The sequence below is a fragment of the Halomonas sp. SL18_1 genome (genome assembly GCF_055755715.1).
On sequence record NZ_JBVTRK010000001.1, the window covers coordinates 2,896,201 to 3,009,609 of the forward strand.

A 113,409-nucleotide genomic window follows, 5' to 3' on the forward strand; every position below is an offset into this window, starting at 1 on the left:
CCGGAGTGGCTCGCCCGCGGCGCCCGCTTCTTCCAGCGTTACGGCACCCTGTCGGTGTTCTTCGGGCGCTTCGTCGGCCCGGTGCGACCGGTGATCCCACTGATTGCCGGCATGCTGCAGATGTCGCCGCGCGCCTTCACCTGGGCTAATGTGGCCTCGGCGCTGATCTGGGCGCCGGCCTATGTGCTGCCGGGCTACCTGCTGGGCCAGACCTGGCAGCAGCTGCTCGACCTCCCCCGGGCCTGGAGATGTGGCTGATCGGCCTGGGGCTGCTGGTGGTCGCCCTGGCAGTGGCCTTCTCCTGGCTGCGCCATCAGGTCACCCGGGCCGGCGCCACTTACCGCGGCCTGGCCCGCCTGGCCGGCCGCCACCCCGCCGCTCGGCGCCTGTGGCTAGCGATGACCCGCGGTCCACGCAACGAAGTCCCGCTGGCTTCCTGGCTGCTGCTGATCGTGTCGCTGGCGGCGCTCTCAGGCTGGACCATCGCGGTCATCCGACAGGCCGGCCCCTTCAGCATGGATCTGACGGTGCATGCCCTGTTTGCGGACCTGACCCTCCCCTGGCTGGACGCCGCCGGACAGGGACTGGCGCGCATCGGCGACACCTACGGTATCGTGGCGCTGATTCTGCCGTGGTCGCTGTGGCTGCTGACCAGGCGGCGACGGGATGCCCTGCTGCACCTCGGCGCCGGGCTCGGCGCCATCGCCGCCCTCAACACCCTGGGCAAGGCGCTGATCGGCCGCCCACGCCCCGAGACCCCGGACTACCTGACCGGCTCGCTGGCCTACCCCAGCGCCCACGCTTCCACCGCGGTCGTGCTTTACGGACTGGCCGCCGCCTTCATCGCCCAGGAGCTGCCCCATCGTCTGCGCTTCTGGGCCTACTGGGCGGCCATCGCCCTCGCCGTGCCCATGGCGCTATCGCGCCTGGTGATCGGGGTGCACTGGCTCAGCGATCTCATCGGCGGGGCGCTGCTCGGCCTGGTGGTCTGCGCCCTGGTGCGGCTAGCCTGGTTGCGCCGGGTCCGGCCGACGCTCACTCCCTGCCCCTGGGTGGCGCTGGCCGCCGCCTCGCTGGTGCTGGTGTCGGCGCGTATCGCCTGGCTACCGCCGGTATGAACCGTATGCCGTAAGCCGTAAGCCGTAAGCCGTAAGCCGTAAGCAATGAGGCTGCTCTCCAACCTCGACGCAGAAATGGTTTCACTCACAGCTTAACGCTTATGGCCTTTTATAAGGTTCGTCGCACGTTAGCGTGAACATCTTTGGCAAGCTTCAAGGTAGGAGGCCGGCTCTGCCGGGCGAAGGCGCCGCAGGCGCCCTTTGGGTAGCGCTGCGCGCTACTTCGCGAGCTAAAGCTCCCTCCCACAGGCCAGTTCACGCCAGTCTGCGAAGAGTCTTTTATAGTTCCCGGCGAAGCCGGGTCACCCCAGCGCCAGCCAGAGCCCGACCCCCACCATCAGCGAGCCGGCGATACGGTTGAGCAGACGCAGATTGCCGCTGTCGCCGAGCAGCCGCCGAAGCCCCTGGCCGCCGGCGGCATAGAGCAGCAGGCAGAGGAACTCGATGGCCAGGATCACCCCGACCAGCACCATCAGCTGGCCGGCGAGCGGGCGTGAGGCGTCGAGAAAGGGGGCAGCAGCGCCACGAAGAAGGCCCAGCCCTTGGGATTGGCCACCGCGGTGACGAACCCCTGCAGGGCCAGCTGCCCGCGGGAGGCACGGGGGAGCTCGACGCGCTCGAGGGGAATCGCCATGCGCCCCCGGGAGCGCCACATCATCACCCCGAGATAGCCCAGATAGGCGCCGCCGGCCCACTTGAACAGCGCGAACAGCTCCGGCTGACGCAGCATCAGGGCGGCGACGCCGGCCCCTGCCGCCAGGGCCACCAGCCCCACCCCGATCAGCTCGCCGGCCATCATCCACAGGGTGCGCCGCACCCCCTGCGTCATGCCCAGGACCATCGAGAGGGTCATGCACATGCCGGGGGTCAGCGATACGAACAGGAAGGTCGGCACGAACACCGACAGCAGCGACAGCTTGATCATCCTCAGCACCTCATCCTTTCATCCTTGAGAATCGGCAGGCTAGCCGGGTGGCGTTACTGGCTGATGTCAATAGCGAGCCGCGCTCGTCGCAACGTAGGCCCGCGCGACTCAGCGGCTCGCGCCGGGCTCCCCCAGCGCGGCATCAGGCGGTGCCCGATCCCCAACTGGTTGAGGATGCGTGCCACGATAAAGTCGACCAGGTCCTCGACCCCCCGCGGCCGGTGGTAGAAGCCGGGCGCGGCGGGCAGGATCACCGCCCCGAGGCGACTCAGGGTGAGCATATGCTCAAGGTGAATGGCCGAGAGCGGCGTCTCCCGCGGCACCAGGATCAGCCGGCGACGCTCCTTGAGGGCCACGTCGGCGGCGCGCTCGATCAGGTTGTTGCTGGCACCACAGGCCACCGCCGAGAGGGTGCCGGTGGAGCAGGGACAGATGACCATGGCCGAGGGCGCGCCGGAGCCGGAGGCCACCGGCGCCATCCAGTCCTCGCGCCCGAAGCAGCGGATCTGTCCCGGGGCGGCGCCGCTGCGCTCGGCGAGCGCCTCGGCCAGCCGTTCGGGACGGGCCGGAAGTTCACTATCGGTCTCGGTGGCAATCACCAGGTGCGCGGCCTTGGAGATCATCACCCAGACCTCGTGATCGGCCGCCACCAGCGCCTCGATCAGGCGCAGGCCATACTGGGCACCGGAGGCGCCGGTCAGGGCCACGGTCACCGGTTCCTCGAAGCCCGCCGCCTCTCTCTCGTCAGCCATGAGCCACCTCCAGGGCAGCGATGAGTTTCTCGTGAATGCCGCCGAAGCCGCCGTTGGACATCACCACGATGCGGTCACCGGGACGCGCCTCGGCCACCAGCTCCGCCACCAGGGCCTCCAGGTCCTGGGTCAGGCGTGCCGGCACCGGGCTCTCCTCGACCACCGGCGCCAGCGACCAGTCAAGCCCCGGCGGCTGATACCAGAAGGCCGCATCGGCAGCGGCAACGCTCTCGGCCAGTCGCGCGCTCAGGGTGCCCAGGCGCATGGTGTTGGAGCGCGGCTCGATGACTGCCAGCAGCCGACCCCGGGCGGTGGCCGCACGCAGGCCCGAGAGGATGGCGGCGATGGCCGTTGGGTGATGGGCGAAGTCGTCGATCACCTGGATGCCGGCGATCTCGCCGCGCACCTCCTGGCGTCGCCGGGGGTCTCGAAGCGGGCCGCCGCCGCACAGCCCCGCGCCAGGTCGACGCCGCACAGATGTGCCGCCGCCAGGGCGGCCAGGGCATTGCGGGCGTTGTAGGCGCCGGTGAGCGGCCAGTCGACCACCGCATCCTCGTCGATGCGCCCGGCGCCCTCCCCCTGCTGGTGAATCACCCGGAAGCGGCTGGCGTCCTCGCGCTCCAGCACGAAGCGCCAGGGGCTTTCGGCCTCGCAGCCGAAGCGCACCACCGGCGTCCAGCAGCCCTGCGCGAGCACCCGCTCGAGCGCCGACTCGCCGTCGGCCACCAGCAGCGTCCCCTTGCCGGGCACGGTGCGCACCAGGTGGTGGAACTGGCGCTCGATGGCGGCGAGGTCGGGGAAGATATCGGCATGGTCGAATTCGAGATTGCCAAGCACGGCGATCTCGGGGCGGTAGTGGACGAACTTGGAGCGCTTGTCGAAGAAGGCGGTATCGTACTCGTCGGCCTCCACGACGAAGGGGCTACCCGGCGCGCCGAGGCGGGCCGAAACGCCGAAATTGCGCGGCACGCCGCCGATCAGAAAGCCAGGCGCCAGCCCCGCGGATTCCAGCAGCCAGGCGAGAAGACTCGCCGTGGTGGTCTTGCCGTGGGTACCGGCCACGGCGATCACCCGCCGCCCAGGCAGCACCTGCTCGGCCAGCCACTGGGGCCCGGAGACATAGGGCAGGCCGAGATCGAGCACCGCCTCCACCTCGGGGTTGCCCCGGGAGAGCGCATTGCCGATCACCACCAGGTCCGGGCGCGGGCTCAGATTGTCGGCGGCATAGCCCTCGCAGAGCGCGATACCGGCCTGTTCGAGCTGGGTACTCATGGGCGGATAGACGCCCGCATCCGAGCCGCTGACCGTGAAGCCCCGCTCACGCGCCAGAAGCGCCAGACTGCCCATGAAGGTGCCACAGATACCGAGGATATGGACGTGCATGCGCTCTCCTGACTGCCTACTTGCGCCGCGGCCTCCCACCGCGGCAGGGTGAGGCGAGACTAGCATGGCACCGGGAGCCCCTCCAGCGGCCAGCGAGCAGCAAGATCGTCCACCGGTCTCGCGCAATTGAGAAAACGAGGGCGCTGGGGCAAGCTGAAGAGGAGGTCCGATTCCAGGGGTGAGAAGCACTGCTTCGAACGGGCTGGCCATGGATGGCCAGCACCGGTCCTGCAAGCGGAGCGGGACGCGAGAGCGAAGCAGGGAATCGGTAGCGTACAGGGAAGTATTCACAGCGCCTCCTCGAAGGCTTGTCGCCAGATAAGCACCGAGTGGCCCACTGCCTACAGCGAGAGGGAGGCTGGATGCAGCCTCGGCCGCTTTCGGCTAGACTATCGCGCCGTTTCACCGACCCGTGAAAACCGCCCATCCCCCTGCACGCGACCCGGAGCACGCAAGCCCCATGGCCCAGCATAACGCCTTCTATGCCCAGTCTGGCGGTGTTACCGCCGTGATCAATGCCAGCGCCTGCGGCGTGATCGAGGCCTGCCGCCGGCATTCCGACCGCATTGGCAAGGTCTATGCCGGTCACAACGGCATCATCGGCGCCCTCACCGAGGACCTGATCGACGTCAGCCAGGAGTCCGACGAGGCCATCGCCGCCCTGCGCCATACCCCCGGCGGCGCCTTCGGCTCCTGCCGCTACAAGCTCAAGGACATCGAGACTCACCGCACCCAGTACGAGCGGCTGATCGAGGTCTTTCGCGCTCACGACATCCGCTACTTCTTCTACAACGGCGGCGGCGACAGTGCCGACACCTGCCTCAAGGTCTCCCAGCTCTCCGAGAAGCTGGGCTATCCTCTGACCGCCATCCACGTGCCCAAGACCGTGGACAACGACCTGCCGATCACCGACAACTCCCCGGGCTTCGGCAGCGTGGCCAAGTACATCGCCACCTCGACCCTGGAAACCTCCCTGGACATCGCCTCCATGTGCGCCACCTCCACCAAGGTGTTCGTGCTCGAGGTGATGGGACGCCACGCCGGCTGGATCGCCGCCGCCGGAGCGCTGGCCGGCGAGGGTGAAGGCGAGCCGCCCCACCTGGTAATTTTCCCCGAGGTGGCCTTCGACCGCGAGGCGGTCATGGCGCGGGTCGAGGAGGCGGTGCAGAAGTACGGCTACTGCGTGATCGTGGTCTCCGAGGGCGCCCGCTACGAGGACGGCACCTTCCTCGCCGACTCCGGCAACACCGACGCCTTCGGCCACCGTCAACTAGGCGGCGTGGCCCCGACGCTGGCCGGCATGGTCAAGCAGGACCTGGGCTACAAGTACCACTGGGCAGTGGCCGACTACCTGCAGCGCGCCGCCCGCCACCTGGCCTCGAAGACCGACGTGGAGCAGGCCTACGCCGTGGGAGAGAAAGCGGTGGAGCTGGCCATCGAGGGCAAGAACGCCATGATGCCGGCGATCAAGCGCACCAGCGATAGCCCCTACGAGTGGGCCATCGAGGCCGCCCCCCTGGCCGAGGTTGCCAACCGCGAGAAGTTCATGCCACGCGAGTTCATTCGCGAGGACGGCTTCGGCATCACCGACGCCTGCCGCCAGTACCTCTCGCCGCTGATCCAGGGCGAGGACTTCCCGCCTTTCGAGAACGGCCTGCCCAAGGTCGCCCATCTCAAGCTGGCCAAGGCGGAACGTAAACTGCCCGAGTTCAAGATCTGACAGGAGCGAGGGACTAGGTACGAGGGGCGAGGGGCGAGAAGCGAGGCGCGAGGAACGAGACGCAAGGCCCTCGAACCTCGAACCTCGAACCTGCAAAGGGCGTCATCGAAGCAGCCAGGACAGCACCAGCAGCAGCAGCAGAATACCGGCCACACCCTGCCAGAAGTTGGCCGGCTCTCGCAGCAGCCGAGAGCCGCCGGGCGGGTCGGCCTTCTGGCCATCATGATGGCGCAGCGCATAGAGCAGCTCCGACATGCGCCGGAAACGCAGCGAACGCTGCGGGTCCAGGGCCCGCCGCAGGGTATCATCCAGCGCCGGAGACACTTCGGGATTGCGGGTGCGGGCACTGCGGTAGCTCAGCTGCTCCAGGTCGGTATGGCTGCGCAGCCGGTTGGGTGCCAGGGCATAAGGCAGCTCGCCGGTCAGCAGCCAGTAGATGGTCGAGGCCAGCGAGTACTGGTCGCTGCGCCGCCCCACCGGATCATCCAGCGCATATTCCGGGGCGCTGTGCTCGCTGAGTCCCACCTGGCGCGCCAGCTCCCGGGAGCGACGGTGCCCGTCCACGTCGCGCATGTGGCAGGCGCTGAAGTCGGACAGCACCACCTGGCCATGGGCATCGATCAGCACGTTGTCGGGGTGGATGCGCTGGTGCAGCAGGTCGCGATGGTGCAGCGCCTGCACCGCCTTGCCCAGCTGGACGGCGATATCCAACCGCTGGGCCAGGTTCGCCTGGGGATGGCGGCGCGCCCAGGCGGTGAGGGTCTCCCCCTCGACGTAGACCATCAGGTAGTAGAGGTGGCGGCGTGGCCGCGAGGGCTCCATCACCCGCGCCACGAAGGGCGACTTGACCCGCTCCACGACCCACTGCTGCAGCAGGAAGTGCTCGAGATAGGCGTTGCGATTGGAGAGCTCCGGACTCGGCGCCTTCATGACCATCTCGCGCTCGGTACGCGTATCGCGAACGCGATAGACCCGCGACTGGGCGGTACGCGACAGCACCTCCTGGATCTCCAGCCCGTCGATGCGCTCCCCCGGAGAGAGCTCGGGGGAATCGGCAGGTCGCCATAGATGCGTCCGGGATGATCCTGCTCGGCCTCGGGCAGCTGGTCGATTCGCACCAGCTGAAAGCAGAACTGATCGGCCCCGTAGCCCCGGGACTGAGCGCGCTCCCGTGCCGCCTGGGCCAGGCGCTCGCAGGCCGCGTCCAGGTCGCTGGCATCCTGGCGTATCAGCCGCACATAGTCCGAGGGCATCAGCGTCCCGCGCACCGCCTGAGTGGTGAATAGGAAGATATCGCCCTGCTTGAGGGGCAGACGCAGGTAGTCGATATCGATACTGCCGTCGAGCCCCAGCGCCCGCGAGGGGTAGCGGTAGCCGCCCAGGTCGGTGATGTGGTCGCGGGAGAGCTGTTCGAACTCGGCGCCACGCAGGCGAAACACCAGGGTATCGCCCATATGGAAGAGGTGGGCATCATGGGCGCGGTAGACCATCGCCGACAGCGCCGCGACATAGCTGCCGCCCTCGACGTAGTGACTTTGGCTGTAGCACCAGCCGTTCAGCGCACGCAGCACGCGGGTCGCCGAGGTCTTGACGTCCCAGTGGTCCGGGGTCGAGAAGTAGTCGGCGAGAAAGCCGCGCACGCTGAGATCGCCGGCCTGCTTGGCGATGGCGTTGCGGGAGCTGGTATCGCTGATCAGCGCGCAGGCCCCCTTGGCCGCCAGCTGGCCGCTGTCATCGGGGATACGCACCGACATGGAGCTGCGGTGGCGACGCCGGTCCGGTGCCACGAAGGCTTGTCCAACGCTCAATGCCAGCTGGGAAGATGCCAAGACACGCTCCTTATGATTCCGCGGATTCGTCCGCGCCCGCCGCAGCGCAGCCGGGCGCTCCCTCGCGCGGGCCATGATACACCCTTGGCGCATCACCAGCTTGTCAACCAAAGCCCAAACCGGCTCTCACCTATGTCGCATTGGTAATCCCCAGACGGGCTCCGTATAATCCTGCCAAATTTCCGGCCCATCCCCTTTCGCCAACCGAAGGAAGCGATCATGAACTTCGACAAGATTCCCGCCGGTCAGGATCTGCCCAACGACGTCTATGTGGCGATCGAGATCCCCGCCAACCACTCGCCGATCAAGTACGAGATCGACAAGGACATGGGCGCGCTGCTGGTGGACCGTTTCCTCGCCACGCCGATGTTCTACCCGGCCAACTACGGCTTCATCCCCCACACCCTGGCCGACGACGGCGATCCCCTGGACGCCCTGGTGGTGACACCTTGCCCGGTGCAGGCCGGCGCCATCATCCGCGCCCGCCCGGTGGGCATTCTCAACATGACCGACGAGGCGGGTGAAGACGCCAAGCTGGTCTGCGTCCCGTACGCCAAGCTCTCCAGCCTCTACGACGATGTCAATGAGATCACCGACCTGCCCGAGCTGTTGCGCCAGCAGATCGCCCACTTCTTCGAGAACTACAAGGATCTCGAGAAGGGCAAGTGGGTGAAGGTCGAGTCCTGGGAAGGCGCCGAGGCCGCCCGCAAGGCCATCGAGAAGGCCGTTGCCGCCTACGAGAAAGCCTAAGCCAGCACCACGCCTTACGAGACGGGCCGCCCTCTGGGGCGGCCCGTTGCCGTTGTGGGCGAGGCGCGACAAAGGCGCGCACCCACCTGTGGTCAACAGCCGCTGCCAGGTGGGGTATCCTTGAGGGCAACGTCCTCGTGCGCCCTTCGCCGCTGAACTCGGCCAGTTTCGCCGGGTCTTAGCAGCGCACCGGTTCTGCTTCGAAAAGGATGACCGTCTTGACCGTTCGCCACCTTGCCCGCCTCTGCGCCCTGCTGCTGACCCTGCTGTTGCCGCTGGCCGCCCACGCCCAGTGGTTCTCCTCCTCGTCGAGCAACCAGGGCGACTTCCTGCCGGTGATGGAGGCCTTCCAGCCCAGCGCCTGGCATGACGGCGACACCCTCTATATCGGCTTCGAAAATGCCGAGGGCTACTACCTCTATCGTCACCGGCTCGACGTCGAGGGTGCCGATGGCGCCTTGGCGCTGGGCGAGCCCAGCATTCCATCGGGCGAGTTCAAGTCCGACGAGTTCCTGGGCGATGTCTACGTCTTCTACGACCGGGTGGTCTTCGAGGCGCCCATCGAGAACGGCGCCGAGGGCCCGCTGGCTATCACGGTGAGCTTCCAGGGCTGCGCCGATGCCGGGCTCTGCTATCCGCCCGAACAGGTCGACCTGCAGGCCAACGAGGGGGCCATGCCCGCGGCTTTCGTCGGCTGGCGCGATTCGGGCGATGGGGGGGCCCGAGCACCGCCGCCCCGGCCGCCCCGCTGAGCGAGGATGGCCGTTTCAACGCCCTGATTCGCGAGGCCAGCCTGCCGCTGGCGCTGGGCCTGTTCTTCCTCGCCGGGCTGGGGCTGACCTTCACCCCCTGCGTGCTGCCGATGGTGCCGATCCTCTCCTCGATCATCGTCGGCCAGAATCCCAGCCGGCCCCGCGCCTTCGTGCTCTCGCTCAGCTATGTTGCCGGCATGGCCCTGACCTACGCGGTCGTGGGGGTGCTGATGGGCCTGTTCGGCGCCGGCCTGAACCTGCAGGCCCACCTGCAGTCGCCGCCCGTACTGATCGTCTTCGCCATCCTCTTCGTGCTCTTCGCCCTGGCCATGTTCGGCGCCTTCGACCTGCGGCTCTCGCCTCGGCTGGCCGGACGCGTCGATGCCTGGCAGGCCCGCGCTCAGCGCAGCGGCCCGCTGGGCCTGGCCGGTGCCGGCTCGCTCTCGGTGCTGGTGGTGTCCCCCTGCGTTTCGGCACCGCTCGCCGGCGCCCTGGTGTTCATTTCCACTACCGGCGATGCCGTGATGGGCGGCAGCGCCCTGCTCGCCCTGGGACTCGGCATGGGCGTGCCGCTGCTGCTGGTGGGTACCTACGGCACCACCGCCCTGCCGCGCACCGGCGCCTGGATGAACGGCGTCAAGATCGCCTTCGGCATCCTGATGCTGGGCGTAGCGATCTGGCTGGTCGAACGCCTGGTGCCCGGTCCGGTAGCGCTGCTGCTGTGGGCGGCACTCGCCATCGCCACCGCTCTGGCCCTGGGCGCCCTGACCCTGAACCTGCCCCAGGGCTGGCCCAGGGTTCGCCAGGCGGCAGGACTGCTGCTGCTGGCCTGGGCATTGCCCTGGTGATCGGTGCGGCCCGCGGCGCCCACGACCCGCTGCGCCCGCTGGCCGCCCCTCTGGCCCAGTCCGGCAGCGCTGAGAGCGTCGAGATCACCACCGTGACCCAGCTCGATGAGCTGGAAACCGCCCTGCTCGCCAGCCATGACGAGGGCCGCCCCGCCTTCGTCCATTTCACCGCCGACTGGTGCATCTCCTGCAAGCAGATGGAGCGCAGCGTCTACCCGGCGCCCGGCGTGGCCGAGCCGCTGGCCGAGTTCGCCCGCATCAACGTGGACGTGACCCGCAGCAACGCGGCGACCCGCGAGCTGCTGGACCACTTCGGACTGTTCGGCCCGCCCAGCCTGATGTTCTTCGAGGGTGACGAAGAGATTCGCGAGGCGCGGATTCAAGGCGAGGTACGTGCCGGCGAGTTCGCCAGCCATCTCAACGGGGTGCTCGACTGGCTCAACGGCCGCCGCAGCTGAACCCCCTCCCGACTGCCACCCTGGCGCGCTCGGCGAGCGTCATCGAACGCTGTTCCCGGGCGCTGGACATCCCCTTTGATTTTAGGCAAACTCCCGCGACAACGCTTATTAACGGCCGATAGCGTCGGCAATGTTCACCATCTTGCCGGTATCTATCTAATTTGAAGCCGGGTTAACAGCTCCCGGCGGCCGCCAACTACCCACCGATCGAGACACGTCATGGATATCCGCAAGGTCAAGAAACTGATCGAGCTGCTCGAAGAATCCAACATCAGCGAAATCGAGATTCAGGAAGGCGAGGAGTCGGTGCGTATCAGCCGCCACCCCAATGGCACCGGCTGGCAGCAGGCGCCGATGCCCCAGCCGATGGCGATGCCCCAGCCCGCCCCGGCGGCCGCGCCCAGCGCCCCGGCTCAGGAGCCGGCCGAAGAGGCGCCCGCGGCTCCGCAGGGCCACGCGGTCACCTCGCCGATGGTCGGCACCTTCTATCGCAGCCCCGCCCCGGGCTCCAAGCCCTTCGTGGAGGTAGGCTCCAGCGTCAAGAAGGGGGACACGGTGTGCATCATCGAGGCCATGAAGATGATGAACCAGATCGAGGCCGATCGCGACGGCGTGATCGAAGCGATCCTGGTCGAGGACGGTGAGCCGGTCGAGTTCGACCAGCCGATGCTCGTCATCTCCTGATCTTTCCACTGATACTGGCGGACCCCATCATGCTGGACAAGGTTCTCATCGCCAATCGCGGCGAGATCGCCCTGCGCATCCTGCGCGCCTGCAAGGAGCTGGGCATCAAGACCGTCGCGGTCCACTCCAAGGCCGACCGCGAGCTGATGCACGTGCGCCTGGCCGACGAGGCCGTGTGCATCGGACCGGCGCCCTCGGCCCAGTCCTGACCTCAACATTCCGGCGCTGATCAGCGCTGCCGAAGTCACCGACTCCAGCGCCATCCACCCCGGCTACGGCTTTCTCTCCGAGAACGCCAACTTCGCCGAGCAGGTCGAGCGCTCCGGCTTCACCTTCATCGGCCCGCGTGCCGAGACCATCCGCCTGATGGGCGACAAGGTCAGCGCCATCGAGTCGATGAAGAAGGCCGGCGTGCCCACGGTGCCCGGCTCCGACGGCCCGCTGCCGGAAGACGACGAGGGCGAGATCGTCGCCATCGCCAAGCGCATCGGCTATCCGGTGATCATCAAGGCCGCCGCGGGCGGCGGCGGGCGCGGCATGCGCGTGGTGCACACCGAGGCCCATCTGCTCTCGGCGGTCACCGTGACCCGCACCGAGGCCCACTCGGCCTTCGGCGACGGCACCGTCTACATGGAGAAATTCCTCGAGAACCCGCGTCATGTCGAGGTCCAGGTGATCGCCGACGGCCAGGGCAACGCCATTCACCTCTTCGATCGCGACTGCTCGCTGCAGCGGCGCCATCAGAAGGTGATCGAGGAGGCCCCGGCGCCGGGGATCGACGAGACCGCCCGCGCCGAAGTCCTCGAGGCGTGCCGCGAGGCCTGCATCACCATCGGCTATCGCGGCGCCGGCACCTTCGAGTTTCTCTACGAGGACGGCCGGTTCTTCTTCATCGAGATGAACACCCGCGTCCAGGTGGAGCACCCGGTCACCGAAATGGTCACCGGCGTGGATATCGTCCGCGAACAGCTGCGCATCGCTTCCGGCCTGCCGCTCTCGGTCAGCCAGGAGGAGGTCACGCTCAACGGGCACTCCTTCGAGTGCCGCATCAACGCCGAGGACTCGCGCACCTTCATGCCTTCGCCGGGCAAGGTCACGCTCTACCATCCGCCGGGCGGCCTGGGCGTACGCATGGACTCCCACGTCTATACCGGCTACACGGTGCCGCCCCACTACGACTCGCTGATCGGCAAGCTGATCACCTGGGGCGCCGACCGGGAGACCGCCCTGACGCGCATGCGTAATGCCCTGGACGAGCTGCTGGTGGAGGGCATCAAGACCAACACCGACCTGCACAAGGACCTGGTACGGGACGGCTATTTCCGGCAGGGTGGCATCAACATCCACTACTTGGAGAAGAAGCTGGCCCAGTAGGCCGCGACTCCTCCTCTCCAGCGGGGCGGCCACGGCCGCCCCGCTTGCGTTCATCCCCGACCCTTCTGCCCAATGCGAGGCCCCATGCCCTGGCTGCAACTCAAGGCCCATATCGCCCCGGAACAGGCCGAGCTCCTCGAGGAGCTGCTGCTCGACGAGGGTGCTACCGCCATTACCCTGCAGGACGCCCATGACGACCCGGTCTTCGAGCCCGAGCGGGGCAGCACCCCCCTGTGGCGCGAGACGGTGCTCACCGGCCTCTACGACGACCTGGAGGGCGTCGGGGCGATGCTCGAGCGGCTCGCCGCCGCCTGGGCCGAGACCCTGCCCGGCGAGCCCTGCCCCGAGATCGACTACGAGCTGCTCGCCGACCGCGACTGGGAGCGCGAGTGGATGGAAGACTTCCAGCCGCTGCGGATGGGCCAGCGGCTGTGGATCGTGCCGAGCTGGCATGAGCCACCGGAGCCCGGCGCGGTCAACCTGAACCTCGACCCCGGGCTCGCCTTCGGCACCGGCACCCACCCCACCACGGCGCTCTGCCTGGCCTGGCTCGACGACCTGGCCGTCAAGGGCGAGCTGGCCGAGGGCCGCGTGCTCGACGTGGGCTGCGGCTCGGGGATCCTGGCCATCGCCGCCCTCCGGCTCGGCGCCCGCAGCGCCATCGGCACCGATATCGATCCCCAGGCGCTCACCGCCAGCCGCGACAACGCCGAGCGCAACGGCATCGTCGAGGCGGACTTCCGGCTCTGCTATCCCGAGCAGCTCGACGACGCCGAGCGCTTTCCCGTCGTGGTGGCCAACATTCTTGCCGGCCCGCTGGTCGAACTGGCGCCGATGATCGCCGGCCACGTTGCGCCGGAGGGGCGCCTGGCACTCTCCGGGATTCTCGAGCCCCAGGCCGAGGCGGTGCTCGACGCCTATCGCGAACAGGGAGTGCACATGGACGCGCCGGCGGTTCGCGAAGGCTGGGTCCGGCTCAGCGGGCGGCGCCCGGCGTGAATCGCGCCGGCTGGCGCCTTCACCATCCCTCCCCAGACGCGTATGATATGCAGCCTCCAAGCCAGCTGACCCGACCATGACCGAGACTCGCCCTCTGCCCCAGATCGGCCGACACCGCCTGCCCAACCGGGTGATTCTGGCCCCCATGGCCGGCGTCACCGACCGCCCTTTCCGGCAGCTCTGCCGCCGCCAGGGTGCGGGGCTGGTCGTCGGAGAGATGGTCACCTCGGACCCCTCGCTGTGGCATACCCGCAAGTCGCGTCAGCGCCTGGACCATCGCGGCGAGCCCGGCCCTCGCACGGTGCAGATCGCCGGCGGTGATGCGGCCATGCTGGCCGAGGCGGCCAGGCTCAACGCCGACCACGGCGCCGAGATCATCGACATCAACATGGGCTGCCCGGCCAAGAAGGTCTGCAACAAGGCCGCCGGCTCTGCCCTGCTGCGCGACGAGTCGCTGGTGGCCGAGATCCTCGAGGCGGTCGTGGCCGCGGTCGACGTGCCGGTCACGCTCAAGATCCGCACCGGCTGGTGCGCCGAGAGCAACAACGGCGTGCGTATCGCGCGCCTGGCCGAGGCCGCCGGCATCCAGGCCCTGGCGGTGCACGGGCGCCATCGCCAGCAGCGTTTCAACGGCACCGCCGAATACGACACCATCGCCGCCATCAAGTCGGCGGTAACCCTGCCGATCTTTGCCAACGGCGATATCGACACGCCCCAGAAGGCAGCCTTCGTTCTCGACTATACTGGTGCCGATGCGGTGATGATCGGTCGCGGCGCCCAGGGCAACCCCTGGATCTTCCGCGAGATCGACCACTATCTTCGCCACGGGCAGCGGCTGCCGGAACCCGACGATGGGGAGCGTGCCGAGGTGCTGCTCGGGCATCTGGCGGCGCTGCACGACTTCTACGGCATGCCGATGGGCGTGCGTATCGCACGCAAGCACCTCGGCTGGTACCTGGCCGCCGACCGCCGCCTGACATCCGCACGACAGCGTGAGCTAAGGGCCACCTTCAACGGCCTGGAACACCCGGACGAGCAGTATCATTTCGTCGACGAACTCTTTTCCTCCGGCCCCGGACCGGCAGTCTGCCGCACCGGGGTCGGGGCAGCGAATGGAATCAGTGCCGCATGAACCGACACGTCTTCACTCCCAACCCCGACCTGTCGGGTCTTGACGCCGGCCCCGGTAACGAGCTGGCGGATCCCGACGGCCCCGCATCCCTGGCAACCACACGACCCGGAGAGCAGCCCCTTCGCGAGGCCGTCGACGCCGCCATGCGACGCTACTTCGACCATCTGGACGGCGGCACCGCGACCGACCTCTACGCCATGGTGATGGCCGAGGTCGAAGCGCCGCTGCTGGCCAGCGTGCTGGACTACACCCAGGGGAACCAGACCCGCGCGGCCGAACTGCTCGGCCTCAACCGCGGCACCCTGCGCAAGAAGCTCAAGCAGCATGACCTGATCTGACCGGAGCGGCCGCCCGGCCGCCCGGCGCCCCTTCCCGTCACCTTCAGCAAGAGTTGCACCATGGCCGATACTCCCTCATCCCAGCCGGTCCGCCGCGCCCTGATCAGCGTGTCCGACAAGACCGGTATCGTCGACTTCGCCCGCGGCCTGTCCGAGCGCGGCGTCGAGCTGCTCTCCACCGGCGGCACCTTCCGCCTGCTCCAGGAGCACGGCGTCACCGTCACCGAGGTCTCCGAGCATACCGGCTTCCCGGAGATCATGGACGGCCGCGTCAAGACGCTGCATCCGAAGATCCACGGCGGCATCCTCGGACGCCGCGGCGAGGACGATGCGGTGATGGCCGAGCACGATATCGCCCCCATCGACATGGTGGTGGTCAACCTCTACCCCTTCGCCCAGACCGTGGCCCGGCCCGACTGCCGCCTCGAGGATGCCATCGAGAACATCGACATCGGCGGCCCCACCATGGTGCGCGCCTGTGCCAGAACCACGCCCACACCACCATCGTGGTCAATGCCGCGGACTATGCTCGGGTGCTGGGCGAGATCGCCGCTCACGACGGCGCGGTGAGTGACGCCACCCGCTTCGACCTGGCGGTCAAGGCCTTCGAGCACACCGCCGGCTACGACGCCGCCATCGCCGACTATCTGGGAAGCCGAGTGCCCGGCGGCGAGGACGGGTTTCCGCGCACCTACAACCTGCAGTTCGAGAAGAAGCAGGCCATGCGCTACGGCGAGAACCCGCACCAGAACGCCGCCTTCTACGTCGAGGCCAACGCCCGTGAGGCCAGCGTGGCCACCGCCACCCAGCGGCAGGGCAAGGCGCTATCGTTCAACAACGTCGCCGATACCGATGCCGCCTTCGAGTGCGTCAAGGCCTTCACCGACACCGCCTGCGTGATCGTCAAGCACGCCAACCCCTGCGGCGTGGCGGTGGGCGCCACCCCGCGCGAGGCCTACGACAAGGCCTTCGCCACCGACCCCACCAGCGCCTTCGGCGGTATCATCGCCTTCAACGTGCCGCTGGACGCCGAGACCGCACGGGCCATCATCGACTGCCAGTTCGTCGAAGTGATCATCGCCCCCGGAATCGACGAGGACGCTTTGCCGATCGTTGCCGAAAAGCAGAACGTGCGACTGCTCGACGTGGGCGCGCACTGGCCCGGTGAGCGGGAGCATGCCCATGACATCAAGCGCGTCACCGGCGGGCTACTGGTGCAGGACCGCGATCTCGGCATGGTCGGCCGCGATGAGCTCACCGTGGTCAGCGAGCGGGTGCCCACCGAACAGGAGATGCGCGATCTGGCGTTCGCCTGGAAGGTGGCCAAGTACGTCAAGTCCAACGCCATCGTCTACGCCAAGAACGGCCAGACCATCGGCGTGGGTGCCGGTCAGATGAGCCGCGTCTACTCGGCCAAGATCGCCGGCATCAAGGCCGCCGACGAGGGCCTCTCGGTGCCCGGCTCGGTGATGGCGTCCGACGCCTTCTTCCCCTTCCGCGACGGCATCGACGCCGCGGCCGCCGCCGGCATCGCCGCGGTGATCCAACCCGGCGGCTCCATGCGCGACCAGGAAGTGATCGACGCCGCCAACGAGGCGGGCATCGCCATGGTCTTCACCGGCATGCGCCATTTCAGGCACTGACGGCTGCGCCTGCGGCGAGCTGTAAGCTGTAAGCTGTAAGCTGTAAGCTGTAAGCTGTAAGCTGTAAGCTGTAAGCACAGCGTGGATAGCGTCGCCATAATCAGAAAACCCCGTCGGCCATGGCCGACGGGGTTTTCATTTCTTACGGCTTAAGGCTTATGGCTTACAGCTCCGGGCGAAGCCCGGTCAGCCGAGATCGATGCAGAGGTACTTCGGTCTCCAGGAACTCCTCCAGCCCCTGGTGGCCGCCCTCGCGACCCAGCCCCGACGCCTTGACCCCGCCGAAGGGCGTGGCAGCGTTGGAGATCAGCCCGGTGTTGATGCCCACCATGCCGTACTCCAGGGCATCGGCGACGCGCCACACACGGCCCAGGTCCCGGGAATAGAAGTAGGCGGCGAGACCGTATTCGGTGTCGTTGGCCATCCGCACGGCCGTCTCCTCATCATCGAAGGGGAAGACCGCCGCCAGCGGGCCAAAGGTCTCTTCCCGAGCGACCTTCATCTGATCGTTGGCGAAGCTGATCAGGGTGGGGGTGAAGTAGCTTCCGCCCAGGGGGTGGGGGTGCCCCCCAGCAGCAGCTCGGCGCCCTTGTCCACGGCGTCCTGGACGTGCTCGCTGACCTTGGCCACCGCGTTTTCGTCGATCAGCGGGCCGATATTGATATCGGGCTGGGTGCCGTCCCCGACCTTGAGCTCGCTGTTCATGGCCACCGCCAGCTTCTCGCAGAAGGCGTTGACCACGCTGGACTGCACCAGGAAGCGGTTGGTGCACACGCAGGTCTGGCCGGCATTGCGGAACTTGGCCGCCATGGCCCCCTCCACCGCGGCGTCCAGATCGGCATCCTCGAAGACGATAAAGGGGGCGTTGCCGCCCAGCTCCAGGGAGATCTTCTGGATATGCCGAGAGGCGTTGGCCATCAGCTCACGCCCCACCTCGGTGGAGCCGGTGAAGGTGATCTTGCGCACTGCCGCCGACTCGGTCATGGCCGAGGCGATTTCGCTGGCACGCCCGGGCACCACGTTGAACACGCCGCGGGGCACGCCGGCACGCTCGGCCAGCAGCGCCAGCGCCGTGGCCGAGAACGGCGTCTGGCTGGCCGGCTTGACCACGATGGTGCAGCCCGCGGCCAGCGCCGCACCGGCCTTGCGAGTGATCATCGCCGCCGGGAAGTTCCAGGGGTGATGGCCCCCACCACGCCTACCGGCTGCTTGGTCACCACGATACGCTGGTTGCCCTTGGCGGCGGGAATCGTCTCGCCATAGATGCGTCGCCCCTGCTCGGCGAACCAGCGCAGGAAGCTCGCCGCATAGGCGATCTCGCCAGCAGCCTCCTTGAGGGGCTTGCCCTGCTCATGGGTCATGATCATGGCCAGATCGTCCTGGTGCTCGAGCATCAGGTCGTGCCATTTCATGAGGATGTCGGCGCGCTCCAGCGCCGAGAGCGCCTTCCAGCCGGGCAGCGCCAGCTCGGCGGCAGAGATGGCGCGCTCGGTCTCGACGTGTCCCAGCCGCGGCACATTGCCGAAGGCCTCACCGGTGGCAGGATTGATGACATCGATCTGTTCGCCGCTGTCGGCGGCGACCCAGCTGCCGTCGATATAGGCAAAGGGACAATAGAGCTGCGTTTCCTTAAGGGCTTCCATGGTCGTCTCCCGGCCGCTCGGCGGCCTCGTTGTCAGAGTAGGCTGGGCACTGGCGATGGCATCACTGCACGGCATTGGCACCCTGGTCCACGACCAGGGCCGCCTCAGGGGGCTGAACCATGGCCGTCAGTATGGCCAGTATCAGGGCAAGCGCAATGGCCAGCCAGCAGAATGCGCGACCGATGTAACGGTCGGGCATATGCCGTATCTGGCGCAGTCCCATCAGGGCGAAGATGGCCGCCGCGATATTCACCGGCGGCAGACTGCCCTGCAGCAATAGCGCGAAGAGCGCGGTAACGATGGCTGTCAGGGCCCAGGGGGAGTAGCGTCGACGCGATGACGCTTGCGGGGAACTGTCACTGTCCAACGACGAATTCTCTCTACGGCGGCATTTACCCTGTCCATGCTACGCCCAAAGCCGGCCGTGCTCAAAGCGTCGGCGCTGCCCAGGCAGCGCCACTCGGCCAGGGTGGCAAGCGTCGCTCAGCGAGGCCGTCGCGGCTCGCGTGACGCCGACAGGGTCACCGAGACGGAGTCGGCAAAGCGCAGTGCATGAGGCTTGTCGATCTCCACCTGGGCCGTCAGGACCGGCTCGTGGGTCATGATCAGATCCAGCACCTCGCGGGTCATGCGCTCGAGCAGCAGGAAGCGATTCTCTTCCACATGGGCGATCACCTGTTTGGTGATGGTGCGGTAGTTGAGCGCCTGTTCGATATGATTGAAGGCCACCGCCTGGTCGGCTCGATAGCGGATCACCGCATTGATGACGACGTCCTGGCGGTTGTTGATCTCCTCTTCCTTGATACCGATATGGGTGCGCAATCGCAGGTTCTTGATGCGAATGGTGGCAAGGTCATGATCGAAGTGCTGATCATCCAGGGCGTGCAGGGGCATGGTCGGGGCTCCAGAGTGAGGGGAAAGAGCGGTGACCGCAGGCTACCCGATCCCGATGCGGCCAGTCGTCGAAGGCGTCAACGCCCGTTGACCAGGGTCAGGAACTCCTGCCGCGTCGGCTGGTTGTCGCGGAAGGCGCCCAGCATCACCGAAGACGTCATGCTCGAGTTCTGCTTCTCCACGCCACGCATCATCATGCACAGATGGCGCGCCTCGATGACCACTGCCACCCCGCGGGCATCGGTCACCTGCAACACCGCCTCGGCAATCTGGCGGGTGAGGTTCTCCTGGATCTGCATGCGGCGAGCATACATGTCGACGATTCGCGCAAACTTGGAGAGCCCCAGCACCTTGCCGCTAGGCAGATAGGCGATATGGCACTTGCCGATGAAGGGCAGCAGGTGATGCTCGCACATCGAATAGAGCTCGATGTCCTTGACCAGCACCATCTCGTCGGTCTCGGACTCGAAGACCGCGCCGTTGATGATCTCCTCTAGCGTCTGGGCATAGCCGCGAGTCAGAAACTGCATGGCCTTGGCCGCTCGCTTGGGGGTGTCCTGCAGGCCCTCGCGGTCGGGGTCCTCTCCCAGTTCCAGGATGATCCTGCGGTAGTGGTTGGCGAGTTCTTCGGTCATGATCGGGCCCCGTGCCAGTCTTCATTAGGCATTGCATGGTAATGGCATGCGCCACCACCTCATGTACAAAATATATACAGTAAAAACATTTCGTACAATATTGAGTTATCTAAAAGGGTCATTCTAGCGCAAGCGGCGCCTCGCCGCAGGTCGGCTCGCCGCCTTTTCGTGCCCACGGCAGACAAGCCGACAGCGCTGCCGACCGTGGGGAGCTGTGGTAAAATGGCGTAAGTCAATTCACTGCGCATAGCGCAGCCGTCTTCATCGAGAGCACGACATGATCAAGAACCCTACCGCGATGCTGACTGCCGCCGGGCTGGCCCTGCTGGCCCTGCCCGCGTCGGCCGCCACCCTGACGCTGCCTGCCGATGCCCGAGTTGCCGTTCAGGTGATCGACGAACTGGTCCTCGACGCCGACAGCGACCGTCGCGACGACATCCTGATGCGCCCGGTCAGCGATTACCCCGAGGCCACCCACGCCCTGCCGGAGTACTGCGTACTGGTCGGCAACGCCCGGATCGACGGCGAGCGCCTGCGCATCACGGCAGACTCGCTGACCTGCATCGAAACCGAGGGAGGCGACAGTGAGATCTACAGCGGCGAGTTCTCCGCCGCCGCCTACGAAGCCGACGGCAGCTTCGGCGTGGCCGCCTGCGACGCGGGTCGCTGCGAGCTCGGCCCCAACCACGCCTTCCAGCTGCAGCTGGCCAGCGAACTGGCCATCGAGGAGCAGGAGAATCCCGCCGAGCAGATCAACATCCAGCGTCGTCAGGCGGATGGCACCGGCGTCGCCAACCCCCTCCCCGCCGAGCGGCCCGACCCGGATCAGTGAACCTCTAAGGGCCCGGCACACGAGACACCGAGCGCCCTTGGGGCGCTCGCTCCCCCACTCCCCCTCGGCTGCCGGGCCGCGATCAGGCCAGCCAGCGCGGCCCCCGGTTCAGGACCTGACGCTGCTGCCCCAGCAGCCGGATATGCCCCTCCCAGTAACCGGCGTCCGCCAGCCACGGAAAGGCCGGAGGAAAGGCAGGATCCGACCAGCGCGCCACTAGCCAGGCGCTGTGGCGCATCAGCCGCAGGGTGCGCAGCGGCTCCATCAGCGCCAGCTCCCGGCGGTCGAAGTCGCGATGCTGCTCATAGCCCTCAAGGACCTCGGAGAGCTGCATCTGCAGCTCATCGTCGCGTTCGGCGGTGAACAGCATCCACAGATCCTGTACCGCCGGCGCCATCAGGCAGTCATCGAAGTCGACCAGGGCAAAGTGCTCGTCGCGCCCCAGGATATTGCCCAGGTGGCAGTCGCCCTGCACGCGGATCGCCTGTTCGGCGGCCCAGGCGTGGGGTGCCAGATCATCGTGCAGTGCCGCGGTGATGCGCTCATAGGCTCGCCGCTGATGGCGATCCAGCCAGTCGCTCGACAGCACCCGCTCCCGCGCCTCGACCACCATGGCATCCAGGTCCATGGTGCCGCGATGCATGAAGCGGGCACGCTCGCCTACCGCATGCACCGCGCCGATCAGTTCGCCTAGCGCGAACAGGTGGACCGGGTTCTCGAGCTCCGGCGCCTGACCCGGCAGCTGGGGAAAGAGCGTGAAACGAAAGCCCTCGGCATGATGCAGGCTGCGGCCCGCCGCGTCTCGCCAGGGCGGCGCCACCGCCACGCCGCCGGCGGCCAGCTCCGTCAGGAAGTCGTGCTCCTCCTGGATCTGGGCATCGCTCCAGCGCTCGGGGCGGTAGAACTTGACCACCCAGCGGCGGCGCTCGTCATCGTGGACCAGATAGACGCGGTTCTCGTAGCTGTTGAGCGCGAAGGGCTCGCCCGGCAGCCACAGGCCCAGCGATTCCACGGCCGCAACAATCCGCGCCGGCTCGAGCCTGGCAAAGGGGTGGGTCGCCTGCATGATACCTCCGGTGTTGCGGTAACTGCCGGCATGCTAACAGAGTTGTTACCCCGGCGTGCGCGCCATGGCCCAGGCCTCGATATCTTCGGCACCGGCGCGGCGGCAAGCCACCGCCAGCGCATTCAGCGTCGCCCCGGTGGTCATGACATCATCCACCAGCGCCACCCGGGGCGGCAGCCGCTTATCGACGACGAAAGCCTGGCGCAGGTTGCGACCGCGCTCGAGACGGTCGAGCCCACGCTGGGAGCGCGTATCGCGCCGGCGCCGAGCGCGTATCAGCGGAACCCCAGACGCCGCGCCAAGCGCCGCGCCAGCCAATCGGCCTGGTCGAAGCCCCGCTCACGGGCTCGCCGCGGATGCAGCGGCACCGCCAGCAGCGCCTGCGGGGCTCGGCAAGCGCCAGGCGCGCGAGGAACAGGGCCAGCAGCACGCTGCCGGCCCGCGGCGAGGCGTGGAACTTGAAGCGCTGCATCAGGGCCGCCACCTCGCCCTGATAGCGCAGTGGCGCCAGGGTGCGGTCGAACCCCGGCGGCCGGGCGAGACAGCGCCCGCAGCGGCGACCGGCCAGCGCGCCGGCCGGCTGCGGTTCTGCGCAGCAGGGACAGGCCGGCAGGTTCCAGGGAAGCGTCTCGAAGCAGGCCGAGCACCAGGGCTGCCCCGCCGCGCCTGGCGCCAGACAGAAGGCACAGCGGCCCGGCAGCGCATGGCGCAGGGCTCGGTCAACCACACCAAGGCCCAGGGTTGACAAGCCGGCGCCACGCCCTATGCTGGTCGTCAACTTTCCAAAGTGATCCATGTTGACTTTAAGCGAGCCTGCCATGACCTCAGCCTCCTGCGCTTCCGGCGCACCTGATCTGACCCTAGCCGGCAATGCCGACGTGCGCCATGACTGGTCGCTGGCCGAGATCGAGGCGCTCTTCGCCCTGCCGTTCAACGACCTGCTGTTTCGCGCCCAGCAGGTGCACCGTCGCCACTTCGATGCCAACGCCGTGCAGGTCTCCACGCTGCTGTCGATCAAGACCGGCGCCTGTCCCGAGGACTGCAAGTACTGCCCGCAGTCCGGGCACTACAACACCGGGCTCCCCAAGGAGAAACTGCTGGAGATCGACAAGGTGGTGGAGCAGGCCCGCGCCGCCAAACAGGCTGGCGCCAGCCGCTTCTGCATGGGCGCCGCCTGGAAGAGCCCGCGTGAGCAGGACCTCGAGGTGGTGCTGGCCATGGTCGAGCGGGTCAAGGCGCTGGGGCTCGAGACCTGCATGACGCTGGGCATGGTCGACGCCGACCAGGCCAGCCGCCTGGCCGAGGCCGGACTCGACTACTACAACCACAACCTGGACACCTCCCCGGAGTATTACGGCGAGATCATCACCACCCGCACCTACGCGGACCGCCTGGAGACCCTGGGCAACGTTCGCCAGGCGGGCATGAAGGTCTGCGCCGGGGATACTGGGCATGGGCGAGGCGCCACGCGACCGTGCCGCCCTGCTCCAGCAGCTGGTCAAGCTCGAGCCACACCCCGAGTCGGTGCCGATCAACATGCTGGTCAAGGTGCCGGGCACGCCGCTGGCGGAAGTGGAAGACCTGGACCCCCTCGAGTTCATTCGCGCCATTGCCGTGGCCCGCATCCTGATGCCCGAAAGCCATGTGCGCCTCTCCGCCGGCCGCGAGCAGATGGAGGAATCCACCCAGGCGCTGGCCTTCCTGGCCGGGGCCAATTCGATTTTCTACGGTGACCGGCTGCTGACCACGGGGAACCCCCAGGTAGAGCGCGACCGGGCGCTGTTCGCCAAGCTCGGCCTGCATCCGGAGCGTCGTGACACCTGCGTCGACGATCAGCGACAGCAGGCCAGTTTGGAAAGCGCCATGGCGCGTCGGGCCGGCCGGGTCCACGCCGCCGAGCTGGCCTACGACGCCAGCGGGGCCTGAGGCGTGCCATGGGCATTGACCTGAGCCCCTGGCCGAGTCGCCTTGCCCAGCGGGCGGCCGCCCGACGACAGACCGGGCTATGGCGCGAGCGCCGGCTCCATGCGCGTGATGGGTCGCTATGCGATTTCGCCGGCAACGACTACCTCGGCCTGGCCCGTGACCCGCGCCTGGCCGAGGCCCAGGCCGACGGGGCTCGCCGCCACGGTGCCGGCGCCGGCGCGTCCCACCTGGTCAGCGGCCACCTTGCCGCCCACGAGGCGCTGGAGTCACGCCTGGCCGAGCTCACCGGCCGGCCGGCGGCACTGCTGTTCTCCACCGGCTACATGGCCAACCTGGGCGTCCTGCAGGCGCTTTGCGACGGCACCACCCGGATTTTCCAGGACCGACTCAACCACGCCTCGCTGCTCGACGGCGCGGCCCTGGCCGGGGCTCGCTCGCGGCGCTTCCACCACGGCGACCTCGACGACCTGACCCGCATCCTGGACCGCGCCCCGGAGGAGACCCTCAAGCTGGTGGTCAGCGATGGGGTCTTCAGCATGGACGGCGACGTGGCCGACGTGGCCGGCCTCGCCGCGGTGGCGCGCCGCCATGGCGCCTGGCTGATGATCGACGACGCCCACGGCCTCGGCGTGCTGGGCGAGCGGGGGACGGCTGCGTGGGCCGCCGCCACGGCGTGGCGGACGTCCCGGTGCTGGTCGGCACCCTGGGCAAGGCGCTGGGCACGGCCGGCGCCTTCGTCGCCGGCAGCCGCGAGCTGATCGAACACCTGCTCCAGTTCGCCCGTCCCTATGTGTACACCACCGCCCAGCCCCCGGCGGTGGCCACCGCGACGCTGAAGGCCCTGGACATTCTCGCCAGCGAACCGGAGCGCCGCCGACGGCTGCATGATCACATAGCGCGCTTTCGCAGCGAGGCCACCCGCCTGGGCCTGCCGCTGGCCCCCTCGCCCACGCCCATCCAGCCGCTGGTGCTGGGCGACGGCGCCCGCGTCATGCACTGGGCGGCTCAACTGCGCGAGGCCGGCCTGCTGGTCGGCGCCATCCGCGAGCCCACGGTGCCCCGGGGCCAGGCGCGGCTGCGCCTCACCCTCTCCGCCGCCCACACCGAGGCCGAGCTCGACCGTCTGCTGGTGGCCCTGGCACGCCTGCAGGACGAGGCATCCACCGCATGATGCCGCTGGTGCTGCTGTCGGGCTGGGGAATCGATGCTCGCATCTGGCACCCCCTGGCACCTACTGGCCGTCAGCACTGGCGATCAGCACTCCCGACTGGCCCGGCTACGGTGGCGTCGAGCCCCTGGACGGCGCCGACGACCCAGCGCAACTGGCCGAGCGCATGGCGGCGTCGCTGCCGGCAGAGGCCGTCTGGGTAGGCTGGTCGCTGGGTGGCCTGCTGGCCGCCCGCCTGCTAACGCATCTACCGCCTCCGCGGGCGCTGGTGCTGCTGGGCATGGGGGGCGCTTCTGCGGCGATGACGGCGTCACCCCCGCCGAGCTGAGGGCCTTTCGCCACGCCTTCAACCGCTCACCCACGGCCACCTGGCAGCACTTCCTGCGCTGGCAGCTGCAGGGCGAGCCCGGCCGGGGAGCCGCGCTGCGCCGCCTGCAGGACTTGATCGGCCGACGGCCAAGCGCGAGCCCGGCCACGCTGGCGCAAGGCCTTGTCCAGCTGGCCAGCCTGGACAACCGCGCCACCCTGGACGCGCCCCCCTGCCCGATAGTTCGCCTGGCCGGCAAGCGGGACCCGCTGCTCGGCGAGCGGAACCGCCGGGCCCTGGATCATGCCTTCGCGGAGGCCGGCCACTGTCCGATGCTGTCGTGTCCCGCCGAGCTGGCGGCGACCCTCAGCGAGATCGCCCACGCTGCCCACCCTCTCTTGACGGAGACGCCACCATGAACGCCTCGACCGCCTCACAGCCGGTGACGCCCTCCCCCGACTGGCAGCGTCGGGTGGCACGCGCCTTCTCCCGTGCCGCGCCACACTATGCCCGCCGGGCCCAGGCGCAGCTCACCATGGGCCATGCGCTCTGGGCGCGGCTGCCGGCCCGGGCCGACCGGGTGCTCGACCTGGGCTGCGGGCCCGGCCACTGGAGCGCGCGACTCGCCGAGCGCTTCGGACCCGACTGCCGGGTACTCGGCCTGGACCTGGCCTCGGGCATGCTCCAGACCGCACGCGCCGGCCACGGCGACACGGCCAGCTGGCTGTGTGCCGACGCCGCGGCGCTGCCGCTGCCGGATGCCGGGGTGGACCTAGTGTTCTCCAACCTGGCCATCCAGTGGTGCCCCGACCTGGACGCCACCCTGGCCGAGCTCCACCGGGTGCTGCGTCCCGGCGGTCGCGCTCTGATCAACAGCCTGGCGCCCGGCACCCTGACGGAAGTGGGTCACGCCTGGGCCAGCCCCGAGGCGCTGCTGGAATTTCGCTCCCGCGCCCGGCACCTGGCCGCGGCGAATCTGGCTGGCTTCGCGAGGGTCGAGGTAGCGGCACGCCCAGAGCGCTTTCACTACCCGGATCTCCCGGCGGTGATGGCCTCCATCAAGGGAGTTGGGGCCCGAACCGCCCGCCCCGGCGCCCGGCTCTCCCGGGCCGACCTGGGGCGGGCCGCGAGACGCTACGAACGGCTGCGCACGCCCGCGGGTCTGCCGGTCACCTACCATCTGCTGACCCTGGAGCTGACTCGCTGAGATGCCTGCCTATTTCGTCACCGGCACCGACACCGATGCCGGCAAGACCCTGGTCACCGCCGGCCTGCTGGCCCTGGCGAGGCGACGCGGCCTGACCACCCTGGGGCTGAAGCCGATCGCCTCCGGGTGCACGCGCCGCGCCCCCGACGAGCCGCTTGTCAATGCCGATGCCCTGGCACTGCAGGCGCAGAGTCACCCGGCCATGCGCTACCCGACGATCAACCCCTACGCCTTTGCCCCGGCCGTCGCCCCCCATCTGGCGGCCCGCCGGGACGGCGTCGACCTGAGGCTGGACGCGCTGGAGGCCCACGCTCGCCCGCTGCTCGCCCTGGACCGACACCTCACCCTGATCGAGGGAGCCGGGGGCTGGCGGGTACCGCTCAACGACCACGAGGACCTGGCCGGCCTGGCCGGCCGCCTCGACCTGCCGGTGATCCTGGTGGTGGGCCTCAAGCTCGGCTGTCTCAACCACGCCCGGCTCAGCGCCGCGGCCATCGGCGCCGACGGGCACCGACTGGCGGGCTGGGTGGGCAGCCTCCTCGACCCCGACTTCGCCGCCGACAGCGCCCTCTACCAGGACAATCTGGCTACCCTGCGCCAGCACCTGCCCGGCCCCTGCCTGGGGGTGGTGCCGCGTCTGGCGGCAACCGCGCCCCTGGCGCTGGCCGAGGCCGCCGCCGATCATCTGGCCCTGCCCGATGACGATTGACTTGCGAGGACGCGTCCGTACAATGTGGACGCCTGCCCGTTCGTGCGGATGTGGTGGAATTGGTAGACACGCCAGATTTAGGTTCTGGTGCCTTCGGGCGTGGGAGTTCAAGTCTCCCCATCCGCACCATCCCCTCGCTTTTCCGACGTTTTCATGCGCCTTTGCGCGCCTCCGCCTCGCCAGGATGCGTCGCGGCGTCTTGCCGTGCCTATCGCGCCCTCGATCGAGGCAGCCCCAGTCCCACCGCTACCCAACGGAGGCCCCATGACGTCCCCCGTCTGGCACCCCTATGCCCACCTCAAGACCCAGTCCCCGCCCCCAAGGTGGTCGGCGGCGAGGGCCCACGCTTCACCCTGGAGAACGGCGAGTCGCTGCTCGACGCCACCTGCTCCTGGTGGTGCATGATCCACGGCTACCGTCATCCTCGGCTGGTCGCGGCCATACAGCAGCAGGCCGAGACGCTCTGCCACGTGATGCTGGGAGGATTGACCCACGAGCCCGCCGACCGCCTGGCCCGCGAACTGGTCCGGGTCACGCCCGAGGGTCTCAACCATGTCTTCTTCTCCGATAGCGGCTCGGTGGGCATGGAGGTGGCGATGAAAATGGCCGTCCAGTACCACCAGCTCCAGGGCCGCCCGGGCAAGCATCGCCTGCTCTCGCTGATGAAGGCCTACCACGGCGACACCGCGGGCTGCATGGCCGTCTGCGACCCGGAAGAAGGCATGCACTCGCTGTTCTCGGGCTATCTGCCCCAGCACCGCTTTGCTCCGGCCCCCACCGCCGCCTTCGACGCCCCGCCCGAGGCGGTAGCCAAGGATCTGGCTGCGCTGCGCGGCGTCCTCGAGGCGCATCACCAGGAGATCGCCGCGCTGCTGATGGAGCCGCTGCTACAGGCCGCCGGCGGGCTCAACATGACCTCGCCCCACTATCTTGCCGGCGCCCGCGCGCTGTGCGACGAGTTCGACGTGCTGCTGGTCTTCGACGAAGTGGCTACCGGCTTCGGCCGTACGGGCAAGCTATTCGCCGCCGACCACGCCGCTGTCACGCCGGACATCATGGTGCTCTCCAAGGGGCTCACTGGGGGTATCTCGGCCATGCGGCGACACTGGCCACCGACCGGGTGCATGACGCCTTCATCGGTGATTCGCCCATGCACGCCTTTATGCACGGCCCCACTTTCATGGGCAATCCGCTGGCCTGTCGGGTGGCGCTGGAGAGCCTGGCGGTATTCGAGGAGGAGGACTACCTGGGCAAGATCGCCCGGCTAAACGCCGTGCTGCGCGAGACGCTGCTCGACGATGCGGCCCTGGCCGACCACCCCGCCGTCGCCGACGTGCGGGTGCTGGGCGCCACCGCGGTGATCGAGACCCGCAGCGCCGAGCAGCTTCGCGGCGTGGGCGCCTGGGCGCGCGATCAGGGGGTCTGGCTGCGCCCCATCGGCCGCTGGCTCTACACCATGCCCGCCTATATCACCTCGGCGGCCGAGATGCGCCGGATCACCGATGTCATGAAGGGGTGGTTTCGGTAAGCCGACAACCATCCGGCGTCGAAAAGCCGCCCTCCTGGGAGGGCGGCAAGAGATCAGACAAAAGACATGGCACTGCGGGAGGGAGCTTCAGGCACTGTGGGAGGGAGCTTCAGCTCGCGAAGTAGCGCGCAGCGCTACCCAAGGGGCGCCTGCGGCGCCTTCGTCGAAGCGTCGAACCGCCGGCAGAGCCGGCCTCCCACCATAAAGCCTGCCAAAGATGTTCACGCTCAAGTGCAAAGAACTAAAGACATGGGGTGCCCGGCGCTAGGCCATGGCGGGAGCGGCATAGGAGATGGGCGCTACCTGACGCTCGTCCTCGAAGGTGACGATCTCGTAGGCGTCGGGCTGGGCGAGCAGTTCGCGGCACAGCCGATTGTTGAGCGCATGGCCGGACTTGATACCGCGGAACTCGCCGATCAGGCTGTGGCCGAGCTGGTAGAGGTCGCCAATGGCGTCGAGCACCTTGTGCTTGACGAATTCGTCGTCGTAGCGCAGGCCACCCTCGTTGACGATGCGGTAGTCGTCCACCACGATGGCGTTATCCAGGCTGCCGCCCAGCGCCAGATTGTTGGCGCGCAGGTGCTCGAGATCGCGCATGAACCCGAAGGTGCGGGCCCGGGAGACCTCCTTGACGAAAGAGGTAGTGGAGAAATCGACCACCGCGGTCTGCTTCTGGTCCTCGAACACCGGGTGATCGAACTCGATGGCGAACGACACCTTGAAGCCCTGGTGGGGCAAAAAGCGCGCCTCCTTGTCCCCCTCACGCACCAGCACGTCACGCTTGATGCGGATGAACTTCTTGGGCGCCTCCTGCTCGGCGATGCCCGCCGACTGGATCAGGAACACGAAGGGCCCGGCGCTGCCGTCCATGATCGGCACCTCGGGGGCGCTGACATCCACGTAGGCATTGTCGATGCCCAGCCCCGCCAGGGCCGACATCAGATGCTCCACGGTGGCCACCTTGACGCCATTCTGGGAAAGCGCGGTGCACAGGGTGGTATCGGTCACCAGGGCGGCACTCGCCGGCACCTGCACCTCGGGGTCGAGGTCGGTGCGCACGAAGACGATGCCGGTATCCACCGGTGCCGGACGCAGCGTCAAATAGACCTTCTTACCGGAGTGAAGGCCGACGCCGGTGGCGCGAATAGTATTCTGCAGAGTGCGTTGTCTGATCATGGGAAGCGGCCAGGCGGTTGTAAGTTATCAAACACCGTTCACTATAACACCGAACGCGCGTTTCAACAAAAAAACATCTCCTGGCCCTGCCTATTCACCGAATAGTCGCACTCAATCGGCCTGACGACGCAGGAACGCCGGGATGTCGAGATAGTCGTCCATTTCCTGGGGCGAACGGCGCTTCTCGGGCTGCGGCTTGGCCGCCTCCTGGGGCTCGGCCTTGGCCGCTGCCGACGCCTGGCGCACGGCGGCCGGCTGCTGCAGCCGACTACGATACTCGCCGCCCTCGGGACGCTTGGCCGTCTCACGCCCGGCACTCTTCTGCGCCTGCCCCTCCAGGCCTGCCGCGACCACGGTCACGCGCAGCTCGTCGGACATCTCCATGTCGATCGAGGTCCCCACCACGATGGTAGCGTCCTGGGAGGCGAACTCCTGGACGGTGGCCCCCACGTCGTTGAACTCGCCGATGGAGAGATCCGGGCCGGCGGTGATGTTGACCAGGATGCCGCGGGCACCGTGGAGATCGATATCCTCGAGCAGCGGGCTGCGGATCGCCTTCTCGGCGGCCTCGCGGGCGCGATTCTCGCCGGTGGCGCCGCCGGTGCCCATCATCGCCATGCCCATTTCCGACATCACGGTGCGCACGTCGGCGAAGTCGACGTTGATGATACCGGGGCTGGTGATCAGCTCGGCGATCCCTTGCACGGCCCCCAGCAGCACGTCATTGGCGGCGCTGAAGGCGGTCAGCAGGCTGGCGTTCTTGCCCAGCACCGAGAGCAGCTTCTCGTTGGGGATGGTGATCAGGGAGTCGACGTGCTCGGAGAGCTCCTTCATGCCCTCTTCGGCCACGCGCATGCGCTTGGGCCCCTCGAAGGGGAAGGGTCGCGTGACCACGGCCACGGTGAGGATGCCCAGCTCCTTGGCCACCTGCGCCACCACCGGCGCACCGCCGGTCCCGGTGCCGCCGCCCATCCCGGCGGTGATGAACACCATGTCGGCACCGCTGATCAGCTCGGCGATGCGGTCGCGATCCTCCATGGCCGCCTGGCGACCCACATCGGGGCTGGCCCCGGCGCCGAGTCCCTTGGTGATCTCATTGCCTAGCTGGAGCACGGTCTTGGCCGCCACCCGCTTGAGTGCCTGAGCATCGGTGTTGGCGCAGATGAATTCCACGCCCTCGATGCTGCTTTCCACCATGTGATTGACAGCATTGCCGCCGCCACCGCCCACGCCGACGACCTTAATGACCGCACTGCTCGAGGGTGCACTATCTACCAGTTCGAACATAAGCCCCGTCTCCTGGACCGCACCGCGGCCCTGTCAGAAATTTCCTTTGAACCAGCCCTTGATCTTAGCCAGCGCCGGAATCGCCTCTCGGATTCCCCGCTGGGAGACGTCGTTACGCCTGGGTTGCGCCGTCACCACCGTGCCCTCTCGACCATGCCCCTGACGGGCCTCCTGCAGGGCGTAATGTAGCAAACCGACGCCGGTGGAATAAATCGGATTGCGCACCACGTCCGCCAGTCCTCGCACGTTATGGGGACAGGCGATGCGCACCGGCATATGGAAGATCTCCTCTGCGAGCTCCACCACGCCCTCCATGCGCGAGGTGCCGCCGGTCAATACCACGCCGGCGGCCACCAGGTCCTCGAAGCCGCTGCGCCGCAGCTCATCGCGTACCAGGGTGAACAGCTCCTCGTAGCGGGGCTCGACCACCTCGGCCAGCGACTGGCGCGACAGGTCCCGCGATGGGCGGTCCCCACGCTGGGCACCTTGATCATCTCGTCGCTGGCGGCCAGCTGAGTCAGCGCACAGGCATACTTGACTTTGATCTCCTCGGCGTGCTGCGTCGGCGTGCGCAGGGCCATGGCGATATCGTTGGTGACCTGGTCGCCGGCAATGGGAATTACCGCCGTGTGGCGAATGGCCCCTTCGGTGAACACGGCGATGTCGGTGGTGCCCCGCCGATGTCGACCATGCAAACGCCCAGCTCGCGCTCGTCCTCGGTGAGCACCGCCATGCTGGAGGCCAGCTGTTCGAGAATGATGGCGTCGACCTCGAGCCCGCAGCGACGCACGCACTTGTCGATGTTCTGCACCGCATTGAGTGCCGCCGTGACCAGGTGAACCCGCGCCTCGAGACGCACCCCCGACATGCCCAGCGGTTCACGAATGCCGCCCTGGGTGTCGATGGAGTACTCCTGGGGCAGCACGTGCAGCACCCGCTGCCCTTCGGAGATAGCCCGGGCCCGCGCCGAATCGATCACCCGGTCAATGTCGGACGGCGTGACCTCACGCTCCTTGATGGCCACCACGCCGTCAGAGTTCATTGAGCTGATATGGCTACCGGCAACACCCACATAGACGGAATGGATGTCACAGCCCGCCATCAGTTCGGCCTCTTCCACGGCACGCTGAATGGACTGAACCGTGGATTCGATATTGATCACCACGCCCTTCTTCATGCCGCGTGAAGGGTGCGACCCGATACCGGCAATCTCGATGCCGCCATCATCGGTCGGCTGGCCGACGATCGCCACCACCTTGGATGTTCCGATATCCAGCCCGACTACCATGCCGGATGCGTTGGAAGTGACTGCCATGAGCCGGGGTATCTCCTAAAACTTGACCCGCTGGAAAGTCCATTAAACATGCAAATGGCCATAGCGCCCATTATAGGAACAACTAGCGTTGGACCACCAGTGTAATGGTAAAAACAACGATCACGATACGGGGAAATGATCACAAAAGGAACACCGCAAGACCGCTTGTCGCCTGGACAAGCGCCAGAAATCACCCTATTCGCTATTCTCTGCCTCGACCTCGGTTTCTCCGTGCCAGGCGACGGCGACGCCATTGGGATAACGCAAATCGATGTAGCGGATATGCGACGCACGGGACCCCAGCTCACGCTGCCAGGCGGCGGCGAGCCTCGCCAGGCGGGCCTGACGGTCGTTGCGTCCCAGCATTACCCAGACCCCGTCGTCGAGCTGAAAGCGCCAGGCACCGCGTGGTTCCAGCCGGAGCTGGGTGATCTCCAGCCCCAGGGTAGCGAAGTGCGGCACCAGGCGATCATGGTAGGCCAGCACCTCGGCCCCGCTGTCGGCCGGCCCGGCGAGATCGGGCAGGTCGCCGGGCGGCGACACCGGCCCGAAGGCGAAGGGCTCGCCCTCGGGATTCAGCAGATAGTCATCGTTCCAGCGCGCCACCGGCACCTGCTCCACCAGCTCGAAGGTCAGCGCATAGGGCCACTCCCGGGCGAGTCGCACCTCGGCCAGCCAGCCGATCTCCCGCGCCCGCGCGCGCAGCGCCGGGAGGTCCGCCGACAGCCAGGTCTCGTCACGCACCAGCGGCGCCAGCTGCTCGCGCAGGTAGTCGGCGGTCACATGACTCAGCTCACCGCTGATCGAAACCCGCTCGATGGGGCGGTCCAACCAAAGCCACAGGGCGCGGCCGCCGGCCAGCAGCAGCACCCCCAGCAGCAGCACTCCCAGCAGCGAGCCGCGGCCGGTCATGCCTGGCTCGACTGCCGCACCGACGCCAGCCCGGCGGTGGCGAGAATACGCAGCACCAGGGCGTCGAAATCGATACCGGCATAGGCCGCGGCCTGAGGCACCAGGCTATGATCGGTCATGCCCGGCACGGTATTGACCTCGATCAGCCAGAAGCGGCCGGCGCCGTCGCGCATCACGTCCACGCGCCCCCAGCCCTCGCCGCCAACGGCCTCGAAGGCCCGGCGGCACAGCTCGCCCAGCTCGGCCTCTTCGGCGGCATCGAGCCCACAGGGCAGGTGGTAGAGGGTGTCGTTGGAGACATACTTGGCCTGATAGTCGTAGAACCCTCCCGGGACCTCGACGCGAATGGCCGGCAACACGGTGTCACCCAGCAGCGACACGGTATACTCCTCGCCCTGGATATAGCGCTCGGCCATGACCCGCGCGTCGAAGCGGGCGGCCTCGCGGTAGGCCGCCTCCAGCGAGGCGCGGCTATCGACGATGCTGATGCCGAGCGTCGAGCCTTCGTGGACCGGCTTGACGATCAGCGGCAGGCCGAGTCGCGCTACCACCGCGTCCCAGTCGGCGTCGGCATCGAGCATCAGCGACTCGGGGGTGGACAGCCCGCTCGCCTGCCAAATCTGCTTGGTACGCTGCTTGTCCATGCCCAGCGCCGAGGCCAGCACCCCGCTGCCGGTGTAGGGAATCCCCAGCAGCTCCAGCGCCCCCTGCAGGGTGCCGTCCTCGCCGCCGCGGCCGTGCAGAGCCACGAAGACCCGGTCGGGGCCAGCGCCTCGAGGCCGGTCAACCCGGCCGTGGCGGGATCGTAGCCGGTGGCATCGACCCCGGCGCGGCGCAGCGCCGCCAGCACCGCGGCGCCGCTTTTCAGCGACACCTCGCGTTCGGCGGAGCTTCCTCCGTAGAGCACCACGACCCGTCCCGCTTCCGACACCGTCATAGCGTCACCTCGTCCAGCTTCAGTTGACTCGAGGCCAGGGCGAGAGCGATCCCGCCCACGTCGCCGGCCCCCTGGGTGATCAGGATATCGTCGGGGCGCAGCACCCGGGAAAGCAGCCCGGGCAGCTCCGACTTGTGCTGCACGAAGATCGGATCGAGTTCGCCGCGCTGGCGGATCGAGCCGGCCAGGGTACGGCCATCCGCGCCGGGAAGCGGCGCCTCGCCGGCACTGTAGACGTCCAGCAGCAGCAGGGTATCGACCTCGGCGAGCACCCGCACGAAGTCCTCATCGAGATCCCGGGTGCGTGAATAGCGGTGCGGCTGATAGACCATCACCAGCCGTCGCTCGGGCCAGCCGGCACGAACCGCCTTGATCACCATCTCGACCTCGCGGGGATGGTGGCCGTAGTCGTCCACCAGCATCACCTCGCCTTGGCCGCCCGGCGGCGCAAAGTGGCCGTGCACCTGGAAGCGGCGCCCCACCCCGGCGAACCCCGCCAGGCCGCGCAGGATGGCCCTATCGTCGACCCCGGCGTCGGTGGCCACGACGATGGCGGCCAGGGCATTGAGGGCATTGTGGCGACCCGGCATGGCCAGGCGCACCGGCAACGGCGCCAGCCCATCGGGGCGCAGCGCGGTGAAGCGCACCTCGCCGCCCTCCTGCACGAAGTCGCTGATCCGGTAGTCGGCATCTTCGCTGAAGCCGTAGGTGACGAACTGGCGGTGCACCCGCTCCAGCAGGCCGCGAACATGCTCGTCATCGATGCATAGGATGGCCAGACCGTAGAACGGCAGGTTGTGCAGGAACTCGATGAAGGTGCCCTTGAGCTTCTCGAAGTCACCGCCGTAGGTGCTCATGTGATCGGCATCGATATTGGTGACGATCGACACCATCGGCTGCAGATGCAGGAAGGAGGCGTCGGACTCGTCGGCCTCGGCGACCAGGTAGTCGCCCGCTCCCAGCCGCGCATTGGTGCCGGCACTGGTCAGTCGGCCGCCGATCACGAAGGTAGGATCGAGCCCGGCCTCGCCAAGCAGGGTGGCGGTGAGGCTGGTAGTGGTGGTCTTGCCGTGGGTGCCGGCCACGGCGATGCCGTGACGAAAGCGCATCAGCTCGGCGAGCATCTCGGCACGCCGCACCACCGGCACGCGATGCTCGTGGGCCCAGCGAATCTCCGGGTTGCTTTCGTCCACCGCGGTGGAAACCACTACCACATCGGCGTCGACGACGTTCTCGGCGGCGTGGCCGATGGCCACTCGGAGCCCCTGCTCGCGCAGCCGGGCCACCACCGGCGACGCCTTGAGGTCGCTGCCGCTGACCTCGTAGCCCTGGTTGGCCAGCACCTCGGCGATGCCGCACATGCCGGCCCCGCCAATGCCCACGAAATGAATGCGCCGGATGCGGCGCATGCCCAGGCCCCGCCCATGGCGGGGTGGCGTTGCCTGACCGGGAACCGGTCCCAGAGTGCTATCGCTCACGCGCTGTCTCCATGCAGCCGGCCACCAGGCGCTCGACGGCGTCGAGGTGCGCACACGCGCGGGCGTGCGTCGCCATGGCGGCAAGAGTGTCGGGTTGCAGCAGCGCCGTCAGCCGCTCGGCCAGTCGCGCTGCCGTCATGTCATGCTGCGGCATCAGCTCGGCCGCTCCCGCCGCCACCAGAGCGCGGGCATTGGCGGTCTGGTGATCATCCACCGCGTGGGGGAAGGGCACGAACAGCGCCGGCTTGGCCGCCGCGGCCAGCTCGGCCACGGTCAGGGCCCCCGCCCGGCATACCACTAGGTCGGCCCAGCCGTAGGCCGCCGCCATGTCCTCGATAAAGGCCGTCACCTCGGCCTCCACGCCCTGGGCGGCATAGGCCTCCCGGGTCGCGGTGTCCTTGTCGCGACCGGCCTGGTGGCGCACCTCGGGGCGGCGCTCCGCCGGCAGCGCTGCCAGCGCCTCGGGGAGCCGCTGATTGAGCGCCAGGGCCCCCAGCGAGCCCCCCACTACCAGCAGGCGAAGCCGACGGCCGCGCATGGCATCGGACTGGCGCGGTGACTCGCCGAGCTCGGCAATCGCCTCGCGCACCGGGTTGCCCACCACCTCGCCGCGCCCGGCAAAGGCCTGGGGAAAGGCGGCGTAGAGGCGCCGGGCCAGCCGTGCCAGCACCCGGTTGGTCAGCCCGGCCACGGCGTTCTGTTCGTGAATCAGCAGCGGGCGACGCAGCAGCCAGGCGGCAAGTCCGCCCGGGCCGCTGGCAAAACCGCCCATGCCCACCACCAGCGCCGGGTCGAGGCGGCGAACGATGCCGGCCGCCTGCCACACCGCCCGGGTCAGGTTGAAAGGGGCCAGCAGCCAGCCCGCCACACCGTTGCCACGCAGCCCGCTCACGGCGATACGATGCAGCGGTATATCGGCCTCGGGCACCAGGCGATTCTCGATGCCGCGGGGGCTGCCCAACCAGTGCACCTCGACGCCCTCGGCCGCCAGTCCCCGGGCCAGGGAGAGGGCCGGCATCACGTGCCCCCGGTACCGCCAGCCATGATCAGAACGCGGCGGGTCTCGTCCTTGCTCACTTGCTCACTCCTTGCTCCTCCAGGCGCGTCCCAGGCGCCATCTTCGACGACTCGCGCGGGGCAGCGGGACGGGTGCGCCGGACCACCCGACGGGTTTCGATATCGGCCCGCAGCAGCAGCGCCATCATCACGGCGCTGACCAGCAGGCTGGAGCCGCCGTAGCTGAGCAGCGGCAGGGTCAAGCCCTTGGTGGGCAGCATCCCGGTGCTCACGGCGATGTTGATGAAGGCCTGGGCCCCGACCACCAGGGCAATGCCATAGCTCAGATAGGCGGCGAAGGCGAGGCCGGCCAGCTCGGCCCGCCGCCCCACCGCCATGGCCCGGTAGATCAGCAGGCCGAACAGCCCGACCACCCCCACCGCGCCGAACAGGCCCAGCTCCTCGGCCAGCACCGCAAAGACGAAATCGGTATGGGCCTCGGGCAGGTAGAAGAGCTTCTGAACGCTGTTGCCCAGCCCCATGCCCAGCCAGTGGCCGCGGCCAAAAGCAATCAGCGCCTGGGTCAGCTGGTAGCCGCTGGCAAACTGGTCGGCCCAGGGATCGGCGAAGCTGGTCAGCCGCGCCAGGCGATAGGGCTCGGCAATGGCCAGGTAGAACCCCAGCAGGCCGACGGCGCCTAGGATCAGCACGAAACGCCCCCAGGGGGCACCGGCCATCAGCAGCATGCCCATCACGCAGCCCACCATGACCACCGAGGCACCGTAGTCGGGCGCCAGAATCAGCAGCACCGCGATCAGCCCCACCACCAGCAGCGGTCGCAGGAAGGCGCCCCACTGGCGGCGCACCTGGGGCAGGAAGCGCTCCAGATAGCCCGCCATATAGGCGATCAGGCACAGCTTGGCGACTTCCGACGCCTGAAGGTTGAAGGGGATGCCGGGGATCGACAGCCAGCGCTTGCTGCCGTTGACTTCACGGCCCACCAGCAGCACCAGCACCAGCAGCGCGATGCCGACCAGCAGCAGCAGCGGGCCGTTGGCGCGCCACCAGGCCAGCGGCACGCGCAGGGCCACCGCCGCGGCCAGCAGCGCCATGCCCATGAACAGCGCGTGGCGCTGGCTGAAGTACCAGGGGTTGCCGGTCAGCCCGGACGCCACCTCGGTGGAGGCCGAGGTGACCATCGCCCAGCCCACCAGCATCAGCGCCAGGGCCGCGAACAGCAGCCAGCCGTCGAAGGGCTGGTCGCGGGTGGAGAGCCGCTGGCGAAGGACGGCGAGACGCTTCATGCCTGCACCTCCGGGGCGCGTCGGGTCACCCAGCGCCGGAAGACCTCACCGCGCTCCTGATAGTTGGCGAACTGGTCGAGACTCGCGCAGGCCGGCGACAGCAGCACGCAGTCGCCGGGCTCGGCGATCTCCCAGGCCCGCGCCAGGGCAGCCTCCAGGTCGTCGACCTGGGTCACCGCCAGCCGGTCGCGCAGGGCGCGCGCCAGGCGTTCGCCGTCCAGGCCGAACAGGATCGCCTCACGACCGTAGCGCGCCAGCGGCTCGGCGAGCGGGCGAAGTCGGCCCCCTTGCCCACGCCGCCAGCGAGCAGAATCAGGCGCCCCGACAGGGCGGGCCCCAGCCCGGCGATGGCGGCCAGAGTGGCCCCCACGTTGGTGCCCTTGGAGTCGTTGATCCAGCGCACCCCCTCGATCTCGGCGACCACCTCCCCGCGGTGCGGCAAGCCGGCAAAGCGGCGCAGCACCCGGCACATGGCCGCCCGGGGCAGTTCCAGGCGCTCACCCATGGCCAGCGCCGCCAGGGCATTGGCCTGGTGGTGGCGCCCCGCCAGGCGCACCTCGTCGGCAGGCATCAGCGGTGTCTCCCCGTGCATCAGCCAGTCGCGCCCTTCGCGCTGGGCGATGCCCCACTCCCCGCACTCCGGCGGCCGGGTGGTAAAGCTGTCCTGGGCGGGCAGGCGCCGCTCCGGCCAGGTCATGGGATCCTCGGCGTTGACCACGCCGTGGTGTGCACCGCGAAAGATGCCCAGCTTGGCGGCCCGGTAGCCGGCCATGTCGCCGTGCCGATCGAGGTGGTCCTCGGAGAGATTGAGAAAGGCCGCGGTCTCGGCGCCCAGCCGCGGGGTGGTCTCGAGCTGGAAGCTGGAGAGCTCGAGGACGTAGAAGTCGGCATCCGGCTCATCGTCGAGCAGGTCCAGGGCCGGGGTGCCGAGGTTGCCGCCCACGGCGACGCGGCGCCCCGCCTCGCGCGCCATCTCGCCAAGCAGGGTGGTCACCGTGGACTTGGCATTGGAGCCGGTGATCGCCGCGATGGGGGCGTGGCAGGCGCGCACGAAGAGCGCAATCTCGCCGATCACCAGCGGCTCGCCGTTGGCCTCGCGCTGCCGCCCGGCCAGGGCATCCAGCCCCGGGTGCGGGATCGATCCCGGGGCTGAGCACCACCTCCTCCACCTCGCTGAGATCGAGTCCCGTCAGCGGACCGCAGTGGATGGTCACGCCGGGGTGGGCGGCATGGAAGTCATCGACGCCCGGCGGCACCGCGCGGGTGTCGGCCACCATGTAGGGGACGCCCAGGCGGCTCAGGTGTCGGCAGATGGCCCGCCCAGAGACCCCGAGCCCGACCACCAGCGTGGTTCCCTTCGGCACCTTGATCATCGCATCTCCTGTGGACAGCATCGCGGTCGCTCGACGCCGCTCAGCGAACCTTGAGCGTGGCCAGGCCGACCAGCACCAGCACCACGGTAATGATCCAGAAGCGCACGATGACCCGCGGCTCCGGCCAGCCCTTGAGCTCATAGTGGTGATGCAGCGGCGCCATGCGGAAGATGCGCCGGCCGGTGAGCTTGTAGGAGCCCACCTGGAGGATCACCGAGATGGTCTCCATGACGAAGATCCCCATGATGAACAGCACGATCTCCTGACGTACGATCACCGCTACCACGCCCAGCGCCGCGCCCAGCGCCAGCGCCCCCACGTCCCCATGAAGACCTGGGCCGGATAGGTGTTGAACCACAGAAAGCCCAGCCCGGCCCCGGCGATGGTGGCGCAGAACACCGCCAGCTCGCCCGCGCCGACGATATTGGGAATCTGCAGGTAGTTGGCGAACACCGCGTTGCCGCTGGCGTAGGCGAACACCGCCAGGCCCATGGCCACCATCACCGTGGGCATGATGGCCAGGCCGTCGAGGCCGTCGGTGAGATTCACGGCGTTAGAGCTGCCGACGATCACCAGGTAGGTGAGCACGATGTAGAACGCCCCAGCGGCAGCACGATATCCTTGAACAGCGGCACGATCAGGCTGGTCTCCACGGGATTGCCGGCGGTAGCGTAGAGGACCACCGCCGCCAGCAGCCCGATCACCGATTGCCAGAAATACTTCCAGCGTGCCGGCAGGCCGCGGGGATTTTTCTCCACCACCTTGCGGTAGTCATCAACCCAGCCGATCGCGCCGAACCCCAGGGTCACCACGAGCACGATCCAGACATAGTGGTTGCCGAGATCGGCCCACAGCAGGGTGCTGACGGCGATGGCCATCAGGATCATCGCCCCGCCCATGGTCGGGGTGCCGGCCTTGGAGAGGTGGGACTGGGGACCGTCGTCGCGCACCGCCTGACCGATCTGGCGCTCGACCAGCCGCCGAATCATCCAGGGACCCAGCCACAGGCACAGCAGCAGAGCGGTCAGGGTGCCCAGGATCATGCGCAGGGTCAGATAGTGAAAAACGTTGAAGGCGCTCTGGAATTGCGCCAGAAATTCGGCCAGAAAAAGCAGCATGTGTTGCGTTCACCTTGATGCGTCAGCGCTCAGCGCCGCCACGACCCGTTCCATGCCGGCGCTTCGCGAGCCCTTGATCAGCACGCTGGCCCCCGCGGGCAGTTGGTCCAGGACATGGCGCGTCAGCGCCTCGCGGTCGTTGAAATGGCACCCGCCTGCCCCGAAGGCGTCGCTGGCCGGTTTTGCCAGCGCCCCGCAGGTGCCGAGCACGTCGATTCCCAGTTCCCGTGCGTGGCGCCCGATCTCGGCGTGCAGCCGATCCGAATCAGCGCCCAGTTCGCCCATGGCACCCAGCAGGCACCAGCGCGGCCCCGGGAGTTCGGCAAGCAGCGCCAGCGCCGCCTTGACCGCCCCGGGGTTGGCGTTATAGGTGTCGTCCAGCAGGCGGGTGCCACGCATCCCGGCCAGCAGGCTGAGCCGGCCCGGCATCGGCACCGCCGCCGCGAGGCCCTCCGGCAGCTGTTCGGCCGGTACGCCCAGGGCCAGCGCCGCGGCCGCCGCTGCCAGGGCGTTGGCCACGCTGTGGCGGCCCAGCAGCGCAAGCGGCACCCGGCCCGCCTCGTACCCGTCCACGACAAGCGTGAAAGCATAGCGTCCCAGGGCGTCACAGGCCAGCGCTGTGGCGCCGACCCGGGCGTCCCCGCCCAGCCCGAAATCGATCACCTCCCGGGGCCCGGCCAGCTGCGACCAGAGCGGGAAATAGGCGTCGTCGCGGTTGAGCACCGCCACGCCGTCGAGGGGCAGCCCCGCGAGTATCTCCGCCTTGGCCTGGGCGATGCGGCCCATGCCGCCGAACTCGCCGACGTGGGCGCCGGTGACGTTGGTGATCACCGCCACCTGGGGCTCGGCCAGGGTCGTGGTCCAGGCGATCTCGCCCAGGTGGTTGGCGCCCAGCTCGACCACCGCCTGGTGATGCGCGGCGTCGAGGGAGAGCAGCGTCAGCGGCGCACCGATGTCGTTGTTGAGGTTGCCGAGGGTGGCTAGCGTTGCCCCGCGGCGACTCGAGCAGCGCGGCGAGAATCTCCTTGACGCTGGTCTTGCCACTGTTGCCGGTCACCGCCACCAGCGGCCGTCCCCAGGCGCGGCGTCGGGCGCGCCCCAGCAGCCCCAGCGCCAGCCGGGTGTCCGGCACCACCAGCTGGGGCAGCGGGTCATCCACCGGGCGCTCCACCAGGGCCGCCACGGCGCCGGCATCACGGGCAGCGGCGAGAAAGTCATGAGCATCGTAGCGCTCGCCGACCAGCGCCACGAACAGCGCGCCCGGGGCCAGGCGGCGCGAGTCGGTGACGATCTCGCCCACCCTCAGGCTGCCGCTTTCGGGGGCAGCGCCGCCGTGGCGCCCAGCGCCTGGGCCACGGCGGCGAGCGTCTCCAACCCGGGTGCGCTCATCGAGCGCACCCGGCACGGCCGTCTAGCGCCTGCTCGGCCTCGGCGAGGTCGCTGAAGGCGTGGCGCACGCCAGCGACCTCCTGATAGCGCTCATGGCCCTTGCCGGCGATCAGCACCACGTCGTCCGGCGCCGCGGCCGCGAGGGTACGGGCGATGGCCGCGGCCCGCCCCTCGAGGTTCCAGGCTGCGGCGCGGGCCTCGGGGGACAGCCCGGCCAGGATCTGCTCGCGAATGGCGGCCGGCGCCTCGCCGCGGGGATCGTCGTCGCTGATCACCAGGCGGTCGGCATGTCGCTCGGCCACCGCCGCCATCTGCGGCCGCTTGCCGCTATCGCGCTCGCCGCCGCAGCCGAACAGGCACCAGAGGCGCCCCTTCCCGGGCAGATGGGCGCGCAGCGCCAGCAGGGCGTTCTCCAGGGCGTCGGGGGTATGGGCGTAGTCGATGATCACCGTGGGGCACCCCGGACGAATCAGCGGCTGCAGGCGTCCCGGCACCGCGCTCACCCGGGCGGCGGCGTCGAACAGCGCCGGCAGCGGCTCGCCCAGCCCATAGAGGGTGGCGATAGCCAGCAGCAGGTTGTCGAGACTGAAGCGGCCCAGCAGCGGCAGTTCCAGCGGCATCTCGCCCTCGGGCGTGGCGATCAGGGCCAGCTGGCCCTCGGTGCTCGCCTGCCAGTCGACTACCCGCAGCGTTGCCGCCGGGTCCTCGCCTACCGCCAGCACGCGCACCCCCGGCGTCACGCCGGCCAGCATCAGCCGCGCCAGGGGATCGTCGCCGTTGACCACCGCCAGCGACAGCTCCGAGCGGCGAAACAGGCGCGCCTTGGCCGCGGCATAGGCGGCCATGCTGCCGTGGTAGTCGAGATGGTCCCGACTGAGGTTGGTGAACACCGCCGCGGTCACCTCGCAGCCCTCCAGGCGATCCTGTTCCAGGGCGTGGGAGGAGACCTCCATGGCCACCCGCCGCAGGCCGGCGTCGGCCATCTCGCCGAGCGCGGCCTGCAGCACCAGCGGCCCGGGAGTGGTCAGCTCTCCTCCGCTCAGCGCCCCCGGCCGTCCGTGCCCGAGGGTGCCGACCACGCCGGCGTCGCAGCCCAGGGCGGTACTCAGCTCGGCGATATAGTGGGTCACCGAGCTCTTGCCGTTGGTGCCGGTCACCCCGATCAGCGCCAGCGAGGCGGGTACCGCAAAGAGGTCATGGCCCAGCTCGCCGAGGCGCTGACGCAGAAAGGGCAGGCCCAGCACCCGCGGGTCCTGAGCCGGTTCGGGAAGCGACTCATTGCGATCGAGGTGGTCAGAGCACGCAGGCGGCGCCGCGCTCCAGCGCGGCCTCCAGGTAGTCGCGACCGTCGGCGGCCACCCCCGGCACGGCCAGGAACACATCGCCCCGAGTCACGCGGCGGCTGTCCAGCACCAGCCCGACGCTGCCCTCCAGGTCGACGGCGGACCGGGACAGGCTGGGCCAGTAGCGGTGGATCGCGGTCTGGAGACGGGAAGCACTGACCTGCATGAGGACACCTCTGTCGGGAGTGGGAGAAGGCTCAGCGCGAGCGCTGGTCGGGGGCACGTCGAGCAGCCGCAGGGCGCCGCCGGTGACTCGCGAGAACACCGGCGCCGCCACCGCGCCGCCGAAGTAGTCGCCGCTGCGCGGATGATCGATCATCACGATGGTGACGATGCGCGGGTCGGAGACCGGCGCTACCCCGGCGAACAGGCTCCGGTAGGCCTCCCGCTCATAGCCCCGCGCCGAGGTCTTGCGCACCGTGCCGGTCTTGCCGGCGACCCGATAGCCGGGCACCCCGGCCCGTCGGCCGCCGGTGCCCGGCTGGACGGACTCTTCCATGACCCGCAGTAGATCGTGGGCCACCGCCGGGTCGATGACCTGGGTGCCGGGCGGCGGCTCGGGCAGCTTGAGCAGCGACGGGGCAGACGCACCCCGCCGTTGGCCAGGGCGGTATAGGCGCTGGCCAGCTGCAGGGCCGAGGTCGACAGGCCGTAGCCGTAGGAGAGCGCGGCCCACTGGCTGCGCGACCAGCGCACCGGCGCCGGCAGGGTGCCGGTGGACTCGCCGGGAAAGCCGGTCTCGGGGCTCTCGCCGAAGCCCAGGCGCCGATAGAGATCCGGCACCAGGGGCTCGTCGAGCTCCAGCACCAGCTTGGACATGCCGATATTCGAGGATTTTTCGAGGATACCGGCCAGGTCCAGCTCGCCGTAGTTGCGAATGTCACGAATGGTGAAGCGGTCCAGCATCATCCAGCCCGGCGAGGTATCGACGACCACATCGCGGTCGAAGCGCCCGCTCTCCATGATCGCCGCCATGGCCAGCGGCTTGACCACCGAACCCGGCTCGAAGACATCGACGATGGCCTGATTGCGTAGCCCCCGCGGGTCGAGGCCGGCGCGGTTGTTGGGGTTGTAGGAGGGCTGGTTGGCCATGGCCAGCACCTCGCCGGTGCGGGCGTCCATCATCACCACCACGCCCCCATCCGCCTGATGCTCGGCCACGGCGGCCTTGAGTTCGCGATAGGCCATGTACTGCAGCCGCTGGTCGATGGCCAGGGTCAGCTCGCCGCCAGGCTGCGCCTCGCGCAGCAGCGCAAGGTCACGCACCAGGCGACCGCGGCGATCCTGCATCACGCGGCGCTGTCCGGGGGTGCCGGCCAGGTAGGGCTGGTAGGCGAGCTCCAGCCCCTCCTGCCCCTTGTCGTCGACGTTGGTCACGCCCAGCAGCTGGGCGGCCACCTCACCGGCCGGGTAGTAGCGCTTGTACTCGTGCTGGGCATAGACGCCGGGCACGCGCAGGTCGATGACCCGCTGGGCGGCGTCCGGGGTCAGCTGGCGGCGCAGGTACATGAATTCCCGGGAGGCGAAGCGCTCCAGTCGCGCATCGAGATCGTCCAGGGAGAGCGCCAAGGCGCGCGCCAGCTGCAGACGCTGGATCGGGTCTTCCGGTACCTCCTGGGGATTCGCCCAGAGGGTCACCACCGGGGTCGAGATGGCCAGCGGCTCGCCGTGGCGGTCGCTGATCATCCCGCGATGGGCGCTCAGGGCCTGGGTGCGCAGGATGCGCGCATCGCCCTGCCCCTGCAGGAAGGGGCGATCGATGACATGCAGGGTGACGATCCGCCCGCTCAGCAGCAGCAGGCCAATCACCACCAGCCCCAGCACCAGCCGGTAGCGCGCCTGCCCCATGGGCGCCGACGGAGGGCGTCCACGCGGCGTGACGCCGCTGCGCGGCTCGGCCCTCATGGCCGGATCACCTCGACCTCATCGACATCGGGCAGGCGCATCTCCAGACGCTCCACGGCCAGGCGTTCGATACGCGCTGGCGACGACCAGGCGCTCTCCTCCAGCAGCAGCTGCCCCCATTCGGTCTGCAGCTGGTCACGCTCCCGTTCGAGCTGCTGCAGGCGAGCGTACTGCTCACGGGTCAGATGACTGGTGCCGACCACCGCCGTGGCGCTGACCAGGCACGCCAACACCAGTGCGACCACCACCACCAGCCGGGCATTGAGCAGCTGGCGCAGGGAGCCGCCGAAGCGGAGGGTGGCGGGAGTGGATCGTCCTTGTGTCATGCGCTGCTTTAGCCCCGTTTGCGCGCTACGCGCATCACCGCGCTGCGGGCGCGCGGATTGGCGTCGACTTCGGCGGCGTGCGGACGCTGCGCCTTGCCCAGGGCCTCCAGCCGCCGCTCGATCTGATCTTCGCGGATCGGCATGCCGCGTGGCAACCGGGTATCGCCGCGTACATGCTCGCGAATGAAGCGCTTGACCCGGCGATCCTCCAGGGAGTGAAAGCTGATCACCACCAGATGACCGCCCGGCGCCAACGCCTCCAGCGCCGCCGCGAGGGCCGCATCGAGCTGGTCCAGCTCACCGTTGACATGAATGCGCAGGGCCTGGAAGACGCGGGTTGCCGGATGCTTCCCCTTCTCCCAGGCCGGATGTGCGGCCTTGATCACCTCAGCCAGGTCCGCGGTGCGCTCGAAGGGGCGCTCGCCCCGGCGCGCCACCACCGCCCGCGCCAGGCGCCGGGCATAGCGCTCCTCGCCGTAGCGCTTGAAGACCTCGGCGATCTCGGCCTCCTTGGCGCGGGCCAGAAAGTCGGCGGCGCTCTCGCCGCGGCTGGGATCCATGCGCATGTCCAGCGGCCCGTCGCGCAGGAAGCTGAAGCCCCGCTCGGGGTCGTCGAGCTGCGGCGAGGAGACGCCCACGTCGAGCAGCACGCCGGCAAGACGGCCGTGAAGCCCCTCCCGCCGGGCGAAGTCGCCCAGCCGGGCGAATTCGTCCTGGGCAATGGTGAAGCGCGGGTCCTCGATGGCAGCGGCCTCGGTAATGGCCTGGGGATCGCGGTCCATGGCCAGCAGGCGCCCCTGGGGCGCCAGGCGCGCGAGTATCGCCCGCGAATGGCCGCCACGACCGAAGGTGCCGTCCAGGTAGCTGCCAAGCGGGTCGTGCACGAGCGCCTCGACGGCACCGTCGAGCAGCACGCTGGCATGGCGAAAGCCGCGAGGGGCCGATTCAGGGGCGGATGACGACATGCGCTTCTCGATTCAAGGATCATGGTGCGCCGCGTCCCGACGAGCCGGGAGGCGATGGCCGGGACGCGGCGCGAAAATACGGAGGGAGTCGGCCGATAAGCCGGGTTCTGTCGGGGACAGCCATTCATCTAGGAGCCGCGTCACCGCGGCCCTCAAGCAACCTACCCGCCCCCAGTGCGGGCCACGCCATTGGGGGCCTATTTGGTCTTGCTCCGGGTGGGGTTTACCGTGCCACGCACTGTTACCAGGCGCGCGGTGCGCTCTACCGCACCCTTTCACCCTTGCCGGCCTCCCGCAGGAGACGTAGGCGGTCTGCTCTCTGCTGCACTTTCCGTCGGCTCGCGCCGCCCAGGCGTTACCTGGCACCCTGCCCTGTGGAGCCCGGACTTTCCTCCCCGGCACCCAACGCGAGGATCGGTACCGGCGGCGACCGTCTGGCCGACTCCGCGAGCAAGAATACCAGTGCCACTGCCCCCCCTCAACGACTTTCCTCGCTCCCCGAGTGCCGCTCCTTGAGGGCCTGGGCGCGGGCATGCCACTGTTTTTTCGCCCCTCCCAGCAGCCGGGCGGCCACCGCTGCGGCCTGCTTGACCCCGACCCCCTCGGCCAGCAGGGCGCTGAGCAGCGCCTCTGCTTCCACTGCCACCCGCTCCTCGTCCTCGCGCGGCGCCTCTCCCGCCACCATGATCACGAACTCTCCGCGAGCCTGGTCCGGGTCGTCATCCATCCGCGCGAGCAGCGACCTCGCGGTGCCATCGAGGAAGGTCTCGAAGGCCTTGGTCAGCTCGCGCGCCAGCACCAGGCGACGCTCGCCCAGGCAGGCATCGAGGTCGGCCAGGGTATGGCGGATGCGATGGGGCGATTCGTAGAACACCAGGGTCTCCTCGCGGCCCGCCAGCGCCTCCAGGCGGGCCCGACGAGCGCTTCCCCTGGCCGGCAGGAAGCCCTGGAACAGGAAGCGGTCGGTGGGCAAACCGGCGGCACTAAGCGCCGCCACCAGGGCACAGGGCCCCGGAAGCGGCACGATGCGCCGCCCCCGGGCGCGCAATTCCCGCACCAGCACGAAGCCGGGGTCGCTGATCAGCGGCGTGCCGGCATCGCTGACCAGGGCGACATCCTCGCCGGCGACCAGCCGGGCATCGAGCTGGTCGACGCGCGCCGCCTCATTGTGTTCATGCAGCGACAGCATCGGCACGCTAAGCCCCAGATGGTGCAGCAGCCGCGCGGTATGACGCGTATCCTCGGCGGCGACCACCGCCACCTCACCCAGCACGCGGGCGGCCCGCGGACTCAGGTCGTCCAGATTCCCAATCGGCGTGGCGACCACGTACAATGAGCCTGAGCTCGAGTCTGACATGAAGGGCTCCCGGCAAGCGAAGACGACGAAGGGACATGTATCCATGGACAAGACGCCACGCGGCCTGCTGGCCGCTGCGTTCGCAGCGCTGCTGCTCGGCGGCTGCGCCTACCAGCCCGGGCCGGTCGAACGCCTCCCCGACGACCCGAGCGTGCTGCTCGAACAGGCCCGTGACCAGGCGCCCGAGCAGGCGGCGATCAGCCGGCTCGAGGCGGCCGATATCCTAGCACGCCAGGGTCAGCGCACCCAGGCACTGGATATCGCCAGCCAGCTCGACGACCGCCAGCTTCCCGACGATCAGCGTCTGCGCTGGGCCATGCTGCTCTCCGAGCTCGGCGAGGCCGAGGGCGATCCCTCGGCGGTGATCCAGGCCGGCCAACTGCTCGACGAGCTCGAGCTGCCGCGCGACGCCAGCCTGATCCTGCGTGAACGCCAGGGCAAGGCGCTGGCCGAGATCGGCGAGTACCGCGCCGCTGCCGAGTCGCTGATGCGGGTTCAGGCGGCCACCGATCGGGATGCCCTCAACGAGACCATCTGGACGGCGCTGAGCCGTCTGGAGCGCTCCGAACTGGAGGCCATGCGCGACGACGCGGACGCCCTGATCCGGGAATGGCTCGTCCTGGCCGGGCTGGTGCGCGACAGCGGCGGCGATGTCCAGCGACTGTCCGAGCGCCTGGAGGCCTGGCGCGAACGCAATGCCCGGCACCCCGCCGCCCGGGCGCTTCCGGGCGACCTCACCGCGCTGCGCGACCTGCGGGGCCAGGAAGTCCGCCATATCGCCGTTTTCCTGCCCGAATCGGGCCCGTTGAGCAGCGTCGCGGAAGCGATTCGCGCGGGGATCAGCGCCCAGCACCAGGCCGCGGCAGCGCACAACGGCGGCGTGCGCCTGAGCTTTCTCGACGCCAGCCGCGGCGACCTCGACAGGCTCTACGAGGAGGCTCAGGATCGCGGCGCCCAGGTGGTCATCGGACCCCTCGACAAGGATCAGGTCACCGAGCTGGAACGCCGCGACCAGGTCCCGCTGCCGACCCTCGGCCTCAACTACGGGCATGGCGAGAGCAACCGCGCCCGCGGGTTCTTCCAGTACGGCCTCTCCGCCGAGGACGAGGCCCGCCAGGTGGCGCGTCGCGGCCGTGAGGACGGCCACCGCCGCACCGCCCTGCTGATCCCCGACAACGAGTGGGGCAACCGGGTCGGACGCGCCTTCGAGCGCGAATGGCGGCGTCTCGACGGCAGCGTGACCAACGTGGTCACCTACAATCCCGGGGGCTCGGCAACCGAAAGCACGCGCCGCGCCCTGGCCGGCGGTCGCCCCGACATGCTGTTCCTGCTGGCCCTGCCGAGCTACGCCCGCCAGGTGCCGCCAACCCTGGAGTACTACGACGCGGCCAACCTGCCGGTCTATGCCACCTCGCACCTCTTCGAGGGGCGCCCGCAGCCGCTGCTGGACCACGATCTGGATGCCGTCAACTTCCTCGACATCCCCTGGCAGATACCCGACGCCGCGGTAGGCGGCGTGGAAGCTCTGCCCTATTCGGACAGCTATCGTCAGCTCCGGGAGGATGCCGACCCCGCCGTCTTTCGCCTGATGGCCATGGGCGTGGACGCCTACGAGCTGGCACGGCGGCTGCCGCAATTCCAGCTGATGCCCGACAGCGAACTATTCGGCGCCACCGGCACCCTGAGCCCCGCGTCGGACGGCCGCATTCAGCGACGCCTGCCCTGGGCGCGCTTCGAGCGGGGCATCCCCCAGCCGATCCTCAGCATCGACCTGCTCGGCAGCGACCCGCTGGGCAACGGCGGCGACGGCATCCACCTGCCCAACGGCGAACTGCTGGAGGACGGTCGTCTCGATGCCCCAAGCAACTGACGCCCGGGCCCGCGGCGAGCGAATCGAACGACTCGCCTCGCAGTGGCTCACCGCTCGCGGCCTCACCCTGGTGGCGACCAACCAGCATGCCAAGGGGGGCGAGCTGGATCTGGTGATGCGCCACGGCGACACCCTAGTGTTCGTCGAGGTGCGCCACCGGGCCGATTCGCGTCATGGCCATCCGCTGGAAACCATCACCGCCGCCAAGCAGCGTCGGCTGATCCGTGCGGCGCGTTTTTATCTCGCGCGCAACCGGCTATCATGTCCCTGCCGCTTCGACGCCCTGGCCGTGACCGGCACCCCGCCCGAGCTCGAGTTCGAGTGGGTACAGGGCGCCTTCGAGGCATTCTGACAGGCGCCCCCAGGACCAGGAAGACAGAATGGATTTCCAGCAGCGCATACTCGGCCACTTCAACGCCAGCCTCGACACCAAGACCTACGCCAGCGAGGTGCTGCCCCCTTCATTGAGGTGGCCAGCCAGATGATGGTGCAGACCCTGGTCAACGAGGGCAAGATTCTGGCCTGCGGCAACGGCGGCAGCGCTGGCGACTGCCAGCACTTCTCCTCCGAGCTGCTCAACCGATTCGAGCGGGAGCGCCCCAGCCTGCCGGCCCTGGCCTTGACCACCGACACCTCGACGCTGACCTCCATCGCCAACGACTACAGCTACAACGAGGTATTCTCCAAGCAGGTGCGCGCCCTGGGCCAGCCCGGCGACATCCTGCTGGCGATCTCCACCAGCGGCAACTCCGCCAACGTCGTTCAGGCCATCCAGGCCGCCCACGACCGGGACATGGCGGTGGTGGCCCTGACCGGCCGCGACGGCGGCGACATGGCATCCCTGCTCGGCCAGGACGACTGCGAGATTCGCGTCCCGGCCACCTCTACCGCCCGCATTCAGGAGGTCCACCTGCTGGTGATCCACTGCCTGTGCGACCTCATTGACGAACAACTCTTCGGCAGCAGCGAGTAATCCCCATGCCCTTCAAGACACTGCCCCTTGCCCTTGTGTTCTCCGCCCTGCTGGTGCTGGGCGGCTGCACCACCGTCACCGGGGTGGCCAACCCCGGCACCATCGAGGAGAACTACGGCAAGCGCACCCTCGGCGCTCAGGTCGAGGACGAGAGCATCGAGACCAAGATCGCCCACAACCTACGACGCAGCGACGCCCGCCTGGGCGACGCCCGCATCAACGTCGATAGCTACAACGGCGTGGTGCTGCTCACCGGTCAGGTGCCCAGCCAGGAGCTCAAGAACAAGGCGAGCGAGGTGGCCGGCGAGGTACGCAATGTCCGCGACGTGCACAACGAACTGGCCATCGCCGCTAACCTGCCGGCCAGCCAGCGGCTCTCCGACACCTGGCTCAATACCCGGATCCGCACCAGCCTGGCCACCGATGACACCATCGACACCGGCCGCCTGCGCTTTATCACCGAAAACGCCAGCGTCTACGTGATGGGGATCGTCACCCGGGCCGAATCGGATCGCATCGTCGATGCCATCTCGCGAATCGGCGGCGTACAGCGAATCGTCAAGGTGTTCGACTACCTGGACTGACCCCACCGGCGCCTTCGCAGCAGCAAAACGACGACGGCAGGCCACAAGGCCTGCCGTCGTCGCGTCGGGCACCGCATTCGGTGCGACTACTTGATCACCCGCAGCGACGGGCGCCCCTTGGTGGGCGGCGTCTCCTCGGCGGCCTCACCCTCGTTACTGGTCGCCCCCTCGTCATCGCGCTCGACGCTGGAGAGCCCGGAACGCTCGGTGGACGCCTCCTCCGGCTCCGACTGCTCCGGGGCTGGCATCACCGGCTCATGACCGAAGACCATGCCCACACCGTTCTCACGGGCATAGAGCGCCACTAGCGCCGGCATGGGCACCACCACCTGCATCGGCTGGCCGCCGAAGCGGGCATGAAAAGTGATGGCATCGTTCTCGATATGCAGGTCGCGCACCGCGGTGGGCCCTACGTTGAGCACGATCTGGCCGTTCTGCACGAACTGCCTGGGCACCCTGACCCCGGCCTGCTCGGCATCGACGACGATGTAGGGGGTTTGCTCGTTGTCCAGCAGCCATTCATACAGGCCGCGGGCAAGATAGGGACGGCTGGATAGCATCAGTGCCCTCCTCCGTTGCTGGGTGCCGAGCCAGGCCCGGCACCGCGTTCAGGTGCGCATCTCGCGCTCGTTCTCGCTGAGCGAGGCAGTGAAGGCGTCGCGCTCGAACAGCCGCTCCATGTAGGTCACCAGCGGCTTGACCTGCTTCTCGGGAAGCTCGATGCCCAGCATCGGCAGCCGCCAGAGGATCGGCGCCAGGCAGCAGTCCACCAGCGAGAACTCCTCGCTCATGAAGTACGGCATGTCCTCGAAGATCGGCGAAATGCCCACCAGGCTCTCGCGCAGCTCCTTGCGCGCCTTGTCGGCCTCCTTCTTCGGCCCCTGCTCGATCTGCTCGACCAGCGGGCACCACTCACGCTCGATGCGGTGCATCCACAGCCGGCTCTGCGCTCGGGCCACCGGATAGACCGGCAGCAGCGGCGGATGGGGAAAACGCTCGTCGAGGTACTCCATCATCACCTTGGACTCGTAGAGCACCAGGTCCCGGTCGAGCAGCGTGGGCACGCTGTTGTAGGGGTTGAGGTCGGCAAGCTCTTCGGGGCGCTGATCACCGTTGACCTCGACGATATCCACCGCCACGCCTTTCTCGGCGAGCACGATGCGCACGCGATGACTGAAGTGATCGTCGCCTCCTGAGTAGAAAATCATCGACGACCGCTTGGCCACTACACCCATGAAACAATCCTCGCATCAAATCGAACCGGGATGATAACACGCACCCGCTTACCGGGGGCGTGCCACTTACGCCATCAGGCGCAAAAGACGACACAGGGGGCGCATGGCTCGCGGCCATGCGCCCCCTGCTGCACGATGCATCACACCGCAACGCTACACTACGTTAGTGGATATCGCGCCAGTACTCGCGCTTGAGCAGATAGGCCAGCACACCGAAGAGGAAGATGAAGATCAGCACCTTCGGTCCCAGGGTCTGGGCATGCAGCCTGGAGGGTTCGCCCACGTAGACCAGGAAATTGGTCAGATCGTACACGGCATCCTCGAACTCTTCCGGCTCCATGCTCCCCGGGCGCGTGATCTGCAGCACCTCGCAGGACTGGTACTTGCCCGTCAGCGGGTCGAGCTCCGCACCCTCGACGGGCCGGTCGGTCTCGGCGCACACCATCTCCTGCACACCCTGCAGCGGCTCGAGCACGTTGGGCATGGCCGGCGCCTCCAGCACGATGTTGTTGACACCGAGCGGCTGGTCCGGGTCACGGTAGAACCCCAGCAGGTAGGAGTAGATGTAGTCCGGCCCCTTGACACGGTTGAACAGCGTCAAGTCAGGCGGCGTCACACCGAACCAGTTCTCGGAGTCACCCGGCTGCATGGCGATGTGCATCTGGTCGTTGAAGGCCAGATCCGAGGAGAAAATCAGGTTCTCCTCCACCAGATCCTGGGGCATGCCCAGATCCGTTGCGGCCCGCGAGAAGCGCTGATGCTCCAGAGAGTGGCAGCTCATGCAGTAGTTGACATAGAGCTGCATGCCCCGCTGCAGGGACGCCTGGTCGTTGATATCCGGCGTCATCGAGAAGGGCTGTTCAGGCAGTGGCGCTGCCATGGCAGTGAAAGGCACCAGCGCGAACAGCAATGCGAAAAGTTGCTTTTTCATTAGCCAGTCACCCTCTCCGGAACGGGTTTGGTCTTCTCCAGCTTGGTGTACAGCGGCATCAGCAGGAAGAAGGCGAAGTAGAGGACGGTGCACAGCTGTGCCACCGCGGTACGAATCGGCGTGGCAGGGATGGCCCCCAGGACCCCCAGGATCACGAAGCTCACGGCGAACAGGGTCAGCATCGCCTTGGACATCCATCCCTTGTAGCGCATGGAGCGCACCGGGCTGCGGTCGAGCCAGGGCAGGACGAACAGCACCGCGATCGCACCGCCCATGAAGACCACGCCGAGGAACTCGGCCTGCAGCGGCCCAATATCGAAGGTGATCGCCCGCAGGATCGCGTAGAAGGGCGTGAAGTACCACACCGGTGCGATATGGTCCGGGTCACCATCGGGTTGGCCGGCTCGAAGTTGGGTCGTTCGAGGAAGTAGCCGCCGCCCTCGGGGAAGTAGAAGATCACCACCGCGAAGACGAACAGGAACACCGCCACACCGGCAATGTCCTTAACAGTGTAATAGGGGTGGAAGGGAATGCCGTCCAGCGGCTTGCCGGATTCGTCCTTCTTCTCCTTGATGTCGATGCCGTCGGGATTGTTCGACCCGACCTCATGCAGGGCGATGATATGCAGCACCACCAGCGCCAGGATCACGATGGGCAGCGCCACCACGTGAAGGGCGAAGAAGCGGTTCAGGGTGATACCGGAGATCAAGAAGTCACCGCGAATCCACTGCGCCAGGTCCGGTCCGATGAACGGAATGGTGGCGAACAGCGAGATGATCACCTGCGCCCCCCAGTAGGACATCTGGCCCCAGGGCAGCAGGTAGCCCATGAAGGCTTCGGCCATGAGCAGCAGGTAGATGGCCATGCCGAAGATCCACACCAGCTCGCGGGGCGCCTTGTAGGAGCCGTACAGCAGGGCGCGGAACATGTGCAGATAGATGACGATGAAGAAGGCCGACGCGCCGGTGGAGTGCATGTAGCGGATCAGCCAGCCCCACTCCACGTCGCGCATGATGTACTCGACGGAAGCGAAGGCGCCTTCGCCGGAGGGGTTGTAGCTCATGGTCAGCCAGACGCCGGTGAGGATCTGGTTGACCAGCACCAGCAGCGCCAGCGAGCCAAAAAAGTACCAGAAATTGAAGTTCTTGGGCGCGTAGTACTTGGAGAGATGATCCTGCCACATCTGTGTGGCGGGGAAGCGATCATCGACCCAGCGCATGAAGCCGCCTTCCGCCTTGACCCGATTCGGATTACCCATCACGCAGCCTCCTCGTCTTCGCCAACGATGATGATGTCGTCGGTCTCAAAGCGGTACGGCGGCACCTCCAGGTTGGACGGTGCCGGCACGTTGCGGAACACGCGGCCCGAGAGGTCGAAGTAGGAGCCGTGACAGGGGCAGAAATAGCCGCCCGGCCATGCCGCCATGTCCACATCGTCGGGCCCCGGGCGAAACAGCGGCGAGCACCCCAGATGGGTGCAGATGCCGATCAGTACCGAAATATCGGGCCGGATGGAACGCAGCGGGCCGGTGACATACGGCGGCTGCTGGGGAACCTCGGAATCGGGGTCGGCCAAGCGGGAGCGATCGAAGTTTTCGGTTCGCTCGATCATGTCCGGGGTACGCTTGACGATCCACACCGGACGTCCGCGCCACTCCACGGTCATCCGCTGCCCCGACTCTAACTTGGAAATATCCGCCTGGACCGGCGCCCCCGCCGCTCTTGCCCTGGCACTCGGCTGCCAGGAAGCCACAAAGGGAACCGCCACTCCCACGGCACCCACCGCACCCACGACGGTGGTGGCACCCAGGAGCAGTCGGCGCCGCCCTTTGTTTACGCCGTTATCTGCCATTTTCTGGTTTCTCCCATCAGCTTACCCGTTGACTCACCACGAGCTCGATCCCGTGACCACGGATACCAAATCCGCCACATCTTAAGGAATCACGACGCTCGGCACAAGGCAGAGAGGGCCTGACCAAGGTGTAATTCTCAACACAACCCACTGAACACAAAGAAAAAAGCCCAGGCATTGCCCGGGCTTTTTCGTGCTGCAAACGCCGATTTAGCGCTTGGAGAACTGCGGGCGACGACGCGCCTTGCGCAGACCCACTTTCTTGCGCTCGACCTGACGGGCGTCACGGGTCACATAGCCCGCCGCACGCAGCGTGGGACGAAAGTCCTCGTTGTACGCCATCAGGGCGCGGGTAATGCCATGGCGAATGGCGCCCGCCTGGGCGGAGCCGCCGCCGCCCTGGACGGTGACGTAGACATCGAACTGGCCGAGGGTCTCGGTCAGCTCCAGCGGCTGGCGCACCACCATGCGACCGGTGACGCGGCCGAAATACTGGTCCAGATCACGGCTGTTGACGGTGATCTTGCCGGTGCCCGGCTTGAGGAAAACGCGGGCGGTCGACGTCTTGCGGCGCCCGGTACCGTAATACTGCTGTGTCATGGCGATGACCCCCTCAGATGTTCAGTTCTTGCGGCTGCTGGGCGGCGTGCGGGTGTTCAGTGCCCGCGTATACCTTCAGCTTGGAATACATGGCGCGACCCAGGGGGCCCTTCGGCAGCATCCCCTTGACGGCGGACTCGATGACCCGCTCGGGAGCGTGAGCGATCATCTTTTCGAAATTCATGGAACGCAGCCCACCCGGATAGCCGGTATGACGGTAGTAGGTCTTGGCCTGGGCCTTGTTACCGGTCACCTTCACCTTCTCGGCGTTGATCACGACGATGTAGTCGCCGGTGTCGACATGCGGAGTGAACTCCGGCTTGTGCTTGCCGCGCAGGCGACGAGCGATTTCGGTGGCCAGGCGGCCGAGCGTCTTGTCCGCAGCGTCGACGACATACCAGTCGCGCTGGACGGACTGCGGCTTAGCAGTGAACGTCTTCATGGATGAAATCACCACAATCGATGTATTGGATCCTGCCGCCGGCCGAACCGAGGCGGGATCGTCCCTATTTTTCTTGGTTGCCGGCGACACAGCCACCGACAACGTTCGAGCGAGGCGGCATTCTACACGACTCGCCCGCCCAGGGTAAGAGGCAATCAAGGCTTATGGGGCAGCGCCAGGTACTCATGGGACTGCATCTCCTGCAGCCGCGAGAGGGTACGCTGGAACTCAAACTCCAGGCGGCCGTCGGCATAGAGCCGCTCGGCTGGCGCCTCGGCCGACATCAACAGCTTGACGCCGCGGTCATAGAACTCATCGACCAAGTTAATGAAGCGCCGGGCCTGATCATCGGTGGCACCGGTCATACGGGTCACGTTGGAAACCAGCACGGTGTGATACTCCCGGGCCAGCTCGATGTAGTCGTTCTGGCTACGCGGCCCGTCGCACAGCTCCCTGAACTCGAACCACACCACGTCGTCATGCAGCCGGCGGGCCTGCAGAACGCGGTGGTTGATCTCGATGGGCACATCCCGCTCCCCTTCCTGTCCGGCGATCTCGCGAAAGCTGCGGGACAGCTCCACTTCCGCGGCCTCGTCCAGGGGGGCATGGAATATCTCGGCACGCTCCAGCGCCCGGAGCCGATAGTCGATGCCGCTATCGACATTGACCACCTCGCAGTGGCGATTGAGCAACTCGATGGCAGGCAGGAAGCGCGCCCGCTGCAGGCCGTCCTTGTAGAGCTCGTCCGGGACGATATTCGAGGTTGCCACCAGCACCACCCCACGCTCGAAGAGCGCTTCGAGCAGGTTGGCCAGGATCATCGCATCGGTAATGTCCTTGACGAAGAACTCGTCGAAGCAGATCACCCGCGCCTCGGCGGCAAACTTGCCGGCGATCAGGGTCAGGGGATTCTTTTCCCCTTGTAATGCTCAAGCTCGTTGTGGACCCGCTGCATGAAACGGTGGAAGTGGGTCCGCATCTTGTCCGGAAAAGGCAGCGACTCATGAAAGACATCCATCAGATAGGTCTTGCCGCGCCCTACCCCACCCCACAGGTAGAGGCCCTGGATATCGGGAAGCACCGGCGCGTCGACCGGCCTGCTACGGCGCCCCAGCAGCCCCGCCATGCGGGACTTGAGTCCACGCCCCGTGGTCACGGCGCGAGGCTCGGTGCGCGGCGCCGCCAGCAGGGCGTCGTGCAGGCGCTGAAGGTGCTGGACCGCCCGCTCCTGAGCTGGATCGTGCTGAAAATCTTCACGTTCGAGGTCGGCGCGGTAACGCTGCAGCGGCGTGCTACCCGCGCCCCCGGAGGCCCCCGCAGGGGACAGAGTCGCGCACATGGCAATTCCTGGCTGGCTTGGCTCGAAGGTTGGCAAGCCAGGTATTATACCTATCCACACCGCGAGGCACAGGAAAGTCAGGCACGCGTTGACCGACCGGGCGCCGCCGCCCCTATAATGGGCCGCCGGAAGGCCCCGGCGGCAGCGCCGCCCCGTCGATCGCCGAGCCCGGTCGCACACGAGCACTGATGGAGAATCAAGTGGAATACGGCAACATCAACTGGATACTGGCGATTGCCAGCCTGCTGATCGGGATCGGCGCAGGCGCGGCGGGCTATCGACTGCTCAGCGGCGGAGCCAACCAGCTACAGGACCTGCGCCAGCGTCTCGCCGAGCGTGAACGTGAGCTTTCCGAGACCCGACGCGAGATGGGCGATCACTTTGCCGCCGTTGGCGCCATGGTGAGCAATCTCCAGCGCGAGGCGCGCGCCCTGGAGCACCGCCTGGCCGAAGACGCCGCCGGCTTCGGCCAGGCTCAGTCCCCGCGGGGCCTCGACATCGACAGCCTGCCAACGCCGGATGCCCAGGGCGACGATATCCCCGCCCCCGCGACTACGCCGACGGCACGCGTGGCACCCTGTCCGAGGACTTCGGGCTCAAGGGCGACGAGGCCGACGCGCCCCAGCCGCCGCGCTACTGACGCCATGCCCCGTCTGGCCGCAACGCACCGCGGCGGTCAGGCGGGGTTGTCGATATCCACGAAGCGGTGCTCGATACCGAACTCCCGCGACAGCCACTCCCCCAGCGCCTGAACGCCGTAGCGCTCGGTCGCATGATGACCCGCTGCCAGGTAATGAATGCCCAGCTCACGGGCCAGATGAGTGGTACGCTCGGAGATCTCGCCGGAGATAAAGGCGTCGGCGCCGCTCTCCCAGGCCAAGGTGATCATGTCCTGGGCACCGCCGGTGCACCAGGCGATGCGCTGGATCTCTCCGCCCCCCGGCGCCTTGATCAGCAGCGGCTCCCGTGCCAGGGTATCGCCGAGACGCGCGGCCAGTCCCGAGGGGGTCAGCGGATCGGCCGGGCGCCCCAGCCAGACCAGCCCCTCGCCCAGTTCGCCGTCGGCACAGCCGTCGACCTCGAAGCCCAGCAGGCGCCCCAGCTCGGCGTTGTTGCCCAGCCGCGGATGGGCGTCCAGCGGTAGGTGATAGGCGAGCAGGCTGATGTCGTGGAGCAGCAGGGTACGCAGCCGCCGCTGCTTGATCCCGGTGACGGTCACCGGCTCGTTCTTCCAGAAGTAGCCGTGGTGCACCAGCAGCAGATCGGCCTGCCAGGCCACCGCCTCGTCGAGCAGCGCCTGACAGGCGGTGACCCCGGTCATCACGCGGACCACGCCCTCTCGACCGGCCACCTGCAGGCCATTGACGGTGTAGTCCTTGAAACGGGTGGCATCGAGCAGCGTATCGCATGCCCTGGTCAGCTCGTCGCGGGAAATCATCCAGGCCTCCGGACAGTGGTTTATCGCCAATGTTACACTAGTCCCACATCATAACGACGCTACGGGAGGCCAGCGAGGCCCCCGCCGACCAGGAAAACGCCCCATGCGACCTTCGCTCGCCGCCTACGCATGGCCCGTCATCACCGGCGTGCTGCTGGCCATCGTACTGCTCAACACCTTTCCCCAGCTGCTGGGCCGCTCGGACGTGCAACCGCCGGCGGTTCAGCCTCCCGCCCAGCCGCTGGTCGAACCCGGCGCCTCACGCGAGGTCGCCACCCGGCCCACGCCGGATGTCCGTCAGGCCCCGCCGCTGAGCCGCGATCAGGGACCGGCAAGCTACTCCTTGGCGGTGGAGAAGGCGGCACCAGCGGTGGTGAACGTCTACTCCTCGCGGGTCATCGAGCGCGAACAGCACCCGCTGATGTCGGACCCTTTCTTTCGCCAGTTCTTCGCCGACGACCTGCCCAGTCAGCAGCGCCTGCTCTCCAGCCTGGGCTCCGGGGTGATCGTCAGCGCGGACGGCTTCGTGCTGACCAACCATCATGTGATCGACGGTGCCGACGAGATTCAGGTCGCCCTGCGCGACGGCCGCGAGACCCTCGCCGAGGTCATCGGTACCGACCCGGAAAGCGACCTGGCCGTGCTGCGCATCGAGCTCGACGACCTGCCGGTGATCGAGCTCTCCGACACCGCCGACGTCGCCATCGGCGACGTCGCCCTGGCGATCGGCAATCCCTTCGGCGTCGGCCAGACCGTGACCATGGGGATCATCAGCGCCACCGGCCGCAGCCACCTGGGGCTGACCGCCTACGAGGATTTCATCCAGACCGATGCCGCCATCAACCCGGGTAACTCCGGGGGCGCCCTGATCAACGCCGAAGGCGCCCTCGTGGGCATCAACACCGCCATCTTCTCGCGCTCCGGCGGCTCCCAGGGCGTCGGCTTCGCCATCCCCACTCGCCTGGCTCACAGCATCCTCGATGCGCTGGTCACCCAGGGTCGGGTGATTCGCGGCTGGCTGGGCATCGAGGCCCAGGAGATGACCCCGGAGCTGGCCGCCTCCTTCGGCCTGCAGGCGCCGCGCGGCGTGGTCATCGCCGGGGTGGTCCCCGATGGCCCCGCCGCCCAGGCGGGGCTGCGCCCGGGGGATGTCTTGCTCGAGGTAGACGGACGCCCCATCGTCGACGCTCGGGTGGCGATGAGCGACATTGCCGCCATCCAGCCCGGCTCCACCTTGCCGCTCACCGTGGTGCGCAGCGGCGAGCGACTCGACATCGACCTGGAAGTGGGAGAGCGGCCGCAGCCCGAGCGGCGCCCGCCCGACCGCTGACACCCAGGCGAAAACACCGCGGCCCCGCCATCATCTGGCGGGGCCGCGGCGTTTCTCTGCACTCTACCACCTCTCTGTCGGGCGTCACGCGGCCGCGGGACGGGCGATCAGGCCTTGGGGCGAATGCGATACTCCGCCGAGCGGGCGTGGGCGGTCAGCGCCTCGCCGCGGGCCAGCGTCGACGCCACCTCGCCCAGGGTGGAGGCCCCCTCCGGCGAGCAGTGGATGATCGAGGAGCGCTTCTGGAAGTCATAGACCCCCAGCGGCGAGGAGAAACGCGCCGTGCCCGAAGTAGGCAGCACGTGGTTGGGACCGGCACAGTAGTCGCCCAGCGCCTCGGCGGTGTAGCGCCCCATGAAGATGGCCCCGGCGTGGCGCACTTCCGGCAGCAGCGCCTCCGGATCCCCCATGGAAAGCTCCAGGTGCTCCGGCGCGATGCGGTTGATCAGCGCCACCGCCTCCTCCCGATCGCGACAGTGGATCAGTGCCCCGCGCCTGGACAGCGACTCGCGCACGATCGCCTCGCGCTCCAGGGTCGGCAGCAGGCGCTCGATGGCCGCCTCGACCGCCTCCAGGTGCGCCGCATCCCAGCTCACCAGCAGGGCCTGGGCATCCTCGTCGTGTTCGGCCTGGGAGAACAGATCCATGGCCAGCCAGTCGGGGTCGGTGCCGCCATCGGAGACCACCAGGATCTCGGAGGGGCCGGCAATCATATCGATGCCCACCTGACCGAATACCGCCCGCTTGGCCGTCGCCACGTAGATATTGCCGGGGCCGACGATCTTGTCGACCCGCGGCACGCTCTCGGTGCCATAGGCCAGGGCGGCCACCGCCTGGGCCCCGCCGATGGTGAAGACATGATCCACGCCCGCCACATGGGCAGCCGCCAGCACCAGTTCGTTGAGCACGCCATCCGGCGTGGGTACCACCATGACGATCTCGCGCACCCCGGCCACGTGGGCCGGAATGGCATTCATCAATACCGACGAGGGATAGGCGGCCTTGCCACCCGGCACGTAGATACCGGCACGATCCAGGGCGGTAACCTGCTGTCCCAGCACGCTGCCGTCGGCCTCGGTGTATGACCAGGAGGACGATTTCTGACGCTCGTGATAGTCACGAATGCGCTGTGCGGCCAGCGCCAGCGCCTCGCGCTGGGCCTCGGGCAGGCCCGCGTAGGCCTGTTCCAGGCGCGCCGCGTCGAGGGTTAGCTCGGCCATGCTGGTCACCGTGAGCCGGTCGAAGCGGTTGCTGGCCTCGATCAGGGCGGCATCGCCACGGGTTCTGACCGCGGCAATGATGTCGTCCACCCGCTGCTGTACCGCCGCATCGGACACGCCCTCCCAGGCCAGCAGGGCATCGAGCCGGGTATCGAAGTCGGCGTCGCCGGTGGAAAGCCGTGTCAGTTCGACGGCCTCAAGGATCTCGCTCATGCTAGGTCCTGCCTCTATCAAGATGAAAACCAGTCGTGCCGGCGCGCGACAGCATCAGGGGCTCGCCACCGTCTCAGCGGACCGGCGCTTGCCCACCGCCTCGCCGAGGCGCTGGATCAGCGGTTTGAGGCGGGCGTGCTTCATGCTCATGGCCGCCTTGTTGACCACCAGCCGGGTGCTGATCGGCGCGATCAGCTCGCGAGGGGCCATGCCGTTGGCGCGTAGGGTATTGCCGGTATCGACGATATCGACGATCTCATCGGCGAGGTTCATCAGCGGCGCCAGCTCCATGGCCCCGTAGAGCTTGATGACCTCGGCCTGAATGCCCTGTTCGGCGTAGTAGCGACGGGCCACGTTGACGAACTTGGTGGCCACCCGGCGCCGGGCCCGGGCCGGCTCGGCGCCTTCGATGCCGGCCGTCATCAGCTTGCACTTGGCGATCTCGAGGTCGAGCGGTTCATAGAGGCCTTCGGCCCCGTGCTCGAGCAGCACGTCCTTGCCGGCCACACCCAGATCGGCGGCGCCCAGCTGGACATAGGTAGGCACGTCGGTGGCTCGCAGGATCACCAGCTTGACGTCGGCCAGGTTGGTGTCGAACAGCAGCTTGCGGCTCTTGCCCAGGTCCTCGGCGGGGGTGATCCCGGCATCGGCCAGCAGCGGCAGTGTCTCGTCGAGAATACGCCCCTTGGAGAGGGCCAGAATCAGTTGCTTGCTCATGATTTCGCTCTATGGTCGGGGGTGGCGCACGCCTGCCGGCGCACCGCTCAGCCGGGAATTCGACGGATCCGCGCACCCAGCAGCTGCAGCTTCTCCTCGATGCATTCATAGCCGCGGTCGATATGGTAGATACGGTCCACCAGGGTCTCCCCCTCGGCCATCATCGCCGCCACCACCAGCGATGCCGAAGCGCGCAGGTCGGTGGCCATCACCGGCGCCCCGGAGAGACGCTCCACGCCCTCGATCACCGCCGTATTGCCCTCCAGTGCGATCCTGGCGCCCATCCGGTTGAGCTCCTGGACGTGCATGAAGCGGTTCTCGAAGATGGTCTCGACGACCCGTGAGGTGCCTTCGGCCACGGCGTTCATGGCGACGAACTGGGCCTGCATGTCGGTGGGAAACGCCGGATAGGGCGCGGTACGCACGTTGACCGCCCGCGGCCGACGTCCCTGCATGTCGAGCTCGATCCAGTCGTCGCCGACGGTCACCTTGCCGCCGGCCTCCTCCAGCTTGGCCAGCACCGCCTCGAGGATATCGGCGCGGGTGTTGCGCACCCGCACCCGGCCACGGGTCACCGCGGCCGCCACCAGGAAGGTACCGGTCTCGATGCGGTCGGGCATCACGTCGTGATAGGCCCCGTGCAGGCGCTCGACGCCCTCGATGACGATGGTGTCGCTGCCGTGGCCGCGGATCCTCGCCCCCATCTTGATGAGGCACTCGGCGAGATCGACCACCTCGGGCTCCCGGGCAGCGTTCTCCAGCACGGTGGTGCCGGAGGCCAACGTCGCCGCCATCAGCAGGTTCTCGGTGCCGGTCACCGTCACGGTGTCGAAGAAGATGGTGGCTCCCTTGAGCCGGCCGTCGACCCGCGCGCGGATGTAGCCGCCCTCGACGCGAATCTCTGCGCCCATGGCCTCGAGCCCGCGAATATGCAGGTCGACCGGGCGCGAGCCGATGGCGCAGCCGCCGGGCAACGAGACATCGGCATGGCCGAAGTGCGCCAGCAGCGGGCCCAGCACCAGGATCGAGGCGCGCATCTTCTTGACCAGCTCGTAGGGTGCGTGGCAGTCCTTCACCTGTGAGCCGTCGAGTTGGATGCTCATCCGTTCGCCCATCACCGGCTCGACGCCCATGCGCCCTAGCAGTTCCAGGGTGGTGGTGATGTCCTGGAGATGCGGCAGATTGCCGATGGTCACCGGCTCGTCGGCCAGCAGCGTCGCGCAGAGGATGGGCAGGGCGGCATTCTTGGCGCCGCTGGCCCACACCTCGCCGTCGGCGATACCGTTGCCGGTAATGATCAGTTTATCCATGGTGATTGGCCCGTCAGGCATCCCCGCCGGATGCCGACGCGTTCTCCGGCGCGCTGGCCCACTGCGTCGGCGTATAGGTCTTGAGGCTCAGCGCATGCACCGCTCCGGAAGCGATCTCCTCGGAAAGCGCGCCGTAGACCAGCTGCTGGCGCTTCACCGGTGACAGGCCGTCGAACACCTCGCCCACGGCGATGACCTGAAAGTTGCAGCCTTCGCCCTGGATATGGAAATCACAGCCCTCGATGCGGGCCTCGAGCAGCGCCTTGACGTCACTGGGTTGCATGGAAACCGGAACTCCTTGAATGCGGAATGAACGGCACGCGCTGCGACAACAGGGTGCGTACCGGGTCAGGGAATCTTCACATGGTAATGAAAAGCGCCGCGCTTGGCGATGGCGGCGCGAAGGGCGATTCAGGAGACGGCGGGCTCGGCTACCGGCAGCAGGGCGTCGAGGCCGGCAACGCGGGTGAGCCTGAGCAGCGGCGGCGAGAGCACGACCCGCTGGATCTCGACCCCGGCGACCCGCGCCCGCCGAGTCCACTCCAGCAGCACGCTGAGCGCCGCGCTGCTGACCCGGCCGACGCCGCTGAGATCCAGCGTCAGCGAGGTCCCGGCGGGCTGGGTGGCCAGCCAGGCGCTGCCGGCCTCGGCCAGCGAGGCCGCCGCATCGAAATCCACCTCACCGCTCACGGCCAGCCCCTCGGGGCCGGCCGCCAGGCACACGCCGTTGCGGTCGAGCAGGCGACTCATCCGCCACCTTCCTCGAGCTCCTCGACGGCGAGCTCCGGCGCCCAGCCGTCGATCACCGCGTCGTAGTCGCGCCCGTGGTCGCGCATCGCCTGATCGAACTGGTTGCGGAAGGTCAGCCCCAGATTGATGCCGTTGACGATCACGTTGACGACCCGCCATTCGCCGCCGCTGAGTCGCAGGGTGTAGCTAACCGGGTAGACGGTACCGTCTACCGCCACCACCTCCATGGCCACGCTGGCCTGATCCTCGTGGCGAGGCGGACGCTGGCTATCCAGCACCCGCAGCTCACGGTAGTCGAAGGTCACCAGACCCTTGGTATAGGTATCCACGAGCGTCTGGCGGAAGGTATTGGCAAAACGCGAACGCTGCTGGGGGTGGCGTTCTGGAAGTAGCGTCCCATCACGCTGGCCCCGATATAGCGAAAGTCGGCGATGTCGTCGAGGCTGTCGTCGACCAGCGCCTTGAGCTCATCGAGGTTATTGGCGTAATAGTCTTCCCGCCCCTCGAGCTCATTCATCATCGTCTCGACGCTGTGGCGTATGACCTGCTCTGGGCTGCGCTCCGGATCGGCCTGGGCCGGCAGGGAGATCAGCACCAGGCACAGCGCCAGGAGCAGCGGGCGGAAAGCAGCAAGGTAGTGCGTCATACTTCGTCCTCAAGCGATACGGTGCGGGGAGTCAGGGCGCGGCGAGATTCGTCCTCAGTCGCTGACCATATTGGACACGAATTGCTGGATGAGTTCTTCCAGCACCACCGCCGACTGGGTATCACGAATGGTATCGCCATCGGCCAGCGTCTGCGGGTCCCCACCCACAGTCAGGCCAATATACTGCTCGCCGAGCAGGCCGGCCGTGAGAATGGCCGCGGTGGTATCCCGTGAGAGCCGATCTTCCAGGTCGCGGTCGATCTCCAGGATCACCCGGGCGTCGTACCAGTCGGTATCCAGCTCGATCGAGCTGACTCGCCCCACCGTGACACCGGACATGGTGACCCGCGCTCGCGGCTTGAGGCTGCCGATGTTGGCAAAGTTGGCCTCCAGCCGAAAGGTATCGCCGGGCGGCGAGAAGGCCAGTCCGCTGACCCGCAGGCCCAGGAACAGCAGGCCCAGGATGCCGGCCAGCATGAACAGGCCAACGCCCAGCTCCATCGTCTTGCTGCGTTTCATCGCACGCCTCCAAACATCAATAAAAGCCTCCCCGGATCAGGAGAATTCGCCAAACATCAGCGCGGTGAGCACGAAGTCCAGGCCCAGGACCGCCAGGGAGGAGTAGACCACGGTGCGCGTCGTGGCCCGGGAAATGCCTTCCGACGTGGGGATCAGGTCGTAGCCCTGGAAGACGGCGATCCAGGTCACCACCAGGGCAAACACCAGGCTCTTGACCATGCCGTTGCCCACGTCACCGATGAAGTCGACGCTGGCCTGCATGTTGCCCCAGTACGAGCCCTCGAAGACCCCTAGCCACTCGACGCCCACCAGGTACCCGCCGTAGATGCCCACCACGCTGAAACCGATGGTCAGCAGCGGCAGGGCCACGAAGCCGGCCCACAGCCGCGGCGCCACGACCCGGCGCAGCGGGTCGACGCCGATCATCTCCATGCTGGTGAGCTGCTCGGTGGCCTTCATCAGGCCGATCTCGGCGGTCAGCGCCGATCCCGCCCGGCCGGCGAACAGCAGCGCCGCCACCACCGGCGCCAGCTCGCGCAGCAGCGACAGCGCCACCATCTGACCCAGCGCCTGCTCGGCACCGAAGTCGACCAGGATGGTGTAGCCCTGCAGTGCCATCACCATGCCGATGAACAGCCCCGAGACCAGCACGATGGCCAGCGACAGCACTCCGACGAAGTGCATCTGGCGCAGCCACAGGTACCAGCCCTCCCGGGAGGGAATACCCACCGCCGACTGCAGCAGGAACTGCCCCGAGCGGCCCAGCGCCTCGAGCAGCTCGCAGCCGCGACGCCCCAGCCACCAGATACGCTGGATCATTGACGGCCTCCTGAGTCGAGGATGTCCGAGAAGAAATCTGCGGCCGGATAGTGAAAAGGCACCGGTCCATCGGGCTCGCCGTGCACGAACTGACTGACACGGGGGTCGTCGTCCACGTCCAGGGTCGCCGGCGTGCCGTGGGCCATGACCTGGCCATCGGCGATGACGTAGACATAGTCGGCGATGGAGAGCGTCTCCTTGATGTCGTGGGAGACCACGACGGCGGTCAGCCCCAGCGCCTCGTTGAGCCGCTTGATCAGCTGTACCAGCACCCCCATGGAGATGGGATCCTGGCCGACGAAGGGCTCATCGTAGAGGATCAGCTCCGGGTCGAGCGCAATGGCGCGGGCCAGCGCCACCCGCCGTGCCATGCCGCCGGAGAGCTGCGAGGGCATCAGCTCGCGAGCACCGCGCAGGCCCACCGCCTGAAGCTTCATCAGCACCACATCGCGAATCATCGCCGCGGGGAGGTCGGTATGCACCTGCAGCGGAAAGGCCACGTTCTCATAGACGCTGAGATCGGAGAACAGTGCCCCGCTCTGGAACAGCATCCCCATGCGCCGTCGCAGGCTGAACAGCGCCTTGCGCGACAGGGCATGCACGTCCTGGCCGTCGATGACGACGCGACCGGCATCGGGCGTGAGCTGCCCGCCGATCAGTTTGAGCAGCGTGGTCTTGCCGGTGCCGCTCGGCCCCATGATGGCGGTGATCTTGCCGCGCGGGATACGCAGGTCCACGCCGCTAAAGATGTCCTTGTCACCACGGGAAAAGAGAGCCCTTCCACCACCACGAAGGGGGAGTCGCTCATGCCGCACCATGTCCGTCAAAAAATTGTCGAACATCGTATCCTAACCCGCCAGGGCAACGCCAGCACAACGGACGCCGCCTTGCACCGCGGCCGTCCAGCACGTTTAATGGGCGCCCTTTCGTTATCGACAACGCCTTTACCTTGCCCATGCCGACGCCATGCTGCTGCCCCTGTTACTGGTCCTGATCGGCCTCGCCGGCCTGCTGTGGAGCGCCGACCGCTTCGTCGCGGCCGCCGCCGCCACCGCCTACCGCTCCGGCTTCAGCACCCTGCTGATCGGCATGACGGTGGTCGCCCTGGGCACCTCGGCCCCGGAGATGGTGGTCGCCCTGTTCGCCGCCCTCGACGACCTCCCGGACCTTGCCATCGGCAACGCCCTGGGCTCCAACATTGCCAATATCGGCCTGGTGCTGGGCGTCACTGCCCTGGTCGCCCCCGTTCCGGTGCGCTTCTCGCTGGTGCGCCGCGAACTGCCCCTGCTGCTGGGCGCCACCGGCATGGCGGGCTACGCCCTGGCCAACGGCATCCTGGGACGCTTCGACGCCCTGTTTCTGGCTCTGCTGCTGGGCTTTAGCCTGTGGTGGCTGCTGCGCGCCGACACTCCCGATGCCGACCCGCCTGCCACCGCCCCCGGCATGACGCTGCTGCCGGCACTGGGCTGGCTGGTGGCCACCCTGGCGCTGCTGGGCGTCAGCTCACGGGCGCTGGTATGGGGCGCGGGCGAGCTGGCAAGGGGCCTGGGCGTCAGCGAGCTGGCCATCGGCCTGACCGTGGTGGCCATCGGCACCAGCCTGCCGGAGCTGGCCGCCTGCGTGGCCAGCGCCCTCAAGCGCCACCATGACCTGGCCATCGGCAATATCATCGGCTCCAACCTATTCAACCTGCTGGCCGTGCTGCCGATCCCCGCCCTGCTTGCGCCGGGCCCGGTTAACCCGGCGGCCGCCAGCCGCGATTTCCCGGTCATGCTGCTGCTGACTCTGGGCATGGCCATGCTGCTGCTGTGGCATCGCCACGGCCGCCTGGGGCGACTGCCCGGCGGCCTGTTCCTGGCGATCTATCTGGCTTACCTGGCCTGGCTGGCGCTGAGCGGGAGCGGCCCTCTTGAGTGAAACCACACGACGGGCAACAATCACTGTCATGAGTACCGACACCTCCCCCTCCGGCGCTACCTCCAACGGCGGCTCACCGCTGCGCGACAGTGCGCGACGCACCCTGCAGGTGGAAGAGCAGGCCATTGCGGCCCTCGCCGAGCGCCTGGACAGCCACTTCGACCGCGCCTGCGAGCTTATCCTGGCCTGCCGGGGACGGGTGATCGTCACCGGCATGGGCAAGTCGGGCCATATCGGCGGCAAGATCGCCGCCACCCTTGCCAGCACCGGCACGCCCGCCTTCTTCGTTCATCCCGGGGAGGCCAGCCACGGTGATCTGGGCATGATCACCCTGGGCGACGTGGTGCTGGCGCTGTCGAACTCCGGCGAGACCGCCGAGGTCAATGCCCTGCTGCCGCTGCTCAAACGCCTGGGCACGCCGCTGATCGGCATGACCGGCCGGCCCGACTCGACCCTGGCGCGACATGCCGATGCCCACCTCAACGCCGGCGTTGCCCGTGAGGCATGCCCCCTGGACCTGGCCCCGACCGCCTCGACCACCGCGGCCCTGGCGCTGGGCGATGCCCTGGCCGTGGCGCTGCTGGAGTCGCGCGGCTTCACCGCCGAGGACTTCGCCCGCTCCCATCCCGGCGGCAGCCTGGGCAAGCGACTGCTGCTGCGCGTCGGCGACCTGATGCATGGCGGCGACCGCCTGCCCTGCGTGCCCCTGGGCAGCCCCCTGCGCGACGCCCTGCTGGAGATCACCCGCCAGGGGCTCGGCTTCACCTGCGTGGTGGATGAACGCGGCCGGCTGGCCGGCGTCTATACCGACGGCGACCTGCGGCGCACCCTGGACCAGCACCGCGACCTCAGCCGCCTGCGGGTCGATGACGTCATGACTCGCCCCGGCAAGCGCATTGCCCCCGACCTGCTGGCCGCCGAGGCCGTGCGCGTCATGGAAGACAACCGCATCACCGCGCTGGCCGTGGTAGACGACCAAGGGCACCCGGTCGGCGCCCTGCACATGCACGACCTGCTGCGCAGCGGCGTGATCTGACCCCTCCCCGATGACCCGACTCAAGGAACGCCCATGACCCTGGCAACCCCGCCCATCGCTCCCCATCTTCTCGACCGCCTGCGCCTGATTCGCCTGCTGGCCCTCGACGTGGACGGCGTACTCACCGACGGCCGCCTCTACTTCCAGGCCGATGGCGTGGAAATCAAGGCGTTTCATACTCAGGACGGCCTGGGGATCAAGCTGCTGCGCCGGGCCGGCCTGCAGGTCGCCCTGCTCACCGGCCGCGACTCCCCGATGGTCAGCCACCGCGCCGCGGCGCTCGGCATCGACCATGTCTATCAGGGCTGCGGCGATAAGCTCGCCACCTTGCGCGAACTGTGCCAGCGCCAGCAGCTCAGCCTCGAGCAGGTGGCCTACTGCGGCGACGACCTGCCCGATCTCTCGGCTATCCAGCGCGCCGGCATTGGCATCAGCGTGCCCGGCGCACCGTCCTATATTCAGGCCCTGGCCGACTGGGTGACCGAGCGCAGCGGCGGTCACGGCGCCGTTCGCGAGATCTGCGATGCCCTGCTCGAGGCCCAGGGGCATCGCGACGCCCTGGTCGACACCTACCTGCAGGGCTGAGCCGTGTCGCTGCGCCTGCCCCGCCCCGGCTACCGGCTCTGGCTGCTGCTGGTACTGCTGGCGCTTGGCAGCCTGCTTGTCTGGCTCGATCCTCGCGAGGCGCCCCGCCCCGGGCCGGTACCCAGCGACGCCGAGGGAGAGCCCGACTACTACCTCGAGGAGGTGCGACTGACGCGCTTCAACACCGAGGGACGCGCCCACCAGCGGCTGGACACCCCGCGCCTGGTGCACACGCCCCATGACGACGTGACCCGGGCCGAGACGCCGGTGGCCCATGTCCACGACAGCGAAGGGCGACTGTGGATCGCCCGGGGCGACGAGGGACGACTCGGGCCGGGCGGAAGCCCGCTGACCCTGAGCGGCAGCGCACGGCTGTTCGCTCCCGAGGAGCGCTGGCAGCTCGATACCGAGATCCTCCATGTGGACGCCGACCTCGGCCACGCCTGGAGCGAGAGCCCGGCACTGCTGCAACAGCCGCCCCAGCGCATGAGCGGCGAACGCTTCGACGCCTGGTTCGATGACAATCGCGCCCGCTTGACGGACAATGTTCGCGGCCACCACCCTCCGGAAGCCTCCGGCGCCACCCATGAGGACCCCGAGTCATGATTCGACCCGCACTCCCTTCACTCGCCGCCCTGGCGCTGGGCGGTCTGCTGTTGGCCGGCGTCGCGCTGAGCGCCATGACGGTCAAGGCACACGATGCCAGCGCCCCCATCGAAGTCGAGGCCGACCGCCTCGACCTGGACGACCGCGCCGGCACCGCTGTCTATACCGGCGAGGTGGACATCCGGCAGGGCAGCCTGCGGGTGACCGGCGATCGGGTCGAGATCCAGCGCAACGCGGCCGGCGAGCTATCCCGGGCGATCGCCACCGGTGAGCGAGCCTACCTGGAGCAGCAGCCGGACCCCGACGAGCCCGTGGTGCGCGGCTGGGGCCGCACCGTCGTCTACCATGTGGCCGAACGGCGCGTGGAACTGATCGATCGCGCCGAACTTCACCAGCGCGGCGACACCTTCGCCGGCGGCTATCTCGAGTACTTTCTCGACCGCCGCGTGGTCCAGGCCCGCGCAGAGGGCGAAGGGATTGAAGGCCGCCAGCGCATCCGCATGACCCTGCAGCCCGAGCAGTAAGGCATCCTCCATGAAGACTCTGCAGGCCAGCCATCTGGCCAAGAGCTATAAGCGCCGCCGCGTGGTTCACGATATCAGCCTGACCATCGAGCAGGGCAGCATCGTCGGCCTGCTCGGCCCCAACGGCGCCGGCAAGACCACCTCCTTCTATATGATCGTGGGCCTGGTACGCGCCGATGCCGGCACGGTGCATATCGACGATCGCGATCTCTCCGGCGCCGCCATGCACGAGCGCGCCAGGGCCGGGATCGGCTACCTGCCGCAGGAGGCCTCGATCTTTCGCAAGCTATCGGTGGCCGACAACATCATGGCCATTCTCGAGACCCGCAAGGATCTGGACCGCAGCGGCCGCCAGGCGCGCCTCGAGGGCCTGCTCGAAGACTTCCATGTCACCCACATTCGCGACAACCTCGGTATGAGCCTTTCCGGCGGCGAGCGCCGGCGAGTGGAGATTGCCCGGGCGCTCGCCACCGAGCCCGCCTTCATCCTGCTCGACGAGCCTTTCGCCGGCGTCGACCCCATCTCCGTGGGCGAGATCAAGGGCATCATTCGCCAGCTCAAGGCGCGGGACATCGGCGTGCTGATCACCGACCACAACGTGCGCGAAACGCTGGATATCTGCGACACCGCCTACATCGTCGGCGACGGTCAGATCATCGCCGAAGGCGACGCCGAAGCCATCCTCACCAACCGGCGGGTGCGCGAGGTATATCTGGGCGAGGACTTTCGCCTCTAATCCTATATTGATCGCAACATGCTGATATGAATGTTATTGCGCCACCTCGGCACACAGATTGCGCCTGGTATGCTTATTGCAAGAAATTTATCGAAGAGTCTCTTGCATGTCACCCGGCCGCGGTCTAGGGTGGGGCTTTTCGGCAAATGAGCAACGTCTCTCATGGCCATGAAAGCTTCTCTGCAACTGCGCGTCGGCACTCAGCTGACCATGACCCCTCAGCTGCAGCAGGCCATCGCCCTGCTGCAGCTCTCCACCCTGGACCTGCGCCAGGAGATCCAGCAGGCGCTCGAGTCCAACCCCATGCTGGAGCTCGACGACGGCTTCGGCGAACAGCAGGTCAGCGAGACCCCCGAGGACGACTGGGCCAGCGAGATTCCCAGCGAGCTCAGCACCGACAGCGACTGGTCGGACACCTACCAGGACCTGGGCGCGCCCGCCGGGGGCGAGGGCCCCGACTTCGAGCGCCAGGCCGAGGGCCAGAGCCTCAATGGCCACCTGGTCTGGCAGCTGGCCATGACCGACCTGGAGCCGCGTCAGCGACTGATTGCCGAGAGCCTGATCGACGCTGTGGACGGCGCCGGCTACCTGGCCCAACCGCTGGAAGAGATCCGCGACGGCCTTCGCCAGCAGGGACTCGAGGGCCTGCCGACCCGCGAGGTCGAGCAGGTGCTGCTGCGCCTGCAGCAGTTCGAGCCGACCGGCGTCTTCTCCCGCGACCTGCGTGAATGCCTGATGCTGCAGCTAGGGGCGCTGCCGGACGACACGCCCCTGCTGCCCCAGGCGCGGCGCCTGGTCCGTCAGTTCCTGGAGGCCCTGGCCGCCGATGACCGCCGGCTCCTCAAGCGTCGCCTGGGCCTTGAGGATGCCGAGCTGGACGCGGTCATCCGCCTGATCCGCACCCTCGACCCCCGCCCCGGCAGCGCCTACGGCGAGGTGGGCAGCGACTACGTCATCCCCGATCTGGTGGCCCTGCACGACCACCGCGGCTGGCGCATCGAGCTCAACGCCGAAGCGCTCCCGCGGCTGCGCATCCAGCCCGACTATATGGCCCTGGTGCGTCGCGCCGACAAAAGCCAGGACAACCAGTTTCTCAAGGATCACCTGCAGGAAGCTCGCTGGCTGATGAAGAGCCTGGTCAGCCGTAACGATACCCTGCTGCGCGTCGGTCGCGAGATCATGGCCCGCCAGATCGACTTCCTCGAGCAGGGCGAGGAGGCCATGAAGCCGCTGGTGCTGGCCGATATCGCCCAGGCCGTGGAGATGCACGAGTCGACCATTTCCCGGGTCACCACCCAGAAGTACATCCACACCCCCGGGGCGTGTTCGAGCTGAAGTTTTTCTTCTCCAGCCAGGTCGGCGGCGAGGGCGAGGGTGACGCCCACTCCAGCACGGCGATTCGCGCCCGCATCCGCAAGCTGGTGCAGGGAGAAGCGCCTCGCAAGCCCCTGTCGGACAGCCGCCTGGTGGACCTGCTGGCCGAGGACGGCATCCGCGTGGCCAGACGCACGGTAGCGAAGTATCGCGAGGCCCTGGGCATTCCCTCCTCGAGCGAGCGCAAGCGCTTCAAATGACGCCGTTCGCCGCCGCGCCCGACCCCCGTGGCGAGGCGCTGAAACAGGGGGTTTGCAAGGCAGGAAAAAGGGTTACAATCGAATCACCACACGAAAGACGAAGGAGCCTGCCATGCAAGTCAATATCACCGGCCACCATGTAGAGCTGACCGATGCCCTGCGCGACTATGTTGACGAGAAACTCACTCGCGTGCAGCGCCATTATGACAACATCACCAATGTGCAGGTGACGCTCTCCGTGGAGAAAGAGCGCCAGCAGGCCGCCTGCACCCTGCATGCCGCCGGTGCCGACCTTCATGCCGAAGCCATGGACGCCGACATGTATGCCGCCATCGATGCGTTGACCGACAAGCTCGACCGCCAGCTGGTCAAGCACAAGGAAAAAGCACAGGCCCGCGCCCAGGGCGCCGGCGCTCGCTGATTCCCCATGACACTGGAAACCATCCTGCCCCCGAACGCACCCTGTTCGGGTTCCCGGCGGCAGCAAGAAGCGGGTGCTGGAGTTTTTCAGCACCTTCATTGCCCAGAACACCCCGAGCCTGGATAGCCAGGAGGTCTTCGACCGGCTGATCGGCCGGGAGCGCCTGGGCAGCACGGGCATCGGCAACGGCGTGGCCATCCCCCATGCGAGAAGCCCCCACTGCCACGCTCCGGTGGCCGCCTTTCTCAGGCTTGCCGACCCCATCGAATTCGACGCCATCGACGGCGAGCCAGTCGATCTGGTCTTCGTGCTGCTGGTCCCGGAGGAGGCCGACGATACCCATCTGGCGCTGCTGGGCCAGGTGGCCGGCATCATGAACGACGTCGAGACCCGCACGGCCCTGCGCAAGAGCGCCAGTCAGCGGGAGCTGCATGAGCGCCTGATCGAGGCGATCCGACGACAGGCAGCCACCTGACACCCACGCAATCGGGCCACCCGGCCAGCACAACGACCAGGAGACCCGCATGCAGCTCGTCATCATCAGCGGCCGCTCAGGCTCGGGCAAGTCGATCGCCCTACAGGCCCTCGAGGACCTCGGCTTTTACGCCATCGACAACCTGCCGGCCATGCTGCTGGGCTCTCTGGCTGACGAACTGCGCTGCGGCCCCGCCCGTCAATCGAACGTTGCCGTCAGCATCGATGCCCGCAACCTGCCGCACGCCCTGGAGCGCTTCCCGCGCCTGCTGGAGGAACTGCGCCAGCGTGGCATCGCCTGTCAGGTCATCTACCTGACCACCGATGCACGCATCCTGCTCGAGCGCTACTCAGCCACCCGCCGCCGTCACCCGCTGACCAAGGGCAGCGACATGACCCTGGCCGAAGCGATCGAATCCGAGGAGCAGACGCTGGCCGACATCCGCGATCTGGCCGACCTGGTGATCGATACCTCCCGGCTATCGGTCCACGAGCTGCGTGGGCGCATCGCCGATCAGGTCGCCAGCCACCGTGCCAAGCAGCTGACCCTGACGGTGGAGTCCTTCGGCTTCAAGCGCGGCGTTCCCCTGGACGCCGATATCGTCTTCGACGCCCGCTGTCTGCCCAATCCCTACTGGGACCCCAGCCTGCGCTCCGCCACCGGTCAGGACCCCAGCATCGTGGCCTTCCTCGAGCAGTATCCGCTGGTCGCCGAGATGTATGCCGACATCCTGGGCTGGCTCGAGCGCTGGCTGCCAGCCTACCGCGACAGCCACCGCAGCTACCTGACGGTGGCCATCGGCTGCACCGGCGGCCAGCACCGCTCGGTCTACCTGGCCGAGAAGCTCGCCCAGCAGCTGGCCAGCCAGCAGCCGGCCGTGCGCCTTCGCCACCGCGAGCTGGGCATCCACCGGGCCCTGACCGCTGCCCCTCCCACGGCCCCGGCGCCCCCTGACCGCGAGGAGTCCTGAGCGTGCCCCGTCGCAAGCTGACCCTGACCAACAAGCGCGGCCTGCACGCCCGCGCCGCCACCCGGCTGGTCCAGTGCTGCCAGCCCTTCACCGCCCGCATCACCGTCACCCGCGGCGGCCAGGAGGCCGACGCGGCCAACATCATGTCGCTGCTGATGCTGGCCGCTCCCCACGGCACCGAGCTGACCATCTGCGCCGAAGGCGACGACGCCGAGGCGGCGCTGGAGGCGGTAGAGGCACTGTTCGAGGCCCGCTTCGACGAGGACGAATGACAGCCGTAAGCCGTAAGCCGTAAGCCGTAACGATACCCACCTCTTTGCTGGTGGCGATGGGTTTCTCTTACAGCTTACAGCTTACAGCTTATAGCTCCCGGCCCGGCGAAGCCGGGGCGGGTCAGGGCGCAGCCCGGCCTAGCTGCCGGCCACGGTCATCTCGTCGATCAGCCAGCTGCCGCTGTGGATGCTGCCCCGGGTATCGATATCGCTGCCGACCCCTACCAGCCCTCGGAACATCGCCTCGAGATTGCCGGCGATGGTGAACTCCTCGACCGGATACTGGATCTCGCCGTTCTCCACCCAGAAGCCGGCGGCACCGCGTGAATAGTCGCCGGTGACGCCGTTGACGCCCTGCCCCATCAGCTCGGTGACCAGCACGCCGCGCCCCAGGCGCGCCAGCAGTGCCTCACGCGTCTCCAGCGGCCCAGTGAGGCGCAGGTTACGGGCCCCACCGGCGTTGGCCGTGGTCTGCATCCCCAAGCGACGGGCGCTGTAGGCGGAGAGCATATAGCTCGCCAGGCGCCCCTGGTCGATAAAGACGTTGTTGCGGGTCTGCACGCCATCATTGTCGAAGGGGCTGCTGGCCATGGCTCCCCTTTCCATGGGACGCTCCTCCAGCGAGAACCACTCGGGAAACAGCGGCGTCCCGAGCCGGTCGCAGAGAAACGACGCCTGGCGATACAGCGAACCGCCGGCGATGGCGCTCAGCAGATGCCCGACCAGCCCGCTGGCCAGGCTGGGGTCGAACAGCACCGGCAGCCGCCCGGTGGCCGGCCGCCGCGCACCCAGGCGGCACAGGGTTCGCTCGGCGGCGCTCTTGCCCACCTGCTCCGGCGACAGCAGCGCCCGGGGGTCCCGGGCACTGGTGTAGTCGTAGTCCCGCTGCATGCCGCCGGCATCCTCGGCGATCAGCATGCACGACAGCGAGTGGCGGCTGCCGCGCTGGCTGCCCAGAAAGCCGTGGCTGTTGGCGTAGACCCTCACCCCCTCGCCGCTGGAGAGCGAGGCCCCCTCCGACTGGCGGATGCCCGGCTCGTGGCGTCCGGCCGTCTCGCAGGCCAGCGCCAGGTCGATGGCCTGCTCGGTGGTCAGCGGCCAAGGATGGTGCACGTCCAGGTCGGGCAGGTCGCTTGCCATCAGCTCGGCATCGGCGAGCCCGGCGGCCGGATCCTCGCCGGTATGCCGGGCGATCGCCACGGCCTTTTCCACCACCGCGCGAATCGAGTCCTCGCCGCTATCGGTGGAGGAGGCGCTCCCCTTGCGGGCTCCCACGTAGACGGTCACCGCGATGCCTTGATCGCGTGACAGTTCGACGGTCTCCACCTCGCCCTCACGGACGCTGACACCGACCCCCTGGTCGACACTGGCCCCCACTTCGCAGGCATCGGCGCCCAGACGGCGCGCCAGCGCCAGCGCTTGCTCGGCACCCGATTCCAGTTGGGCCTGCTGGGCGGCGGCATCAAAAGCCTGTGTCATGCTGATCTCCCTTCTCCGGCACCGGGCCGGATGCTCTCATGTGGCTATCAAGCCCGCGGCTGCGGACTGGTATACTGGGCCTATTCTCTATTCTCAACCATGGAAACGGCATGTCCCAGGATTCTCCCCGCGAGCTGCTCGCCCAGATCACGCTGTCGGATGACGACGAACGGCCCAGCAAGTCCCAGCTCAAGCGCGAGATGCATGCGCTACAGCAGCTGGGCGAGGCGATCATCGCCATGACCCCCGCCGAGCGCGCCCGCTTCCCGCTCTCCGACGACATGCTGGCGGCCGTGGAGGAGACCGCGCGGATCCGCTCCCACGAAGGCCGGCGGCGGCACATGCAGTACGTCGGCAAGCTGATGCGCCGCGAGAACCTGGAGGCGATCCAGGCGGTCTTCGACGAGGTCGAGCACGAGGCGCGGCGTCGCGATCTGGCCTTTCACCGGCTCGAAGCCTGGCGCGACCGTCTTCTCGAGGAGGGCGACCCCGCCGTCGAGGCCTTCGTCGCCGACCACCCCGACGCCGACCGCCAGGCGCTGCGCCAGCTGATCCGCAACGCCCAGCGCGAGCGCGAGAGGGGCAAGCCCCCGGCCAGCGCCCGCAAGCTCTTCAAGCTGATCCGCGACACCGCGGGGCTCTGACGCCGTAAGCCGTAAGCCGTAAGCCGTAAGCCGAGGTGCTACTACCAGCCCCGTCGCTGGCAACGGTTTTCTCTTACAGCTAAAAGCTTACAGCTTATAGCTCCCCGAAGGGGTCAGGAGGCCGTGCCGCCCACCGTCAGCTCATCGAGCTTTAGGGTCGGCTGGCCGACGCCCACCGGCACGCCCTGCCCCTCCTTCCCGCAGACCCCGATCCCGGTATCCAGTTCGAGGTCGTGACCGATCATCGAGACCCGGCCCATGGCCTCGGGACCGTTACCGATCAGCGTGGCGCCCTTCACCGGCGCGGTGATCTTCCCATCCTCGACCAGGTAGGCCTCGCTTGCCGAGAACACGAACTTGCCCGAGGTGATATCCACCTGGCCGCCGCCGAAGCTCACCGCATAGAGGCCGCGCCTGACGCTCTTCAGGATATCCTGGGGATCCTCCTGGCCGGCCAGCATATAGGTGTTGGTCATGCGCGGCATCGGCAGATGGGCGAAGGATTCGCGCCGAGCGTTGCCGGTCGGCGCCATGCCCATCAGCCGGGCGTTGAGCTTGTCCTGCATGTAGCCGCTGAGGATGCCGTCCTCGATCAGCGGCGTGTATTGCCCCGGGGTGCCCTCGTCATCCACGCTCATCGAGCCGCGCCGGTCGGCCAGGGTCGCGTCGTCCACCACCGTCACCCCCGGCGCCGCCACCCGCTGGCCCATGCGCCCGGCAAAGGCCGAGCTGCCCTTGCGGTTGAAATCGCCCTCCAGGCCGTGGCCCACCGCCTCGTGAAGGAGAATGCCGGGCCAGCCGGGGCCCAGCACCACCGGGAGCTGGCCGGCCGGAGCGTCGACCGCTTCCAGATTCACCAGCGCCTGGCGCACCGCCTCTCGCGCAAACCGCTCGGCGACATTCTCGTCACGCAGCCGGGCCATGTCGTAACGGCCGCCGCCACCAGCGCTGCCGCGCTCGCGACGCCCGTTCTTGGCGGCGATCACGCTGACGTTGAAGCGCACCAGCGGCCGCACGTCTGCCGCCAGGCTGCCGTCGCTGGCACGCACCAGCACCACCTCGTGCACCCCGGTGAGCGAGGCGCTGACCTGGACCACCGAGGGGTCGGCGGCGCGTGCCACCCGGTCGGCCTGTTTGAGCATGGCGATCTTCTCTTCGGCGCCTAGCCCGGAGAGCGGGTCGAGGGCGGCGTAGCGGGCCGTGGACTGGCTGATCACCCGCGGCGCCACGGCCAGGCGAGGTCCGCTGCGCACGATGCCGGCGGCGGTGCGCCCCGTCTCGGCGAGGGCATCGGCAGTGATCTGATTGGAGTAGGCAAACCCGGTCTTCTCGCCGGCCATGGCGCGCACGCCGACGCCGCCGTCGATGTTGTAGCCGGCCTCCTTGACCTCGCCGTCCTCCAGCACCCAGCTCTCATGCCAGCTGCGCTGAAAGTAGAGATCGGCATAGTCGACGCCGGGGGCCAGGACATGACCGAGACCGGCGTCGAGCGCCTCCAGGTCCAGGCCGCCGGGGGTCAGCAGGATGTCGGCGGCGGTATCGAGCATGGCATGCGATCGTGAAGTCATTCGGCACTTTCCAGTGTGATCTGCGGCGCGGTCCAGGGACCGCGCACGCGATAGTGAATTCGGGTGACCCGATCGATGGCGCCACCGAAGAGGCGATCGGCGATGAACAAGGCACCGCCCACCACCGGGGCGCCGGCGATCACCGCGGCCAGCGCAAGATTGCGACTCACCGGGACTGTGACGCCCAGGCGCTGATCGAGTTCCTGCCGGACCAGGTCGACGCTGCCCTCCAGGGTGAAGGCGGTGGCCGGCCCCTCGATGGCGATCGGCCCTCGGGTCTCGAGGACGCCCTCGTAGAGAGTCGCCCCCCGTCCACGCTGTCGAAAGCGGTACCCTGCCCGGTCACGTCGGAGAAGTCCAGCCGCAGCCGGCGCACCAGGTTATCCACGTTGAACAGCCCGATCAGCCGCGCCGAGGGCGACTCCACGTTGACGAAGCGTCCGTCGCGCAGGGCGACGTCGATGCTTCCGCGGGAGCGGGCCAGGGCGAACTGCCAGGGCGCCCCCGCCCAGGCCAGCTGGCTGCTTACCCGGGTATCGGCGCTGCGCACGGTCACCGGCTGGCCCAGCCGCTCCAGGGCGGTGCCAAGGTCTCTTCCGTCCAGGTCGAGCCGGGCCCGGGTCAGGCTGGCCCCCTGCCCGGCGGCTTCCCACACGAGCTCCCCCGCGCCGACACCTGCCCCAGCGTCAGGCCCAGCGGGGCGATCTCCAGCCGGCCGGGGCCCGCGGACCAGTGGGCGTTGAAGGGCCCGAAACGACGCCCCTGACGCTCGATGTCGGCGATACGCAGCCGGCCGTCGGGCAGCCCGCTCACCCAACCCGGTAGCGGCACCGGCTCGGGCGCCGCGACCTCATCGAACAGCTCGCCGGACGGCCGAGCCTGGGCCAGAGCCCCATCCAGCGACAGCCGTGAGAGGGCGATATCCAGCGGGATATCGAGCCGCGGGCGGTAGTCGAGATGCCCCTCGACCAGGCTGCCATCCAGCGCCAGCCGCCAGCCGCCCCCGCCTGGGGCTCGCCCCTGGCGTCCAGCGAGCCGATACAGCCCTCAGGTCCCATCAGGCAGGTGATCCCCAGATCCAGCCGACGCAGCGCCACGCCCTCAGCCGCCGGAGAGCCGACCGCGCCGGCCAGGGGGGCCAGGGCCCGCCCCCAGGCGACGGGGTCGAGGCGCGGCTGCTGGATCGAGACCTCCCAGCCTTCGGCCTGGGGCCAGGTCGGCGCCGCGGGCAGGCGCCCCAGCCATAGCTGCCCCTGCCCCGCGGCCGAGTCGGGCCGGTGACGGCGCCAGCGCAGCAGAGCGTCACCGCCCAGCTCCGCGCGCAGCGCTGGAGCGTCGAAGTCCAGGTTCACGCGCAGCGGGCGCACGGTCCCGGCCGACTTGCCCAGCGGCTCCGGCAGGTCGATGGCAACGCCGCTTAGGTCGCTGCGCAGCGCCAGGCTATTGCCGGCGTCGCCCAGCGCCAGCCGCCCTTGCCAGGCCAGAGCGCCAGAGAGCCGCTCGTCGAGCCCGGCAACACCGCCCAGGGCAAGCAGCCGGGCGGCCTGAGCGCTGCCCGCCAGGTCGATACCGCCGGCCCGGGTATCGATATCGGCCGCCACGGGCCCGCCCAGCAGACGCCCCTCCAGCGCGCCTTCCAGGCCGCCGTCTTCGCCGCGCTGCCGCCAGGCCAGAGGGCCGCGCAGGTCCTGGAACACCAGCCCCAGGGGCCGCTGCTCAAGCCGTTCGAAGGCCACCTCGGTGTCGATATCGAGCTGGAAGGCCTCGGGCTCCCCCAGCCGCATGTCCAGCGCCAGTTCGCCCTCGGCGCGCCCCTGCCCCTGCCAGTCGTCCACCTGCTGCATACCGTCGAATGGCAGCGCCTGCAGGTAGCGACGCAGCGACTCGGCATCGGCGGCCAGTTCGCCGCTCACCCGCAGGCGATCCTCCTCCAGGCTGACCCGCCCCCGGCGTGCCTCGACACCGCGGCTCTCGGCATGCACCACTTCCCCCTCCAGGCTGCCCACGCCCAGCCGCAGCCGCCCCTCCACCGCCTCCAGTGCCGGCCAGCCGGGAGCAAAGGGCAGGCGCCCGCGCTCGATGGCCAGGTCGAGATCCAGCTTGGGATCGAGCCGCTCACCGGCGGCGAACAGCGGCAGATGCAGCTGCAGCCTGCCCTCGGGGACATACCCCCCACCCCGTCGGCCAGCCAAGCGTTGAGCTCGTCGCCCAGCACCTCCACGGGCAGCCAGTCGACCAGCGGCCGCTCCACCGCGTCGGCATCCCGGAAGCGCAGGTCCAGGCCGAAGCCCCCGGGCATCCCGCCGCCCACCGCCAGGCCGAAGCCGCCCTCGATCTCGGCGTCCTGCCAGCCGGCCCGTAGTCCTCGTCCGCTGACGAAGGTGCGGGGGCCGTCATAGCTCCAGGCCACCTCGCCGCTGGCATGGGAGAGCGCCAGGGGCGCGGCGAAGACCTCGGGGAAATCGAGGGTCGCCTCGTCGGTGCCGGTGAAACGCACCCGCCCGGCCAGGTCGCGGGATTCGACCCAGGCGTCGATGGGCCCACCGCCCGGGGCCTGCCCCCAAGGGTCCACTTCCACGCCGTGGACTGCCGCTCGGGCCAGCCAGTGCCCCTCCTGCAGGCCAACGCCAAGACCCGCCACGCGACCGCGGGGGGCCAGGGTCTCGACCACTCGCGTCAACCCCTCCGGCAGCGGGACGCGATCGCGCCAGGCCGCCAGCGAGGCGAGATCGAACTCGCTGGTGTTGAGCCACCAGTTTTCACCGCGATGGCGCAGGTGCCAGTGCCGCGGCAGCGCCGGTCCCGGGGCGTCTGCCAGCTCGCCGGGCTCGGCCCAGTCGACGGCGACGGCATCGCCCTCCAGCCAGGCGTCCCAGCCCGTCTCGCCGCGCAGCCACTGGCCGCGGGCCTCGAGGCTCTCCAGGGCGACGATCTCGGCGTCGTGGCGAAAGGCCAGGCGCGGCACGTCCAGGTCGAGCCGCGCATCGGCCAGGGCACCGCGATGCCAGCGCCCCCACAGCCGCGCCTCCCCCTGAGCATCTTCCAGGCGCAAGGGGTCATTGCGGGTGAACACCTCGACCAGGTCGATCAGCGTGTCCAGGCGCATGTCGGCCTGCAGGGCGGCGCTGAAGTCACTCAACCCCGCCGGTCCGGGAAAAACCTCCAGAACCGCCTGCAGCGAAGCCTGCTGCTGGCCGGCCAGGTGTACCTCGCCCTCGAGATGGGTGTGGCGAGCATCCCCGGTCATCAACACCCGCGGGGCATGCAGCTCGACGCGGCGTTCCCGGCCGTGCAGCACCAGTCGCAGGTCCTCGACCCAAGCGCGCTGGCGCAGCAGCACGCCCACCCAGAAGTCCAGACGCTCGAGGTCGAACTCGGTCTCGGGGCGCAGTTCGGGGGAATCTCGGCGGGGTCGGGCCAGTGCCAGCCGCCCCGCTCATCCTGGTAGAGATGCAGGGTCAGCCCGCGCAGCCGGGCATCCTCCACTACCGGGATGCCGCCGCGCAGGCTGGCGGCAGTGTCCAGCCGCAGGCGGGCGTGCTCGGCCTCCAGCAGCGGCAGCGAGCCGTGGCCTTCGGCGGTGCGGATGGTCAGCTCGCCGGCCTCCACCCGGGGATCCAGACCGGCAAGCTCCGCCTGCAGGTGTCCGAGCTCGACCTGGGCATTGAAGCGCGCCACCAACAGCGACTCCAGCCGCGGCGCCTGGCCCTCTACCTGCATCAGCGCCAGGCGCAGCACCAGTAGCGCCACGGCCAGCAGCGACAGGGCGATGGCCGCCAGGGTCAGCAGCCAGCGACTCAGCAGGCGTATCGGATGCATCGGCTCACATCAGCACGATGTCGTACTGCTCCTGGGAATAGTGGTTTTCGACCTGGAAGCGAATGGTCTTGCCGATGAAGGTCTCCAGGTCGGCCACCGCCGCGGAGTCCTCATCGAGCAGGCGATCCACCACTGCCTGGGACGCCAGCACCATGTAGGTCTCCGCATTGTAGGCGCGCTCTTCGCGCAGGATCTCGCGAAATATCTCGTAGCACACCGTCTCCGCGGTCTTCAGGGTGCCGCGTCCACTGCAGGTTGGACAGGCTTCGCATAGCGTCTGCTCCAGACTTTCGCGCGTGCGCTTGCGGGTTACCTGCACCAGCCCCAGCTCGGTCACGCCGGTGCACTTGGTCTTGGCATGATCGCGCTCCAGCGCCTTCTCCAGGACCCGCAGCACCTGGCGCTGATGCTCGGACTCCTCCATGTCGATGAAGTCGATGATGATGATGCCGCCCAGGTTGCGCAGCCGCAGCTGTCGGGCGATGGCGTTGGCCGCCTCGAGATTGGTCTTGAAAATGGTCTCTTCGAGGTTGCGGTGCCCCACATAGCCGCCGGTGTTGACGTCGATGGTGGTCATCGCCTCGGTGGGGTCGATCACCAGATAGCCGCCGGACTTGAGCTGCACCTTGCGCCCCAGCGCCTTCTGGATCTCGTCCTCGACGCTGTAGAGATCGAAGATCGGCCGCTCACCGGGGTAGTACTCGATACGCGCCGAGGAGTCGGGCATGAACTCCCTGGCGAACTCCACCAGCTTGACGTAGTTCTCCCGGGAGTCGATGCGCACCTTCTCGATATCGTCGCGCATCAGGTCGCGTAAGGTGCGGATGAACAGCGGCAGGTCGTCATAGATCACGCTGGGGGCCGGGGCGGTGATCTTGCGCTCACTCACCTTGCGCCACAGCCGCAGCAGGAAATGCATGTCGGCATAGAGCTCCTCGTTGCCGATGCTCTCCGCCGCGGTGCGCACGATGAAGCCGCCGGTCACCTCCAGCTCCTGCTGGGCCTGGACCTGCTCGAGGCGCTCGCGAAGTCGCTCGCGCTCGCGCTCGTCCTCGATGCGCTGGGAGACGCCGTGGTGGGGCGAATCGGGCATGTAGACCAGGTAGCGCGACGGCACCGACAGGTGGGTCGTCAACCTCGCCCCCTTGGAGCCGATGGGATCCTTGGTCACCTGGACCACCAGCGCCTGCCCCTCATGCAGCAGCGCCCCGATGGAGACCTGCTCATCGGCCGGGGTGCCGACCGGCATCACTTCGTGGGCGTGGATGAAGGCCGCGCGCTCCAGGCCGATGTCGACGAAGGCCGCCTGCATGCCCGGCAGGACCCTCACCACGCGCCCCTTGTAGATATTGCCGACGATCCCGCGTCGCCGGGTCCGCTCGATGAGCGCTTCCTGTAGCACGCCGTTTTCCACCACGGCCACGCGGGTTTCCATCGGCGTCAGGTTGATCAATACTTCGCCGCTCATGCGGAAATCCTTATCCAGTCCAGTCTCGGGGCATTATGACACACTGCCATCATGTGGCGGCGCCGCACCAGTAAGGAACCCCCTGCCGCGCCAGCAGCTCGGCGGTCTCGAACAGCGGCAGCCCCACCACCGCCGAATGACTGCCCTCGAGGCGGGCGACGAACACCGCCGCCAGCCCCTGAATGGCATAGCCGCCGGCCTTGTCGGCGGGCTCCCCGGTGGCCCAGTAGGCGGCGATCTCATCCTCGGTGATGTCGCGCAGGGTCACCCGGGTCGCCACGCAGCGCTCGAGCACGCCGGCGGGCCCGCTCACCGCCACGGCGGTGAGCACCTGATGATCACGCCCCGACAGGGAGCGCAGCATGGCGGCGGCGTGGGCCCGGTCGCGGGGCTTGCCGAGGATCTCGCCGTCGCGCACCACGGCGGTGTCCGACCCCAGGATGGCCAGGGACGAATGGCGCGCGCCGGCCAGCGCCTTCTCCCGGGCCAGCCGGATGACATAGGCCTCGGCGGACTCATCGGCCCTCGGCGTCTCGTCGATGTCCACCGGTTTGACCTCGACCGCCACGCCGATCGAGGCCAGCAGCTCACGGCGGCGCGGCGAGGCCGAGGCGAGACAGAGCCGCGGCGGCGAGGCCGCGGCAGGGGATCGGGAAGACACGCTCATCAGGACTCCTGACTCAGGCGTTACCGGCCAGCCGGCGTTCCATGGCCTGGAACATGGTGGTCAGCCAGGGCCACAGCACAGCGCCGATCAGCGACGGCAGCAGAAAGGAAAGATGCATCGAGAAGGGGCCGAACAGGGTGCGCAGCCACTGCTCGACCAGCTGTACCAGCCCCAGCAGCACCAGAATCAGCAGCGACTGCTGGAGCAGCGAATAGGCACGAAAGCGCGGATAGATCAGGGCCGCCAGGAAGGCCAGCAGCGACAGCGTCAGGGCGTTCTGGCCAAGCGGCGCGCCCTCGATCAGGTCGAGCAGGATCCCCAGCACGAAGCCGTGAAAGACGCCGACCCGGGCAGGCGCCGACATGCACCAGTAGATCAGCATTAGACCCAGCCAGTCGGGCCGCCAGATCTGCCAGCCATCGGCCAGCGGCATCACCTGCAGGCAGAGCGCCAGCAGCAGCGTCAGCCATACCCAGGGCAGCGCGGTAGCGGGTGCAGCAGCCATCAGCCGGAGGCCTCCGTGTCGGGCGCCTCGATCAAGGCGTCGGGGGTAATATCGCCGGGCAGATCGCGATCCCAGCCGGCATCGTCAGGCACCGGGGCGGGCTCCGGGGGAAACAGCAGCAGGAAATGGCGCGAACGCTGCAGCCGCGCCACCGGCTCGGCCGACACCTGGGCAAAGGGCTGGCCGGGATCATGCTCCACCTTGCTGACCCGTGCCACCGGATAGCCCGGCGGAAAGCGACCGGCCAGCCCCGAGGTAACCAGCAGGTCGCCGATGCGAATATCGGCGGTATCCGGCACGTGGAGCACGCTCAGGGCATCGTACTGACCGGTGCCCTGCACCACGAAACGCAGCCCGTTGCGGTTGACCTGCACCGGCAGGGCATGGCTGGCGTCGGCGACCATCAGTACCCGACTGGAGTAGGCCGAGACCGCCGTGACCTGGCCCACCAGCCCCGAGGAATCCATGACCGGCTGCCCCACATAGACGCCGTTGCGGCGGCCGCGGTCGATCACCATCTGATGGGCGAAGGGGTCGCTGTCCAGGGAGAGCAGCTCGGCGGTGATATAGGGGACATCGTTGCGAGCTGCGGCCCCCAGCAGTTCGCGCAGCCTCACGTTCTCGGCGGTCAGGCTGGACATGTGCTGTACGCGATGGGAGAGATGCAGGATCTGCTCGCGTAGGCGACGATTCTCCTCCAACAGGGCGCGCTGGTCGGAAAGCGCCAGCGAGCCCCAGGTCAGGACGTCGCTGGGCACGCTGACCGCCCACTGGATCGGCGCCACCACCGTGGAGAGCTGGGCCCGCACTTCTTCCATGCGGGTGAAGCGGTGGTCGACGAACATCAGTGCGGAAGCGGCTATCGCGCACAGCAGCATGCGATAGCCCGGTACCGATCCGTGCGAGAACAGCGGCTTGATAGAGAATCCCCCCGCACTACGCGAGCGTCAGTCGCTGGACAGCAGCTCGAAGGTATGCCGGTCGATCATCTCCAGCGCCTTGCCGCCGCCGCGGGCGACACAGGTCAGCGGATCCTCGGCGACGATCACCGGCAGCCCGGTCTCCTCGGCGATCAGCTTATCCAGGTCACGCAGCAGGGCGCCACCGCCGGTGAGCACCAGGCCACGCTCGGCGATGTCCGAGGCGAGCTCGGGCGGCGACTGCTCCAGAGCGCTCTTCACCGCCGAGACGATGGAGGCCAGGGTCTCCTGGAGGGCGTCGAGAATTTCGTGGGAGTTGAGGGTAAAGCTGCGCGGGATCCCCTCGGCCAGATTGCGGCCGCGCACGTCGATCTCGCGCAGCTCGCCGCCGGGGTAGGCGCAGCCGATCTCCTCCTTGATGCGCTCCGCGGTGGCCTCGCCGATCAGGCTGCCGTAGTGGCGGCGCACATAGCCGGTAATCGCCTCGTCAAAGCGGTCGCCGCCGACGCGAATCGACTCGGAGTAGACCACGCCATTGAGCGAGATGATGGCAATCTCGGTGGTGCCACCGCCGATGTCCACCACCATCGAGCCCTGGGCGTCGTCCACCGGCAGGCCGGCGCCGATCGCGGCTGCCATGGGCTCCTCGATCAGGAACACTTCGCGGGCCCCGGCGCCTTCCGCCGACTCCTTGATGGCGCGCCGTTCGACCTGGGTTGACATGCAGGGCACGCACACCAGCACCCGCGGGCTCGGGGTCAGGAAGGTGCTCTGATGGACCTTGCGGATGAAGTGCTGGAGCATCTGCTCGGTAACGGTGAAGTCGGCAATCACGCCGTCCTTCATCGGGCGAATGGCGGTGATATTGCCCGGCGTGCGGCCCAGCATGCGCTTGGCATCGGAGCCCACCGCGGCCACGCTGCGCATGTTGCCGGCCTGGCGAATCGCCACCACCGACGGCTCATCGAGCACGATGCCGCGACCGCGCACATAAATCAGTGTATTGGCCGTCCCCAGATCGATCGACAGATCGCTGGAGAACAGCCCCCTCAAACGTTTGAACATGGACGTGATTACCTAGTGCAGACCGGGGACCCTGTGCGGAGGCAAACGGTACCATCGCGGCCCCCCGCGGCAAGCGAGATGCCGCGGGGGCCGCGCCACGCCAAGAGTGCCCGCGGCGGGGCGAATGTGGTACATTTTGCGGCTATTTCCCCACCCGCAACCCGTGCGAGGACACCCAGCCCATGGCGCTTGAACACGCTGACGTGCAGCGGGCCGCCCACCTGGCCCGCCTCGGCCTGAACGACGATGACGCCGCCCGCTATGTCGACGACCTCGGTCGTATCCTGGAGATGGTCGACCAGCTGCAGGCGTTGGACACAGAGGGCGTCGCCCCGCTGGCCCACCCGCTGGACGCCACCCAGCGCCTGCGCGCCGACGAGGTCACCGAATCCGACCAGCGCGAGCGCTTCCAGCGCTGCGCCCCGGCGGTGGAAAACGGCCTCTATCTGGTGCCGCGGGTCGTCGAGTGACCGACTCGCTCTCCGCGCTATCTCCGTTAACGGCACGCCTTTATGGAGCCATGCCGCATGCATGACAAGACTCTTGCCGAACTCGCCCGCGGCCTCGATGCCGGCGAGTTTTCCAGCCGCGAGCTGACCCAGCATCTGCTCGGGCGCATCGACCGCCTCGACGGCGAGCTCAACAGTTTCATCACCGTGACCTTCGACCAGGCCCTGGCCGATGCCGATGCCGCCGACGCGACCCGTGCCCGAGGCGAAGCCGGCCCGCTGACCGGCCTGCCGCTGGCGCTGAAGGACATCTTCTGTACCCGCGACGTCAAGACCAGCTGCGGCTCGAAGATGCTCGACAGCTTCATCGCCCCCTACGACGCCACCGTGGTGGAACGGCTCAAGGCCGCCGGCACGGTGAGCCTGGGCAAGACCAACATGGACGAGTTCGCCATGGGCTCCTCCAACGAGAACAGCTTCTTCGGGCCGGTGAAGAACCCCTGGGACCTGACCGCCGTGCCCGGCGGCAGCTCCGGCGGCAGCGCCGCCGCGGTCGCCGCCGGTCTGGTGCCGGCGGCCATGGGCACCGATACCGGCGGCTCGATCCGTCAGCCGGCGGCCTTCTGCGGTATCACCGGACTCAAGCCCACCTACGGGCGGGTCTCGCGCTACGGCATGATCGCCTACGCTTCGAGCCTCGACCAGGCCGGCCCCATGGCCCGCAGCGCCGAGGACTGCGCCCTGCTGCTGAACGCCATCGCCGGCCACGACCTGCGCGACTCCACCAGCGTGGCCCGAGGCGTGCCTGACTACCGTGCAGAGCTCGATGCCCCGCTCTCGGGCCTCAAGATCGGTCTTCCCCGGGAGTATTTCGGCGACGGCCTCGATCCCGAGGTTGCGGCCGCTACCCGCGCGGCGATCCAGGCCTTCGAGGCGCTGGGCGCCACGGTGCGCGAGGTCAGTCTACCGCACACCCACTATGCGATCCCCGCCTACTATGTGATCGCCCCGGCGGAAGCCTCGTCGAACCTGTCGCGCTACGACGGGGTACGTTTCGGCCACCGCTGCGAGGCCCCCACCGACCTGATCGACCTCTACAAGCGCAGCCGCGCCGAGGGCTTCGGCGACGAGGTCAAGCGCCGCATCCTGATCGGCACGCATACCCTCTCCGAGGGCTTCTTCGACGCCTACTACAAGAAGGCCCAGCAGGTGCGCCGACTGATCCGCCAGGACTTCCTTGACGCCTTCGAAGAGGTGGACGTGCTGATGGGGCCCGCCTCGCCCACCCCGGCGTTCGACCTGGGCGCCAACAAGGACCCAGTGTCGATGTATCTGCAGGACATCTACACCATCGCCATCAACCTGGCGGGCATTCCCGGCATCAGCGTGCCCGCGGGCTTCGTGGGAAGCCGCCCCCTGGGCCTGCAGATACTCGGCACCCACTTCGCCGAGGCGCAGCTGCTCAACGTCGCCCATCAGTTCCAGCAGGCCACCGACTGGCACCGCCGCCGTCCCGCCTTCGCCGAGGAGACCGCCTGATGCAATGGGAAACCGTGATCGGGTTGGAGGTGCACGTCCAGCTCGCGACCCGCTCGAAGATATTTTCCGGCGCTTCCACCGCCTTTGGCGCCGAGCCCAACACCCAGGCCTGCGCCGTGGACCTGGGCCTGCCCGGCGTACTGCCGGTGCTCAATGAGCAGGCGGTGGCCATGGCCGTGCAGTTCGGCCTGGCGATCCACGCCGAGATTCCCGAGGTCTCGGTCTTCGACCGCAAGAACTACTTCTATCCGGACCTGCCCAAGGGCTACCAGACCAGCCAGATGTACCACCCCATCGTCGGCGCCGGCGAGGTAGAGATCTCGCTGGACGATGGCACCACCAAGCGCATTCGCGTGCACCACGCCCACCTGGAGGAGGACGCCGGCAAGTCGCTGCACGAGGATTTTCACGGCATGACCGGGGTCGATCTCAACCGCGCCGGCACGCCGCTGCTGGAGATCGTCTCCGAGCCGGACCTGCGCTCGGCCAAGGAGGCGGCGGCGTACCTGAAGGCCATTCACTCCATCGTCACCTATCTCGGTATCAGTGACGGCAACATGGCCGAGGGCTCGATGCGCTGCGACGTCAACGTCTCGGTGCGCCCCAAGGGGCAGGCAGAATTCGGCACCCGCGCAGAGATCAAGAACGTCAACTCCTTCCGCTTCGTGGAGCGCGCCATCGCCTTCGAGGTGGAGCGCCAGATCGAGCTGATCGAGGACGGCGGCCAGGTGGTCCAGGAGACCCGGCTCTTCGATCCCGAGCGCGACGAGACCCGCAGCATGCGCACCAAGGAGGAAGCCAACGACTATCGCTACTTCCCCTGCCCCGACCTGCTGCCGGTGGTGCTCGACCAAGCCTACGTCGACCATCTGCGCGACAACCTGCCGGAGCTGCCCGCCGACAAGCGCGCCCGCTTCGAGAGCGAGCTCGGGCTCTCCGCCTACGACGCCAGCGTGCTCTCCGCTACCCGCGAGATGGCCGACTACTTCGAGGAAGTCAAGGACGTCTGCGGCGACGCCAAGCAGGCCGCCAACTGGGTCCAGGGCGAGCTTTCCGGCGCCCTGAACCGCGAGGGGCTGGCGATCACCGACAGCCCGGTGTCGGCCCACCGGCTCGGCGAGCTGATCGCCCGCGTGATCGACGACACCATCAACGGCAAGGCCGCCAAGCAGGTCTTCCAGGCACTCTGGAACGGCCAGGGAGCCAGCGCCGACGAGGTGATCGAAGCCAAGGGTCTCAAGCAGGTCACCGACACGGGCGCCATCGAGGCGATGATCGACCAGGTGATCGCCGACAGCCCCGCCCAGGTGGCCCAGTACCGCGACGCCGAGCCGGACAAGCGCGGCAAGATGATCGGCTACTTCGTCGGCCAGGTGATGAAGGCCTCTCGCGGCACCGCCAACCCCCAGCAGGTCAACAAGCTGCTGAAAGAGAAGCTCGACGCTCTGTGCTGAGCGCCCCGCCGCCCGCTGGTCAGCCCGCGGGCGGCTCGAGCCAACTCTCTGGACGCCTCCAGCGGCAAGAGGAGACCCCGATGTCTGATGATGTGGGTGCCAGGCTGCGCGCCCTGCGCACGCTGCGCGGCATCTCCCAGCGCGAGCTGGCCAAGCGCTGCGGCGTGACCCACTCCAGCCTGTCGCTGATCGAACAGGGCAAGGTGAGCCCCTCGGTGAGCTCCCTGAAGAAGATCCTCGATGCCATCCCCATGAGCGTCGGGGACTTCTTCACCATGGACCTGGAGAGTCGCGATCAGGTCTTCTACTCGACCGACGAGCTGGCCGACGTGGGCAGCGGCGAGGTGATCTACAAGCTCGTGGGCGCCAATCGGCAGTCCCGGGCGCTCTCCTTCATGATCGAGACCTATCCCCGGGCACCGACACGGGCCGCGAGATGATCGCCCATCTCGGCGAGGAGGCCGGCGTGGTACTCGAAGGGGAGATCGAGATCACCATCGGCGCCGAGACCCGACTGCTGGGCCCCGGCGAGGCCTACTACTTCGACACCAATGCGCCCCACCGCTTCCGCAACCCGGGCAGCGAACCCTGCCGCCTGGTGAGCTGCACCACCCCCGCCAAAGCCTTCTGAGTCGCCCCTCCCCCAGTGACGACACCGCCCGTCCAGGGCGCCCGCCCGGCGCCATTGCGCCGTAGCTGCGGCGGGCACCTGCAAGTGACGAGCGCTCACTGGAGGTGCGTGCCGGGGCACGAAACTCAGCCGTCCAGCGACATCCAGACGCTCTTGAGCTCGGTGTACTCCGCCAGGCTGTGGTGGGACTTGTCGCGGCCGTTGCCGGACTGCTTGACCCCACCGAAAGGCATGGTCTGGTCGCCGCCGGCCCAGTTGTTGACGAACACCTGCCCCGACTGCAGCCGCCGGGTGACGCGCATGATGCGGTCGATGTCCTGACTCCAGAGTCCGGCGGCCAGGCCGTAGACGCTGTCGTTGGCCATCGCCACCGCCTCCTCCTCGCTGTCGAAGCCGAACACCGAGAGCACCGGGCCGAAGATCTCCTCCCGGCCGATGGCCATCTCGGCGGTCACGCCGTCGAACACCGTAGGAGGAATGAAGAGCCCCGGCCCCTCGAGGGCCTCGCCTCCGGCGCGCACTTTCGCCCCCTCATCGCGTCCCCTGGCGATATAATCGAGCACGCGCCGATACTGGGTCTCGTCGACCATGGCGCCCATGAAGCTGGCGGGGTCCAGGGGGTCGCCGGGCTGCATGCCCTTGGCGGCTTCCACCACCTTGTCGACGAAGGCCTCGCGAATCGAATTCTCCACCAGCAGGCGCGAACCGGCGATGCACACCTCTCCCTGGTTGTGGAAGATTGCCGCGGCGGCGTGCTTGGCCACCCTGTCCAGGTCCTTGCAGTCGGCGAAGACGAGATTCGGGCTCTTGCCACCGCACTCCAGGTAGACCCGCTTGAGGTTGGATTGGCCGGCATACTGCATCAGCTGCTTGCCCACCTGAGTGGAGCCGGTGAAGGAGAGGCAGTCGACCTCCATGGAGAGCGCGAGCGCCTTGCCCACGGTGTGGCCGTAGCCCGGCAGCACCTGGAAGACGCCGCGCGGCAGGCCCGCCTCCTTGGCCAGCTGGGCCAGGCGCAGCGCCGAGAGCGGCGACTTCTCAGAGGGCTTGAGGATCACGCTGTTGCCGGCGGCCAGCGCCGGGGCAATCTTCCAGGCGGTCATCATCAGCGGGAAGTTCCAGGGCACGATGGAAGCTACCACCCCCAGGGGTTCGCGCAGCACCAGGCCCAGGCTATCGTCGCCGGTGGGGGCCACCTCGCCGTAGACCTTGTCGATGGTCTCCGCCTGGTGGCGAATGCTGCCGATGGCGCCGGCCATGTCGCCCAGCGAGCTGGAGACCGGCTTGCCCATGTCCAGGGTGTCGAGCAGCGCCAGCTCATCCCGATGGGCCTGCATCAGGTCGGCGAGACGCAGCAGCACCCGCTTGCGCTTGGCAGGGGCCAGCCGCGCCCAGTCGCCCCGCGCATGGGCGGCCCGGGCCGCGGCCACGGCGAGCTCGGCGTCGGCGGCGTCGCAGCTGGCCACCCGGGCCAGGGTCTCGCCGGTGGCCGGGTTGAGGGTTTCCAGGGTCTCGCCGCTCGCGGCATCGACGAAGGCGTCATCGATAAAGGCGCGGGTCTCCAGGTTCGGGATCAGGCGATCGGCCAGGGCCTGCCAGTCGGCACGGCTCTGGGGGCGTTGGCTTGCGGTCATGCGGTCTCCTCCGGCTGGGGGATGCGGGCCAGACGCGCCGCGGTGGCGTCCAGGGCCGCACGGGCCTTGCTCACCAGCTCATCGATTTCAGCGTGGCAGATCACCAAAGGCGGTGAAATGATCATGGTATCACCCACCGAGCGCATCACCAGGCCGTTCTCGAAGCTGAGGTCCCGGCACAGGTTGCCGGCACCCAGGGCCTTGTCGAAGCGCTCGCCGGTGGCCGGGTCGATCAGCTCCAGGGCACCCATCAGGCCCAGGCAGCGGGCCTGGCCCACCAGCGGATGCTCGGCCAGCTCACTCCAGCGCTCGGCCAGGTAGGGACCGAGGTCGTCACGTACCCGCTCCACCAGCCCTTCGGCCTCCATCAGCTCCAGGTTCTTCAGCGCCACGGCGGCGCAGGCGGGATGCCCGGAGTAGGTGAAGCCGTGGAAGAACTCGCCGCCCTCCTCGATCAGGGTCTCGGCGACCCGCTCCGCCACCAGGACCCCGCCGATCGGCAGGTAGCCGGAGGAGAGGCCCTTGGCGATGGGCATCAGGTCGGGCTTGAGGTCGTAGTGAACGCTGCCGAACCACTCGCCGAGCCGCCCGAAGCCGCAGATCACCTCGTCGGCCACCAGCAGGATGTCGTACTTGGCCAGCACCGCCTTGACCGCCGGCCAGTAGCTCTCCGGGGGCATGATGGCACCGCCGGCGCCCTGCACCGGCTCGGCGATAAAGGCACCGACGTTCTCCTCGCCGAGCTCGAGGATCTTCGCCTCCAGGGCCGCGGCGCACTCGCGGCCGAAGGCCTCGGGGCTCTGATCGCGCCCCTCGCCGAACCAGTAGGGCTGGCGGATATGGGCGATGTTCGGCACGCAGGGACCGCCCTGGCCATGCATGGCGTCCATGCCGCCAAGGCTCATGCCGGCCAGGGTGGAGCCGTGGTAGCCGTTCTCGCGACCGATGATCCACTGCTTCTCCGGCTTCCCCTTGAGGGCCCAGTAGCGGCGGACCATGCGCAGCACGGTGTCGTTGGCCTCGGAGCCGGAGCCGGTGAAGAAGACATGAGTGATATGCGCCGGTGCCAGCTGTACCAGCTTCTCGGCCAGCTTCACCGCCGGCGGATGGGTGGTCTTGAAGAAGTTGTTGTAGTAGGGCAGCTGTTCGAGCTGGGCGGTGGCCGCCTCCACCAGCTCGCGGCGCCCATAGCCCAGGTTGACGCACCACAGGCCGGCCATGCCGTCGAGGATGCAATTGCCCTCACTGTCATGGATGTAGACGCCTTCGGCGCGCTCGATGATACGGCTGCCCTCCTGCCCCAGCGCCTTGAAGTCGGTGAAGGGGTGCAGGTGGTGGGCGTGATCCAGGGCCTGATAGTCACGAGTGCTCATTGGCAATGTCTCCGCTGGGGGCCACCAGGCCGTCTGAGGGATGGGAAGGGGAGCGAGCGCCGCCGCGGTGGGCAGCACAGGCGGCGGCGAAGCCGCGAAACAGGGCATCGTGGAGGGGATGCTCCCGGGGCTGCCACTCAGGGTGCCACTGCACCGCCAGGGCGAAGGCGGCGGCATCAGCCACCGAGACCGCCTCGATCAGGCCATCCGGGGCCCAGGCCTCGGCGACCAGCCCCTCGCCCAGTCGGTCGATGCCTTGCTGATGCAGGGAGTTGACCCGCGAGTGGGTGTCACCGAGCAACCTAGCAAGGGCGCCATCGGCTCGCAGCGCCAGGTCATGCGCCGGGGCGTACTGGGCCGCCTTGTCGGCACCGCCGGGCTCCCGGTGATCGAGTTTCCCGGGCACTTCCTGCACCGCCTGGTGAAGGCTGCCCCCGAAGGCCACGTTGAGCTCCTGGAAGCCGCGGCAGATGCCCAGCAGCGGCAGCCGCATGGCGAGCGCCTCATGAATCCAGGTCAGAGCGGCGGCATCCCGGTGCCGATCGTCCCGGGTATTCTGGGGCGCCCGCTCGGCGCCATAGCGGTGGGGCTCCACATTGGTGTAGCTGCCGGTCAGCAGCAGTCCATCGACTCGGGAGAGCAGCTCCCGGGCCGCGTCGCGATCACTCTCCTGATCGCTCCACACCGGCAGGATCACCGGGTTGAGCCCATACTCACGCAGGGCGCTAAGATACTTGTCGGTCACCATCTGGGCGGCGTGCCCTTCCACCTCGCGGCGGCAGGCGATCACTCCCACCAGGGGTCTTCTGGTCATGGCTGGCTCCTCGCAGGGTCGCTCAGGCGTTGTTATGGTTTACTCAACATACATCCGTTGATTTATCTTTCCAAGCCTGCGGTCGGCATAACTCGTGAAAAAATAATAAATATCTGTATATAAAGGATAAAAACCACTATCGAGCAAAAGTAGCAATACTCCAATAGCGTAAAACATTTGACAACACACCGACATCAAGAAAGGATAACGGTCATCAACAACGACCAGAAAGCTACAGGTGAGCGCGATGCCTAACCTCCCCACCGATGACGTCCCAACCTTTCTCGACCGCCACCCGGAGATCGACAGTTTCGATCTGCTGATCAGCGACCTCAACGGCGTCATCCGCGGCAAGCGCATCCCCAGGGGCAACCTGACCAAAGCCTACCGCAGCGGCATCGCCCTGCCCGCCTCGGTCTTCGCCCTGGACATCAATGGCAACACCATCGAGGAGACCGGCCTGGGGCTCGCCACAGGCGACGGCGATAGACTCTGCCAGCCGGTTCCCGGCAGCCTGATGCCGGTACCCTGGCTGCGCGGCGGCCGGCAGGGGCAGCTGCTGATGACCATGGAGGAGCCCGACGACTCGCCCTTCTTCGCCGACCCCCGCCAGGTACTTTCCCGCGTATTGCAGCGCTTGACCGCCATGGGCCTGACCCCGGTGGTGGCCCTGGAGGTGGAGTTCTACCTGGTGGATCGCCAACGCACCGAGGCGGGGCTGATCCAGCCGCCCTGCTCCCCGGGCAGCGGCGAGCGCGCCACCCAGAGCCAGCTCTATTCCATGCTGGAGCTGGACGAATACGCCGACTTCCTGGAGGAGATCCAGAGCGCCGCCGAGATTCAGGGGCTGCCCCTGGACACCGCCCTCAAGGAGTGCGCCCCGGGGCAGTTCGAGGTCAACCTGATCCACTGCGCCGACGCCCTCCAGGCCTGCGACAGCGCCGTGCTGCTCAAGCGACTGATCAAGGGGGTGGCGCTCAAGCATGGCTTCGAGGCCACCTTCATGGCCAAGCCCTACGGTCAGGAGGCCGGCAACGGCACCCATGTGCATATCAGCCTGCTCGACGCCGAGGGCAACAATGTCTTCAGCGAAACCGGCGACGATGTGCTCGGCAGCCCCCGCCTCAACCAGGCGGTGGCCGGCCTGCTGGAACGCATGCCCGGCGCCATGGCGCTGTTCGCGCCCAACCTCAACTCCTTCCGCCGCTTCCAGCCGGGCTCTACGTGCCCATGGCCCCAACCTGGGGCTTCGACAATCGCTCGGTCGCCCTGCGCATTCCCTCCGGACCACGAGCGGCGCGGCGGATCGAACACCGGGTGGCCGGCGCCGACGCCAACCCCTACCTGCTGCTGGCCGCCCTGCTGGCCTCCCTGCATCACGGCCTGCGCCATGAGCTGACCCCGCCCCCGGCGATCACCGGCAACGCCTACGAGCAGGTGGAGAACAGCCTGACCAACAGCTGGCAGCAGGCCCTGGACCTGCTGGAGGCGGACGAGGTGCTGGGCGAGGCCCTGGGGCGCGATTTTATCCGCGTCTTCGTGGCCAACCGCCGTGCCGAGCGGGCCCAGGCCATGCAGGCGGTGAGTCAACTGGAGTACGACTGGTATCTACGCCACGTCTGATCGCTCGCTGATCGCGTCAGCGGCTCACTCGGCGCACGGCGTCCAGTGGGGGCATCGAAAGCAAGCGCCAGGGGGGCCGTATCTGCGGCCCCCTGGCGCTTTAGAGCACGGACCGGCCTAGGGCACGGGGCCAGCTTGGCGACCCGCAAGGTGGGACATACCCCGCGCCGCTAGGGAGCGGGGCGAGCGGCAGAGCTCAGATACCCAGCCTGTCGCGGGTGGCGTAGTACCAAGCGCCCAGGGCTGAGAAGGGAACCCGCAGCAGGCGACCCCCCGGGAAGGGCAGGTGCGGCAGGCCGGCGAAGGCGTCGAAGCGTTCGCTCTCGCCGCGCATCGTCTCGGCGATCAGCTTGCCGGCCAGGTGCGAGCAGGTGACGCCATGACCGGAGTAGCCCTGGGCGAAGTAGACGTTGCCGTTGAGCCGGCCGAACTGGGGCAGGCGATTGAGGGTCAGCAGGAAGTTGCCGCTCCAGGCGTAATCCACCTTGACGTCGGCGAGCTGTGGAAAGGTCTTCGCCAGCTTGGGGCGGACCACCGCCTCGATGCTCGTCAGGTCCTGGCCGCCATAGCTGACGCCGCCGCCGTAGAGCAACCGGTTGTCGGCGGTGAGGCGGAAGTAGTCTAGCAGGTAGTTGCAGTCCTCCACCGCCATGTCGTTGGGCAGTAGCGCCCGGGCGGTGGCCTCGCCCAGGGGCTCGGTAGTGATGATCTGAGTGCCGCAGGGCATCGACTTATTCTCGAGCGATGGCAGCAGGCCCTGCATGTAGGCGTTGCCCGCCAGCACCACCCGCTGGGCGGACACCTCGCCGCCGGGGGTGGTCAGCACCACCGGCTCGCCGTGGGTCAGCTTGATCACCGGGCTCTGCTCGATGAATCACCCCGCCAAGGGATTCGAAGGCAGCGGCCTGGCCCAGCACCAGGTTGAGGGGGTGAACATGCCCCCGGAGTGATCGACCAGGGCTCCGGTGTAGCGGGCGCTTCCCACCTCCCGCTTGACCGCCTCCCCCTCCAGCAGCTCGAGCCGGTCATGGCCGTAGCGCTCCCAGAGCGCCTTGTGCTCGCGCAACCCCTCGAGCTGCCTGGCATTGCAGGCGGCAAAGAGGTTGCCCTCCTTGAGATCGCAGGCGATCTCGTACTGGGCGATGCGGCTGCGAATGATGCGATTGCCCTCGAAGGCCATGCTGCCCAGGGCCCGGGCGGTCTCGTCGCCGTACTTGGCTTCGATCACGTCCATGTCGCGGCTGTAGCTGTTGACCAGCTGGCCGCCATTGCGCCCCGAGGCACCGAAGCCGACCCGGGCCGCCTCCAGCACCACCACCGACTGGCCCTGCTCGGCCAGATGCAGGGCGGCGGAAATGCCGGTGAAACCGGCCCCCACCACGCAGATATCGCACTCCACGCGGCCGTTGACCGGGGGGCGCTCCGGGCTCGGATGGGCGGAGGCGGCATAGAATGAGGCCACGTGATGGACAGACTGCTGGGCGGGCATCGCTTCGCTCCTCTAGCGTTGATTATTTTAACCATCACAGCTTACCGCACTCGACCTCCCTCAGCCAGACAAGCCGGAAAATCGGAAATAAAAGCGATGAAGGAGAGTGAAGGGAGCCTGAGGCGACACCCTTACGTCGATTATAAAATGACAAACAGTCGCTACCCATCAGGCCTTCCGGGAAGGGGCCCCACCCTATTTCCGCTTCAGTGCCTCGATCTCGGCGAGGATCGCCTCGGCCTCCTCGGTCAAGGCGGCATTGGCGCGCATGTCCCCGTTGCGCGATGCCTGCATCGCCTGCTCGAGCTTGCGCTCATAGGCCTTTTGCAGCTTCTTGGCCGGGTCGGATCTGAACCAGGCAAACATATGGTCACCTCCATCATTTCTTGTACAAGAAAAACGCACTCGGCATCGATCCCGTATCATTCACGACAGGCCAATCGCCACATGGATACGGCGAACGGACCGTCCAACGCGCATACCGCCTCATAACTTACCGATAAAAAGGCACATCACAGAGCCTTGGCGCTGCGTCCATATCAAAGAATCGAATGCTACGTTGGAGAATAAACTATTGTACAAGTGATGTACAAAGAATAGAGTCGTCTCATCTTCCGCTTGCGCCGGCCCGGCAAAGCTCGCCTGAAGAAGGACAACAACCATGAAGACACTCGCTGCCAACATCGCCCGCCTGGGCATCCGCACCCGCCTGGGGATAGGGTTCTCTGCCGTGCTTGCGCTGATCGTCCTGCTCACCGCCATCGGCATTCATCAGGTCAATCGAATCGACCGCGGACTGACCACCATCAACGACGTCAACGGCGTCAAGCTGCGCCATGCCATCGACTGGCGCGGAAGCGTACACGACCGCGCCATTCTCCTGCGCGACATGACCCTGGTATCCGCCGATGACGATCTGCAAGCGCTGCTGGGCGCCTATCGGCAACTGGAGGAGGACTACACCCGGGCCGACCGGGGGATGACCGAACTCATGGCCGCCGACCAGGAGGCTGCAACGGCCACCGAGCGGCAAATGCTCGATGCGGTACAGGGCCAGGCCGAGCGCACCAACGCCCTGGCCGAGCGCATCATCGACCAGCGTCAGCAGGGCGACTTCGAGGGCGCTCGACGCCTCGTACTGACCGAGGCCGGCCCCGCCTTCTTTGCATGGCTGGACGAGATCAATGTCTTCATCGATCACCAGGAAAGCCAGAATGCCATCGCCACGGCCAGCGCCAGGGACACCGCAGAGGGGTTCCAGATGCTGATGCTGGGGCTCTGCCTGGCCGCCCTGCTGGCCGGCGGTATCATTGCCTACCTGCTCTCGCGTCAGCTGCTGCGCGAACTGGGCGCCGAGCCCCATGAGGTGAAGGCCTTCGCCGAGGCGATCGGACGCGGTGAACTGACCACCACCGGACGGCTGCGCGATAGGGACAACCACAGCATCATGGCCGCTCAGGTCGAGATGGCCCGACAGCTGCAGGGCATCGTCGCCCAGGTGCGAGCCGCCGCAGACGCCGTGGCCAGCAACAGCGAGCAGATTGCCGAGGGCAATAACGACCTGGCATCACGCACGCAGCAGCAGGCCAGCGCCCTGACCCAGACCGCCTCGGCCATGGAGGAACTCAACGGTACCGTGACCCAGAACTCGGCCAATGCCGAGCGGGCGAGCCAGGAGGCAGCAGGCGCCTCCGACACCGCCAGGCGCGGCGGCAGCGCCGTGCAGCAGGTCGCCGCGACCATGGACGAACTCGACCGCAGCGCCAGCGAAATCGCCAGCATCACCTCCACCATCGACAACATTGCCTTCCAGACCAATATTCTGGCGCTCAATGCATCGGTGGAGGCCGCCCGCGCTGGCGAGCACGGCCGCGGTTTTGCCGTGGTCGCCGCCGAGGTCCGCAAGCTGGCCCAGAACAGCGCCGACGCGGCCCAGGAAATCCATGAGCTGATCACCCGCAACGTGGAGCAGGTCAAGCACGGCAACGCCCGTGCCGCCGATGCCAACCAGGCAACCGAGGAGATCATCGCCGCCGTCGGCCGGGTCAGCCAGCTCATGCAGGAGATCAGCCAGGCCAGCGTGGAGCAGCGCGCCGGCGTTGAGGAAGCCGGCCAGGCGGTCTATGAAATGGATCGGGTGACCCAGCAGAACGCCACCCTGGTGAACCAGAGTGCCTCGTCTGCCGCCAACCTGCGCCAGCATGCCCAGCAGCTGCTTCACGCCATGTCGGCCTTCCGGCTCCCCGAAAATCATCGCTGGGGACAGCAGGCACTGGCGCATCAGCTGCCGGCGTCGGACCTTCGACAGGCGGCACCGCAGGACTATCGCCTCCAGCCCGCCTGAGACCTAGGACTGGCTGCGGGAGGGCGACGCCGCACCTCCCGTGGCCGGCTCCCGGCAGCCGGTATCGCCGGGGGTGAGCTCGAGCCGCGCCCGCTCGACCAGCGTCTCCGGCAGCTCCTTTTCACCGCCACCCCGAGCTCCTGGAAATCGGCCGCCTGCCTGATCAGGTTGCCGCGGCCCTGGACCAGCTGGCCCATGGCCCGGTCATAGCTGTCACGCGCGCCATCGAGCTTCTTGCCCACGTCCTCCATGCTCTCCAGGAACAGCCGCAGCTTGTTGTAGACCTTCTCGGCGCGATCGGCCAGTTCGGCGCTGTGCCGACTCTGGTCCTCGAAGCGCCACAGCTGGCGGACGATATTGAGGCTGGTGAGCAGCGTGGTCGGGGTCGCCACCAGGACATTGCGCTCGATGGCCCGCTGGAAGAGCGATTCGTCGTGCTTGAGCGCTTCAACGTAGGCGGATTCCACCGGAATAAACATCACCACCACCTCCGGCGAGTTGAGCCCCGGCAGATCGTAGTAGTGCTTGTCGGCGAGCTCGGCGATGCGCTCGCCCACCGCCCGGGCATGTTCCGCCAGCGCCTGGCGCCTCTCCGGTTCCTCGTCGGCGTTCACGTAGCGCACGTAGGCGGAAAGCGAGGTCTTGGCGTCGATGACCAGATGCCGCCCCTGGGGCAGATAGACGACGGCATCGGGGCGCCGCCGTCCTTGATCGGTGGTGAAGCTGACTTCGCGGGCATAGTCCTTGCCGGCGCGAAGACCGGAGCCCTCCAGCACGTTCTCCAGCATCAGCTCGCCCAGTTGCCCTGCACCTTCTTCTGACCCTGTAGCGCTTGGGTCAGGCGCTCCGCCTGGTCGGTGATCTCGCGGTTGAGCCCCTGCAGGTGCTGCAGTTCGGTGCGCAGACTCGCCCGCTGCTCGGTGTCGACGCGATGGATCGACTCCACCTTCTCGCGAAACCCCTTCATCTCGGCCTGGATCGGCTGCAGCAATCCGCTGATCCGCTGCTGGGAGAGCTCGGAGAAGGCGCGCCCCTTGCGCTCGAGGATCTCGTTGGCCAGGTGCTCGAACTCCTGCTTGAGCTGGTCGCGGCTGTCGCGCAGCAGCGCGAACTGTTCGGAAAAGTGCTGCTGCTTCTGCTCCAGGGTCGTGGAGAGGCGTGCCCGAGCGATCTCGGCCTCCTGCAGGGAAGCTTGCAGCGACGCCAGCTCCCGCTCGCGGGCCGCCAGCCGCTCACGCAGCTCGGCGAGCGCGGCGGCATGGCGTCTTCCCTCGACGCCGCGCCGCCGGGCGGCAAGCCCGGCCGCAAGACCCAGGGCCAGCAGGAACGACAGTAGCGCCGAAAGCGCCACGGCATAGTCGGAAGGAAGCGCGGTCAGCGAGCTGGCGAAGTCGGTCAAGAGAGCACTCTCCTGTCTCGGGGAACGTGAGCCGAGGCGAGAGTCTCCCCAAGATCGGCCCTGTTGTCACCCTTCCACCCGACCAGCCTCCTCCAGGGCGGCCTGCCACTGCACCTCGCCTTCCACCACCGGCAGCCGCTCCGCCTGAGGGGCGGCGTCCAGACGATGCGACCTGACCTCGCCATCGAGGCGATAGGTGACCTCATAGCCGTGGGGCTCCTGGTGGGTCTCCATCACCGTCTGGCACTGCCGTTCGGTCACTCGCTGGGTCTGCATTCGGGTCTCGGTGCGGGGCTGGGACTGGCCCGCCTGGGCGTGCTGGTGGGCCTCGACGCGGTTCTGCACCTCGCGACCGGCCAGGCCGCCGCCCACGGCACCGGCCACCGTGGCCAGCTTCTTGCCGCTGCCGCCCCCTACCTGGCTGCCCAGCAGGCCACCGACGATGGCGCCGGCCGCGGTGCCGACGATCCGGTGCGGATCATGACTGCCGGCGGCCTGCCCGGACTGAGCGACGGGCACCTCCACCGGCACTTCCCGATTCACCACCACGTCCTCGCACACTTCGCGGGGGCGCTCCACGCGGCGCGTCGCCGCCTCCACGGTGAGAATCTCGGCAAACTGCTGGCTTGGCTCCTGGGGCTGCTGGACCTGCCAGGCGCCCAGCGCCAAGCCACCCAGGCCGAAGACGGCGAGCGTCGTACCGACCACAATCGATTTCGTCATCTGTCACCTCCTAGGGCGCTAAGGCGTCTTGCATCGCGCCGTTTCCGATGGACGGCATCGGCTCCGGGAGAGGTGTCACCGGGATCAGGGTTGCGAGAGGAAGAGCGCCTCCTGCACTCCTGGACAGGAGTATATGCCGCCTTTCGGGCGGCGGCAGGCCCAACGCGCGACTTGCACATTCTATGACCCGGCGTCGCCAGACGGTGACAGCGTATCCGCGCGACGCCGGGCCGCTCAGCCCTTGGGGATATCCTTGGTGGGGTCGTGGAAGGGTTTCTCCACCACCACGGCGTCCTGCAGGCCGGTATTGGCCTCGATGCGCAGCGGCGTCCCGAGCTCGGCATGGCCGATCGGCACCATGGCATAGCCGATATTGCGTTCCTGGCGTGGCGAGTGGGTGGCCGAGGTCACCTGACCGATGCGCTCACCGGCGCTATCGAAGACCGGAAAGACATCGATCATCGAGCCGTCGGTAAAGTAGCCGATGTTCGGGCCGTCGATCTCCACTCCCACCAGCTTGCGCGACACTCCCTCGGCCTTGATGCGCTCCAGCGCCGCCCGCCCGATGAAGTCGTCGTCGCCGCGCAGGTCGACCATCCAGTCGTAGCCCATGCCCACTTCGAAGGGATTGGTGTCGTACCAGATGTCGCAGCCGAAGGCGAGAATCCCCCCTTCGATGCGGCGGACATGGCAGGGTCCGATGACCTGCATATCGTGGGGACGGCCCGCCTCGAAGACCCGCTGCCAGAGCCGCTCCCCGCAGCGGGAGGCGTCGCGCAGGTAGATCTCGTAGCCGATCTCGCCGGAGTAGCCGGTACGCGAGATCACCACCGACATGCCGTCGAGGGTCGCCTCCATCAGGTAGTAGTAGGGCATTTCCAGCACCCGTTCGCCGAACAGGTCTACCATCACCGCCTTGGCCTTGGGCCCCTGGACCTGCACCGGCGCCACGTCCACTTCCCGAATGGTGACATCGAAGTCGGAGCCGTGGGCCAGGCCCTGGCACCACAGCAGCACGTCGCTGTCGGCCAGCGACAGCCAGAAGCGGTTCTCCTCGATGCGCAGCAGCACCGGGTCGTTGATGATGCCGCCATCCGGCGCCGTGACGAAGACGTACTTGCACTGCCCTACCTGGCACTGGCGCATGTCGCGGGGCACCAGCCGCTGCACGAAGGCGAAGGCGTCGGGACCACTGATCTCGATCTGGCGCTCCACGCCCACGTCCCAGAGGGTGACCCCCTGCACCAGGGCCCAGTACTCATCCACGGGGTCGGTGTAGAGGCGCGGATGGTAGTGGTGGTTATAGACGCTGTACTTGCGCACCCCGTGGCGCCGGGAGGCGTAAAAGAAGGGGGATTTGCGAATCCGTGGGTACAGCAGGATTTCCGGAGCCGTCTGGCGGTGTTCGAGGTGCTCGGCAACCTGGGACATGTGCGTCTCTCCTCAGTGGTATCGCGGCCAGCCATGTTCGCCTTCGCATCACCGTTGCCGGCGATCCTTGCCTTCGACACTAGTCCAGCCCCCGTGGCCGTATCGCCAGCGGCGTCGAAGATTTTGGTGTCGGCGACAGCTGCCCGCGACCTGTCGCGCCCAGCTAAATCGGCGTCGCCACGGCATAGCGAGACGCGCTCCCCGACCGCTACAGTAGGGGAAACAGCGCAACTGGCGCGCCCGGCGCGTCACCACGGGAGAGCGGCCATGGCAACACTACCCTCGCGAGCGGATGCGGTGATCATCGGTCAGGGCGGCATCGTCGGCGCCTCGGTGGCCCACCACCTGATCGAACAGGGCTGGGAGAACCTGGTGGGCCTGGACAGCTCCGCCATTCCCACCGACGTGGGCTCCACCTCCCACGCCTCCGACTTCTGCTACATGACCGCCCACGACCCGATGTCGTGCTACACCACCACCTACAGCCGTCGCTTCTACGAGGCCCGCGGCCACTACTGCCGCGTCGGCGGCCTCGAGGTGGCACGGGTGGGCGACGACGCTCGGCTCGCCGAGCTCCAGCGCAAGGTCGCCTCGGGCAAGGCCTTCGGCACCAACGCCCGCATGATCGGCCCCGACGAGGCGGTCGAGCGTTTCCCCTGCTGCAGCGGGAGCTGATCCAGGGCGCTCTCTGGGACCCGGACGCCGGCCTGGTGGTGCCGCGCTCCCAGCAGGTGGCCGGCGAGCTGATCGAGGAGGCGGTGGCCGGCGGCCGGCTGCGGGTCTTCGCCGACACCCCGGCGCTGGACATCGACGTGCGCGACGGCCGCGTCCACGGCGTCGAGACCCCGCGGGGCTATATCGAGACGCCGCTGGTGATCGTCACCGCGGGCATCTGGGGGCCGATTCCCGCCGCCATGGGGGGCGCTGCCCTGCCGCTGATGCCGGTGGAGCACCCGCTGATGTTCTTCGGCCCCTTCGACGCCTTCGCCGGCAGCGGCCGCGAGATCGGCTACCCGCTGCTCAGGGATCAGGGCAACTCGGCCTATATGCGCGACACCGGCGACCCCCGCACCACCGAGGGCGGCCAGCTCGAGTGGGGGTGCTACGAACCGACCCAGCCGCGCCTGGTGCATCCCCGCGACATCCTCGGACGCGACCAGGCACGGCTGTCGCCCTCCATGCGCGACCTCGACATCGACCAGGTGGCCGAGGCCTTCTCCCGGGCCGTGGAGCTGACCCCGGTGCTTGGCGAGCTGGGCTGGGACGACAAGCACTCCTTCAACGGCCTGCTGTCGGTCACGGTGGACGGCAGTTCGCTGGTCGGCGAGTCGCCGGAGACCCGCGGACTGTGGTTCTGCGAGGCGGTCTGGGTCAAGGATGGCCCGGGAATGGGCAAGGTGCTGGCCGACTGGATCACTCAGGGACGCCCCGAGCTCGACCCCCACGGCATCGACATCGCCCGCTTCTACCCGGTGCAGAAGACGCCGGACTATGTCCTAGGACGCTGCCGCGAGATCGCCTGCAAGATCTATGACCCGCCGGTGCATCCCCGCGAACCCTTCGAGACCGGCCGCAACCTGCGGCGCAGTCCCTTCTGGCCTCGCGAGCAGGCGCTCGGCGGCTACTTCATGGAGACCGCCGGCTGGGAGCGGGCCCACGGCTATGCGGCCAACGAAACCCTGCTGAGCCGCTACGCCGAGCGTATCCCCGAGCGCACCAACGAGTGGGACGCCCGCCACTTCTGGCGGGTCTCCAACGCCGAGCACCTCGCCCTGAGCGAGGACGTGGGCATGATCAACCTCTCCCACTTCGCCATCTACGACCTGACCGGGCCCGACGCCGAGGCGCTGCTGGAGTACCTCTCGGTGGCTAAGGTGGGTGGCGACACCCCGCCGGGCAAGGGGGTCTACACCCATTTCCTGGACGCCTTCGGCGGGGTGCATTCGGACTTGACCATCGTGCGCCTGGCAGGCGACGCCTTCCGGGTGATCTGCGGTGGCGACACCGGCCCCCGGGATCGCGTCTGGATCACCCGCATGGCCGAGACCCGCGGGCTGAGCCAGGTGCATCTCGAAGACCGCACCGACAGCCTGGCCACCCTGGGGCTATGGGGCCCCAACGCGCGGCGCACCCTGCAGGCGGTGGCGGACGATCCCCAGGCGCTCTCCGCCAAGCGCTTTCCCTTCGCCACGGCCCGCGAGATCCGCATCGGGGGCTGCCGGTCTGGGCCTTTCGCATCTCCTATGTGGGCGAGCAGGGGTGGGAGCTCTACACCCCTTTCAGCTACGGGCTCGCCCTCTGGGACCGGCTGTTCGACCAGGGCGTCACCCCGGTGGGCATCGAGACCTACGCCAACAGCCGGCGCCTGGAAAAGAGCCTGCGGCTGCAGAACGTCGACCTGCTCACCGAGTACAACCTCCTCGAGGCCGGCCTGGCCCGCCCCCGGGTCAAGCCCGCCGACTTTCACGGCAAGACCGCCCACCTGGCACAGCGCGAGCGCGACCGCCAGCCCGCCTACCTCTGCACCCTGACCCTGCGCGAGCACCGCGACGCCCAGGGCGTGGCCCGCTACCCGGTGGGGCACTCGCCGATCCTCGACCCGGCAAGCGGCGAGGTGCTGGTGGACGCCCTGGGGCGGCGCTCCTATGTGACCAGCATCGCCTACGGCCCCTCGCTGGGCGAGATCATCGCCCTGGGCTACCTGCCTGAGGAGCACGCCAGGGTCGGCCACACCCTAAGCATGGAGTACTTCGGCGAGCACTATCCGCTGCGGGTCGAGGCGGTGGGCTATCGGGCACTCTACGATCCGGACAACCAGCGTCCCAAGAGCTGATGCGGCCCCGCCAGGCCGGTCGCGCTCAGGACTGGCCGGGCGGGCCGCCCGATGACGCTGCCGGTTCGCCATCACCGGCCTGACGGTCGCGGCGGCGCTTGCGCTCGCCGCTCGGCGAATGCCCGAAGCGATCGTGATAGCACTTGGAGAAGTGGGGCGGGGAAATGAAGCCGCAGGCCAGCGCCACCTCGGTGATCGGCATGTGGGTCTGGCGCAGCAGCAGCCGGGCCCGCGCCAGGCGCAGCTCCAGGTAGTACTTCAGCGGCGGGCAGTCGACATAGCGCTGAAAGAGCCGCTCCAGCTGGCGCCGTGACAGATTGGCGTAGCGGGCCAGCTCATCCAGGGCAAGCGGCTCCTGGAGGTTGGCCTCCATCAGGGTGGCGACCTCCTCCAGTTTGGGATGGCTATGGCCCAGGCGCACTCGCAGCGGCAGACGCTGATGATCCCCGGAGCCTCGAATCCGCTCGTGAATGAACTCCTCGGCGATGGCCTCGGCCAGCTCGAGCCCCTGATGGCGGGCGATCAGCGTCAGCACCATGTCCAGCGGTGCAATGCCGCCGGAGCAGGTGTAACGGTCGCGGTCCAGCACGAACAGCTCCGAGGTGAAGGTGACCGCGGGAAACAGCAGCGCCTCGTGGATGCTGGAGAAGTGTTCCCAGTGCAGGGTGCAGCGATAGCCGTCGAGCAGCCCCGCCTTGGCGAGCACATAGCCGCCGGTGCAGACCGCCCCCAGGGGCGTGCGCTCCGCGGCGAGCCGACGTAGCCAGGCGAGGGTCTCGCGGTCGCAGTGGTCCTGAACATCGACACCGGCACACACCAGCAGCAGATCCGGCGCCGGGGCCTCGGCCATGGCGTGATCCACCGCGGTCGCCAGGCCACTGCTGGCACGCACCGGGGCGCCACCGCGGCTCACCAGCCGCCAGGCGTAGAGGGCGCGATCGCTGAGGTGATTGGCCATGCGCAGCGGCTCCAGCGCCGAGGAGAAGGCCAGCTGGGAGAACCCCGGCAGCAGCAGGAAACCGACCGTATAGCGGCTATTCAACGCAGTGGTGGCGGGGCGCATGCTACCTCCTCACCGAGCGACGCCAGTATGCTTAGATTACCGATAGTCGATGCGTCACGATAGAGGGAGTTACCCACCCCGTTGCCCCCGCGGCTGTCGTTACGACGATGTCGCCCGACGCCGGCAAGCAAACCCCAACCAGCGGCGGCGCAAATAATGGGCTTACGGTCATCCGACGCGCAGATCGAGACTTCAGGAGGCAAGGGCGATGGCGATTCATTCCCCCGATATCGAGCCGACGCAGCCTTGGCTGCCCGACAACCTCGCCATCGCCCGCGGCGCCCGGCTGTGGCCGATCGAAGAGATCGCCCACCGGCTGGGGATTCCCGGAGAGGCCGTGGAACCCTACGGCCGCGGCATCGCCAAGCTGGACCTTGGCGCCGTGGACGCCCTGGCCGCGCGTCCCCAGGGGCGCTACGTGGTGGTCTCGGCGATCACCCCCACCCCACTCGGCGAAGGCAAGACCACCACCGCCATCGGCCTCGTCCAGGGATTTCAGCAGCTCGGTCACAGCGCCACGGTGACCCTGCGCCAGCCCTCCCTGGGCCCCACCCTGGGCCTCAAGGGTGGCGCCGCGGGGGCGGCTACAGCCAGGTGGTGCCGATGGAGCGGATCAACCTGCATCTCACCGGCGATATTCACGCGGTGACGGCCGCCCATAACCTATTGGCCGCCATGATCGACAGCCATCTCTATCATCGCCGCGGCGTCGACCTGGACCCGGAGAGCGTGTGCTGGTCGCGGGTGATGGATCTCAACGACCGCGCCCTGCGCCGGATCGTCATCGGGCTTGGCCCCCGCGCCGACGGCGTCACCCGGCAGAGCGGCTTCGAGATCACCGCCGCCTCCGAGGTCATGGCAGTGCTCGCCCTGGCCGACTCGGTGGCGGACCTGCGTTGCCGCCTGGGGCGGATCGTGGTGGGGCAGACCCATCGGGGCGAGGCGGTGACCGCCGAGGCGATCGGCGCCGCCGGGGCCATGACCGCCCTGCTCAAGGAGGCGATCAAGCCCAACCTGCTGCAGACCCTGGAGCATGCCCCCGCGCTCATTCACGCCGGCCCCTTCGGCAACATCGCCCACGGCAACTCCTCGATACTGGCCGACCGCATCGGCCTGTCCGGTAGCGACTTCCTGGTCACCGAGGCGGGCTTCGGCGCCGACATGGGCGCCGAGCGTTTCTTCAACATCAAGTGCCGCGCCTCGGGCCTCACCCCGGACGCCGCCGTGCTGGTGGTCACGGTGCGGGCCCTGAAGTTCCACTCCGGGCGCTACGCCGTAACGGCCGGCAAGCCGCTGCCTGACGCCATGCGCGCCGAAAGCCCCGAGGACGTGCGCGCCGGCGCCGCCAACCTCGTCAAGCAGATCGACAACATCCGCGCCCACGGCATCACCCCGGTGGTGGCGATCAACGCCTTCCCGGGCGACCACGCCAGCGAACACGCCGCCATTGCCGATATCGCCCGGGAGGCCGGCGTCACCGCCGCCGTCTCGACCCACGTACGCGACGGCGGCGCCGGTGCCATGGCCCTGGCCCAGGCGGTGGCCGAGGCCGCCAACCAGGGCGGCGAGTTCGAGTTCCTCTACCCCGACGCGCTGCCCCTGGACGCCAAGATCGAGCGCATCGCCACCCGTATCTACGGCGCTGCCGACGTCGCCTTCAGCCCAGAGGCGCGCCGCCAGATCGACGCCTACCAGCAGCAGGGCCATGGTGGGCTGCCGGTGTGCATCGCCAAGACCCACCTGTCGCTCACCGCGGATGCCACCCGGCCCGGCGCACCCACCGGCTGGACCCTGCCGGTGCGCGAGGTGCGGCTCTCTGCCGGCGCCGGCTTCGTCTACGCCCTGTGCGGGGATATCCGCACCATGCCGGGGCTTGGCGCCGACCCCGCCGCCGCCCACATCGACGTCGACGAGAGCGGTGAGATTACCGGACTGTTTTAAGGTTCTTCGCGCTTTAGCGTGAGCCATGTTTGGCAAGCTTCAAGATGGGCCGGCACTGCCGGGCGAAGGCGCCGCAGGCACCCCTGGGGTAGCGCTGCGCGCTACTTCGCGAGCTGAAGCTCCCTCCCACAGAGGCCAGTTCACGCCAGTCTGCGATGACCCTGTTTAGGCGCCTGGGGACGCCCTCCCCAGGCGACTCAGACGCTGAGCAGCAGAAACTCTCGCTCCCAGGAGCTGATCACCCGCTTGAAATTCTCATTCTCGACCCGCTTCACCGCCACATAGCCGGTGACGAAGCGCTGCCCCATATGGCGCTGCAGCTCGCTGCAGTGTTCCATGCGCTCCAGGGCCTGCTCCAGGGTGAAGGGCAGGCGCATGTTGCGGCGCTCGAAGGCGCGCCCCTGCACCGGCGCCGAGGGATCGAGCCCGTGCACCATGCCGAGATAGCCGCAAAGCAGGCTGGCCGCAATGGCCAGATAGGCGTTGGCGTCGGCGCCGGGCAGGCGGTTCTCGATGCGCCGGTTGTGGGGCGTTGAGTCGGGCACCCGCAGCCCGCAGGTACGGTTCTCTTCGCCCCACTCAACGTTGACCGGCGCCGAGGTGTCGGGCAGGAAACGGCGGAAGGAGTTGACGTTGGGGGCCATCAGCGGCAACGCCTCGGGAATGAAGCGCTGCAGGCCGCCGATGTGGTGCAGGAACAGCTGGCTCATGCTGCCGTCGTCGTTGGAGAAGACGCTGTGTCCGCTCTTGGCGTCGAGCACGCTCTGATGGATATGCATGGCGCTGCCCGGCTCGTTGGTCACCGGCTTCGCCATGAAGGTAGCGGCCACGTCGTGCTTGAGCGCCGCCTCACGCAGGGTACGCTTGAACAGGAAGACCTGATCAGCCAGCTCCAGCGGGTCGCCGTGACGGAAGTTGATCTCCATCTGGGCGGTCCCCTCCTCGTGAATCAGGGTATCGATGTCCAGCCCCTGGGCCTCGCACCAGTCGTACATGTCCTCGAACAGCGGGTCGAACTCGTTGGCGGCATCGATGGAGAAGGACTGGCGGCCGGTCTCCTGTCGCCCGCTGCGCCCGATGGGCGGCTGTAGCGGAAGATCCGGGTCCTCGCAGCGCTTGGTCAGGTAGAACTCCATCTCCGGGGCCACCACCGGCCGCCAGCCGCGCTGTGCATAGAGCGCCAGCACTCGCTTGAGCTGGTTACGACAGGAGAGCTCGATGGGGTTGCCCCGCTTGTCGTGGCAGTCGTGGATCACCTGGGCGGTGGGCTCCAGCGCCCAGGGCACCGGGTAGATGGCGGTCGGATCCGGCCGACACAGCATGTCGATATCGGCGGGGTCGAGCAGCGAGTAGTAGACATCATCGTCCACGTAGTCCCCGGTGACGGTCTGCAACAGCACGCTTTCAGGCAGCCGCATGCCCTTCTCGGCCACGAACTTGGAGACCGGCGTGATCTTGCCCCGGGCGATGCCGGTGATATCGCTGACCAGGCACTCCACTTCGGTGATGTTGCGCTCCTTGAGCCAGCTTTCCAGATCTTTCATGGGAACCTCGCGTTGTGACCGGGACCGCGGCATCTAGAATCGATCGCGGAGCTTGTAAAAGGTCGTCGCCAACACCAGCAGCGGCGTGCGCAGCCGCGCACCGCCGGGAAAGCGCCGGTGGGGCATGGCGGCGAAGGCGTCGAAGCGCTCGCTCTGCCCGGCGATGGCCTCGCTGAGCAGCCGGCCGGCCAGCCCGGCCAGCGCCATGCCGTGCCCCGAGTAGCCCTGGGCATAGTAGAGGTTGCTGCCCAGCCGGCCCAGGTCCGGGGCGCGGTTGAGGGTAATGGCGACATCGCCGCCCCAGCGATAGTCGATCCCCACGCCCTGAAGCACCGGAAACAGCCGGGCGATCTTGGCATCCATGCGCCGGCGCAGGCCGCGCGGCTCACGGCCGTCATAGCTCACCTCGCCACCGTAGATCAGCCGCCTGTCCGCCGACAGGCGGTAGTAGTCGAGCACGAAGTTGGCGTCCGAAAGCGCATCGTTTTGCGGCAGCACGCGGGTCGCCTGGGACGGGCTGAGCGGCGCCGTGGCGATCATGTAGTTGGCCGCGCGCATGATGCGCCCATCCAGCTCGGGGAGCAGCCGGCCCAGGTAAGCGTTGCCGGCCGCCACCACGAAGTCGGCGGTGACCCGCCCCCGGTCGGTGATCACCCGCGCCGGACTGCCGCGCTGGACCTCCCGAACGGCGCTGTCGACGTGGATCTCCACCCCGGCCCGCTGGGCGGCCCGGGCCAGGCCCAGGGTGTAGTTGAGGGGGTGCAGGTGGCCACCCTCGCTCTCGTAGAGCGCCCCCCGGTAGGCGTCGGTCACCACGTGCTGGCGCAGGGCCGCCCCCTCCAGCCAGCGCAGCGCCCCGTAGCCGTAGTCCCGAGCCAGGCGGTCGCGCAGCGCCAGCAGCTCCTTGACGTGACGGGCCTTGACCGCGGCATGCAGGTAGCCCCAGGCGAGGTCGCAGGGGATGGCGTGGCGCCGGACCCGCTCGGCGGTCCAGCGCACCGCCTCACGGCTCATCTCCCAGATCTCCCGGGCGGACTCGCGGCCCAAGACCTGCTCCACGGTGGCGATGTCGGTGCCGAGCCCCGGCAGGATCTGCCCGCCGCTGCGCCCCGAGGCGCCATAGCCGATGTCGCGGGCCTCTAGCAGCACCACCGAATAGCCGCGCTCGGCGAGCTCCAGCGCCGCCGAACAGCCGGTGATCCCGGCTCCGATCACGCAGACATCGGCGCGCGCCTCGCCAGCGAGCGGCGGGCAGGCGGCGAGTTCGACGGCGGCGGTATCACGAT

General features: G+C 68.1%; 81 protein-coding genes, 1 tRNA gene, 1 other RNA gene and 34 pseudogenes (2 of these 117 cut by a window edge). 47 read left to right on the forward strand and 70 right to left on the reverse strand.

Going from position 1 to position 113,409, the window contains the following annotated elements:
* Together ACSJDS_RS14765 and ACSJDS_RS14770 are read left to right on the forward strand one after the other, a co-directional pair.
* A protein-coding gene (locus ACSJDS_RS14765; protein WP_473033941.1) for a DedA family protein crosses the window boundary here: on the forward strand, positions 1 to 258 show its end. The gene continues 285 nt to the left of window position 1, outside the view; 258 of the gene's 543 nt are visible here — the last part of the coding sequence; its start codon lies off the left edge, out of view; its stop codon occupies positions 256 to 258.
* Positions 249 to 1,118, forward strand: coding sequence for a phosphatase PAP2 family protein (locus ACSJDS_RS14770; protein WP_473033942.1), 870 nt, complete (start codon positions 249 to 251; stop codon positions 1,116 to 1,118). The genes ACSJDS_RS14765 and ACSJDS_RS14770 overlap by 10 nt, the downstream gene beginning before the upstream one ends.
* A gap of 302 nt (positions 1,119 to 1,420) precedes the next feature.
* On the opposite strand, the pseudogene ACSJDS_RS14775 reads toward ACSJDS_RS14770, so the two are convergent.
* From ACSJDS_RS14775 to mpl, 3 genes and pseudogenes are all read right to left on the reverse strand, one after another.
* Positions 1,421 to 2,043, reverse strand: a pseudogene (locus tag ACSJDS_RS14775) (LysE family translocator).
* 53 nt (positions 2,044 to 2,096) lie between these two features.
* Entirely contained in the window at positions 2,097 to 2,795 is a 699-nt protein-coding gene (locus ACSJDS_RS14780; protein WP_473033943.1) for a flavin prenyltransferase UbiX, read from the reverse strand.
* A pseudogene (gene mpl, locus ACSJDS_RS14785) lies at positions 2,788 to 4,178 on the reverse strand (UDP-N-acetylmuramate:L-alanyl-gamma-D-glutamyl-meso-diaminopimelate ligase). The gene ACSJDS_RS14780 and the pseudogene mpl overlap by 8 nt, the downstream one beginning before the upstream one ends.
* 460 nt (positions 4,179 to 4,638) lie before the next feature.
* Between mpl and ACSJDS_RS14790 the strand changes: the two are divergent.
* The gene (locus ACSJDS_RS14790; protein ID WP_473033945.1) at positions 4,639 to 5,898 is read left to right on the forward strand and encodes a 6-phosphofructokinase; all 1,260 of its coding nucleotides are present in this window, start codon (positions 4,639 to 4,641) and stop codon (positions 5,896 to 5,898) included.
* A 102-nt stretch (positions 5,899 to 6,000) separates the two neighbouring features.
* Here the strand turns inward: ACSJDS_RS14790 and ACSJDS_RS14795 are convergent.
* A pseudogene (locus ACSJDS_RS14795) lies at positions 6,001 to 7,727 on the reverse strand (bifunctional protein-serine/threonine kinase/phosphatase).
* A gap of 219 nt (positions 7,728 to 7,946) precedes the next feature.
* On the opposite strand from ACSJDS_RS14795, the gene ppa reads away from it, so the two are divergent.
* The 8 genes and pseudogenes from ppa (at position 7,947) to purH (ending at position 16,705) form a co-directional block, all read left to right on the forward strand.
* Positions 7,947 to 8,477 carry an inorganic diphosphatase gene (gene ppa / locus ACSJDS_RS14800; RefSeq protein ID WP_473033946.1) on the forward strand — a complete coding sequence of 177 codons (531 nt, stop codon included), beginning with the start codon at positions 7,947 to 7,949 and terminating at the stop codon, positions 8,475 to 8,477.
* Between the two features lie 209 nt (positions 8,478 to 8,686).
* Positions 8,687 to 10,535: pseudogene (dsbD, locus tag ACSJDS_RS14805) on the forward strand (protein-disulfide reductase DsbD).
* Between the two features lie 219 nt (positions 10,536 to 10,754).
* A complete protein-coding gene (gene accB / locus ACSJDS_RS14810; RefSeq protein WP_473033947.1) occupies positions 10,755 to 11,219 on the forward strand; it encodes an acetyl-CoA carboxylase biotin carboxyl carrier protein in 465 nt (154 codons plus the stop codon).
* 29 nt (positions 11,220 to 11,248) lie between these two features.
* Positions 11,249 to 12,593: pseudogene (gene accC, locus ACSJDS_RS14815) on the forward strand (acetyl-CoA carboxylase biotin carboxylase subunit).
* An 84-nt stretch (positions 12,594 to 12,677) separates the two neighbouring features.
* Positions 12,678 to 13,592, forward strand: coding sequence for a 50S ribosomal protein L11 methyltransferase (gene prmA / locus ACSJDS_RS14820; protein WP_473033948.1), 915 nt, complete (start codon positions 12,678 to 12,680; stop codon positions 13,590 to 13,592).
* Positions 13,593 to 13,668: 76 nt separating this feature from the next.
* Positions 13,669 to 14,724, forward strand: coding sequence for a tRNA dihydrouridine synthase DusB (dusB, locus tag ACSJDS_RS14825; RefSeq protein WP_473033949.1), 1,056 nt, complete (start codon positions 13,669 to 13,671; stop codon positions 14,722 to 14,724).
* Entirely contained in the window at positions 14,721 to 15,062 is a 342-nt protein-coding gene (gene fis / locus ACSJDS_RS14830) for a DNA-binding transcriptional regulator Fis (RefSeq protein WP_473033950.1), read from the forward strand. Before dusB ends, fis begins: the two co-directional genes overlap by 4 nt.
* Before the next feature lie 60 nt (positions 15,063 to 15,122).
* Positions 15,123 to 16,705: pseudogene (gene purH, locus ACSJDS_RS14835) on the forward strand (bifunctional phosphoribosylaminoimidazolecarboxamide formyltransferase/IMP cyclohydrolase).
* 186 nt (positions 16,706 to 16,891) lie between these two features.
* On the opposite strand, the pseudogene ACSJDS_RS14840 reads toward purH, so the two are convergent.
* The 4 genes and pseudogenes from ACSJDS_RS14840 to folE form a co-directional block, all read right to left on the reverse strand.
* Positions 16,892 to 18,348, reverse strand: a pseudogene (locus ACSJDS_RS14840) (NAD-dependent succinate-semialdehyde dehydrogenase).
* Positions 18,349 to 18,409: 61 nt separating this feature from the next.
* A complete protein-coding gene (locus tag ACSJDS_RS14845; RefSeq protein WP_473033951.1) occupies positions 18,410 to 18,715 on the reverse strand; it encodes a hypothetical protein in 306 nt (101 codons plus the stop codon).
* 116 nt (positions 18,716 to 18,831) lie between these two features.
* Positions 18,832 to 19,242 (reverse strand): dihydroneopterin triphosphate 2'-epimerase, encoded by a 411-nt coding sequence (folX, locus tag ACSJDS_RS14850; protein ID WP_473033952.1) that lies wholly within the window; start codon positions 19,240 to 19,242, stop codon positions 18,832 to 18,834.
* Between the two features lie 77 nt (positions 19,243 to 19,319).
* Positions 19,320 to 19,877 carry a GTP cyclohydrolase I FolE gene (gene folE / locus ACSJDS_RS14855; protein WP_473033953.1) on the reverse strand — a complete coding sequence of 186 codons (558 nt, stop codon included), beginning with the start codon at positions 19,875 to 19,877 and terminating at the stop codon, positions 19,320 to 19,322.
* A 277-nt stretch (positions 19,878 to 20,154) separates the two neighbouring features.
* Here folE and ACSJDS_RS14860 point away from each other — a divergent pair, with 277 nt between their 5' ends.
* Positions 20,155 to 20,709: a hypothetical protein gene (locus tag ACSJDS_RS14860; RefSeq protein ID WP_473033954.1), complete on the forward strand. Its 555-nt coding sequence runs from the start codon at positions 20,155 to 20,157 to the stop codon at positions 20,707 to 20,709.
* Between the two features lie 82 nt (positions 20,710 to 20,791).
* Here the strand turns inward: ACSJDS_RS14860 and ACSJDS_RS14865 are convergent, their stop codons facing one another.
* The 3 genes and pseudogenes from ACSJDS_RS14865 to ACSJDS_RS14875 all read right to left on the reverse strand — a co-directional run.
* Positions 20,792 to 21,775: a serine/threonine protein kinase gene (locus tag ACSJDS_RS14865; protein WP_473033955.1), complete on the reverse strand. Its 984-nt coding sequence runs from the start codon at positions 21,773 to 21,775 to the stop codon at positions 20,792 to 20,794.
* A 45-nt stretch (positions 21,776 to 21,820) separates the two neighbouring features.
* Positions 21,821 to 22,093: a ComF family protein gene (locus ACSJDS_RS14870; protein WP_473035109.1), complete on the reverse strand. Its 273-nt coding sequence runs from the start codon at positions 22,091 to 22,093 to the stop codon at positions 21,821 to 21,823.
* A 280-nt stretch (positions 22,094 to 22,373) separates the two neighbouring features.
* Positions 22,374 to 22,595: pseudogene (locus tag ACSJDS_RS14875) on the reverse strand (ComF family protein); the annotation flags it as partial.
* Here ACSJDS_RS14875 and bioB point away from each other — a divergent pair.
* From bioB to bioA, 7 genes and pseudogenes are all read left to right on the forward strand, one after another.
* Positions 22,594 to 23,701 (forward strand): annotated as a pseudogene (gene bioB, locus ACSJDS_RS14880) (biotin synthase BioB). The pseudogenes ACSJDS_RS14875 and bioB overlap by 2 nt on opposite strands.
* An 8-nt stretch (positions 23,702 to 23,709) precedes the next feature.
* Positions 23,710 to 24,872 (forward strand): annotated as a pseudogene (gene bioF / locus ACSJDS_RS14885) (8-amino-7-oxononanoate synthase).
* 33 nt (positions 24,873 to 24,905) lie between these two features.
* On the forward strand, positions 24,906 to 25,595 hold the full coding sequence (locus ACSJDS_RS14890) for an alpha/beta fold hydrolase (protein WP_473033956.1): 690 nt from the start codon (positions 24,906 to 24,908) through the stop codon (positions 25,593 to 25,595).
* Positions 25,592 to 26,383, forward strand: a complete 792-nt coding sequence (locus tag ACSJDS_RS14895; RefSeq protein ID WP_473033957.1) for a methyltransferase domain-containing protein — start codon at positions 25,592 to 25,594, stop codon at positions 26,381 to 26,383. Before ACSJDS_RS14890 ends, ACSJDS_RS14895 begins: the two co-directional genes overlap by 4 nt.
* A 1-nt stretch (position 26,384) precedes the next feature.
* Positions 26,385 to 27,092 (forward strand): dethiobiotin synthase, encoded by a 708-nt coding sequence (gene bioD / locus ACSJDS_RS14900; protein WP_473033959.1) that lies wholly within the window; start codon positions 26,385 to 26,387, stop codon positions 27,090 to 27,092.
* A gap of 44 nt (positions 27,093 to 27,136) precedes the next feature.
* Positions 27,137 to 27,221: transfer RNA gene (locus tag ACSJDS_RS14905), tRNA-Leu, on the forward strand.
* Positions 27,222 to 27,356: 135 nt separating this feature from the next.
* A pseudogene (bioA, locus tag ACSJDS_RS14910) lies at positions 27,357 to 28,620 on the forward strand (adenosylmethionine--8-amino-7-oxononanoate transaminase).
* Between the two features lie 264 nt (positions 28,621 to 28,884).
* Here the strand turns inward: bioA and lpxC are convergent.
* From lpxC to rsmI, 19 genes and pseudogenes are all read right to left on the reverse strand, one after another.
* Positions 28,885 to 29,796: a UDP-3-O-acyl-N-acetylglucosamine deacetylase gene (gene lpxC, locus ACSJDS_RS14915; RefSeq protein ID WP_473033960.1), complete on the reverse strand. Its 912-nt coding sequence runs from the start codon at positions 29,794 to 29,796 to the stop codon at positions 28,885 to 28,887.
* A gap of 111 nt (positions 29,797 to 29,907) precedes the next feature.
* Positions 29,908 to 31,083 (reverse strand): cell division protein FtsZ, encoded by a 1,176-nt coding sequence (ftsZ, locus tag ACSJDS_RS14920; protein ID WP_473033961.1) that lies wholly within the window; start codon positions 31,081 to 31,083, stop codon positions 29,908 to 29,910.
* 33 nt (positions 31,084 to 31,116) lie between these two features.
* Positions 31,117 to 32,398 (reverse strand): annotated as a pseudogene (gene ftsA, locus ACSJDS_RS14925) (cell division protein FtsA).
* 195 nt (positions 32,399 to 32,593) lie between these two features.
* Entirely contained in the window at positions 32,594 to 33,310 is a 717-nt protein-coding gene (locus ACSJDS_RS14930; RefSeq protein WP_473033962.1) for a cell division protein FtsQ/DivIB, read from the reverse strand.
* A pseudogene (locus ACSJDS_RS14935) lies at positions 33,307 to 34,247 on the reverse strand (D-alanine--D-alanine ligase). The gene ACSJDS_RS14930 and the pseudogene ACSJDS_RS14935 overlap by 4 nt, the downstream one beginning before the upstream one ends.
* Positions 34,244 to 35,656: a UDP-N-acetylmuramate--L-alanine ligase gene (gene murC, locus ACSJDS_RS14940; RefSeq protein ID WP_473035044.1), complete on the reverse strand. Its 1,413-nt coding sequence runs from the start codon at positions 35,654 to 35,656 to the stop codon at positions 34,244 to 34,246. Before murC ends, ACSJDS_RS14935 begins: the two are co-directional and overlap by 4 nt.
* A 58-nt stretch (positions 35,657 to 35,714) precedes the next feature.
* Positions 35,715 to 36,769 (reverse strand): annotated as a pseudogene (murG, locus tag ACSJDS_RS14945) (undecaprenyldiphospho-muramoylpentapeptide beta-N-acetylglucosaminyltransferase).
* A gap of 29 nt (positions 36,770 to 36,798) precedes the next feature.
* Entirely contained in the window at positions 36,799 to 38,025 is a 1,227-nt protein-coding gene (gene ftsW, locus ACSJDS_RS14950) for a putative lipid II flippase FtsW (protein WP_473033963.1), read from the reverse strand.
* Positions 38,022 to 39,398, reverse strand: a pseudogene (gene murD, locus ACSJDS_RS14955) (UDP-N-acetylmuramoyl-L-alanine--D-glutamate ligase). The gene ftsW and the pseudogene murD overlap by 4 nt, the downstream one beginning before the upstream one ends.
* 40 nt (positions 39,399 to 39,438) lie before the next feature.
* Positions 39,439 to 40,516: pseudogene (gene mraY, locus ACSJDS_RS14960) on the reverse strand (phospho-N-acetylmuramoyl-pentapeptide-transferase).
* Between the two features lie 9 nt (positions 40,517 to 40,525).
* Positions 40,526 to 41,560 (reverse strand): UDP-N-acetylmuramoyl-tripeptide--D-alanyl-D-alanine ligase, encoded by a 1,035-nt coding sequence (locus tag ACSJDS_RS14965; RefSeq protein WP_473033964.1) that lies wholly within the window; start codon positions 41,558 to 41,560, stop codon positions 40,526 to 40,528.
* Positions 41,561 to 41,569: 9 nt separating this feature from the next.
* Positions 41,570 to 41,740: a hypothetical protein gene (locus ACSJDS_RS14970; protein ID WP_473035110.1), complete on the reverse strand. Its 171-nt coding sequence runs from the start codon at positions 41,738 to 41,740 to the stop codon at positions 41,570 to 41,572.
* A pseudogene (locus tag ACSJDS_RS14975) lies at positions 41,733 to 41,921 on the reverse strand (hypothetical protein); the annotation flags it as partial. The pseudogene ACSJDS_RS14975 and the gene ACSJDS_RS14970, both read right to left, overlap by 8 nt.
* A pseudogene (locus tag ACSJDS_RS14980) lies at positions 41,902 to 43,414 on the reverse strand (UDP-N-acetylmuramoyl-L-alanyl-D-glutamate--2,6-diaminopimelate ligase). The pseudogenes ACSJDS_RS14980 and ACSJDS_RS14975, both read right to left, overlap by 20 nt.
* Positions 43,415 to 43,462: 48 nt before the next feature.
* Positions 43,463 to 45,096, reverse strand: a pseudogene (locus ACSJDS_RS14985) (peptidoglycan D,D-transpeptidase FtsI family protein); the annotation flags it as partial.
* A gap of 53 nt (positions 45,097 to 45,149) precedes the next feature.
* On the reverse strand, positions 45,150 to 45,479 hold the full coding sequence (gene ftsL / locus ACSJDS_RS14990) for a cell division protein FtsL (protein WP_473033965.1): 330 nt from the start codon (positions 45,477 to 45,479) through the stop codon (positions 45,150 to 45,152).
* A gap of 8 nt (positions 45,480 to 45,487) precedes the next feature.
* Positions 45,488 to 46,444, reverse strand: coding sequence for a 16S rRNA (cytosine(1402)-N(4))-methyltransferase RsmH (rsmH, locus tag ACSJDS_RS14995; RefSeq protein ID WP_473033966.1), 957 nt, complete (start codon positions 46,442 to 46,444; stop codon positions 45,488 to 45,490).
* 80 nt (positions 46,445 to 46,524) lie between these two features.
* Positions 46,525 to 46,890, reverse strand: an RNA gene (rnpB, locus tag ACSJDS_RS15000) — RNase P RNA component class A.
* A gap of 32 nt (positions 46,891 to 46,922) precedes the next feature.
* Positions 46,923 to 47,801, reverse strand: coding sequence for a 16S rRNA (cytidine(1402)-2'-O)-methyltransferase (gene rsmI, locus ACSJDS_RS15005; RefSeq protein WP_473033967.1), 879 nt, complete (start codon positions 47,799 to 47,801; stop codon positions 46,923 to 46,925).
* Between the two features lie 43 nt (positions 47,802 to 47,844).
* On the opposite strand from rsmI, the gene ACSJDS_RS15010 reads away from it, so the two are divergent.
* The 4 genes and pseudogenes from ACSJDS_RS15010 to ACSJDS_RS15025 all read left to right on the forward strand — a co-directional run bounded on the left by ACSJDS_RS15010 (position 47,845) and on the right by ACSJDS_RS15025 (position 51,228).
* Positions 47,845 to 49,671 (forward strand): penicillin-binding protein activator, encoded by a 1,827-nt coding sequence (locus ACSJDS_RS15010; RefSeq protein WP_473033968.1) that lies wholly within the window; start codon positions 47,845 to 47,847, stop codon positions 49,669 to 49,671.
* Positions 49,655 to 50,023, forward strand: coding sequence for a YraN family protein (locus tag ACSJDS_RS15015; RefSeq protein WP_473033969.1), 369 nt, complete (start codon positions 49,655 to 49,657; stop codon positions 50,021 to 50,023). The genes ACSJDS_RS15010 and ACSJDS_RS15015 overlap by 17 nt, the downstream gene beginning before the upstream one ends.
* Before the next feature lie 28 nt (positions 50,024 to 50,051).
* Positions 50,052 to 50,644: pseudogene (locus tag ACSJDS_RS15020) on the forward strand (phosphoheptose isomerase).
* A gap of 5 nt (positions 50,645 to 50,649) precedes the next feature.
* A complete protein-coding gene (locus ACSJDS_RS15025; RefSeq protein ID WP_473033970.1) occupies positions 50,650 to 51,228 on the forward strand; it encodes a BON domain-containing protein in 579 nt (192 codons plus the stop codon).
* A gap of 86 nt (positions 51,229 to 51,314) precedes the next feature.
* Here ACSJDS_RS15025 and ACSJDS_RS15030 read toward each other — a convergent pair whose 3' ends face one another.
* The 8 genes and pseudogenes from ACSJDS_RS15030 to zapE all read right to left on the reverse strand — a co-directional run bounded on the left by ACSJDS_RS15030 (position 51,315) and on the right by zapE (position 57,626).
* Positions 51,315 to 51,788 (reverse strand): ClpXP protease specificity-enhancing factor, encoded by a 474-nt coding sequence (locus ACSJDS_RS15030; RefSeq protein ID WP_473033971.1) that lies wholly within the window; start codon positions 51,786 to 51,788, stop codon positions 51,315 to 51,317.
* Positions 51,789 to 51,836: 48 nt separating this feature from the next.
* Positions 51,837 to 52,463, reverse strand: coding sequence for a stringent starvation protein SspA (gene sspA, locus ACSJDS_RS15035; RefSeq protein ID WP_473033972.1), 627 nt, complete (start codon positions 52,461 to 52,463; stop codon positions 51,837 to 51,839).
* A 163-nt stretch (positions 52,464 to 52,626) separates the two neighbouring features.
* Positions 52,627 to 53,394, reverse strand: coding sequence for a cytochrome c1 (locus tag ACSJDS_RS15040; protein WP_473033973.1), 768 nt, complete (start codon positions 53,392 to 53,394; stop codon positions 52,627 to 52,629).
* Positions 53,394 to 54,652 (reverse strand): annotated as a pseudogene (locus ACSJDS_RS15045) (cytochrome b). Before ACSJDS_RS15045 ends, ACSJDS_RS15040 begins: the two are co-directional and overlap by 1 nt.
* The gene (petA, locus tag ACSJDS_RS15050; protein WP_473033974.1) at positions 54,652 to 55,245 is read right to left on the reverse strand and encodes a ubiquinol-cytochrome c reductase iron-sulfur subunit; all 594 of its coding nucleotides are present in this window, start codon (positions 55,243 to 55,245) and stop codon (positions 54,652 to 54,654) included. Before petA ends, ACSJDS_RS15045 begins: the two are co-directional and overlap by 1 nt.
* Before the next feature lie 210 nt (positions 55,246 to 55,455).
* Positions 55,456 to 55,845, reverse strand: coding sequence for a 30S ribosomal protein S9 (gene rpsI / locus ACSJDS_RS15055; protein WP_473033975.1), 390 nt, complete (start codon positions 55,843 to 55,845; stop codon positions 55,456 to 55,458).
* Between the two features lie 13 nt (positions 55,846 to 55,858).
* Positions 55,859 to 56,287: a 50S ribosomal protein L13 gene (gene rplM / locus ACSJDS_RS15060; RefSeq protein ID WP_473033976.1), complete on the reverse strand. Its 429-nt coding sequence runs from the start codon at positions 56,285 to 56,287 to the stop codon at positions 55,859 to 55,861.
* Between the two features lie 155 nt (positions 56,288 to 56,442).
* Positions 56,443 to 57,626: pseudogene (gene zapE / locus ACSJDS_RS15065) on the reverse strand (cell division protein ZapE).
* 188 nt (positions 57,627 to 57,814) lie between these two features.
* Between zapE and ACSJDS_RS15070 the strand changes: the two are divergent.
* Positions 57,815 to 58,378 carry a ZapG family protein gene (locus ACSJDS_RS15070; RefSeq protein WP_473033977.1) on the forward strand — a complete coding sequence of 188 codons (564 nt, stop codon included), beginning with the start codon at positions 57,815 to 57,817 and terminating at the stop codon, positions 58,376 to 58,378.
* Here the strand turns inward: ACSJDS_RS15070 and ACSJDS_RS15075 are convergent.
* The gene (locus tag ACSJDS_RS15075) at positions 58,303 to 59,064 is read right to left on the reverse strand and encodes a Nif3-like dinuclear metal center hexameric protein (RefSeq protein ID WP_473033978.1); all 762 of its coding nucleotides are present in this window, start codon (positions 59,062 to 59,064) and stop codon (positions 58,303 to 58,305) included. The two genes, ACSJDS_RS15070 and ACSJDS_RS15075, sit on opposite strands and share 76 nt — an antisense overlap.
* 103 nt (positions 59,065 to 59,167) lie before the next feature.
* Here ACSJDS_RS15075 and ACSJDS_RS15080 point away from each other — a divergent pair, with 103 nt between their 5' ends.
* The gene (locus tag ACSJDS_RS15080) at positions 59,168 to 60,394 is read left to right on the forward strand and encodes a Do family serine endopeptidase (protein WP_473033979.1); all 1,227 of its coding nucleotides are present in this window, start codon (positions 59,168 to 59,170) and stop codon (positions 60,392 to 60,394) included.
* A 107-nt stretch (positions 60,395 to 60,501) separates the two neighbouring features.
* On the opposite strand, the gene hisD is transcribed toward ACSJDS_RS15080, so the two are convergent.
* The 9 genes and pseudogenes from hisD to ACSJDS_RS15125 form a co-directional block, all read right to left on the reverse strand.
* Positions 60,502 to 61,827, reverse strand: coding sequence for a histidinol dehydrogenase (hisD, locus tag ACSJDS_RS15085; protein ID WP_473033981.1), 1,326 nt, complete (start codon positions 61,825 to 61,827; stop codon positions 60,502 to 60,504).
* A 54-nt stretch (positions 61,828 to 61,881) separates the two neighbouring features.
* Positions 61,882 to 62,544, reverse strand: a complete 663-nt coding sequence (hisG, locus tag ACSJDS_RS15090; protein WP_473033982.1) for an ATP phosphoribosyltransferase — start codon at positions 62,542 to 62,544, stop codon at positions 61,882 to 61,884.
* 47 nt (positions 62,545 to 62,591) lie between these two features.
* Complete coding sequence (murA, locus tag ACSJDS_RS15095) at positions 62,592 to 63,854, reverse strand: UDP-N-acetylglucosamine 1-carboxyvinyltransferase (protein WP_473033983.1); 1,263 nt, start codon at positions 63,852 to 63,854, stop codon at positions 62,592 to 62,594.
* Positions 63,855 to 63,867: 13 nt separating this feature from the next.
* A complete protein-coding gene (locus ACSJDS_RS15100) occupies positions 63,868 to 64,137 on the reverse strand; it encodes a BolA family protein (protein WP_473033984.1) in 270 nt (89 codons plus the stop codon).
* 128 nt (positions 64,138 to 64,265) lie between these two features.
* Positions 64,266 to 64,604 carry an STAS domain-containing protein gene (locus ACSJDS_RS15105; RefSeq protein ID WP_473033985.1) on the reverse strand — a complete coding sequence of 113 codons (339 nt, stop codon included), beginning with the start codon at positions 64,602 to 64,604 and terminating at the stop codon, positions 64,266 to 64,268.
* Positions 64,601 to 65,250, reverse strand: a pseudogene (locus ACSJDS_RS15110) (MlaC/ttg2D family ABC transporter substrate-binding protein). The gene ACSJDS_RS15105 and the pseudogene ACSJDS_RS15110 overlap by 4 nt, the downstream one beginning before the upstream one ends.
* Before the next feature lie 54 nt (positions 65,251 to 65,304).
* Positions 65,305 to 65,769 carry an outer membrane lipid asymmetry maintenance protein MlaD gene (gene mlaD / locus ACSJDS_RS15115; protein ID WP_473033986.1) on the reverse strand — a complete coding sequence of 155 codons (465 nt, stop codon included), beginning with the start codon at positions 65,767 to 65,769 and terminating at the stop codon, positions 65,305 to 65,307.
* A 36-nt stretch (positions 65,770 to 65,805) separates the two neighbouring features.
* Positions 65,806 to 66,588, reverse strand: a complete 783-nt coding sequence (mlaE, locus tag ACSJDS_RS15120) for a lipid asymmetry maintenance ABC transporter permease subunit MlaE (RefSeq protein WP_473033987.1) — start codon at positions 66,586 to 66,588, stop codon at positions 65,806 to 65,808.
* Positions 66,585 to 67,396, reverse strand: a pseudogene (locus tag ACSJDS_RS15125) (ABC transporter ATP-binding protein). Before ACSJDS_RS15125 ends, mlaE begins: the two are co-directional and overlap by 4 nt.
* Positions 67,397 to 67,554: 158 nt before the next feature.
* On the opposite strand from ACSJDS_RS15125, the gene ACSJDS_RS15130 reads away from it, so the two are divergent.
* The 11 genes and pseudogenes from ACSJDS_RS15130 (at position 67,555) to ACSJDS_RS15180 (ending at position 75,704) form a co-directional block, all read left to right on the forward strand.
* Positions 67,555 to 68,505: a calcium/sodium antiporter gene (locus ACSJDS_RS15130; protein WP_473033988.1), complete on the forward strand. Its 951-nt coding sequence runs from the start codon at positions 67,555 to 67,557 to the stop codon at positions 68,503 to 68,505.
* Positions 68,506 to 68,533: 28 nt separating this feature from the next.
* The gene (locus ACSJDS_RS15135) at positions 68,534 to 69,541 is read left to right on the forward strand and encodes a KpsF/GutQ family sugar-phosphate isomerase (RefSeq protein ID WP_473033989.1); all 1,008 of its coding nucleotides are present in this window, start codon (positions 68,534 to 68,536) and stop codon (positions 69,539 to 69,541) included.
* Between the two features lie 33 nt (positions 69,542 to 69,574).
* Positions 69,575 to 70,126 (forward strand): KdsC family phosphatase, encoded by a 552-nt coding sequence (locus tag ACSJDS_RS15140; protein WP_473033990.1) that lies wholly within the window; start codon positions 69,575 to 69,577, stop codon positions 70,124 to 70,126.
* Positions 70,127 to 70,129: 3 nt separating this feature from the next.
* Positions 70,130 to 70,732 carry an LPS export ABC transporter periplasmic protein LptC gene (gene lptC, locus ACSJDS_RS15145; RefSeq protein ID WP_473033992.1) on the forward strand — a complete coding sequence of 201 codons (603 nt, stop codon included), beginning with the start codon at positions 70,130 to 70,132 and terminating at the stop codon, positions 70,730 to 70,732.
* The gene (gene lptA, locus ACSJDS_RS15150) at positions 70,729 to 71,256 is read left to right on the forward strand and encodes a lipopolysaccharide transport periplasmic protein LptA (RefSeq protein WP_473033993.1); all 528 of its coding nucleotides are present in this window, start codon (positions 70,729 to 70,731) and stop codon (positions 71,254 to 71,256) included. The genes lptC and lptA overlap by 4 nt, the downstream gene beginning before the upstream one ends.
* A gap of 10 nt (positions 71,257 to 71,266) precedes the next feature.
* Positions 71,267 to 71,992, forward strand: coding sequence for an LPS export ABC transporter ATP-binding protein (gene lptB, locus ACSJDS_RS15155; protein ID WP_473033995.1), 726 nt, complete (start codon positions 71,267 to 71,269; stop codon positions 71,990 to 71,992).
* 162 nt (positions 71,993 to 72,154) lie between these two features.
* A pseudogene (locus ACSJDS_RS15160) lies at positions 72,155 to 73,566 on the forward strand (RNA polymerase factor sigma-54).
* 112 nt (positions 73,567 to 73,678) lie between these two features.
* Entirely contained in the window at positions 73,679 to 73,987 is a 309-nt protein-coding gene (gene hpf, locus ACSJDS_RS15165; protein WP_473033996.1) for a ribosome hibernation-promoting factor, HPF/YfiA family, read from the forward strand.
* 6 nt (positions 73,988 to 73,993) lie between these two features.
* Positions 73,994 to 74,462 (forward strand): annotated as a pseudogene (ptsN, locus tag ACSJDS_RS15170) (PTS IIA-like nitrogen regulatory protein PtsN).
* A 49-nt stretch (positions 74,463 to 74,511) separates the two neighbouring features.
* On the forward strand, positions 74,512 to 75,432 hold the full coding sequence (rapZ, locus tag ACSJDS_RS15175) for an RNase adapter RapZ (protein ID WP_473033997.1): 921 nt from the start codon (positions 74,512 to 74,514) through the stop codon (positions 75,430 to 75,432).
* A 2-nt stretch (positions 75,433 to 75,434) separates the two neighbouring features.
* Positions 75,435 to 75,704 carry an HPr family phosphocarrier protein gene (locus ACSJDS_RS15180; protein WP_473033998.1) on the forward strand — a complete coding sequence of 90 codons (270 nt, stop codon included), beginning with the start codon at positions 75,435 to 75,437 and terminating at the stop codon, positions 75,702 to 75,704.
* A 138-nt stretch (positions 75,705 to 75,842) separates the two neighbouring features.
* Here ACSJDS_RS15180 and pmbA read toward each other — a convergent pair whose 3' ends face one another.
* On the reverse strand, positions 75,843 to 77,183 hold the full coding sequence (gene pmbA / locus ACSJDS_RS15185; RefSeq protein WP_473033999.1) for a metalloprotease PmbA: 1,341 nt from the start codon (positions 77,181 to 77,183) through the stop codon (positions 75,843 to 75,845).
* Positions 77,184 to 77,293: 110 nt separating this feature from the next.
* On the opposite strand from pmbA, the gene yjgA reads away from it, so the two are divergent.
* Entirely contained in the window at positions 77,294 to 77,827 is a 534-nt protein-coding gene (yjgA, locus tag ACSJDS_RS15190; RefSeq protein ID WP_473034001.1) for a ribosome biogenesis factor YjgA, read from the forward strand.
* A 113-nt stretch (positions 77,828 to 77,940) separates the two neighbouring features.
* Here the strand turns inward: yjgA and tldD are convergent, their stop codons facing one another.
* From tldD to ACSJDS_RS15240, 10 genes and pseudogenes are all read right to left on the reverse strand, one after another.
* On the reverse strand, positions 77,941 to 79,395 hold the full coding sequence (tldD, locus tag ACSJDS_RS15195; RefSeq protein WP_473034002.1) for a metalloprotease TldD: 1,455 nt from the start codon (positions 79,393 to 79,395) through the stop codon (positions 77,941 to 77,943).
* Positions 79,392 to 80,050: pseudogene (locus tag ACSJDS_RS15200) on the reverse strand (YhdP family protein). The gene tldD and the pseudogene ACSJDS_RS15200 overlap by 4 nt, the downstream one beginning before the upstream one ends.
* Positions 80,051 to 80,204: 154 nt before the next feature.
* The gene (locus ACSJDS_RS15205) at positions 80,205 to 81,587 is read right to left on the reverse strand and encodes a YhdP family protein (RefSeq protein ID WP_473034003.1); all 1,383 of its coding nucleotides are present in this window, start codon (positions 81,585 to 81,587) and stop codon (positions 80,205 to 80,207) included.
* A gap of 44 nt (positions 81,588 to 81,631) precedes the next feature.
* Positions 81,632 to 82,741, reverse strand: a pseudogene (locus tag ACSJDS_RS15210) (YhdP family protein); the annotation flags it as partial.
* The gene (locus tag ACSJDS_RS15215) at positions 82,642 to 83,214 is read right to left on the reverse strand and encodes a hypothetical protein (protein WP_473034005.1); all 573 of its coding nucleotides are present in this window, start codon (positions 83,212 to 83,214) and stop codon (positions 82,642 to 82,644) included. The pseudogene ACSJDS_RS15210 and the gene ACSJDS_RS15215, both read right to left, overlap by 100 nt.
* 4 nt (positions 83,215 to 83,218) lie before the next feature.
* Positions 83,219 to 84,682: a ribonuclease G gene (rng, locus tag ACSJDS_RS15220; protein WP_473034006.1), complete on the reverse strand. Its 1,464-nt coding sequence runs from the start codon at positions 84,680 to 84,682 to the stop codon at positions 83,219 to 83,221.
* A 49-nt stretch (positions 84,683 to 84,731) separates the two neighbouring features.
* Positions 84,732 to 85,349 (reverse strand): Maf family protein, encoded by a 618-nt coding sequence (locus tag ACSJDS_RS15225; protein ID WP_473034007.1) that lies wholly within the window; start codon positions 85,347 to 85,349, stop codon positions 84,732 to 84,734.
* Positions 85,350 to 85,362: 13 nt separating this feature from the next.
* Positions 85,363 to 85,854, reverse strand: coding sequence for a rod shape-determining protein MreD (gene mreD, locus ACSJDS_RS15230; protein WP_473034008.1), 492 nt, complete (start codon positions 85,852 to 85,854; stop codon positions 85,363 to 85,365).
* A complete protein-coding gene (mreC, locus tag ACSJDS_RS15235; RefSeq protein WP_473034009.1) occupies positions 85,854 to 86,732 on the reverse strand; it encodes a rod shape-determining protein MreC in 879 nt (292 codons plus the stop codon). The genes mreD and mreC overlap by 1 nt, the downstream gene beginning before the upstream one ends.
* A 69-nt stretch (positions 86,733 to 86,801) precedes the next feature.
* Positions 86,802 to 87,839, reverse strand: a complete 1,038-nt coding sequence (locus tag ACSJDS_RS15240; RefSeq protein ID WP_473034010.1) for a rod shape-determining protein — start codon at positions 87,837 to 87,839, stop codon at positions 86,802 to 86,804.
* A 182-nt stretch (positions 87,840 to 88,021) separates the two neighbouring features.
* Between ACSJDS_RS15240 and gatC the strand changes: the two genes are divergently transcribed.
* From gatC to ACSJDS_RS15260, 4 genes and pseudogenes are all read left to right on the forward strand, one after another.
* Complete coding sequence (gene gatC / locus ACSJDS_RS15245) at positions 88,022 to 88,309, forward strand: Asp-tRNA(Asn)/Glu-tRNA(Gln) amidotransferase subunit GatC (RefSeq protein WP_473034011.1); 288 nt, start codon at positions 88,022 to 88,024, stop codon at positions 88,307 to 88,309.
* Between the two features lie 57 nt (positions 88,310 to 88,366).
* Positions 88,367 to 89,827: an Asp-tRNA(Asn)/Glu-tRNA(Gln) amidotransferase subunit GatA gene (gene gatA, locus ACSJDS_RS15250; protein ID WP_473034012.1), complete on the forward strand. Its 1,461-nt coding sequence runs from the start codon at positions 88,367 to 88,369 to the stop codon at positions 89,825 to 89,827.
* Positions 89,827 to 91,281: an Asp-tRNA(Asn)/Glu-tRNA(Gln) amidotransferase subunit GatB gene (gene gatB, locus ACSJDS_RS15255; protein ID WP_473034013.1), complete on the forward strand. Its 1,455-nt coding sequence runs from the start codon at positions 89,827 to 89,829 to the stop codon at positions 91,279 to 91,281. The genes gatA and gatB overlap by 1 nt, the downstream gene beginning before the upstream one ends.
* A gap of 80 nt (positions 91,282 to 91,361) precedes the next feature.
* Positions 91,362 to 91,912: pseudogene (locus tag ACSJDS_RS15260) on the forward strand (cupin domain-containing protein).
* A 125-nt stretch (positions 91,913 to 92,037) separates the two neighbouring features.
* Here ACSJDS_RS15260 and ACSJDS_RS15265 read toward each other — a convergent pair.
* Genes ACSJDS_RS15265 through ACSJDS_RS15275 form a run of 3 tightly spaced genes read right to left on the reverse strand, consistent with a single transcriptional unit; the run spans position 92,038 to position 95,733 of the window.
* Positions 92,038 to 93,546, reverse strand: a complete 1,509-nt coding sequence (locus tag ACSJDS_RS15265; RefSeq protein WP_473034014.1) for an aldehyde dehydrogenase — start codon at positions 93,544 to 93,546, stop codon at positions 92,038 to 92,040.
* Positions 93,543 to 94,919: an aspartate aminotransferase family protein gene (locus ACSJDS_RS15270; RefSeq protein WP_473034015.1), complete on the reverse strand. Its 1,377-nt coding sequence runs from the start codon at positions 94,917 to 94,919 to the stop codon at positions 93,543 to 93,545. Before ACSJDS_RS15270 ends, ACSJDS_RS15265 begins: the two co-directional genes overlap by 4 nt.
* Positions 94,906 to 95,733 (reverse strand): gamma-glutamyl-gamma-aminobutyrate hydrolase family protein, encoded by an 828-nt coding sequence (locus tag ACSJDS_RS15275; protein WP_473034017.1) that lies wholly within the window; start codon positions 95,731 to 95,733, stop codon positions 94,906 to 94,908. The genes ACSJDS_RS15270 and ACSJDS_RS15275 overlap by 14 nt, the downstream gene beginning before the upstream one ends.
* 646 nt (positions 95,734 to 96,379) lie before the next feature.
* Between ACSJDS_RS15275 and ACSJDS_RS15280 the strand changes: the two are divergent.
* Positions 96,380 to 97,356, forward strand: a pseudogene (locus ACSJDS_RS15280) (glutamine synthetase family protein).
* A gap of 196 nt (positions 97,357 to 97,552) precedes the next feature.
* Here ACSJDS_RS15280 and ACSJDS_RS15285 read toward each other — a convergent pair.
* Together ACSJDS_RS15285 and ACSJDS_RS15290 are read right to left on the reverse strand one after the other, a co-directional pair.
* A pseudogene (locus ACSJDS_RS15285) lies at positions 97,553 to 98,845 on the reverse strand (NAD(P)/FAD-dependent oxidoreductase).
* Between the two features lie 195 nt (positions 98,846 to 99,040).
* Positions 99,041 to 99,211, reverse strand: coding sequence for a DUF6435 family protein (locus ACSJDS_RS15290; RefSeq protein ID WP_473034018.1), 171 nt, complete (start codon positions 99,209 to 99,211; stop codon positions 99,041 to 99,043).
* Between the two features lie 295 nt (positions 99,212 to 99,506).
* Between ACSJDS_RS15290 and ACSJDS_RS15295 the strand changes: the two genes are divergently transcribed.
* On the forward strand, positions 99,507 to 101,189 hold the full coding sequence (locus ACSJDS_RS15295; RefSeq protein ID WP_473034019.1) for a methyl-accepting chemotaxis protein: 1,683 nt from the start codon (positions 99,507 to 99,509) through the stop codon (positions 101,187 to 101,189).
* Here ACSJDS_RS15295 and ACSJDS_RS15300 read toward each other — a convergent pair.
* From ACSJDS_RS15300 to ACSJDS_RS15310, 3 genes and pseudogenes are all read right to left on the reverse strand, one after another.
* Positions 101,168 to 102,156, reverse strand: a pseudogene (locus ACSJDS_RS15300) (DNA recombination protein RmuC). The gene ACSJDS_RS15295 and the pseudogene ACSJDS_RS15300 sit on opposite strands and share 22 nt — an antisense overlap.
* Positions 102,157 to 102,654: 498 nt before the next feature.
* Positions 102,655 to 103,311 (reverse strand): glycine zipper 2TM domain-containing protein, encoded by a 657-nt coding sequence (locus ACSJDS_RS15305; protein ID WP_473034020.1) that lies wholly within the window; start codon positions 103,309 to 103,311, stop codon positions 102,655 to 102,657.
* A 234-nt stretch (positions 103,312 to 103,545) separates the two neighbouring features.
* Positions 103,546 to 104,742, reverse strand: coding sequence for a glycine cleavage T C-terminal barrel domain-containing protein (locus ACSJDS_RS15310; protein ID WP_473034021.1), 1,197 nt, complete (start codon positions 104,740 to 104,742; stop codon positions 103,546 to 103,548).
* A gap of 267 nt (positions 104,743 to 105,009) precedes the next feature.
* On the opposite strand from ACSJDS_RS15310, the gene ACSJDS_RS15315 reads away from it, so the two are divergent.
* The 3 genes and pseudogenes from ACSJDS_RS15315 to ACSJDS_RS15325 all read left to right on the forward strand — a co-directional run bounded on the left by ACSJDS_RS15315 (position 105,010) and on the right by ACSJDS_RS15325 (position 107,575).
* The gene (locus ACSJDS_RS15315; protein ID WP_473034023.1) at positions 105,010 to 105,417 is read left to right on the forward strand and encodes an FAD-dependent oxidoreductase; all 408 of its coding nucleotides are present in this window, start codon (positions 105,010 to 105,012) and stop codon (positions 105,415 to 105,417) included.
* Positions 105,417 to 107,122: pseudogene (locus ACSJDS_RS15320) on the forward strand (GcvT family protein); the annotation flags it as partial. The gene ACSJDS_RS15315 and the pseudogene ACSJDS_RS15320, both read left to right, overlap by 1 nt.
* A gap of 267 nt (positions 107,123 to 107,389) precedes the next feature.
* Positions 107,390 to 107,575 carry a glycine cleavage T C-terminal barrel domain-containing protein gene (locus ACSJDS_RS15325; RefSeq protein WP_473035045.1) on the forward strand — a complete coding sequence of 62 codons (186 nt, stop codon included), beginning with the start codon at positions 107,390 to 107,392 and terminating at the stop codon, positions 107,573 to 107,575.
* Positions 107,576 to 107,600: 25 nt separating this feature from the next.
* Here ACSJDS_RS15325 and ACSJDS_RS15330 read toward each other — a convergent pair whose 3' ends face one another.
* Positions 107,601 to 108,638, reverse strand: coding sequence for a GlxA family transcriptional regulator (locus tag ACSJDS_RS15330; protein WP_473034024.1), 1,038 nt, complete (start codon positions 108,636 to 108,638; stop codon positions 107,601 to 107,603).
* A 208-nt stretch (positions 108,639 to 108,846) separates the two neighbouring features.
* On the opposite strand from ACSJDS_RS15330, the pseudogene ACSJDS_RS15335 reads away from it, so the two are divergent.
* Positions 108,847 to 110,579 (forward strand): annotated as a pseudogene (locus ACSJDS_RS15335) (formate--tetrahydrofolate ligase).
* Between the two features lie 197 nt (positions 110,580 to 110,776).
* On the opposite strand, the gene ACSJDS_RS15340 reads toward ACSJDS_RS15335, so the two are convergent.
* Positions 110,777 to 112,123 carry a glutamine synthetase family protein gene (locus ACSJDS_RS15340; protein WP_473034025.1) on the reverse strand — a complete coding sequence of 449 codons (1,347 nt, stop codon included), beginning with the start codon at positions 112,121 to 112,123 and terminating at the stop codon, positions 110,777 to 110,779.
* Positions 112,124 to 112,156: 33 nt separating this feature from the next.
* Positions 112,157 to 113,409 carry the 3' portion of an NAD(P)/FAD-dependent oxidoreductase gene (locus ACSJDS_RS15345; protein WP_473034026.1) on the reverse strand. 40 nt of this gene lie beyond the right edge of the window, so the window shows 1,253 of its 1,293 coding nt (coding positions 41-1,293); its start codon lies off the right edge, out of view; the stop codon is at positions 112,157 to 112,159.

Excerpts from the sequence above, each read along its gene's own strand:
- ACSJDS_RS14770 (WP_473033942.1), top strand. The coding sequence starts at position 249 with ATGTGGCTGATCGGCCTGGGGCTGCTGGTGGTCGCCCTGGCAGTGGCC.
- ACSJDS_RS14780 (WP_473033943.1), bottom strand. The coding sequence starts at position 2,795 with ATGGCTGACGAGAGAGAGGCGGCGGGCTTCGAGGAACCGGTGACCGTG.
- ACSJDS_RS14790 (WP_473033945.1), top strand. The coding sequence starts at position 4,639 with ATGGCCCAGCATAACGCCTTCTATGCCCAGTCTGGCGGTGTTACCGCC.
- ppa (WP_473033946.1), top strand. The coding sequence starts at position 7,947 with ATGAACTTCGACAAGATTCCCGCCGGTCAGGATCTGCCCAACGACGTC.
- accB (WP_473033947.1), top strand. The coding sequence starts at position 10,755 with ATGGATATCCGCAAGGTCAAGAAACTGATCGAGCTGCTCGAAGAATCC.
- prmA (WP_473033948.1), top strand. The coding sequence starts at position 12,678 with ATGCCCTGGCTGCAACTCAAGGCCCATATCGCCCCGGAACAGGCCGAG.
- dusB (WP_473033949.1), top strand. The coding sequence starts at position 13,669 with ATGACCGAGACTCGCCCTCTGCCCCAGATCGGCCGACACCGCCTGCCC.
- fis (WP_473033950.1), top strand. The coding sequence starts at position 14,721 with ATGAACCGACACGTCTTCACTCCCAACCCCGACCTGTCGGGTCTTGAC.
- folX (WP_473033952.1), bottom strand. The coding sequence starts at position 19,242 with ATGCCCCTGCACGCCCTGGATGATCAGCACTTCGATCATGACCTTGCC.
- folE (WP_473033953.1), bottom strand. The coding sequence starts at position 19,877 with ATGACCGAAGAACTCGCCAACCACTACCGCAGGATCATCCTGGAACTG.
- ACSJDS_RS14860 (WP_473033954.1), top strand. The coding sequence starts at position 20,155 with ATGATCAAGAACCCTACCGCGATGCTGACTGCCGCCGGGCTGGCCCTG.
- ACSJDS_RS14865 (WP_473033955.1), bottom strand. The coding sequence starts at position 21,775 with ATGCAGGCGACCCACCCCTTTGCCAGGCTCGAGCCGGCGCGGATTGTT.
- ACSJDS_RS14890 (WP_473033956.1), top strand. The coding sequence starts at position 24,906 with ATGCTCGCATCTGGCACCCCCTGGCACCTACTGGCCGTCAGCACTGGC.
- ACSJDS_RS14895 (WP_473033957.1), top strand. The coding sequence starts at position 25,592 with ATGAACGCCTCGACCGCCTCACAGCCGGTGACGCCCTCCCCCGACTGG.
- bioD (WP_473033959.1), top strand. The coding sequence starts at position 26,385 with ATGCCTGCCTATTTCGTCACCGGCACCGACACCGATGCCGGCAAGACC.
- lpxC (WP_473033960.1), bottom strand. The coding sequence starts at position 29,796 with ATGATCAGACAACGCACTCTGCAGAATACTATTCGCGCCACCGGCGTC.
- ftsZ (WP_473033961.1), bottom strand. The coding sequence starts at position 31,083 with ATGTTCGAACTGGTAGATAGTGCACCCTCGAGCAGTGCGGTCATTAAG.
- ACSJDS_RS14930 (WP_473033962.1), bottom strand. The coding sequence starts at position 33,310 with ATGACCGGCCGCGGCTCGCTGCTGGGAGTGCTGCTGCTGGGGGTGCTG.
- murC (WP_473035044.1), bottom strand. The coding sequence starts at position 35,656 with ATGCGCCGCATCCGGCGCATTCATTTCGTGGGCATTGGCGGGGCCGGC.
- ftsW (WP_473033963.1), bottom strand. The coding sequence starts at position 38,025 with ATGAAGCGTCTCGCCGTCCTTCGCCAGCGGCTCTCCACCCGCGACCAG.
- ACSJDS_RS14970 (WP_473035110.1), bottom strand. The coding sequence starts at position 41,740 with ATGCTCATGACTTTCTCGCCGCTGCCCGTGATGCCGGCGCCGTGGCGG.
- ftsL (WP_473033965.1), bottom strand. The coding sequence starts at position 45,479 with ATGACACAAGGACGATCCACTCCCGCCACCCTCCGCTTCGGCGGCTCC.
- rsmH (WP_473033966.1), bottom strand. The coding sequence starts at position 46,444 with ATGTCGTCATCCGCCCCTGAATCGGCCCCTCGCGGCTTTCGCCATGCC.
- rsmI (WP_473033967.1), bottom strand. The coding sequence starts at position 47,801 with ATGTCAGACTCGAGCTCAGGCTCATTGTACGTGGTCGCCACGCCGATT.
- ACSJDS_RS15010 (WP_473033968.1), top strand. The coding sequence starts at position 47,845 with ATGGACAAGACGCCACGCGGCCTGCTGGCCGCTGCGTTCGCAGCGCTG.
- ACSJDS_RS15015 (WP_473033969.1), top strand. The coding sequence starts at position 49,655 with ATGCCCCAAGCAACTGACGCCCGGGCCCGCGGCGAGCGAATCGAACGA.
- ACSJDS_RS15025 (WP_473033970.1), top strand. The coding sequence starts at position 50,650 with ATGCCCTTCAAGACACTGCCCCTTGCCCTTGTGTTCTCCGCCCTGCTG.
- ACSJDS_RS15030 (WP_473033971.1), bottom strand. The coding sequence starts at position 51,788 with ATGCTATCCAGCCGTCCCTATCTTGCCCGCGGCCTGTATGAATGGCTG.
- sspA (WP_473033972.1), bottom strand. The coding sequence starts at position 52,463 with ATGGGTGTAGTGGCCAAGCGGTCGTCGATGATTTTCTACTCAGGAGGC.
- ACSJDS_RS15040 (WP_473033973.1), bottom strand. The coding sequence starts at position 53,394 with ATGAAAAAGCAACTTTTCGCATTGCTGTTCGCGCTGGTGCCTTTCACT.
- petA (WP_473033974.1), bottom strand. The coding sequence starts at position 55,245 with ATGGCAGATAACGGCGTAAACAAAGGGCGGCGCCGACTGCTCCTGGGT.
- rpsI (WP_473033975.1), bottom strand. The coding sequence starts at position 55,845 with ATGACACAGCAGTATTACGGTACCGGGCGCCGCAAGACGTCGACCGCC.
- rplM (WP_473033976.1), bottom strand. The coding sequence starts at position 56,287 with ATGAAGACGTTCACTGCTAAGCCGCAGTCCGTCCAGCGCGACTGGTAT.
- ACSJDS_RS15070 (WP_473033977.1), top strand. The coding sequence starts at position 57,815 with ATGGAGAATCAAGTGGAATACGGCAACATCAACTGGATACTGGCGATT.
- ACSJDS_RS15075 (WP_473033978.1), bottom strand. The coding sequence starts at position 59,064 with ATGATTTCCCGCGACGAGCTGACCAGGGCATGCGATACGCTGCTCGAT.
- ACSJDS_RS15080 (WP_473033979.1), top strand. The coding sequence starts at position 59,168 with ATGCGACCTTCGCTCGCCGCCTACGCATGGCCCGTCATCACCGGCGTG.
- hisD (WP_473033981.1), bottom strand. The coding sequence starts at position 61,827 with ATGAGCGAGATCCTTGAGGCCGTCGAACTGACACGGCTTTCCACCGGC.
- hisG (WP_473033982.1), bottom strand. The coding sequence starts at position 62,544 with ATGAGCAAGCAACTGATTCTGGCCCTCTCCAAGGGGCGTATTCTCGAC.
- murA (WP_473033983.1), bottom strand. The coding sequence starts at position 63,854 with ATGGATAAACTGATCATTACCGGCAACGGTATCGCCGACGGCGAGGTG.
- ACSJDS_RS15100 (WP_473033984.1), bottom strand. The coding sequence starts at position 64,137 with ATGCAACCCAGTGACGTCAAGGCGCTGCTCGAGGCCCGCATCGAGGGC.
- ACSJDS_RS15105 (WP_473033985.1), bottom strand. The coding sequence starts at position 64,604 with ATGAGTCGCCTGCTCGACCGCAACGGCGTGTGCCTGGCGGCCGGCCCC.
- mlaD (WP_473033986.1), bottom strand. The coding sequence starts at position 65,769 with ATGAAACGCAGCAAGACGATGGAGCTGGGCGTTGGCCTGTTCATGCTG.
- mlaE (WP_473033987.1), bottom strand. The coding sequence starts at position 66,588 with ATGATCCAGCGTATCTGGTGGCTGGGGCGTCGCGGCTGCGAGCTGCTC.
- ACSJDS_RS15130 (WP_473033988.1), top strand. The coding sequence starts at position 67,555 with ATGCTGCTGCCCCTGTTACTGGTCCTGATCGGCCTCGCCGGCCTGCTG.
- ACSJDS_RS15135 (WP_473033989.1), top strand. The coding sequence starts at position 68,534 with ATGAGTACCGACACCTCCCCCTCCGGCGCTACCTCCAACGGCGGCTCA.
- ACSJDS_RS15140 (WP_473033990.1), top strand. The coding sequence starts at position 69,575 with ATGACCCTGGCAACCCCGCCCATCGCTCCCCATCTTCTCGACCGCCTG.
- lptA (WP_473033993.1), top strand. The coding sequence starts at position 70,729 with ATGATTCGACCCGCACTCCCTTCACTCGCCGCCCTGGCGCTGGGCGGT.
- lptB (WP_473033995.1), top strand. The coding sequence starts at position 71,267 with ATGAAGACTCTGCAGGCCAGCCATCTGGCCAAGAGCTATAAGCGCCGC.
- hpf (WP_473033996.1), top strand. The coding sequence starts at position 73,679 with ATGCAAGTCAATATCACCGGCCACCATGTAGAGCTGACCGATGCCCTG.
- rapZ (WP_473033997.1), top strand. The coding sequence starts at position 74,512 with ATGCAGCTCGTCATCATCAGCGGCCGCTCAGGCTCGGGCAAGTCGATC.
- pmbA (WP_473033999.1), bottom strand. The coding sequence starts at position 77,183 with ATGACACAGGCTTTTGATGCCGCCGCCCAGCAGGCCCAACTGGAATCG.
- yjgA (WP_473034001.1), top strand. The coding sequence starts at position 77,294 with ATGTCCCAGGATTCTCCCCGCGAGCTGCTCGCCCAGATCACGCTGTCG.
- tldD (WP_473034002.1), bottom strand. The coding sequence starts at position 79,395 with ATGACTTCACGATCGCATGCCATGCTCGATACCGCCGCCGACATCCTG.
- ACSJDS_RS15215 (WP_473034005.1), bottom strand. The coding sequence starts at position 83,214 with ATGCATCCGATACGCCTGCTGAGTCGCTGGCTGCTGACCCTGGCGGCC.
- rng (WP_473034006.1), bottom strand. The coding sequence starts at position 84,682 with ATGAGCGGCGAAGTATTGATCAACCTGACGCCGATGGAAACCCGCGTG.
- ACSJDS_RS15225 (WP_473034007.1), bottom strand. The coding sequence starts at position 85,349 with ATGAGCGTGTCTTCCCGATCCCCTGCCGCGGCCTCGCCGCCGCGGCTC.
- mreD (WP_473034008.1), bottom strand. The coding sequence starts at position 85,854 with ATGGCTGCTGCACCCGCTACCGCGCTGCCCTGGGTATGGCTGACGCTG.
- mreC (WP_473034009.1), bottom strand. The coding sequence starts at position 86,732 with ATGCTGCTGTGCGCGATAGCCGCTTCCGCACTGATGTTCGTCGACCAC.
- ACSJDS_RS15240 (WP_473034010.1), bottom strand. The coding sequence starts at position 87,839 with ATGTTCAAACGTTTGAGGGGGCTGTTCTCCAGCGATCTGTCGATCGAT.
- gatC (WP_473034011.1), top strand. The coding sequence starts at position 88,022 with ATGGCGCTTGAACACGCTGACGTGCAGCGGGCCGCCCACCTGGCCCGC.
- gatA (WP_473034012.1), top strand. The coding sequence starts at position 88,367 with ATGCATGACAAGACTCTTGCCGAACTCGCCCGCGGCCTCGATGCCGGC.
- gatB (WP_473034013.1), top strand. The coding sequence starts at position 89,827 with ATGCAATGGGAAACCGTGATCGGGTTGGAGGTGCACGTCCAGCTCGCG.
- ACSJDS_RS15265 (WP_473034014.1), bottom strand. The coding sequence starts at position 93,546 with ATGACCGCAAGCCAACGCCCCCAGAGCCGTGCCGACTGGCAGGCCCTG.
- ACSJDS_RS15270 (WP_473034015.1), bottom strand. The coding sequence starts at position 94,919 with ATGAGCACTCGTGACTATCAGGCCCTGGATCACGCCCACCACCTGCAC.
- ACSJDS_RS15275 (WP_473034017.1), bottom strand. The coding sequence starts at position 95,733 with ATGACCAGAAGACCCCTGGTGGGAGTGATCGCCTGCCGCCGCGAGGTG.
- ACSJDS_RS15290 (WP_473034018.1), bottom strand. The coding sequence starts at position 99,211 with ATGTTTGCCTGGTTCAGATCCGACCCGGCCAAGAAGCTGCAAAAGGCC.
- ACSJDS_RS15295 (WP_473034019.1), top strand. The coding sequence starts at position 99,507 with ATGAAGACACTCGCTGCCAACATCGCCCGCCTGGGCATCCGCACCCGC.
- ACSJDS_RS15305 (WP_473034020.1), bottom strand. The coding sequence starts at position 103,311 with ATGACGAAATCGATTGTGGTCGGTACGACGCTCGCCGTCTTCGGCCTG.
- ACSJDS_RS15310 (WP_473034021.1), bottom strand. The coding sequence starts at position 104,742 with ATGTCCCAGGTTGCCGAGCACCTCGAACACCGCCAGACGGCTCCGGAA.
- ACSJDS_RS15315 (WP_473034023.1), top strand. The coding sequence starts at position 105,010 with ATGGCAACACTACCCTCGCGAGCGGATGCGGTGATCATCGGTCAGGGC.
- ACSJDS_RS15330 (WP_473034024.1), bottom strand. The coding sequence starts at position 108,638 with ATGCGCCCCGCCACCACTGCGTTGAATAGCCGCTATACGGTCGGTTTC.
- ACSJDS_RS15340 (WP_473034025.1), bottom strand. The coding sequence starts at position 112,123 with ATGAAAGATCTGGAAAGCTGGCTCAAGGAGCGCAACATCACCGAAGTG.